This is a genomic window from Citrobacter freundii ATCC 8090 = MTCC 1658 = NBRC 12681 (genome assembly GCF_011064845.1).
GTDB classification, from domain to species: Bacteria; Pseudomonadota; Gammaproteobacteria; order Enterobacterales; family Enterobacteriaceae; genus Citrobacter; species Citrobacter freundii.
The window spans coordinates 2,929,738-3,040,899 of the sequence record NZ_CP049015.1; the positions used below are offsets into that span (position 1 = coordinate 2,929,738).

A 111,162-nucleotide genomic window follows, 5' to 3' on the forward strand; every position below is an offset into this window, starting at 1 on the left:
TGTTTGTCCACTAGCCGTAACGACTTCATTATCACTCAAAATAATTGATGCACCGTTTTGTGGGCCTAACTCTGCAGCATTAACAGCAGCAGTACTTATTAATGTTGCCAGGCCTGTTATTTTGATGCTATTACGCAGTCCATTATTACCGCGGGAAAACTCACCAGCAACCACAAACATATTACGCGCCGTACTCCAGACTATATTATATATAGCATTCATATTTAGTTCCCTCTACGCCAATAGAAAAATCAGGAGGCACAAATTCATTATATATTCATGAACAATATAAATTATCTCAACCAATTAATAATTTATATATTGCACTTGTAGATTATATTACATGCGTCAGCAAACAATAGATACTATAAGGACTCGTCAGTTTTAATTAAAGAAAAAAATACAAATAAACCAAGTAAATGAAATAACAATAAACATTCAAAATTAAAATAAAACAACCATTATTACTTGGTTTCCCTACACACAAAATTAAAAGCAAAACGCCCTCCATATTGTGGAGGGCGTTTAATAACTGCCAGCTAAATATTACAGAGAATGATAATATTGACTACCTTTATGCCATATGCGATGCGGCAATATCCAGCAGCGCCATTTCTTCGCTGTTCAGCAGCTTCTCAATGTTGACCAGGATCAGCATCCGGTCACCCAGCGCACCCAATCCCGTCAAATATTCCGTCGACAGCGTGACCGCAAACTCCGGTGCCGGACGGATTTGATCCGTTGTCAGCGACAGCACATCCGAAACGCCATCCACCACAATCCCAACCACCCGCTGACCCAGGTTCAGCACAATCACCACGGTGTTTTCGTTGTAATCCACATCACTCTGGCTAAATTTCACGCGCAGGTCGACGATAGGCACAATCACACCACGCAGGTTCGTGACGCCTTTGATAAATGCAGGCGTGTTAGCGATGCGCGTCACCTGATCATAACCACGGATTTCCTGCACTTTCAGGATATCGATACCGTACTCTTCATCCCCCAGCGTAAACACGAGGAATTCCTGACCTGACGGTTCGCCGGCCAGTTTAGTTACATTACTCATACCGGTCATATTATTCCCTTCTCACTCAATCAGGCGGCTGTGATCGCCACACGTTGTTCGCGGTTTAATCCCTGCAATGCAGAGACATCGACAATCAGCGCGACGCTGCCGTCGCCGAGGATCGTTGCTGCAGAAATACCTGGCACTTTGCGGTAGTTGCTTTCCAGGTTTTTGACCACTACCTGGTGTTGACCAATTAACTGATCGACCAGCAGCGCATAGCGACGCCCTGCACTTTGTAAAATAACCACAATGCCCTGAGTCGCTTCAGTTTTAGCGCCTTCAACCTCAAAGACTTTCCACAACTCAACCAACGGTAAATATTCGCCACGCACTTCCAGAACGCGTTCGCCTCCGGCCAACGGATGGAGATCTTCTTCGCGCGGTTGCAGCGATTCCATAACGGCATTTAGTGGCAGAATGAAGACCTCATCCGCCACGCGCACGGACATCCCGTCGAGGATCGCCAGCGTCAGCGGCAGCAGAATGCGAATAGTGGTCCCCTGTCCCTGTTTGGACTGGATCTCAACATGGCCGCCCATCTCCTGGATATTTCGCTTCACCACATCCATACCCACGCCGCGTCCGGAGACATCCGTCACCTGTTCGGCGGTCGAAAAGCCTGGAGCGAAGATCAACATACCCACTTCGTCATCGCTCATATTTTCGTGGATCGGCATGCCCTGGGAGATAGCTTTGGCCAGGATACGTTCGCGGTTCAGGCCAGCGCCATCGTCGGTCACTTCAATACAAATATTCCCACCCTGGTGCTCCGCGGAAAGCGTCAGATTGCCGATTGGGCTTTTGCCGGATTCAAGGCGTTTTTCCGGCAGTTCGATACCATGGTCGAGGCTGTTACGCACCAGGTGCGTCAACGGATCGATGATGCGTTCAATCAGGCTCTTATCGAGTTCGGTTGAGCTACCTACCTGCGTCAGCTCGACCTGTTTACCCAGCTTACCGGCCAGATCGCGCACCAAACGAGGGAAACGACTGAACACATACTCCATTGGCATCATACGAATCGACATCACCGACTCTTGCAAATCGCGGGCGTTACGTTGTAACTGACCCATGCTGGTGATGAGATCGCCATGATTGACGGGATCCAGTTCGTTAGATCGCTGAGCCAGCATCGACTGGGTGATGACCAACTCACCGACCAGGTTAATAAGCTGATCGACCTTCTCAACCGCTACGCGGATGCTGGTCGACTCGCTGGCGCGGGCTGGTTTTTCACGCTCCGCGCGCCCATGTGGCGCTTCACTGGCGGCGGCTTTCACCGCTGGCGCAACGGCAACTGGTTGCGGCTTCGCGACAACGGCTACCTCTTCAGTTTCTACAGTCGCGGGCGCTGCGCTGACGGTTTCGAATTCAATTTGGTCAGCTTCAATGACAAAGCAGAGTACTGCAATGATGTCATCTTCTGCGAGGTTGCCATCAAGCGTAGCTGACAGCGTGTCGCTTCCTTTTACCACATCGGTTAAGGTCGCCAGATTCCCCAGTTCCTCTTCCAGCAAATCCACTTCGCTGGCTTTCAGACGCGAGAGAGTAATGCGTTTTTTGCTCTCTTCACTGGCGAGTTCAGGCTTTGCAACCGCCTCTTCCTGCATCGCGGTGCTATCAACAACGCTCAGTTTTGCTGAGTTGACAACTGACGGTGCGGTTTCACCTTTCGCTTCGAGCGCTAACTGCCGTAACGCCTGGCAAATGTACTCAAAACTGTCGGCATCAGGCTCCACTGAGCTTTTATAGGCGTCGAGCTGTTCCTGCATAATATCTTTCGTTTCCAAAAACAGGTTGATAATGTCGGCATTGAGCTGCATCTCGCCACGCCGCGCTTCATCCAGCAGGTTTTCCATCAGATGGGTCGTTTCCTGCAAAATGGTAAAGCCGAAGGTGCCCGCCCCGCCTTTAATCGAGTGCGCTGCACGAAAAATGGCATTCAGCTGTTCGGAGTCCGGGGCTTCAGGAACCAAATCAAGAAGGTGTTGCTCCATATCAGCCAACAGTTCGTCAGCTTCATCAAAAAATGTCTGATAAAAATCGCTAATATCCATGCTCACGCTATCACCTCGGATTGGCTGGTGGCGATGTGGGAACGCTTACCGGCGGGAGTTCCGCTGGCCGTTGTAAGACACTTACCGGCTCATTCTGGCTTTCAGCGTTTTCATGCAAAATGGCCTCTTCTGCCTGCTTATTGAGAACCAGCAGGCTAATACGGCGGTTGATAGCGTCTTCAGGACCGCGATCGCTCAGACGCATCGTGGCGGCCATACCTACCACACGTAATACTTTTCCATCATCCAGACCGCCGCTAACCAGCTCGCGACGCGATGCATTTGCGCGATCGGCAGACAATTCCCAGTTGCTGTATCCTTTCTCACCATTCGCGTAAGGATAATCATCCGTGTGACCGGAAAGGCTGATCCGGTTAGGGATCCCGTTGAGCACTGGTGCAATCGCGCGCAGGATATCGCGCATGTACGGCTCAACTTCAGCACTACCGGTCTTAAACATTGGGCGATTCTGACTGTCGATAATCTGTATCCGCAGCCCTTCCTGAACTAAATCAATCTTTAAATGCGGACGCAGCGCTCGCAGTTTGGGATCGGATTCAATCAGTTGATCGAGATCGCCACGAAGTTTGCTCAAGCGGCTCTGTTCCATACGTTTTCTCAGGTCATCAATATTCGGCTGCTTGTTCACCTCACCCTGCTGCTGGGTGTAATCATCCCCGCCGCCTGGAATCGGGCTTTGGCTATTCGAAATACGATTTCCCCCGGTCACCGCGGTGGCCAGCGGTGTACGGAAATATTCGGCAATCTGGATCAATTCTTTAGGGCTGGAAATAGAAATGAGCCACATCACCAGAAAGAAAGCCATCATCGCGGTCATAAAATCGGCGTAGGCGATTTTCCACGAGCCATGCGCCCCACCACCGTGATTCTTATGTTTGCGTCGCTTTACAACGATAATGGGATGGGCCTGATTTTTCATGCGTCCTCGGTCGTCTGTTGCGCAGTTGGATTTCTCACCGCACGAACATGTTCTTCCAGTTCGATAAACGAAGGACGTTCGCTGGAGTACAGAGTCTTACGACCAAATTCAACGGCAATCGGCGGCGCGTAGCCATTCAGATTGGAGAGCAGCGTTATCTTCACGCACTGCATCATTTTGGTTGTTTCAGCGCTTTTCTGGCGCAGAACGCTGGCAAGCGGAGAAATAAATCCATAGGCCAGCAAAATACCGAGGAATGTTCCCACCATCGCATGCGCAATCAACGCCCCCAGCTCTGCTGCCGGGCGATCGGCAGAAGCCAGTGCATGCACAACCCCCATAACGGCCGCGACGATCCCGAATGCCGGCAGTGAGTCGCCGACCATCGCCAGACTATTCGCCGGAACTTCGGCCTCACTCTCATGAGTCTCAATTTCTTCGTCCATCAGCGCTTCAATTTCGAACGTATTCATATTGCCGCTGATAATCAGGCGCAGATAATCGACAATAAAATCAAGCATTACGGCATCGGCAAGAATGCGCGGATAGCTGGCGAAGATTTCACTTTCTTTGGGGTTTTCGATGTCGCGCTCAAGCGAGAACATGCCCTGTTGACGTGACTTGGCCATCAGGCGATACAGGAGCGCCAGCAGATCCATATACATCGCTTTGGTGTATTTCGAACGACGGAAAAGCAGCGGGATCGCTTTCATCGTCCCTTTGATGGCTTTCCCGTTATTACCGACGATGAATGCCCCAATACCCGCGCCACCGATAATCACCAGCTCAGCCGGTTGATAGAGTGCCCCAAGGTGTCCGCCGGTCATCATGTAACCGCCGAAAACTGTACCAATAACAACCAGGTAACCTAATAAGATAAGCACGACATCATCCTTTCGCAATTGACTATGACAGGATGCGCAGTCGGGCAATTAACGTAAGGTCAGGACAAAAAAAAGCAGCGGTAATCGCTTACCGCTGCTGGAGTGTTCATCCACACCGTATCAGTTAAACAGCCTGTTCGATCTGTTCATCCAGCAGTTGTGGAATAATATCGGCAGCATTCTGGGAAAGTTTACGTCTTTTTACGGCCCTTGATGGCGGCTGGCATAAACTACAGGCAAAGCTGCCTGCGGGTTGGTGTGCATGGGTGATAAAATTCCCACCGCAGCAATTGCATTGGGACAACTCCAGCAATCCGCTGTCGACAAATCGTACCAGCGTCCACGCGCGAGTTAACGCCAGCAATGGCCCTTCTTCAGGCTGCGGACACTGCTCAAGATATAACCGATACGCCTTAATCACGGCATCCACGCCGCTACAGAGACCCGTTTTGAGCAGGAATTGCCATGCATTGCAAAACATCGACGCATGAATATTTTGTTCCCACGTCATAAACCAGTCGGTGGAAAACGGGAGCATCCCTTTTGGCGGAGGACTACCGCGTAATTCTTTGTACAGCTTGATTAATCGACCACGGCTTAATTGCGTTTCGCTTTCCAGCATTTGCAAACGGGCGCCCAATGTGATTAATTCCATTGCCAACTGGATATCACGCGCTTCCTGAACAATGCTTTTTTCGCTCATCATCAAGCCCTTTTCTTACGTGCTGCATCATCGATGTCGCTTAACAGGCGTGTTGAAAGCATGATACCAGTATGAATTTGCTGAAGATCGTCAACGCGGGAGTCTTGCGTCAGGCGAGTAACAGTCTGGTGATCGTCGAAACGGAAATGACATACCAGTTGGTTTGTTTCGGCCAGTTTGACCATTTGAGGAAGTGTTAATGTTGCCAACGTGTCCGCCATTTCCTCGCTGATACCAAGGCGAAACATCGCAGATGCTTTGTCCTGAACGATCAAACGCTGTGCAAGCAATAAATATGACAAATTGATGTCATAAATGTGTTTCAGCAACTCGGATGTATGCATTATTTGCATCCATAATAACCAACATTGTTTTCATGCGGTAAAACCGCACCCCGTGATGTCGCCGGGAAGGCCCGGTAAAAAAAAGCAAAAGGTCAAATACATAGCAACGTAACGACACTTACGCGTCGTCTAAACATTCCCTTTTAAGAAGGCAGCGTCCCTTACAAGCTCACATCAATTCTTACAAATGTCTAAGATTTTTCCTAATTCGACGCAACTCTACCCGCCGTCAGTTACACATACAACGGAGCTATGCTGCGAATTTAAAGAATATGTGATCAAGATCACATAAACCAGCCAAACACTTAACATAAATCCATCAGCGTGGCTTTTACTTTGTTTATTTCTTAACCTTCCATTATCCATTTCGATTCCTGATGTACGAATATTCTTGCAATAAAAGCAAATAGTATTATGTTCACGACCGTTAATATCACGCCATGAAATAGCGAGCTGGATCACATATTTAACTCAAAAAACTTTTTTAATTAAATACTTTATAAACAATGACTTAAATATTTAGAGCGATTAATTAATACCGCGATGTGACGACCTTGCAAATGTTAATGTATGTTTATTTTTTATTAACACATTGTTTTCATTAGCCGTGGGTTTTACTTAAGTTACCTGAACATATCTGCAACCAATATGAATCGATTATTCTATTTATAAGAATAATTAATGAATAATCATGATGACATTCACACTATGAAGGAAGGAAACGTTGCAGTATGGAGTAAGCTGAGTAAAGCTGAAAAGCCCTCTCATAATTCTTGAAAAAAAGGAGCGAGTTATGAGCTATTCGCACATTCTTGTTGCTGTTGCCGCCACCCCTGAAAGTCAGCAGTTGTTAGACAAGGCGGTTTCTATCGCTCGCCCTGTCAACGCCCGAATTAGCCTGATTACACTGGTCTCAGACCCCGAACTGTATAACCAGTTTGCTGCCCCCATGCTGGAAGACCTGCGTGAAGTCATGCAGGAAGAAACTCAGGATTTTATCGACAAACTTAGCAAAGAAGCAGAATACCCCATTGAGCATACCTTTATTACCTATGGGGCTCTGAATGAACATATCCTGGATGTATGCCGCAAATACGCTATTGATCTGGTCATTTACGGCAACCATAACCACAGTTTTTTTTCACGCGCTTCCTGTTCCGCGAAAAGCGTGATTCATACCAGCCAGGTGGACGTTCTTCTGGTTCCGCTAGCCGGAGATTAATACACAGCGCCAGGACTTCATGCGAGTTTAGAACAGGATGAAATATTGTCTGGCAGTTGGCATTGACTCCGACGCGGCGTGACTGCTTTAAGATCACTAATGAACGTCGCCTGCCAGTTGTCGATATCGTTTTTAACGATAGTCTCAAGCATTTCAGCGTGGCGCGAGATGCGTTCGGTAAGTGGCATCGTCAGCGCCTGGTTTAATGCGCCTGCCACTTCATCCCGGTCATAAGGATTAACAATAAGCGCAGAGGTTAGCTCATTCGCCGCCCCGGCAAATTGCGATAAAACCAGCACGCCAGGGTTAGCAGGATCCTGTGCGGCCACAAACTCTTTCGCCACCAGGTTCATACCATCGCGCAACGGGGTCACCAATCCTACGTCAGAGTAGCGGAAGATCTTCATCAGCAATTTACGATCAAAATACTGGTTCAGATAGTAAAGCGGCGTCCAGCCCAGTTGCCCATATTTGCCGTTGATTCGCCCTGCTTCTGTTTCCAGTTGGTGGCGAATATCCTGATAGGCCTGCACCTCTTCACGCGAGGTCGGCGCTATCTGCGTATAGCGAATTTTACCGTGGTGCTGCGGATAATGTTCCAGTAAGGCCTCGTAGGCCTGAAAGCGCTCCGGCAAGCCTTTGGAGTAATCCAGACGCTCCACGGAGAAAATATTCTGCACATTTTTAAGCTCCGCTTTTAGCTGCGCCAGTTTTGGCGGCAGCGGCCCGGACGCCTGTCGTGCAATCTCATCAGGTTCGATACCGATGGGATAGACCTGAGTGCGAAACGCTTTTCCCCATGCCAGGTGTTGCTTATCTTTATGCGTGGACACCCGAGTCTGGGCTGCGAGACAGTCCAGAAAAGCCTGGCGATCGTTTTCGGTCTGGAAACCAAGCAAATCAAAATCACACATTTGCTCAAGTAGCGCCAGATGTGGAGGGAGCGCATTAAAAATTTCCGGCGTCGGAAAAGGAATATGCAGGAAAAAACCGATGCGGTTATTCACACCGCGCTTACGTAACTCGCAGGCAAACGGCAACAGATGGTAATCATGAATCCAGATGATGTCGTCATCGCCAAGCAGCGGCAGAAGTTTATCTACCAGTAAGGCATTAACCCGTTGGTAGCCTTCCCAGGCAGAGCGCTGAAACTGAACTAAATCCAGTCGATAGTGAAATGCGGGCCATAAAACCGCATTTGAAAACTGGCAGTAATACTCTTCGTAATCTTGCTCACTCAAATTAAACGAGGCCCAGGTGATATTGCCACGCGTGACTTTTTTTAACGGTTTATCCTCATTACCTGTATCACCACTCCAGCCAAACCACAGACCACCAGCAGCTTTTAACGCGCCCAGTACACCGACCGCGAGCCCACCCGCGCTCCCTTTGTCATCTGGTGAGGCGATACGATTAGATACTACGACTAAACGACTCATAGCCACCTCTTCTGTTATTCGTTGCTTTCGATTCTTGCTGCGAAGAGTTAATTTGCTCCAGCCAGCGCCAGACATCCCTGACACCATCCAGACGCCATGTCGCCTGCGTCGGCCCGATCCCCACCTTCACGGAAATACCGCCAGCGCGGTTAACCACAGCAAATCCTGTTTCATCTGTCAGATCATCACCGAAAAACACAGGGATCCGGCCAGCAAAAGGCGCTTCCTGCATAAATGCAGCTATCGCGTCGCCTTTATTGCTGCCCTTAGGCTTTATTTCCACGACACATTTTCCGTGCTGCAGAGCAAGCTGCGGCCATCTGCGCGTGATGCGTTCAGCCAGGGTAATCAGCGCAGCTTCGTGTTCGGGTGCCTGGCGATAGTGCAACGCGAAAGCCATGCCTTTGGTTTCCAGCGTTGTCCCCGGTAACGTCACTAACGCTGCGTGTAATAAAGCCCCAGCTTCACGCTCGATACCTTCAGGCAGGTGTACTATGTGCGTTTGACCATTGATGTCACGGCGTTCTGCCCCATGCACTCCGGCAAGCGGAAAACGAAACGGAGTAGTGAGTGCGTCAAGCTCAACCATTGAGCGCCCTGAAATCAATGCCAGCGCATCCGCATTATGCGTCGCTAACTGATGTAAACATTGCAGGATTGCCTTAGGGACAACGACCTGGTCGGGAAAGGGTTTAATCTCAGCAAGTGTCCCATCGAGATCAAAAAAGTAAGAACAGTTTACAGATTGTTCAGGGGGTAAGATCAGTGATGCTGTCACCCGGTTATCCTCCTCATCATGGTCAGAACGCCACGCGGATCGCGGCGTATAGATGATGTATGACGGATATAAGTATAGACAGTGTGACCATGCTCGCCATTTGGAAAAACAATCGCCAGCCGGGTAGCGGCTGGCGACGGGCAGAAGCTAGACTAAAAAGTTAGGGTTTAAATCATCAAACGGTACGCTTCGCTTTTTGCTTGTAACGGTCGAAGATCACCGCCGCCAGCAGGATGAGGCCACGTACCACATACTGCGCGAACGGAGAGATATTCAGCAGGTTCATCGCATTCTCAACCGTACCCAGGATCAACACCCCGGCCACCACATATGAGATTTTTCCGATGCCACCTTTAAGCGAAACGCCCCCTAACACGCAGGCTGAAATCACGATCAACTCATAACCGATTGAGGTCATTGGTTGGCCGCTGGTCATACGCGATGCGAGGATAATCCCGGCAATGGCGGATACCAGACCGGAAAGAATAAAGATAATAATCTTGGTACGAACAACCGGAACCCCTGCCAGGCGCGCCGCCTCTTCATTGCCCCCAATGGCCAGCGTATTACGACCAAACGTGGTTTTGTTCAGCAGTAAACCAAAGACAATGAAACAAACGACAGTGATCCAGATAGGCGCAGGCAGACCAAACCAGTTAGCATAACCGAGTGTAAAGAAACGCTCGTCTTCAATCCCGACTGCCTTACCGTCGGAGATAATATAAGCCAGACCACGTACAATCTGCATCGTCGCAAGAGTAGTGATCAGGGCGTTAATTTTTAACCGCGCAATCACGAACCCATTCACCAGGCCACACAGAATACCGAGCAGCAGTCCGGCAGCCACGCCAATCCACAAACTTTCAGTCATGTTAATGACTACGGCAGTGGTAACACCAGCACAAGCAATCACAGATGCGACAGACAGGTCGAAATCACCGGATGCCAGACAAAACAGCATCCCACACGCGACCATACCCGACATTGATACTGCCAGCCCCAGTCCCTTCATATTGATGAAGGTGGCAAAGTTTGGCACAAACAGGGAACAAACGAGGAACAGCACGGCGAACACCACCAGCATACCGTATTGATCCCAAATGCGGCCCAGATTTAGCGCCGACTTCGCTGCGCCAGAACCCGATGTAGAAACGGAAGACATCATACTCTCCTTATTCAGGCTACAGCCTGGCTGACTTTAGGCATAGCAAGGCTCAACGCCTGGCGCTCATCCGCCTGTTCATGAAGTAACTCACCGGCAATTTCGCCTTCTCTCATCACCACAATACGGTCGGCGACACCGAGCACTTCTGGCAGGTCACTGGAAGCAAACAATACGGCCACACCGCGCGCTGCGAGGGCATAAATCACGTTGTAAATTTCATGCTTGGCGCCTACATCAATACCGCGTGTAGGCTCATCCAACAAAATCACCTTCATCTCTTCCGATAACCAACGACCGAGGATAGCCTTCTGTTGATTACCACCGGAGAGATTCATGATCAGTTGCTCTGCACCCGGTGTTTTGATGTTGAGTGAACGAATATGGTGATCGGCATTGGTCTCTTCCCAGCCGTTGTTGATCACGCATCCCCCCAGAACATGCTTACGTCGTGCACTAATGTTGATGTTGTTGCGCACTGAATGGACCGGAATGATCCCTTCGGCTTTGCGATCCTCCGGGCACAGCATCATCCCGGCTTCAATGGCATGGCTTGGTTTACGGATATCGATAGGCTGTTCATCAATAAATACCTGGCCCGCCGTGATACGCGTACCACCGAACAGTCCTTTCATTAATTCGCTACGTCCGGCCCCCACCAGGCCAAACAGCCCGACAATTTCACCGCTTCGCACGGATAAACTGATTGGCGTACGCACGCCCGGGGCTTTTACCTCATGCAACCGCAGACGCTCTGTGCCATACGGTCTGGATTTCCAGCCATAGATATCCCCGAGGTCGCGTCCGACCATCGCCTGCACCAGCGCGTCGTGATCGACCTGCTGCATATCCGTGAACGTTTTGACGTAATGACCATCTTTAAACACAGTGATGGCATCGCTGAGGGCAAAAATCTCCTCCATACGGTGCGAAACGTACAGAATGATGCGTCCTTCGTTGCGCAGCTCACGGATGACACGAAACAGATTCTCAATCTCGCGAGCCGACAGGGAGCTGGTTGGTTCATCAAAGGCGATAATTTTGGCATTTCGCGCCAGCGCTTTTGCAATCTCTACCATCTGCCACTGACCAATGGAGAGGTATTTCAATGGAGTATCGGGATCGATATCCATTCCCAGATGCTTCAGCTGGATTCCTGCTTCATAGTTCAGCAGCGAGCGGTTCACAATCCCGCCTTTGTGCGGTAACTGCCCTAAATAAATATTCTCGGCAACGGTCATTTCCGGGACGAGATGCAGTTCCTGATAAATAATGGCTACGCCGGCGTTGAGCGCGGCAGTGGTATCCGCGAAGGAAACTTCCTGTCCGCGGATCGTCAATGATCCCGTTGTTGGCGCATAGTTACCGCTGAGAATTTTTAAGAGTGTTGATTTCCCGGCGCCATTTTCGCCCATCAGCGCATGCACCTGTCCGGCATAGCAGTCGAAACTGATATCCGTCAGCGCCTTAACGCCTGGGAACGTTTTGCCAATGCCGCGAAATGAGAGATACGGGGTAGACTGTTGCATAACGTCTCCGTGTGTCAGATCTTTATGCCGGAGGGGGGCTTTGCCTCATCCGGTCTTCTGAGGACGCAATTCGTAGGCCGGATAAGACGCGTTGACGTCGCATCCGGCATTTGTGTTACTTACCGCCTAAGCCTTTCTTCGCCAGCTCTTCTTTGAAGTTATCGCGGGTAATCAGCACCACATCCGTCACTTCAGTGAATGCCGGTGGCTCTGCACCTTTCGTTACCCAGTTGTAGAGCATTTCACTGGACTTGTAGCCGTGAACGTCCGGGCTTGGCAGCAGTGAACCGTAGAACCCGGTCGCTTCGCCTTTAGACAGTTCGCTAACCGCGTCAACGCCGTTGATACCAATACCAATTACGTTTGGTGCTTTGAAGCCCTGCCCTTCGGTCGCACGTACGCCGCCCAGCACGGTATTGTCGTTCATACCGACAATCAGCCAGTGTTTGACTTCAGGATGCTGAACCAGCATAGAGTTAGCGGCGTCGAATGCGCCGGGGATGTCATTAGATTTTGTTGGGACCTGGTAAATCTGTTTTTCCGGGAAGCCAGCGGCTTTAAGCGCTTCCATTGAACCAGAAGTACGACGACGTGCGGTATCCAGTTCGTTGGCGGTAATGGCCATTACGGCGGTGGATTTCACATCCCAACCGCGTTTTTGCATCTCCTTGTACAGCTCCTGGCCCTGGCGCTCACCAATTTTGGTTGCCGCCATCATCACCAGCGGTACGGTATCCATCGGCTTACCTTTGGCGTTGGCAAACTGGTCATCGACGGCAATGACTTTCATATCGTAGCCACGCGCCTTAGCCATAATGGCTGGCCCCAGTTTTGGGTCTGGCGTACAAATAACAAACCCTTTTGCTCCACTTGCAGCCAGGCTGTCGATGGCGTTAAGGGTTTTCTCACCATCCGGGACGGCAATTTTAATCACCTCAAAACCAAGGTCTTTACCGGCTTTATCGGCAAATTTCCATTCAGTCTGGAACCACGGTTCTTCCGGCTGTTTGACCAGGAAACCGAGCTTCATGGATTCAGCGATAGCGGATTGTGACATAATGGCCGCCAGACCGATGGCAGCCAGCGCTTTAGTGAATTTGTGCATGGTTAACTCCAGCTTTAACGTTCTTTTATGTAGGGTAAAATCAGACGATTTTTTGTAATTCGGACGTAAAACAAGGCATTACCTTTTATTGATAAGATCAATGCCAGTGCTGAGAGTATTTGTAGCGGGAAATTGATTCTCCATAAGAGAGCGGCATCACACCACAGAATTACAGTAATTGCGTACATAAATTCAGCGGGAAATGACATAAAAAAACGCGGTTTTGTCGACGGGAAAAAAGAGGAATAGCAGATTAGTCCATAACATCAGCCAACGAATCCTTGTTCCCGAATACCGGAGTATTCGGGAAAATGATTACCATCGGTAATAAATGTGATCAGCGTGATCGCGAACCGGAATATCATCTCCCAATAGACGCGCCGCAAGCGTCAATGCAAAATCGAAAATATGCCCTAACCCTTTACCGCTAATCAGGTTGCCATCTTCCACAATCGGCGCATCGATATATTCCCCATCCGTTACGTTTTGCCACAGATCCCCCGAACACACGTAGCGACGCCCCTTCAGCAGGCCGTTGCCACCCAGCACGCGCGCAGCCGCGGAACACACCGGGCAAATGAGTTTTCCTGCCTCGTGATGGCGAGCGATAAACTGGATGACAGCCTTACTGGCGGCAAGATTAACGCTGCCCTGCGGCCCGCCCGGTAACACAACGGCATCGTAAAGATCCGTCTGACGCGCAGCCAGCGTGCTGTCCGTCACCATCGGCACGTCATGATAGCTCACCACCGCACGGGACTCGGCGCAGGCCAGTGTTTCAACTTCGATCTGCAGGCGGCGCAGAATATCAATGGTAACAATGGCTTCCGCCTCTTCAAAACCAGGTGCCAGTAGCACGGCAACCTTTTTCATACACACTCCTCGATTTTTCCAAATACACCAAACAATAAATGCCGAATCATTCAGGCGCTTAACTTTATTAATTTCCACAAAACTGATCTGGCGCAAATAATTAGCCGCAGATTTCGTTCACCGACACGTCGCGATGATGAAATTTCTTCATCCCAATGCCGGATAATCATCCGGTGACAGACAATACCTGATTGTGAAATTCCATTTCGTGATATGAAACATCATTTCAATATTAACGCTTGACTTTAATACCATAAATATCAATCTGTTATATTCACACCACTTATATACACAAGCAGAAAAATCACTAATATTGCTATGACAATATGTAAAAAATCATAAATACGCAGATTTAAGGATTTTCTTAAGTCGGAACAGGAGTTATGCTGAATTTCGATCGGGAGCGAATATAATTCGTGATCACTAAAGGACCGGCGGAACGGATTTATTCTGCTAACAGTTTTAATTGTACGTAGAGGTGATGTGTAGCGGCAGCCCGTTGCACTGACGTAAGTAACGTACATCCCCCTTTCTGGAAATAAGGATATTGATATGGCTGCAGTTGGAATTGTTCATAAACTCAACACACAAATGAACCTCGAGTTCTACGCATCGAATCTTTACCTGCATCTCAGTGAATGGTGTTACGAACACAGCCTGACTGGCACCGCAACCTTTCTACGCACTCAGGCACAATGTAACGTGACTCAAATGATGCGTATGTTCAATTTTATGAAAAGTGCCGGGGCTAACCCCATCGTCAAGGCAATTGATGTTCCGGGTGATGAACTAACTTCTCTTGAAGAACTGTTTCAGAAAACGCTGGATGAATACCAACAGCGTTACAGCAAGCTATCACGCTTGACCAATGAAGCAGAAGCCTTGAATGATGCAACAACCATTGATTTTCTTCACGATCTGGAAAAAGAGCAGCAGCAGGATGGCGTGCTGTTACAGACGATTCTTGATGAAGTCCGCAGCGCTAAACGTGCGGGACTGTGCATGGCGCAAACCGATAAGCATCTGCTGAACGTCGTGAACTATCAACATCACTAATCTTCAATTTTCATCATGTTAATGCCGGATAACGATGCGGCGCACCTTATCCGGCTGGTGCTTAATTTTCTCTACGCTCACGCCTCTCATTCTGCGAGGCGCAAAAAAACCTTTCTAAAACCTGAAACAACGGTTTATTTTAGTGAGATTCATTCTGCGGCGTGAATTTCAACTCGATCAAGGCAACTGCTTTTTGTATTGCGCGCATAGTAACCGGATCGGCGCCCGCAGGATGGCTGGAGAAATCGATGCTTTTCAGTTGGCTGGACATTTTCTCCCGCACTTCTACTGGGGCAATAACATCAAGTACATCCAGAATCTGCTTGATAACCAGCTGACAGGCAACAACGTCCGAGAGCAGTTCCTGATCGGCATTCAGTGTTTGGGACATAGTGAGCTCCTTATAGAAAGGTCGTCATAGTACCTATTCAACGAACGAAACGATAGCCGCGCATGCATTACGAATGCGCTGGAAAATAAAAATAGATCCAGTCAGTTTCTTTTGAGATGGCAAGCACAACATGAGTGAACATATAGCGGTTGAGAACAAACGCGGTCTATCCCCGGCTGCATTACTTGTTGCCGGGGCTTTCTTTATGGAGTTTATTGACGGCACGGTGATTGCCACCGCACTGCCCGACATGGCGAAGAGTTTTGCCGTGCAAGCGGTAGACCTGAACATAGGTATCAGCGCCTATCTGATCACCCTCGCGGTGCTGATTCCCGCCAGCGGCTGGATTGCGGATCGCTTCGGTGCCCGAAAGGTGTTTACCCTGGCGCTGGCGATATTTACTCTCGCCTCGGTTTTATGCGGTTTGTCCGAAAGCCTTGAGAGCTTTGTCGCCATGCGAATCTTACAGGGTGTAGGTGGCGCGCTAATGGTTCCGGTTGGCCGACTTGCGGTATTGCGTACCACGCCTAAACATCAGTTGATCACCGCTATTGCGACCCTGACCTGGCCCGCGTTAGTCGCCCCCATCATTGGCCCCCCCCTTGGCGGATTCATTACCAGCTATGCCAACTGGCGTTGGATCTTCTTCATCAATGTACCGCTCGGGATACTGGCGATTGCGCTGGCGCTACGTTTTATCCCGGATATTCATGACGACGAGCGCCGCCCATTTGATATAACGGGATTTATCGCAACCTCTGTTGCGATGGTAAGCCTGGTGTATGCCATGGAGTTACTGGGAACCCAACAGCCTCAGGGCTGGCTGACCGCCGGACTTTTGGCGCTAGGAACAGTGACATTTCTGTTTGCCCTGCATCATTTTCGTCGCGCCGCATGGCCAATGATTCGCCTTGATGCCATGAACGTCCCTACTTTTCGCGTCACCATGTATGGCGGATCGCTGTTTCGTGCCTCTATCAGCGCCGTGCCGTTTCTGCTGCCGTTAATGTTTCAGGTAGGTTTTGGCATGAACGCTTTTCACGCGGGTTCGCTGGTGCTGGCGGTATTTGTGGGCAATCTGACGATTAAACCGGCCACCACACCGTTGATACGTTGGCTGGGCTTTAAGAAACTGCTGTTGATTAACGGTGCGCTTAACGTTCTGGCGCTGCTGGCCTGTGCTTTAATTACGCCGCAGACCCCCGTGTGGGTTATTTTGCTGGTGTTGTATCTGGGCGGTGTGTTCCGCTCAATTCAGTTTACCGGCGTCAGCACGCTTGCCTTCGCGGACGTCCCCGCGGCACAAATGAGCTACGCTAATACGCTGTTCAGTACAGCGACACAATTAGCGGTAGGATTGGGCATTTCTTTAGCCGCTATTGGGATCCGCATTGGCGATGTGGTCAGTGAAAGGCTGGCATTGGGCAATATTCCAGGGATCAGTTTCCGGCTGGCCTTTGTCGCTATTGCCATTATTTGTCTGGTAGGTATGGTGGATTCGCTGCGACTCACCCGTGATGCAGGAAGTGCAGTATCGAACAAGAACAGGTAGCCCGGAGGGTGAACGCTGCCGGGCCAACAGGATTTAGCCAATTACCTCGCGTACAAACGCTTCGATTGCTTTGTCCTGGCAGTTTTCAAAGAAGCACTGCTGGAAGCGCGGGCCTGATACAGCGGTTTTCACCAGCTCAGGATCGATAGCGCGTAGCGTGTCCAGATAATTTTCTTTTACCACAGCCGCTTTCACCTGATTCAGAATACCGGCGTTACGCACCTGCGGCTCTTTACGCTCCGGTGGGTAGCCTTCCCCGTTACGTCCGGTGAACGCTTTTTCAAACATATAGCGCACATTCAGCTCAGCACCCCAGCCAAAACCTTTGGCGAATGCCAGAGAAAGCGCGTTGCCGTTGTTGATCTGAGAGAACAAGAACGCATCTGCAGGATCGAGGCAATAACCACACACCACACCCGGATGGATATTCAGTGACATCATTGCCCCCTGGCCCGTGCCGCAACCGGTGACCACGAAATCAACCGCTTTGGAATTAAGCAGGATGCTGGCCATAATTCCTAAATGGATGTAGGTCAGATGATGATCATTTTCATCGCTCATCCCAACGTTATAGACCGGAAAACCTTTCTCATCCGCAACGGCTTTAAGCTCGTTATGGATGATGGCGTTTTTGCTTGCCTGGCTGTTTTCCATCATCAATGCAATGTTCATTCTGTACTCTCCTGAATGCGCTGCGGTAGCCCGCTGAAAGTCATAACATTCAACCACATTACTATTTTGCAATCACACTTTCAAATTTAATGAAATTTAGTTTTAAAAAACAAAGTTGCGCTCACATTCTTGTCTGAACAGTTCAGAATTGCCTCAAACGAATGACCTCGTTGTGATTAATCACAGGTGATCTTCGGGCTATTCAAGCCATTGATGAGGGCCTCTGTATGCCATGATAGTGTATCTTCGAACTTTCAGAGCGATCTCATGAAGACCTTTATCCTAGCGCTTTTGCCGCTCGTGCTGACAGGATGCACAATTACAAAACAGGCACAGGTCAGCGAAGCCAGCGCCATCACTGGTGTGGTTCGCCTGACTTATAATCAGGCCATGTTACAAACAGCACGTACCGATGACTACGTTACCCAAGGGACAGCCACCAAAGAGTGTCAGCGCCTGGGCTATGCCAGCGCTGAAGCGTTTGGTCAGCCGGTGTCAACCTGCAGCGTATATGCAGGCTCTCTGTGCTTAAATACCAAAATTACACTCGCCTGGCAGTGTCATGGTGTCGCGGTATCGCAATCCCCCTCATTCAATTATTAATATTTCCGACCAGCACATTGTTGCTGGTCTTTTACCACTTTATTATTTATATCCCCCGCTTAATATCGTTAATGCGTTTTATTCCCATTCGCATTTTTAATAAATAAATTTATTATTTTACCTTTTGCAAATAATTAAATAACAAATTATAGTGACGCCACGTCAATATATAATAATGTTTGTGGAGCAGAACCATGCTGAAAACAGAAATGATCGACCAACTGAATGAGCAAATGAATCTTGAATTATATTCATCTCTGCTCTACCAACAGATGAGCGCGTGGTGCAGCTATCACAGCTTCGAAGGTGCCGCCGCGTTTTTGCGCCGTCACGCTCAGGAAGAGATGACGCACATGCAGCGTCTGTTCGATTACCTGACCGATACCGGCAGCTTGCCGCGTATTAATACCGTTTCTTCCCCTTTTGCTGAATATGCGTCTCTGGATGAACTGTTCCGTGTCACTTACGAACACGAGCAGCTGATCACCCAGAAAATTAATGAGCTGGCACACGCGGCAATGACCCACCAGGATTATCCAACCTTTAATTTCCTGCAATGGTATGTTGCCGAGCAGCATGAAGAAGAGAAATTATTTAAATCTGTTATTGATAAGCTGTCGCTGGCAGGGAAAAGCGGCGAAGGTCTTTATTTCATCGATAAAGAACTGGCTACGCTTGATACGCAGAATTAATATTTTGGGGTAATGAAGGCAACCCGCCATCATTACCCATTAAAATCAGTGACGGCAGATCTTGCTTTCGTGCGTAGAGAAGCCGTCTTCTTTTGCAATAAACTTTCCCTTCGCCGCTAAAAACGCCACCAGCTCGCCTGCCGTCATATCTGCCGCAGAACAAGTGTGGAAACGTGCCTGCTCGCCGAAACGTGCCGTAATCGCCGCTTCAAGGCTGGCATTTGAATACTGCTCGCCAGATTCAATCATCATGTTGAGCACTTCGTGACCGTGAATAGATTCCATACTACCTCCTCAATAAAGACCGTAGCCTAATGTGAACCGCACGGCGCTGCTTTGCGCTAACGCAGGTTTATCCGCAGATAAATGTCATTTGTTATACATCTTAATGGTCAAAAACATCGTAAACATTAATGTACAACCATTGTAACGGCGATTTGACGAACATAGCGTTTTGCCTTAACCTGCGCCGCAGATATAACCGTTGATTATCTCTGGGACAGAGGAAAGCGTGAAAAACAGAACCCTGGGTAGTATTTTTATCGTGGCGGGAACCACGATTGGTGCCGGTATGTTGGCAATGCCGTTGGCTGCGGCAGGCGTGGGGTTTAGCGTCACGTTGGTATTGTTAGTCAGTCTTTGGGCGTTGATGTGCTACACCGCGCTGCTGCTGCTTGAAGTATATCAACATGTCCCGGCAGACACCGGGCTGGGTACACTGGCAAAACGTTATCTTGGTCGTTACGGACAATGGATAACGGGCTTTAGCATGATGTTTTTAATGTATGCCCTGACGGCGGCGTACATCAGTGGTGCAGGTGAACTGCTGGCCTCCAGCATCAGCGACTGGACCGGAACAAATATATCTCCGACAACAGGCGTACTGCTGTTCACCTTTGTTGCCGGTGGCGTGGTTTGTGTTGGAACCTCGCTGGTCGATCTATTCAACCGTCTGCTATTCAGCGCCAAGATAATCTTCCTGGTGGCGATGCTGGCTCTGTTAATGCCGCATATCCATAAAGTGAACCTGCTTACGCTGCCGCTGCAACAGGGGCTGGCGCTCTCCGCAATCCCGGTCATCTTCACCTCGTTCGGTTTTCACGGCAGTGTTCCCAGTATCGTCAGCTATATGAACGGTAACATCCGTAAACTGCGTTGGGTGTTTATTACGGGTAGCGCTATTCCACTGGTCGCCTATATCTTCTGGCAACTGGCGACGCTTGGCAGCATTAACTCGACAACGTTCATGGGGCTTTTAGCCAACCACGCAGGCTTAAACGGCTTATTGCAGGCATTGCGTGAAGTCGTGGCTTCGCCGCACGTCGAACTGGCGGTACATCTGTTTGCCGACCTCGCGCTGGCAACCTCTTTCCTCGGCGTTGCATTGGGATTATTTGACTACCTGGCCGACCTCTTCCAGCGCCGCAATACCGTAGCGGGAAGAATGCAAACCGGCGTGGTGACCTTCCTGCCGCCGCTGGCATTCGCGCTGTTCTATCCGCGTGGTTTTGTCATGGCATTAGGGTATGCGGGCGTTGCCCTGGCTGTGCTGGCGCTGCTCATTCCCTCGATGCTGGCCTGGCAGAGCAGAAAACATAATCCGCAGGCCAACTACCGCGTAGCCGGCGGTGCTCCGGCGCTGGCACTGGTATTTTTGTGCGGCATTGTGGTGATAGCAGTACAGTTTTCTATTGCAGCAGGATTACTACCAGAAGTGGGTTAAAACAAAGGGGCTTTCGCCCCTTTCTGTTAATGCAAACAGCACTGCTTATATTTCTTGCCGCTGCCACAGGGGCAAGGGTCATTGCGCCCTACTTTGGCATCCACTTTCACCGGTACTTTGACCGGCGTTTCCTGAGGATGCGCCATCCAGTAAGCATGCAGGTCCAGCGCAGCCAGGCGGATGGCATCGACGCTCTCTTCAAACGCCTCAGGTGTCAATTTCTCAACCACCGCAAAGTTCTCTTCCGTACCGTGCAGCGCAATAGCCTCAAGTGCTGGTTTTAACGTGTCCGGTAACGCGGACCAGTTTGACAGTGCAACGCCGCGCATATAACCAAAGCACCACTCTTCAACGATGGTCAGTTCATGCTCGTCAATTTCACGCAAACCAAACAACGGCTCAAACTGCTCAGGATATTCATCCAGACGATCGGCCGTATCCGCCATATGTTGAAACGCCAGGTTCATGAAACGCGTCATTTCTTTTTCGGAGGACCAGCGAGGGACATACTGCGCGCCCCCCCAAATCGCGACCAGCCACTGCTCTGGTTCAATTTCATACGGTGAACTCAGCACCGCCGTCAGCAAACCATCCAGTTCTGACACATCCAGAATAGCCTTGTCTGTATTGTACTTAGTCAGTACATCATCCAGCCATTCCAGTTCGCTCTCGTTTAATGGTCCCGTTTTCATAACGCTTTTCCTTAGTCAAAAAATCTTGCCTGTGATCATCCTACATGGCTGGAGGGATAACAGATACAAATGGGCATATGCGGCATACAGTTGCCGCCTGTTCAGGTTAACAGGAAACGAGGGGAATTCCGGAAGTTAACGCACAAAAGAGAACACGAAGCCGCCGGGAAAACACAATAAAACCACCCGCAGGTGATTTACTGTTGTTCAATGCGGTTGAGCGTTGCGGTATAGCCCGTTTTCGCTACCGCGTTAAGTAAAGTATCGGTTGGGAAACCTTCTGGCACAATCGCTTCTGCTTGTCGGGTTTTTAGGGAGGACTTTGCTTTAATCACGCCGTCGGTTTCACGTAGCGCCTGATTGACCGAAATAACGCATAGCGAGCAGGTCATATTTTGTATATCCAGCACCACTTTTTGATTGGTCGCCTGAGCCCACAGCGGCAGCAACAAGCATGCAACTAATGTGAAGATTTTCATTCAAATACCTCAGCGTTGGGTAAAATAACACTGGCAAAATCAATGCCAGTGCGCACCAGTAGAGAACGCGCGCTTGCTTCAGAGTTAGCCACCCGGAGCACCACAGCCGCCTGGAGAAATAGAGCCGCCAGAAAACATGCAGTAATAAGCCCAATGACACCAGCATCAAGGGAATTCGCAAAAACTCAAACTGGGTGAAAACAGCAAAGCTCGCCGCCGAAATACCAAACAGCAGGTAGAGCAGCGGTCCAACGCAGCATAAGCCCGCGGTGACGGCAGCTACCGCAGCCGTCAACAGGGTGAGTCCCGCCCCTTTAGCGTTGTTCTGTGGCGACATAGCTGTAGGAGAACGCTTTAGGATCGTAGAAATTGATCGGGTCGCCATCAACTTCAGCATAAGGATAACCAAAGTTGTTCACCGCGCCCTGCTCCGTTGCCGGATACAGCTCGAAATCACGCCCGTAGTTGAATCCAACCCAGTTCATTTCCCAGTTGCCAAACAGGTAAGTGTTTACCGCCTGGACATCGGCGTCCTGATGCGATTTTTTCTCTGCCAGACGCATTTTGGTCACATCAGCAGGATCGCAAGGTAACCAACCGTAACCGGCCAGATAGAACTCGGCACGACAATGTTGCCCACCGCTCACATCAGCAACGCCTGCGCTGTCTGCTTTGCCAAAAGCACTTTTCGAGTAACGTTCGAGCTTATTGGCTTTACCCAGACGGATACCAAACAGTTCACGCGCCGGAATGCCGCTGGCACGCGCCAGAGCCACAAAAACGGAGCTCATGTCGGTGCATTTTCCTTTGAGCTTACCGCTTTTTAAGATCTCCGCTACATCCCCCGTGCCGCAGCCGATAACGTCGTTATCGCGCTCCATATGGCTACTCACCCACTCGTAAATCAGGCGTGCTTTTTTCAGCGGATCCTGCTCATTACCGGTGATTTTACGTGCGGTTTCCAGAACCAGCCCATCAACTGGGATATGTGCCGTCGGCAAAAGGTACGGTTTTACATCCTGCGGATAAATAACCTGCTCCGGCGCTTGCCAGGTTTTCAACGCGTCCTGCTTCAGCGGTTCCCAGTCGGCGGTTTCAATGTCGATATCAACGTTAATCAACAGTTCGCCCTGCGAGTCAGGCCAGGTGGCAAACAGCGTTTTCGCGCCATAAGTATTATTAGTGGTGACATACGCTTGCTTATAGTTTCCGCTAAAGGCAAGCGCCGTCATTTGTTGAAACGCGGTATCTACAGGAAGCGGGATCCACAGTTTCACTACACCGCTCGAGCCCTTAGGAGGGTTAAGTTTATAGGTCTGGGATAACACAAAGCGCCGACGCGCGACTGGTGCAACGGATGGCTCAGCGGCGTGAACCGTCTGACTAATAACCGCAGGACCGACTAAACCGGCGGCCGAAAGGAGAACGCTATTTTTGAGAAATTGTCGACGTTGCATTGCTGTCTGTCCATGTTGTAAGAGTTGAGCTACGGCTAAGAAGGTAAAAACCGTATACGATCATCACAGCAGACAGACGCTGACATAAAAAGGTGAGCCGATGGAGGTTATTCATCAATAACAGACCTGTTAACTGTGAATGAAATAAGATACTACAAGGTCGCTATTAAGCCATTTACAGGCAAAAAAGTACAGCAGTGAGCGGATATCAATCTGCCAGCCCCCTTCTTATGAAACAAACTCAGCGTAAATCCTGTCTATATTTAACTGCAGCCATAGCGGAAACAACCCTACCCCTAAATCCCGTTTCTTATCTTTGGAGGACATAAAAATGGCAATGAGAATACTGTCTATCGATGGTGGCGGGATCAGAGGCATCCTTCCGGGTATGCTACTTGTGGCACTGGAGAAGAAATTGCAGGATATATCACAAAATCCTGCCGCCAGAATTGCGGATTACTTCGATCTCGTTGCCGGTACCAGTACCGGGGCCATTCTGTGTTCTGCTTACGTTTGCCCTGATGCGAAAGGAAAGCCCAAGTTCTCCGCTCAGGAAGCCGTCAATTTCTATCTTCAGGATGGGGATGAAATTTTTGATGTCGGCGTCTGGAAAACAATCAGTTCACTGGGTGGTGCTAGCGATGAAAAATATTCTGCAAAGGAGCTGGAGAGGGTATTAAAAACAGCATTTGGTGAAACAAAAATCAGTGAATTATTAAGACCAACCTGCTTTGTTTCTTATGACGTGAGCAGTCGTCTTCCTGTCATTTTCAAACAACACTCCGCCCTCGCCAAGAATCGGGACTTCCTGGTCAGGGATGCTTTACGGGGTACCTCAGCAGCTCCCACCTATTTCGAGGCAGCGCGTATTTATTCATTACCCCCGGTACCCGAAAAATTTGTCCTGGTTGATGGCGGTGTGGTGGCAAACGACCCGGCGCTCTGCGCCTATTCCGAAGCGATTAAATTCAGTAATGTCGCTGGCATTAAGGATATGATTATTGTCTCACTGGGCACCGGCAAGAAATTGCAGGGGTATTCTTATTCCGAAGTTAAGGACTGGGGCCCCTTTGGCTGGGCAAAACCGGCTATTGATATCGCGCTAGAGGGGGGGCCACAGATGACCGCGTATTATCTGCAACAAATTGCCTCAACGGTAAAAAACTCTAAATACTACAGAATTCAGCCTGAACTATACGGCGCCGATCCAACGCTGGATAACGCATCGCGTGAAAACTTAGAACTTCTGCGCAAGGCAGGCCTACAAAATGCCGCCGTGTATGATAAGAAATTGACTGAGATCGCTAAGTTATTAATCAGTAGTGGAGGCAATTTTAAATATCAGGACGCTAATTAATCCTCAACGCTGACTGAACTCAAAATATATGTACATTCGTTGCCAGTTTGCGGGCTAATCCTCTGGCCCCTTCGCGCATGACCGTATCGTGATTCCAGCGAAAAACGGGTGCCGCCAGCGGGGCCAGGTAATTCATCCAACGAATCGTGGTGCGAACATTCCAGTCATATCTGACGATGGTCTCAGCGCCACTGGCAGAAAAATACCACACACCTCGCCCTTCTACCGCCCCACTGGCTTGTCCCTCAAGCAGCGAGCAAGGCAGAATATTTAACACGTTGATGTCAAAGGTTAAGCGATAGGGAAGCGCTCCTTTCCAGGTATAACGATGCAGCGCCCCAATGCCCTGTACATCACCTTTTTTAATCTCAACAATGCGTTCCAGACTTTCCCACCATTCAGGCCACTGATCGGGATGAGAAAAAACATCCCATACCTCCTGAATAGAAGCCTCAACCCGCCAGACGGTGGAAAACTGATAGTCAGCCATAATACAGCCTCCTTCAGGGTGAGAAGAAATTGGCGGGAAAACGGATGTTAATGACCATAGCATCCAGAAGCACGGTTTCTAATCGCTGCCCATCTGGCGCATAGCTGATCACTTTGGCAGGAAGTCCGTGATAATTATCCAGCCAGACGTCATAGCGGTGAACACCATCAACCACCATTGTTCCAGGCCCAACCACAGATACGCGCGTCGTCGCCCGTCCTGCAAGGTTTTCCTTACCAACAGTGGTCATTGTCCCTTCGCGTTGCAGATGACGAATATTGCCCAACAACACGCCGATATCAGAGCGATCCACCCGATGACCACGCTCATACTGGATCAATGAATTAGTAGGCGACAGGTGCAAAATGGGCAAAGAACCCACACCAAATGGCCATAACGTCACTTTACCGCTGACAGGATTAAAGATAAGCACCGCTCCTGAATGCGGTTGGGTAAAATCCATCCGCACATACCCAGGCTTTTGAAAGCTATAGCGAATAATTTTGCTTTCATCGGATGGCGACGAAGAGCGCATCATGACCTGATAAGACGTCAGGTTATTAAATGACTGTTGAGAAAATGCGATGGGATCCATAGACTTGGCATTCTGCGAAAAGATATTCCCTTTTTCCACCGAATATGCTGCACAACTAAAGGTGAGCAATGCTGCGAACATGACTATCGGAGAAGATGAAATGTTCATAGCTGCTCCCTGAACCAGCGCGATTGGCAAACAGGAGTTATCACCTGCCGACTGTTTTTATTATAGTTCTTAACTGCGCGGCACTACTCTTCCGGCCCCTCAGACTCAGTATGGGCAGCAGGTTTAAATTATTGGTTTTCTTTTTAGTTGAGATGACAACATAAAGCTATACTTTAATAGCCATAATTTTAATAGGTATTAATCATGAAACTGCCATCGGTATTTTCATGCACCGTTCTTATATTACTGCTGCTGTCGTCATCTTCTGCCACATCCAGCGCGTTACAAAACCAGGCCGTCAGAGAGCAAGAGTTAAGCGCGGCACTTCGAGCCGGTAATGGCGTGATCATCATTGGCGGGACGGATGATTTCGTTTTCACGTTCAGGGCACGAAACCAAATCCACAGACACCTGGCGATACAGGATGACTTTGGCGATCCCATCCTGATGAATGGTTTCCAGGACCACAACTATAATCCCGCCCGCGATGGTTTTATCAACAACCCTGCCCGAGGGGGCTTTATGTTTAACGCGCCTATTCGGCGATAGATTGATGAGCAATAGTGAGTTCTATGCTTGTAAAAAACAAGCACAAAAAAACCACCCGTAGGTGGTTTCACGACACTGCTTATTGCTTTGATTATTCTGTTCTTTCCCATGGTACCCGGAGTGGGACTTGAACCCACACAGCGCGAACGCCGAGGGATTTTAAATCCCTTGTGTCTACCGATTCCACCATCCGGGCTCGGGAAGAAATTGGAGGCGCGTTCCGGAGTCGAACCGGACTAGACGGATTTGCAATCCGCTACATAACCGCTTTGCTAACGCGCCGAAATCTCCTGGCTTTTCAGCCGACATCCGCTATTGCCGATGTCTCTAATTTGGAGCGGGAAACGAGACTCGAACTCGCGACCCCGACCTTGGCAAGGTCGTGCTCTACCAACTGAGCTATTCCCGCATCACCAAGTAACTTTGTTAATCACTTGATTTTGTTATCGTCTGGCAATCAGTGCTGCCGTTCGATGCGTTGCATTCTACTTACCTGACGCAATGAGTCAACGATATTTTTCACCACTAACGATCGTTTGCTGAAATTTGCGTCGAAACGATCACTGATCAAGCAAATCTCCACGTGCAGCGCTCAAATACTGGAACATTGACCACAAAGTCAGTATCGCGGCGACGAAGAAAAGTGCGATCCCAGCATACTCAACCCAGATATTTGGACGCCACAGCAGCCAGGCCAGTGCAGCCATTTGCGAAGTGGTTTTCACTTTACCAATCCAGGATACGGCTACGCTGCTGCGTTTACCCAGTTCGGCCATCCATTCACGTAGTGCAGAGATGATGATTTCACGCGCAATCATTGTTGCAGCGGGGAGCGTCACCCACCAGCTGTGGTAATGCTCTGTCACCAGTACCATCGCAATAGCTACCAGCACTTTATCAGCGACCGGATCGAGGAACGCGCCAAAACGCGTGCTTTGGTTCCAGCGGCGAGCCAGAAAACCGTCAAACCAGTCTGTGACCGCTGCGATACAGAAGATCAGCGCACAAACAAAGGGAGCCCAGGTGAATGGCAGGTAAAAAGCCAATACAAAGAATGGGATCAGGATGACGCGAAACAGCGTGAGCAACGTAGGGATATTAAATTGCATATGACGGATAACTATCTGTTGTCAGTGAAATTACCCCTATGTTGCTACAGAGGGCCTAATGTTTCAACGAGTAGAAGATCTTTTCTGCCAGAGCTTGCGAAATACCCGGCACTTTTGCAATTTCTTCGATACTTGCATTACGAAGACCTTGCAAACCTCCCATATATTTCAACAACATCTGGCGACGCTTTGGCCCGACACCTTCGATGGTCTCAAGCGTGCTGGTACTTTTCACTTTCGCCCGCTTTTTACGATGCCCGCTAATCGCATGATCGTGAGATTCATCGCGGATATGCTGGATAACGTGCAATGCAGGCGAATCCGGCGGCAGACTAAAGCCCTCACCTTCCGGCTCAAAGAACAGTGTTTCCAGACCAGCTTTACGATCGGCCCCTTTTGCCACCCCCAGCAAAAGTGGGTGCTGTTTGTCCCAGGGAACGTCCAGTTCAGCAAAAACGGCTTTCGCCTGCCCTAACTGACCTTTACCGCCATCGATCAATATGACGTCCGGAATCTTACTTTCTTCAATCGCCTTACCATAACGCCGACGTAAGACCTGATTCATCGCTGCATAATCATCACCCGGCGTAATGCCGGTAATATTGTAACGCCGATATTCTGCACGCAGCGGGCCATTGGCATCAAAAACCACACAGGAGGCTACTGTCTGCTCCCCCATCGTATGGCTAATGTCGAAGCACTCCATACGCTTCACCGCAGGTAACTTCAATACGGAGGCCAGCGCCGTCAGACGTTGCGTAATCGTCGACTGCTGAGAAAGTTTCGTAGTGAGCGCCACTGCCGCGTTGGTCCGCGCCAGCTTCAGATAACGCGCGCGATCCCCTCGCGGTTTCGTCTGCACGTTAATCTTCCGTCCGGCCAGTTCAGACAGAGAGTCTGCCAGCAGGGTTTTATCGCTAAGATTGAAATCGAGCAGGATCTCCCCGGGTAAGGTACGCATCTGGCTCCCCTGCAGATAAAACTGCCCGACAAAGGTTTCGACGACCTCGCCGAGTTCCGTACCACCGGGTACTTTAGGGAAATAGCTGCGGCTGCCCAGCACTTTACCCTGGCGAATAAACAGAACGTGCACACAGGCCATGCCGGCGTCAAACGCCACGCCAATGACGTCCAGATCGTCTCCGGTGTTAGAGACAAACTGTTTTTCGGTCACGCGGCGTACGGCCTGGATTTGGTCACGAATTCGCGCAGCCTCTTCAAATTCGAGATTTTGGCTGGCCTTTTCCATGCGGGTGATCAGCTGTGTTAATACCTGATCGTCTTTTCCGGACAGGAACAGACGAACATACTCGACTTGCTGAGCATACTCTTCCTCGCTCACCAGACCCGCGACACACGGGCCGAGACAGCGGCCAATCTGATATTGCAGACAAGGTCGAGAACGGTTGCGATAAACGCTGTTTTCGCACTGGCGGATAGGGAATATTTTCTGCAACAGCGCCAGCGTTTCACGCACCGCATAACCGTTAGGGAACGGTCCAAAGTACTCGCCTTTGGCATGCTTTGCCCCACGATGCATCGCCAGACGCGGGTGGGTATCGCCGCTAAGGAATATAAAGGGGTAGGATTTATCATCACGCAGCAATACGTTATAACGCGGCTGATATAGCTTGATGTAGTTGTGCTCAAGCAATAACGCTTCGGTTTCAGTGTGCGTTACCGTGACATCAATCTGCTGGATTTGCGCGACCAGCGCTTCGGTCTTGCGTGACGCAAGATTACTACGGAAGTAGCTGGAAAGCCTTTTTTTCAGGTCTTTCGCTTTCCCGACATAGATAACCGTTCCGGCGGTATCATACATACGATAGACGCCGGGCTGGCTGGTCACGGTTTTCAGGAACGCTTTGGCATCAAACTGATCTGTCACTGGCTTGCTAATGTCTCCGCATTACACAGGCCATGGCGAATTGCCAGGTGAGTCAGCTCTACATCGCCATGAATGTTTAATTTACTGAACATTCGATAGCGATAGCTGTTCACCGTTTTAGGACTAAGATTCAGTTGCTCTGAGATCTCATTAACCTTCTGACCTTTGGTGATCATCAGCATAATCTGCAACTCGCGTTCAGACAAACTGGCAAACGGGGTTTCCGTTTTCTCAGGCTCAATCTGGCTGAGCGCCATTTGCTGAGCGATATCGGAGGCAATATACCGTTGCCCGGAAAAAACCGAACGAATCGCACTCACTACTTCCTGGGGGGCAGCGCCTTTGCTGAGATACCCTGCGGCCCCTGCCTGCATAACTTTTGCAGGTAATGGGTTTTCGGTGTGTACCGTCAACATGATCACTTTAATGTCTGCCGTAGAACGCGCAATTTTGCGGGTTGCTTCCAGACCGCCAATACCGGGCATATTCATATCCATCAGCACAACGTCAACGGAATTTGAGCGGCACCATTTTACCGCATCTTCACCGCAGCACGCTTCGCCGACAACTTTTATGCCTTTTATATCTTCCAGAATGCGTCGTATCCCTGCGCGCACCAGTTCGTGGTCATCAACAAGAAAAACGTTGATCAAAGGAATATCTCCAGAATAGGGATAACGCTACCGATAGTTAATCGGTCCTATGTTAACGGGTTTTATCTCAACTTTGAAATGTAAAAAACGCCCGACTTTCGATTTTGCTCTCGTTTTTGGAAATTAGATTGTACGACGAGTGGAAACTTTCAGTACTGGTAACCTTTTGCCACGGTTATATCTGTGTAGCTGTTTCATAATGGTGACAAAAAGATCATATTCCTTCGTTGAATGCAAACCAGGCAGTCAAAGTTGTAACAATAATTAACGAGGAAAATACTCGAAATAAACAACATGTGGAGAAAATATATGCACTGCAACATGTTGTTTATTTTAATGTCCACAACATTGGTCCGCGCAAAAAACAACCACAGATATTTTTAGCCTCGCTTATGGTATACTCCGCCGCCTTAAGATTTGACATCGCACTTTTTCATTGAAACATAACGAGGAAAATAAATGAGTACGCCTGACTTTTCCACTGCTGAGAATAACCAGGAACTGGCCAATGAAGTCACCTGCCTGAAAGCCATGTTAACGCTGATGCTGCAGGCAATGGGTCAAGCCGATGCAGGCCGCGTGATTCTTAAAATGGAAAAACAGCTCGCGCTGATTGAAGATCAATCACAGGCTGCGGTATTTTCCAACACGGTTAAGCAAATTAAACAAGCTTACCGCCAGTAATAAGAAACCGGCTGATAGCAATGCTCTCAGCCGGTTTTGCGTCTGACACTCAGAACGATAATTTACTCAGATAAGCCCGGTTGCCGCGGCATAACAGGCTATCTGCGTTTTGTTTGGCGCATTGAATTTCTTTTGCATATTCTTCTGGTGGAAGTTCACGGTATTTTCAGAAATCGACAGAATGATGGCTATCTCTGAAGAGGTCTTCCCCTCTGCCGTCCATTTCAATATTTCCTTTTCCCGCTTGCTAAAACGCATCTCTGGCGCCATAACCATGTCATCTTCCAGCCTCGTCAGTACAGACAGACTTTCCCGTACCAGAAGCTGCATCCTGAGCTCTACTTCATCGCTCGCAAGGCGACTGTTACGGATACTTGCACGCGATACAGATAAAAAACCCAACGCCCGGTTAGGCAACATTAAGCATTGCGTCATCCCTTTGCGTAAACCGTGATTGCGCGCGGCGTCCCACAAAGGTTGCGCATCGCGAAACAGAGTATCGTTCCAGGGTAAATGCCCCTGACTGAAGTTTTCAGGTTTCAGCACCGGATCAATAGCAAAATAATTTTCGGACTGATAATGCGCCACCCATGCTTTGGGATAGGTCGTATGAAGTGACGTTTTAGGTCGGGTAAAAGGTACCGGATGACGAACACAGAGCGCGTAGAAATCAAACTCTAAGTGCTGCGTCTGTTGTTGTAATTCCGTATAGACATCCTCTGCCGTCGCCATTTCCTGAAAGCGTAACAGCATGCTCCGTCGCCAGGTGAAGAAATCAAGATCCTGCATACTAAGTGGTAATGCCCCTGAGATTGATAATCATCCAAACATATGAAACAAGCTAACACATAAATGTATTTTATATATGCAAATTATCGGACAAATGAACAATTACTTAAGTATTACTCAACAGCGGAAGTAAGTAACAGAATCAAATGTTAATAATAAAGCAATAATTATAAATAGTTATGCGAAGAGCACTCGCCAGAAACAATCCCGGCGAGTGCCATATTCACTATTTATTGCATCAAAAACTTTTCAAGAAACTGACGGGTACGTGGCTGCTGCGGGTGCGTGAATAAGGACTTTGCTGGTCCCTGCTCGACTATCCGTCCTTGATCCATAAATATCGCTCTATCGGCGACATCGCGAGCAAAGCTCATTTCATGCGTCACAATTACCATGGTGCGTTTTTCCTGCGCCAGTTGGCGGATGGTATTAAGTACCTCGCCAACCAATTCAGGATCAAGCGCGGAGGTCGGTTCATCAAAAAGAATAACCTCAGGTCGCATCGCCAGCGCCCGGGCAATCGCTACGCGTTGCTGCTGTCCACCCGATAAACGCCGCGGATAGCTGGTTTCTTTGCCCGCCAGTCCGACTTTCGCCAGCAGTTCACGCGCACGAGCTGTCGCTTCAGCTTTTGGTTCACCTTTGACTATCACCGGCCCCTCAATAATGTTTTCCAGCACTGTCCGATGGGGAAACAAATTAAAGTTCTGGAACACAAAACCGACGTGTTGGCGTAACTGACGAATCAGCCCTTTCTGCTGGGTCAACGAACGCGCGGTATCAATGGTAATCTCACCCACTTTAATGGTGCCCGCCTCCGGTTGCTCCAGCAAATTAATGCTACGCAGCAGCGTGGTTTTGCCCGATCCGCTCGGCCCGATAATCGCCACCACTTCACCAGGTTTGACGTCAAGATCGATCCCATGCAGCACAGTTTGCCCATGAAATTTTTTGACCAGGTTTCTGACTTCGATAGCACTCATTTCGGCTCTCTCTCCTGGCGGTTCAGTTGTTCTTCAAAATAGTTTTGCAGCGCAGAAAGCACCGTCGCCATCACCCAGTAAATCAACGAGGCCGCCAGATACATCGTAAAGACTTCCAACGTACGCGAGGTAATCAGCTGCGCCTGACGGAACAGTTCCGGTACCTGAATAGTGGCGGCCAAAGAGGTATCTTTCACCAGACTGATAAAGCTGTTGCTCAGCGGCGGCAACGCAACGCGCGCAGCCTGCGGCAGGATTGCCCGGCGCATGGTCTGCCAGCGTGTCATACCAATACTGGCACCCGCCTCCCACTGTCCTTTGTCGATGGAAGAGATTGCCGCACGCAGAGTTTCCGCAGCGTAGGCGGCTGTATTAAGCGACAAGCCAATCATCGCCGCCGGGATGGGATCAAGCTCAATTCCAAACTGCGGCAGACCGTAATAAATCATAAACAGCTGAGCAATCAACGGCGTTCCGCGAAAAATAGAGATATAAAAACGCGCCAGCCAGCGCACAGGCAGCAGCGGCGACAGACGCATCAACGCCAGGATAAACCCCAGCACGAGGCCAAAAAACATCCCGCCGATACTCAGTTGCAGCGTAAAAACCGCGCCTTTGAGCAGATACGGCAGGGAATCAATTACCAGTTGGATACTTTCATGCATTAGCGTTTTTCGACCTGGTTGTTACACGTGAGGATGGTAGGCAAACAGTGCAGGCGCCCCACCGGTATGAATAAAGAGGATTGGCCCTTCATCTTTGAAGCGCTTCTGGCTGATGCCGTCAATCAAACCCGCCATCGCCTTACCGGTATACACCGGATCCAACAAAATGCCTTCCAGGCGCGCCAGCAGTTTTACCGCCTCCATGCCCTCTTCGTTTGGCGTACCGTAGCCCGGCGCATAATAATCATCCCATAACAGGATATCCGCTGAGGCCGTCAGTTCCAGTTCACGGGCAATATCCTGCTGCAACGTGACAACTTTTGGTTTTTGATCGGCGACGCTGCGCGAAACGGTCACGCCGATAAGCTCGACGTCTGGCATCAGTTGTTCCAGGCCCACGGCCAGTCCGGCATGCGTTCCCGCACTGCCCGATGCGACCACCACGGAAGAGAGCGAAACGGCCCCTTCACACTGCTGGGCAATTTCCAGCGCGCTTTCCACATAACCCATCGCCCCCAGAGCATTAGAGCCCCCAACCGGGATCACATACGGGCGGAACCCTTGCGCTTCAATGCGCGTCGCCAGCTCCTGCAACTGCGCATTCGGATCGGTCAGCGCGTCACACATTTCGATCTGCGTATTAAACAGATCCAACAGCAGACGGTTGCCATTGGTGAGATAGTTTTCCGCCGTGGTGCCAATCGGATTTTCCAACAGCGCCACGCAGTGCAGGCCAAGCTTAGCCGCTACCGCCGCCGTCTGGCGAACATGGTTAGACTGGATGGCACCCGCGGTTATCAGCGTATCTGCGCCTTCACGCAGCGCGTCTGCGGCCAGAAACTCCAGCTTACGCAGCTTATTGCCGCCCATGGCCATCGGCGTGACGTCATCGCGTTTGATGAAAATATCGCGCCCAAGGTAGTCGGAGAAGCGTGGAAGATATTCAAGCGGCGTTGGCGCGCCAATAAATTCCAGACGTGGAAAGCGCGTTAAGTTATGCAGCGGCATACAGCCTCCGGTATTCGTTGTTGTGATGTTCTTTTTATTATGCACGCTCAGGCGCAATGAAATAAAAAAAGGCGCTGTTAAAGGCGCCTTTTTTTCAGCGGATGACGATTATTTCGTCACATCCGCTCCAAACCATTTTTCAGACAGGGCTTTCAGCGTACCGTCTTTCTGCATTTCAGCAATGGCCGCATCAACCGCTTTCAGCAGATCTTCATTGCCTTTGCGCAGCGCCACGCCGGACTCCTGGCGGGAGAATGCTTCACCGGTCACAGCCAGCGTGTCTTTGGTTTTCTTCACCAGATCCAGCGCAGCCAGACGGTCAACCAGAATGGCGTCGATACGGCCTACACGCAGATCCTGGTATTTGGTCGGGTCGTCATCATAGGTACGAATATCCACGCCCTGCACGTTCTGGCGCAGCCACTCTTCATAGTTGGTGCCCAAACCAACGCCGACTTTTTTACCTTTCAGATCGGCAGCGGTCTTAATAACGCCTTCATTGCCTTTTTTCACCAGCGCCTGAATACCAGAAACCGTATACGGGGTAGAGAAATCGTATTTTTTCTTACGTTCGTCAGAGATGGTCACCTGGTTGATGACCACATCAATGCGCTTGGAATCAAGAGAGGCCAGCATACCGTCCCACTTGGTCGGCTTCAGATTAGCTTTCACCCCAAGGTGCTTGGCCAGTTCCTCAGCGAACTCCACTTCGAAACCGGTCAGCTTGCCGTCATCGCCCTGAAAACTAAACGGGGGATAGGTCCCTTCCAGGCCCACCAGCAGCGTGCCGCGCTCTTTAACTTTATTTAACAGACCTTCATCTGCATAAGTCTTTACGCTCATTCCGGCGACAAGTGCAACAGCCATTACACCCATCAGAGCCTGACGTCCCAGAAGTGCTAATTTCATAGTTACCCCGAATATTGTCATTAGTGACTGCTATTTATGAGCATAGTGTAGAGCGTTTGTCGCGATCCACAAACACGACTCTGTTACACCTTATTCGTTTTTAATATATATCAGAACTGGCTGTCCAGGAGGATTTCTGCATATGCCCTATATGCGTATGGGCTTTAAACTGCTCATACTTACGTAAGGCGATGCGGTAATTGTTGGTGCTGGTTTCCGGCAGCCACGGGGCAAGGTTTTCGTCGAGGAACCCTTCCTGTAGCAGATCGTGAGAGATATTTTGTTCGGCCAGGTGATTCCCGAGGCGACGCAGGCGGACAACGTATTCACGTACCGTGCCGTGACTCATTTCGGTCTGCTCAAATAAAAACTGTTTAAAACCGATAATATCGAAAAAGTCGCTCTGCTCTTTGCAATGCAAATCACCGCAAAAACGGCACAGTGCCACCCACTCTTTTTTCTCCTGCTCCCACTCGGCTTCATCCAACAAAGTGTCCAGGCGGGCGATGGCGATTTTATTCACAATTTGCCCGCGACGAACCAGCGTGATCCTGTCGAGCAACTTAAAGCAATGGGCGCAATGCGTCTGGCTGTGTTTGAAATCTTTGAGGTAGCGGCTTAGAGGCCGTCTTTTTGATTGCTGCACCGTCATGAGAACTCCTGGTAGTCAATTCGTAATGCGGCATTGTTCAGGGGTAATGATGTACCCCTATAGCTTACCCAGCTTGGTGCGTAGACGTTTGATGGCCTGACTGTGCAACTGGCTGACCCGTGATTCCCCGACTTCCAGTACCGCGCCAATCTCTTTCAGATTCAGCTCTTCCTGGTAGTACAGCGTTAACACCAGCTTTTCGCGCTCCGGCAACGCCTCAATCGCGTCCATCACGCGCTGGCGGAGGTTACCCTCAAGAAGCTGTTGTAACGGGTTTTCCTGCTGATGTTCTTCCGTCACCAGCTCGATACTATCGCCATGCTCTTCCCGCCACTCGTCATAAGAGAAGAGTTGGCTGTTATTGGTATCGAGCAACATCTGACGATACTCTTGCACAGGAATAGCCAGACGCGCCGCCACTTCGGTTTCCGTCGCGTTGCGCCCTAATTCCTGCTCCAGTTGTCCCATCGCCTGTGCCACTTCGCGGGCATTGCGCCGAACGCTACGCGGCACCCAGTCCCGGCTGCGTAGTTCATCCAGCATAGCCCCACGAATACGCTGCACTGCGTAAGTGGTAAATGCCGTTCCTTGCAAAGCGTCATATCGGTCAACGGCATTCAATAACCCGATGCCGCCCGCTTGTAGCAGATCATCCAGTTCTACGCTCGCCGGCAAACGCACCTGAAGGCGCAATGCTTCGTGACGCACCAACGGTACATAACGCTGCCACAGCGAGTGTTTATCCATTACACCTTCAGCGGTATACAGTGAATTCACGATAAACAGCCCTGCGTTAAATGAGTTATCGGCATGATTATCCGTTTCTGCAGGGGTTTTAATTGGGTGAATAGTGGGTGAAATGAGGGGTTATTTGGGGGTTACGGGTAAAGCCGAATGTAAAAAACCCCGCCGAAGCGGGGTTTGCGTGATAAGCATAAATTAACGCAGCAGAGACAGAACGTTCTGCGGAACCTGGTTGGCCTGTGCCAGTACAGAAGTACCTGCTTGTTGCAGGATCTGTGCTTTGGACATGTTGGACACTTCGGTCGCGTAGTCAGCATCTTCGATGCGGCTACGGGCAGAAGTCAGGTTGTTAACGGTGTTGCCCAGGTTGGTGATGGTAGAATCGAAACGGTTCTGTACCGCACCGAGGTCACCACGTAAGGTATCGACCTGAGAGATCGCTTTATCTAATACATCTAACTGGTTACGAGTAGCTTCGCTGGCTTTATCCTGCTCAACAAGTTTAGCGTTCGCAGTGCCTGCATTCTGAACAAAAATCTGTTGCGTTGCACCGGCATTGAATACATTGCCTGCTGAATCGACTTTATAATCTACTGCACCGACTTTTAAATCTCCGCCAGTAAGGCTAGCTTTCTGCTGAACCAGATCTGACTCTTTCGCTGCGGCGTTAGTTCCGTGTGTAGTTAGTTTATTAGAAGCAGTGGTTCCTTGTTCATAGAGCGCACCACCGGAGATGGTCATGTTCGCACCAGTGCCATCAGTAGCCGTTGAACCACTAATAGATAAAGTGATGTCCTTACCATCAATGTTAGCTGTAAAGCTACCATTTCCGTTTGCATCAGTATCACTATTTGCTTTCCAGGTCGTTCCTTTCCATGTGAAAGTATTACCTTGAGTAACATCTTTAGCTAATACTGCAACTGCGCCACCGGTAGTTGTGCCACCACTTATTGCTGTATTCGTGGCATCAGTAATCAGTGCACCTGATGAAGCACCAACATATACATCATCAGCTCCAGCTTTAACCCCACCAGTTACGACATTAACCTTATAATCAGTTGTCCCTAATTTATAATCTTTGGTACCTGTAGCGCCAAAATCTTTTACTAACTGGTCGGAAGTTGCTGCTTTATCACCTGTAACACGGAAACCATTAAGCCCTAAAGTACCACTGGTGATTTCTTTCAGATTGATGGAAATGCTTTCATTATCATTTGCACCAACTTGAATTTTCAGGGTGTTATCCTGAGCCAGAACTTTCACGCCGTTAAACTGAGTCTGACCAGATACGCGGTCAATTTCACTCAGACGCTGAGTAATTTCAGCCTGAATAGAATCCAGGTCAGAACCAGAGTTTGAACCATTAGCTGCCTGAACAGACAGTTCACGCACACGCTGCAGGTTGTTGTTGATTTCGTTAAGCGCGCCTTCGGTAGTCTGCGCAATGGAGATACCGTCGTTAGCGTTACGGGAAGCCTGAGTCAGACCTTTAATGTTTGAGGTGAAGCGGTTAGCAATCGCCTGGCCAGCAGCATCGTCTTTCGCGCTATTGATACGCAGACCTGAGGACAGACGCTCGATAGCGGAGCTCAGAGTAGACTGAGATTTGTTCAGGTTATTCTGGGTCAACAGCGACAGGCTGTTTGTATTGATGACTTGTGCCATGATCTTTTCCTTATCAATTACAACTTGATGTTATTGGGCTGTTGCCCACGGTTTCTCACCGTAACCCATGTATCGGCACCTTATTTTCGAACTTTAGAAAATTTTTACTTTCTGCTCTCTTTTTTCTTAGCCGCTGAAATACCCGTAATATGTCCCACTATTCTGCGCATTATTTTTGCAAAACTATCATTAAACTTTGCGCATAGATTGCCGATAACCCGCTTAACTACTGTTTGCAATCACAAGGAATTAGGCATGCCTTCATTTACTTCATTGGGCGTCGGCTCAAACTTACCGCTGGATACGTTGCTGACAAACCTGACTACTGCTGAAAAAAAACGTTTAACTCCAATTACCCAGCAGCAGAGCTCGAATACCGCGAGATTGACGGCATACGGCACGCTGAAAAGTGCATTAGAAAAATTCCAGACGGCGAATACCACGCTTAATAGCGCCGATCTGTTTAAAAGCACCACCGTCACCAGTAGTACTGAGGACCTTAAGGTATCAACCTCTGCCGGTGCAGCACCAGGGACCTATACCGTTAGCGTTACACAACTGGCACAGGCGCAATCATTAAGTACCAAAAGCGGTATCAGCTCGACGAAAGACGCATTAGGGGACACATCTTCCGAGAGTCGCACGATCACAATTGAGCAAAAAGGTCGTAAAGAGCCACTGGAAATTAAGTTAGGCAAAGACCAGACGTCGCTGGAAGGAATTCGAGATGCCATTAACGACGCTGACAGCGGTATTTCCGCCAGTATCGTGAAAGTTAAGGAAAATGATTATCAGTTGGTATTAACGGCCGAAAGCGGTGTCGACAATAAAATGACTATTTCCGTCAGCGGCGACAGTAAGCTCAATGATTTACTGGCCTACGACAGCACCGCCGGCAGCGGGAATATGAAACAGCTGGTGGAAGCCAAAAATGCACTGTTGAAAGTTAACGGCATTGATATTGAACGTCCGAGCAACACCATTACCGATGCCCCGCAGGGTGTGACGCTGAATCTGACTAAAGAAGTGACCGACGCGCGCATCACCGTCACCAAGAGCAATGATAAAGCAACGGAAGCGATCAAAGGGTGGGTTGATGCCTACAACTCGCTGCTGGATACATTCTCAACGCTGACCAAATACACCGAAGTAGATCCAGGGGCCGAAACTCAGGACACCAATAACGGTGCTCTGCTCGGTGACAGTGCAGTACGTACTATCCAGACAGGGATCCGCGCCCAATTTTCCAACGGTGCAGGCGACGGTGCATTTAAAACGTTAGGCGAAATCGGGATTACCACTGACGGAACGTCCGGCAAACTGAAAATTGACGACACCAAGCTGAAAAAAGCACTGGAAGATAATACCGCGGCTACCCGTCAGTTGCTGGTTGGTGATGGCAAAGAAACCGGGATTACCACCAAAATTGCCACCGAAGTAAAAGGTTATCTGGCCGATGACGGCATCATTGACGTAGCCCAGGACAATATTAACGCGACGCTGAAAAAGCTGACTAAACAGTATCTGGCCGTCAGCAATAGCATCGATGATACCGTCGCGCGCTATAAAGCACAGTTTACCCAGCTTGATAGCATGATGAGCAAGCTGAACAGCACCAGTACCTATCTGGGCCAGCAATTTACTGCGATGAGTAATTCCTGATAACACGAGGTAAGCATGTATACCGCGAGCGGTACCAAAGCCTATGCACAGGTCAGCATAGAGAGTGGCGTAATGAGCGCCAGCCCACATCAGCTGATTGAAATGTTGTTTGATGGCGCTAACAGCGCCCTCGTGCGCGCTCGCCTGTTTATGCAACAGGGTGATATCGTCGCCAAAGGCGAGGCCATCAGTAAAGCCATTAACATTATCGACAATGGTCTGAAAGCAGGCCTGGATCAGGAGAATGGCGGTGAAATCGCCGCTAACCTGTCCTCGCTGTATGACTATATGATTCGCCGTTTACTGCAAGCTAACTTGCGTAATGATTGTCAGGCCATTGAAGAAGTCGAAGAATTACTCGGCAACATTGCAGATGCCTGGAAACAGATCTCACCGAAAGCATCTTCCCAGGAGTCTCGTTAATGACCTCAGCCGTGGAGTTTATCAACCGTTGGCAGCGCATCGCGTTGCTCAGTCACTCACTGCTGGAACTGGCGCAGCGCGGTGAATGGGACCTTTTACTGGAACAGGAAGTTACCTATCTGCAAAGTATTGAAGTGGTCATGGAAGAGCAAACTCCACCAGGCATTACGCGAAGTATTCAGGACTTAGTCGCCGGGTACATTAAACAGACGCTGGATAACGAACAGTTACTCAAAACGTTGTTGCAGCAGCGCCTGGATGAGCTCAGCAATCTCATCGGTCAGTCAACGCGCCAGAAAACGTTGAATAACGCCTATGGCCGTCTTTCCGGCATGCTGTTAGTCCCCGACGCTCCCACTGCCCCACAATAATTTCCCGTCTCGTCTGAATTATCTTCCATACTCCAGAGGTCGGCCAAACGACTTCTGGAGCACGGAAGATGAAAAATCCCACATTATTGCAGTACTTCCACTGGTATTACCCTGATGGCGGCCAACTCTGGCCCGAACTTGCCGAACGCGCAAGCGGACTCAATGATATCGGCATCAATATGGTATGGCTGCCCCCCGCCTATAAAGGCGCGTCCGGCGGCTATTCCGTTGGCTATGACTCCTACGATCTGTTTGATCTGGGCGAATTCGACCAAAAGGGAACCGTCGCCACCAAATACGGCGATAAAAACCAGCTGCTGGCGGCGATTGACGCGCTGAAACACAATGATATTGCCGTACTGCTGGACGTGGTGGTTAACCACAAAATGGGCGCGGATGAGAAAGAAAAGATCCGCGTCCAGCGCGTTAACGCCGAAGATCGCACGCAAATAGACGATGAGATTATCGAATGCGAAGGCTGGACGCGCTACACCTTCCCTGCCCGCGCAGGCCAGTACTCGCAATTCATTTGGGATTTCAAATGCTTCAGCGGCATTGACCATATAGAGAATCCCACCGAAGACGGCATTTTCAAAATCGTTAACGATTACACCGGCGAAGGCTGGAACGATCAGGTTGATGATGAGTTGGGTAATTTTGATTATCTGATGGGAGAAAATATCGATTTTCGTAATCACGCCGTCACCGAGGAAATCAAATACTGGGCGCGCTGGGTGATGGATCAAACCCATTGCGACGGCTTTCGCCTGGATGCCGTCAAGCATATTCCGGCCTGGTTTTATAAAGAGTGGATTGAGCACTTGCAGGAAGTCGCGCCAAAACCGCTGTTTATCGTCGCGGAATACTGGTCCCACGAAGTCGACAAGCTGCAAACCTACATCAACCAGGTAGAGGGGAAAACCATGCTGTTCGACGCCCCCCTACAGATGAAGTTTCACGAAGCGTCCCGTCAGGGCCGCGATTATGACATGAGCCAGATTTTCACCGATACCCTGGTAGAAGCCGATCCGTTTCATGCCGTCACGCTGGTGGCCAATCACGACACCCAACCTTTACAGGCACTCGAAGCCCCCGTCGAGCCGTGGTTTAAGCCGCTGGCCTATGCGCTGATCTTGCTGCGTGAAAATGGCGTACCGTCGGTGTTTTACCCTGACCTCTACGGAGCGCATTACGAAGACACCGGCGGCGATGGCGAAATCTATCCTATCGACATGCCGATCATTGAACAGCTTGATGAACTGATCCTCGCGCGCCAGCGCTTCGCACACGGGGTACAGACGCTCTTTTTCGATCATCCCAACTGTATCGCTTTTAGCCGCAGCGGAACGGACGACGATCCCGGCTGTGTGGTTGTTCTGTCTAACGGCGATGACGGGGAAAAGACCATCAATCTCGGCGCCAATTACGGCAATAAAACCTGGCGTGACTATCTGGGAAATCGCGAGGAAAGCGTGGTCACCGATGAAAACGGTGAAGCAACGTTTTTCTGTAACGGCGGGAGCGTCAGCGTGTGGGTCATTGAAGAAGTGATATAAAACTTAACCCCGGTGGCCATTGGCTACCGGGGCGTACGGCTTATGGCAGTGGCGTAGCCAGCGGCGTTTTCTTTAACGCGTCAGCGCACTCCTGCGTCGGGCGATCCACCCGCTGCAGCGTCATACCGTCATATTCCAGCGTATTGCCTTCGCGCTCGATCTCATACAGCTCGCGTTTCACCGTCACGTTGGTGAGATCGCCAGAGAGCATCGTCAGTTTCCCCGGCAGCGCGATCACCCGCTGCCACTGGCGACAATCCAGCGTATCGCCCTCTTTCGTTATCACCAGGCTGGCAATCGCTTCCGGGCTTACCAGACTGCGTTGCGGACCTTTTGACTGCCAGTATCCTTCCAGACCGGCTGGCGCTGGCGTTTTCACCACGTCGTTATAATTTTCTACTTCGGCGCATCCGGTAAGCGCCAGAAATACACCAACGATTGCTAATTTTTTCATCATTCATCCTGCATGCGAAGAAAATGGGATTGTGGCATTAAAGGCCTGATGTCGCCAGCCTTTCGGCAGCGTTGAGAAAGATTGATCCAGACGGTATTACCTCTTATTACTCATAGTCAAAAATTCTGAACGGTGTAGTATCCACACTTCTTGTTACATACCTTCTGAGTTCAGAGGCGCAACGCATGTCATGGCAACACTTCAAACAGGCCTGGTTAATTAAATTTTGGGCCCCCGCCCCTGCGGTCATCGCAGCGGGTATTCTCTCCACTTATTATTTCGGCATTACGGGAACCTTCTGGGCCGTTACCGGTGAATTCACCCGTTGGGGTGGGCAAATCCTGCAACTGTTTGGCGTGCACGCCGAAGAGTGGGGATACTACAAGCTGATCCATCTCGAAGGCTCGCCCCTGACCCGCATTGACGGCATGATGATCCTCGGTATGTTCGGTGGCTGTTTTGCTGCCGCGCTGTGGGCTAACAACGTCAAGTTACGCATGCCGCGCAGTCGGGTACGTATTATGCAGGCGATAGTCGGCGGGATGATCGCCGGATTCGGCGCCCGGCTCGCGATGGGCTGCAACCTGGCCGCATTCTTCACAGGCATTCCACAGTTCTCGCTACATGCCTGGTTTTTCGCGCTGGCAACGGCAATCGGCTCATGGTTTGGCGCACGCTTTACCCTGCTGCCGATGTTTCGTATTCCGGTCAAAATGCAGAAAGTCTCCGCCGCTTCGCCGTTAACGCAAAAGCCGGATCAGGCCCGTCGCCGTTTCCGCCTTGGCATGCTGGTGTTTATCGGCATGATCGGCTGGGCGCTGCTCACCGCGATGGATAAACCCAAGCTCGGTCTGGCGATGCTGTTTGGCGTTGGGTTCGGTCTGCTGATTGAACGGGCGCAAATCTGCTTCACCTCCGCCTTCCGTGACCTGTGGATTTCTGGTCGCACCCATATGGCAAAAGCGATCATCTTCGGGATGGCGGTCAGCGCCATCGGTATCTTTAGCTACGTGCAACTGGGGGTCGAGCCTAAAATCATGTGGGCGGGTCCAAATGCGGTGATCGGCGGCTTGCTGTTCGGCTTTGGCATCGTTTTAGCGGGCGGATGTGAAACCGGCTGGATGTATCGCGCCGTTGAAGGTCAGGTGCATTACTGGTGGGTTGGTCTGGGCAACGTTATTGGCTCGACCATTCTGGCCTACTACTGGGATGATTTTGCTCCCGCGCTCGCCACCAACTGGGACAAAGTGAATCTGCTCAACACCTTCGGTCCACTCGGCGGTCTGCTGGTAACCTATCTGTTGTTGTTTGCCGCGCTGATGCTCATTATCGGCTGGGAAAAACGCTTCTTCCGTCGCGCAGGGCTAACGCCTGCCAAGGAGTCTGTATGAAAAATATCGTGCCTGATTATCGCCTCGATATGGTCGGAGAACCGTGTCCATACCCGGCTGTCGCCACGCTGGAAGCGATGCCGCAATTGAAGAAAGGTGAAATTCTGGAAGTGGTGAGCGATTGCCCGCAGTCAATCAACAATATTCCACTGGATGCGCGTAATCACGGCTATACGGTGCTGGATATTCAGCAGGATGGCCCAACGATCCGCTATTTGATTCAGAAGTAACTGGTTGCCGGATGGTCGCTGCGCTTATCCGGCAAACAATCTCTGCACGTTAAACCTACACCTGCATCGACATCACTTCCTGGTAGGCCGACACCAGTTTGTTACGTACCTGAATACCCATCTGCATCGAGACCGACGCTTTTTGCATATCGGTCATCACATCATTTAACGCAATACCCGGCTCACCGAGGGTAAATTTCTCAGCCTGCGTACGGGACGCGGTTTGCACATCGCTGATTCGGTCTAACGCCGCATGCAGTTGTCCGGCAAAACTCACGGTCGGTTGTGGCTGCATATCCTGCATTTTTGCTGACATCGCCGTGGCCTGTAACTGGCTGATGACCCCTTCAATCCCCTGTATTGCCGACATTCTGATCCCCTGGATGATTTTTTACTTAGCTGAGATTACCAGTTAGTCAATAAGATAAAGGCGTTAAATAACGATAAAAAACCACGGTTTTTAACGCATAGAAAAATTCGAAACCGCAAATAATGAGACCGTCAATTTTTCGAGTTTGCTGACCCGGGAGTGAGTCTTGTTCCACTTTGCAAAAAACGCCGTCCACGATAAGCCACGAGGTGCGAGATGAGTGCGACAGCATCGACTGCAACCCAGCTTAAACCTCTCGAGTGGTTAAACCGCCTGCGCGCGAATCCCAGAATTCCTCTGATTGTGGCGGGAGCAGCTGCCGTCGCTATCATCGTGGCGATGGTCCTGTGGGCCAAAACACCTGACTACCGCACACTGTTCAGCAACCTATCCGATCAGGATGGTGGCGCGATTGTCACCCAACTGACGCAGATGAACGTTCCCTATCGTTTTACTGAGGGAAGCGGTGCTATAGAAGTTCCTGCCGATAAAGTTCACGAATTGCGGTTACGTCTGGCACAACAAGGTCTGCCGAAGGGCGGCGCCGTTGGCTTTGAGCTGCTGGATCAGGAAAAGTTTGGTATTAGCCAGTTTAGCGAGCAGGTCAACTACCAGCGTGCGCTGGAAGGTGAATTAGCCCGTACTATTGAAACGCTGGGACCGGTAAAACGCGCCCGCGTGCATCTGGCAATGCCAAAACCGTCGCTGTTTGTGCGTGAGCAAAAAGCGCCTTCAGCCTCCGTGACCGTTAACCTTGAACCTGGCCGCGCACTGGATGAAGGTCAAATCAGTGCGGTCACGCATCTGGTTTCCAGCGCTGTTGCAGGCTTGCCGCCGGGCAACGTTACGCTGGTCGACCAGGCGGGTCATCTGTTAACTCAGTCGAACACCAGCAGCCGCGATCTTAACGATGCGCAGTTGAAATACGCGAGCGATGTCGAAGGGCGCGTTCAACGTCGTATCGAATCGATCCTGTCGCCGATTGTCGGCAACGGTAACGTACATGCGCAGGTCACCGCGCAACTGGATTTTGCTAATAAAGAGCAAACCGAAGAACAGTACCGTCCAAACGGTGATGATTCCCAGGCCGTGCTGCGTTCACGCCAGTTAAACGTCAGCGAGCAGATCGGGAGCGGAGCGCCAGGCGGCGTACCGGGCGCATTGTCTAATCAACCAGCACCGGCTAATACCGCGCCAATCGCCACCCCTCCGGCTAATCAGCAAAATGCGCAAACCACGCAAACGGCAAATAACAACAATAATGCTGGTCCACGCAGTACGCAGCGTAATGAAACCAGCAACTATGAAGTCGACCGTACCATTCGCCACACCAAAATGAACGTCGGCGATGTGCAGCGTCTCTCGGTGGCGGTGGTGGTCAACTATAAAACGTTGCCGGACGGTAAACCGCTGCCGTTAACCGCCGATCAGATGAAACAGATTGAGGACCTGACCCGCGAAGCGATGGGCTTCTCCGACAAGCGTGGCGATACCCTGAACGTGGTGAATTCACCCTTCACGGCGACCGACGATTCCATTGGCGAACTGCCGTTCTGGAAACAGCAGGTCTTTATTGAACAGTTGATGACCGCTGGCCGTTGGTTGCTGGTGCTGCTTGTTGCCTGGATCCTGTGGCGTAAGGCTGTTCGCCCGCAGTTGGTTCGCCGCAGCGAAGAAGCCAAAGCGGTACAAGAACAAACGCGTATCCGTCAGGAAACCGAAGAAGCGGTAGAAGTTCGCCTCAGCAAAGACGAACAAACCCAGCAGCGTCGTACGAATCAACGTCTGGGTGCAGAAGTGATGAGCCAGCGTATTCGTGAAATGTCAGATAACGATCCGCGCGTCGTGGCGCTGGTCATTCGCCAGTGGATGAGTAACGATCATGAGTAATGCCCTTACCGGTACCGATAAAAGCGTCATCCTGCTGATGACCATTGGCGAAGATCGCGCGGCTGAGGTGTTTAAACATCTTTCCACGCGCGAAGTTCAGGCGCTCAGTACAGCGATGGCGAACGTACGCCAGATCTCCAACAAACAGTTGACGGAAGTGCTGGCCGAGTTTGAGCAAGAAGCAGAACAATTTGCCGCGCTGAATATCAACGCCAACGAATATCTGCGCTCCGTGCTGGTGAAAGCGCTGGGCGAGGAACGCGCCTCCAGCCTGCTGGAAGATATTCTGGAAACCCGCGATACCACCAGCGGCATTGAAACGCTCAACTTTATGGAGCCACAAAGCGCCGCCGACCTTATCCGCGACGAGCATCCACAGATTATCGCCACCATTCTGGTGCACCTCAAACGGGGCCAGGCCGCCGATATTCTGGCGCTGTTCGACGAGCGTTTACGTCACGACGTGATGCTGCGTATCGCCACCTTCGGCGGCGTGCAGCCTGCCGCGCTGGCAGAACTGACCGAGGTACTGAACGGTCTGCTCGATGGTCAGAACCTCAAGCGCAGCAAAATGGGCGGCGTGAGAACGGCAGCAGAAATTATCAACCTGATGAAAACTCAGCAGGAAGAAGCGGTTATTACCGCCGTACGCGAATTCGACGGCGAGCTGGCACAGAAAATTATCGACGAGATGTTCCTGTTCGAAAACCTGGTGGACGTCGACGATCGCAGTATCCAGCGCCTGTTGCAGGAAGTGGATTCCGAATCACTGCTGATTGCCCTGAAAGGTGCCGAACAGCCGCTACGCGAGAAGTTCCTGCGCAACATGTCGCAACGTGCTGCCGATATTCTGCGCGACGACCTTGCCAACCGCGGCCCGGTGCGTTTGTCGCAGGTGGAAAACGAACAGAAAGCCATTCTGCTTATTGTGCGTCGTCTGGCGGAAACCGGCGAGATGGTGATAGGCAGCGGCGAGGATACCTATGTCTAACGAACTGCCGTGGAAAGTCTGGACTCCGGACGACCTCGCCCCACCGATGGCGGAGTTTGTACTGGCCGACCACAGCGAAACGCCGCTGTCAGAAGAAGCTGAAGAGCCACAGCTTTCCGCAGAGCAACAGCTTGAACAGCAGCTCGCACAGCTGCAAATGCAGGCCCATGAGCAAGGGTATAACGCGGGGCTGGCGGAAGGTCGACAAAAAGGTCACGAACAAGGCTATCAGGAAGGTCTGAGCCAGGGGCTGGAGCAAGGCCAGAACCAGGCGCGAGCACAGCATGCGCCGATCCATGCCCGCATGCAGCAGCTGGTGAGTGAGTTTCAGAATACGCTGGACGCGCTGGATAGCGTCATTGCCTCGCGACTGATGCAAATGGCGCTGGAAGCTGCGCGTCAGGTGATTGGTCAGACGCCAATCGTGGATAACGCGGCGCTGATTAAGCAAATCCAACAGTTATTGCAACAGGAACCGCTGTTTAGCGGTAAACCGCAGCTGCGCGTACATCCGGACGATCTCCAGCGTGTGGAGGAGATGCTCGGCGCCACTCTCAGCCTGCACGGCTGGCGGCTACGCGGCGATCCCACGCTGCATCACGGCGGTTGTAAAGTCTCAGCTGATGAAGGCGATCTGGATGCCAGCGTCGCCACGCGCTGGCAAGAACTCTGCCGTCTGGCAGCGCCGGGAGTCGTGTAATGACCACTCGCCTGACTCGCTGGCTCAATACGCTGGACAACTTCGAAGAGAAAATGTCACTGCTGCCTGCGGTGCGTCGTTATGGTCGCCTGACCCGCGCAACCGGGCTGGTGCTGGAAGCCACGGGGTTACAGCTGCCGCTCGGTGCCACCTGCGTCATTGAACGTCAGGACGGCAACGAAACCCAGGAGGTCGAAAGCGAAGTCGTGGGCTTTAACGGTCAACGTCTGTTTCTGATGCCGCTCGAAGAGGTCGAAGGCGTTCTGCCCGGCGCACGCGTATACGCGAAGAACATTGCCGGAGAAGGTCTGCAAAGCGGGAAGCAATTACCGCTTGGCCCTGCTCTGCTGGGTCGTGTGCTGGACGGTAGCGGCAAACCGCTCGACGGACTGCCCGCCCCGGATACCACCGAAACCGGCGCGCTGATTACACCGCCGTTTAACCCGCTGCAACGGACCGCAATTGAACACGTCCTGGATACCGGCGTACGCCCCATCAACGCGTTGTTAACCGTTGGCCGCGGCCAGCGTATGGGGCTTTTCGCCGGTTCCGGCGTCGGTAAAAGCGTCCTGCTCGGCATGATGGCGCGCTATACCCAGGCCGATGTTATCGTCGTGGGTCTGATTGGCGAGCGTGGTCGCGAAGTTAAAGATTTTATTGAAAATATTCTCGGCGCTGACGGTCGCGCACGCTCGGTAGTGATTGCCGCTCCGGCGGACGTCTCGCCGCTGTTACGTATGCAAGGCGCGGCTTACGCCACGCGCATCGCCGAAGATTTTCGCGATCGCGGACAGCATGTATTGCTGATTATGGACTCCCTCACCCGCTACGCGATGGCACAACGTGAGATAGCCCTGGCGATCGGCGAGCCACCGGCAACCAAAGGTTATCCACCCTCAGTATTCGCTAAGTTACCGGCGCTGGTCGAACGGGCCGGTAACGGTATCCACGGAGGCGGTTCAGTCACCGCGTTTTATACGGTACTGACCGAGGGTGACGACCAACAGGACCCGATTGCCGATTCCGCGCGCGCGATTCTGGACGGTCACATTGTGCTGTCTCGTCATCTGGCCGAGGCGGGTCACTATCCGGCCATCGATATTGAAGCCTCGATCAGCCGTGCCATGACCGCGCTCATTAGTGAAAAACACTATGCACGGGTGCGTAACTTTAAACAGTTGCTGTCCAGTTTCCAGCGTAACCGCGATCTGGTCAGCGTGGGGGCGTATGCCAAAGGCAGCGATCCGATGTTGGATAAAGCCATCGCCTTATGGCCGCAGCTGGAAGCATTCTTACAGCAAGGTATTTTTGAACGGGCTGACTGGGAAGATTCTCTACAAGCTTTGGAACTGATTTTCCCTGGTGTGTGATTAAGCAGGAGAGCATAGGTCATGGCACAACATGGTGCATTAGCAACATTGAAAGACCTGGCTGAAAAAGAAGTAGATGACGCTGCTGTCTTATTGGGAGAGATGCGTCGTGGCTGTCAGCAGGCGGAAGAACAGTTAAAAATGCTGATCGATTATCAGCATGAGTATCGCAACAATCTGAATACCGATATGGGCCAGGGTATTACCAGCAATCGCTGGATCAATTACCAACAATTTATTCAGACGCTGGAAAAAGCGATTGAGCAACATCGCCAACAGCTCAATCAATGGACACAGAAAGTAGACCAGGCATTGAACAGTTGGCGCGACAAAAAACAACGATTACAGGCGTGGCAGACGTTGCAGGACAGACAAACCTCGGCGGCGTTACTGGCCGAAAACCGTCTGGATCAGAAAAAAATGGATGAATTTGCTCAGCGCGCAGCTATGAGGAAACCCGAATGATTACTTTACCCCAACTGATTACCACCGACACCGATGTAGCCGCAGGTCTTCAGTCAGGCAAAGCGGTAGATTCACCCGAGGATTTTTTAGCGCTGCTGGCTGGCGCATTAGGTGCGGGCGACGCACAAGGTAAAGATGTCCCGCTGTCGCTTGCCGATTTAAAAGCGGCTGGCAGCAAGCTGCAAAAAGGGTTGCTGCAAAAAAATGGCGATGCCACACCGTCGGTCAAATTAACCGATCTGCTGGCGCAACAGGAGCTGCAAACCGAGACTTCTCTTGCCGACATGACTGACGCTCAGCAACTGTTGTCCGCTCTCACGCCTTCACTGAAAGCGAATGCCCTGACGACACTGGGCAAAGTCGCTCAGCAGGACGAAAAAAACACTACGCTGAGTGATGACGATCTCGCCAACCTGAGCGCGTTGTTCGCCATGCTGCCAGGACAACCACTGGCTACGCCTGCCGTCGACAGCGCACCAGCCCCTGTTGATGCGGCGCTTTCCGCATTGTCACGAGGCGCGGTACACGGCGCGGCGACTGATAATGCAGACGAATTACTGCCGGGCGATGCCAAAAAAGGCAAAGCGGATGTCACGATTGCTGGCGGTGGTGCTAATCAGGCAAACAATCCAACATTAACCCCGCTGACGGCAGCAGTGAACGCCAGAGCTGAAATCGACAGCACCCCGTCACCGACCAGCATTGGCATGACTGCGGCCCCGCTAAGTGGTCCACAAACACACGCACAACCGTTACCGACGGCCGCGCCGGTGTTAAGCGCTCCGTTAGGTAGCCATGAATGGCAGCAATCGCTGAGCCAGCACGTCACCTTGTTCACGCGCCAGGGCCAGCAAAGCGCAGAGCTGCGTCTGCATCCGCAGGACCTGGGTCAGGTACATATTTCGCTCAAGCTGGACGATAACCTCGCACAGTTACAAATGGTTTCACCGCACAGTCACGTGCGCGCCGCACTGGAAGCCGCATTACCGATGCTGCGTACACAGTTGGCTGAAAGCGGGATCCAACTGGGGCAAAGCAACATCAGCAGTGAAAGCTTCGCTGGCCATCAGCAGTCTTCCGGACAGCAACAGCAGTCTGGTCGCGCTCAAGGACAAGACATTTTTGCCGCTGAAGATGACGCAATACTGGCAACCCCAGCCTCGCTGCAAGCCACTGCCCGCGGCGATGGCGCAGTAGACATCTTCGCCTAACGCCAGAGGTAGCATGATTATCCGCGTCTTTTCCACGCTTTGTCGTGGACAGGACACGGGATAATCAGCCCATAAGCTGTACCGAAACAGGAAGCCCGTATCTGATGACTGACTCCGCGATTAACAAAAAAAGTAAACGCGCTATTTGGATCCCTCTGCTGGTATTAATTACCCTCGCCGCCTGCGCAACTGCAGGTTATAGCTACTGGCGCATGCAGCAGCAGCCTTCCGCCAGCGTCAAAGCGGAACCGGCTCCACCGCCAGCCCCGGTGTTCTTTGCGCTGGATACCTTTACCGTCAATCTGGGTGATGCAGACCGTGTGCTGTATATCGGTATCACACTGCGCATGAAAGATGAGGCGACACGTTCACGTCTTAACGAATATCTGCCGGAAGTGCGCAGCCGCTTGCTGCTGCTATTTTCTCGTCAGAATGCGGCCACACTCGCCACCGAGGAAGGTAAGCAACAGCTGATTACCGCCATCAAAGAGACGCTGGCGACTCCGCTTGTTGTTGGACAACCGAAACAGGTTGTCACCGACGTTCTTTATACAGCTTTTATTCTGCGGTAAAGACATGGGCGACAGTATTCTTTCTCAGGCAGAAATCGACGCATTGCTGAACGGCGATAGCGAAACCAAAGACGAACCCATTTCAGGTATCGCAAAAGAAAGCGATATTCGTCCTTATGATCCCAACACTCAGCGTCGCGTGGTACGTGAGCGTTTACAGGCGTTGGAGATCATTAACGAACGCTTCGCGCGCCAGTTCCGTATGGGGTTATTTAACCTGTTGCGCCGTAGCCCGGATATTACCGTGGGTGCGATCCGTATCCAGCCTTACCACGAATTTGCGCGCAACTTGCCGGTTCCGACCAACCTGAACTTAATCCACCTGAAGCCGCTGCGCGGTACGGGTCTGGTGGTGTTCTCACCAAGTCTGGTATTTATCGCCGTAGACAACCTGTTCGGTGGTGACGGTCGTTTCCCGACGAAAGTGGAAGGCCGCGAATTTACGCACACAGAACAGCGCGTTATCAACCGCATGCTGAAACTGGCGCTGGAAAGCTACAGCGACGCGTGGAAGGCCATCAACCCACTGGAAGTGGAATACGTCCGTTCTGAGATGCAGGTGAAATTTACCAATATCACCACCTCCCCGAACGACATTGTGGTGAACACCCCGTTCCACGTTGAAATTGGCAACCTGACCGGTGAATTTAACATCTGTCTGCCATTCAGCATGATTGAGCCGTTGCGTGAGCTGCTGGTGAATCCGCCGCTGGAAAACTCGCGTAATGAAGATCAGAACTGGCGCAATAATCTGGTGCGTCAGGTTCAGCATTCTGAGCTGGAGCTGGTGGCAAACTTTGCCGACATTCCGCTGCGGCTATCCCAGATTTTAAAACTGAAACCCGGCGATGTACTGCCGATTGAAAAACCCGACCGCATTATTGCTCATGTGGACGGCGTGCCTGTGCTGACCAGCCAGTATGGCACCGTAAACGGTCAGTATGCGTTACGCGTAGAACATCTGATAAACCCGATTTTGAATTCGCTGAATGAGGAACAGCCCAAATGAGTGATATGAATAATCCGTCCGATGAGAACACTGGCGCATTGGACGATCTGTGGGCTGACGCGTTAAACGAGCAAAAAACCACGCCCACCAAAAGTGCGGCCGATGCGGTATTCCAGCAGTTAGGTGGCGGCGACGTCAGCGGAGCTTTGCAGGACATCGACCTAATCATGGACATTCCGGTCAAACTGACCGTCGAACTGGGCCGTACCCGCATGACCATCAAAGAGCTGCTGCGCCTGACGCAGGGGTCGGTTGTCGCACTGGATGGTCTGGCAGGCGAACCGCTGGATATCCTGATCAACGGTTATCTGATTGCCCAGGGCGAAGTCGTCGTGGTCGCGGATAAATACGGTGTGCGTATCACTGACATTATCACCCCATCTGAACGTATGCGCCGTCTGAGCCGTTAATCATGAATACCCAGGCTACCGTTTCTCAACCCGCCGCCGTTCCCGGTTCACCGCTGGTGCAGGTAAGCGGCGCGCTGCTCGGGATCATCGTCTTGATCCTGGCGGTGGCCTGGGTCATTAAACGTCTGGGATTTGCCCCCAAAAGTGCCGGTACTCGCGGGCTGAAAGTCGCAGCCAGCACCTCATTGGGTCCACGTGAGCGCGTGGTGATTGTCGAGGTCGAAGATGCCCGTCTGGTACTGGGTGTCACAGCCTCGCAGATTAACGTCCTGCACACCCTGCCCCCGGCACCTGCCGATGCAGAAGAAAAAACGGCCTCCCCTGCGGATTTCCAGGCCATGATGAAGAGTTTGCTTAAGCGTCCTGGGAGATCCTGATGCGCCGTTTGTTATCCCTCACGCTGGCAGGCTTGTGGCTTTTCAGTCCCGTTGCCCTCGCCCAACTCCCGGGTCTGGTTAGTCAGCCGTTGCCGGGCGGCGGACAAAGCTGGTCTTTGCCCGTGCAGACACTGGTGTTCATCACCTCGCTGACGTTCCTGCCTGCAATTTTGCTGATGATGACCAGCTTCACCCGCATCATCATTGTTTTCGGTCTCCTGCGAAATGCACTGGGTACCCCCTCTGCACCACCTAACCAGGTGCTACTGGGCCTGGCGCTCTTTTTGACCTTTTTCATCATGTCGCCAGTGATCGATAAAATCTACGTCGACGCATATCAACCGTTCAGCGAAGAGAAGATCTCCATGCAGGAAGCTATGGAGAAAGGTGCCCAGCCGCTGCGTGAGTTTATGTTGCGCCAGACCCGTGAAGCCGATCTGGCCCTCTTCGCGCGCTTAGCAAACAGCGGTCCATTACAGGGACCAGAAGCCGTGCCGATGCGAATTTTGCTACCCGCTTATGTCACCAGTGAGTTGAAAACAGCATTCCAGATAGGTTTTACCATTTTTATTCCGTTTCTGATTATCGACCTGGTGATCGCCAGCGTACTGATGGCGCTCGGGATGATGATGGTACCGCCAGCCACAATCGCGTTGCCGTTTAAGCTGATGCTGTTTGTGTTGGTAGACGGTTGGCAGCTACTTGTCGGCTCGCTGGCACAAAGCTTTTACAGTTAGAGGCGCGAAATGACTCCTGAATCGGTCATGATGATGGGCACAGAGGCGATGAAAGTCGCCCTGGCCCTTGCTGCGCCTTTGCTGTTGGTCGCTCTCGTCACAGGTCTTATCATCAGTATTCTGCAGGCGGCGACCCAGATTAACGAAATGACGCTGTCCTTCATTCCCAAAATTGTCGCGGTGTTTATTGCCATCATTGTTGCTGGCCCGTGGATGCTTAACCTGCTGCTCGACTACGTGCGTACGCTGTTCAGCAATATCCCCTATATCATCGGGTAGACAACGTTATGTTGCAGGTGACCAGCGTTGAGTGGCTCCACTGGCTGAATTTATACTTCTGGCCTTTGCTGCGCATACTGGCGCTCATCTCAACGGCCCCCATCCTCAGTGAACGAGCCATCCCCAAACGGGTAAAGCTGGGGCTGGGGTTGATGATAACCGTCGTTATCGCCCCGTCAATTCCCGCCGTTGACGTCCCCATCTTTTCGATCGGCGCACTATGGCAGGCAATGCAACAAATCCTGATCGGTATCGCTTTAGGCTTCACCATGCAGTTTGCGTTTGCCGCGGTACGTACCGCCGGGGAATTAATTGGCCTGCAAATGGGCCTTTCCTTCGCGACGTTCTTCGATCCCGGTAGCCGTCTGAATATGCCGGTTCTGGCACGACTGATCGACATGCTCGCCATGCTGCTGTTCCTGACCTTTAACGGTCATTTATGGCTGATTTCGCTGCTGGTAGATACTTTTCATACTCTGCCCATCGGTGGCAATCCGGTGAACAGCAATGCGTTTCTCGCGCTGGCACGGGCGGGTAGCCTGATTTTCCTCAACGGGCTAATGCTGGCCCTGCCAGTAATGACGCTGCTACTCACGCTGAACCTCGCACTTGGTTTGTTAAATCGCATGGCGCCACAGCTGTCGGTTTTCGTCATCGGCTTTCCTCTCACTCTGACCGTAGGTATTTCACTGATGGCGGCGCTAATGCCATTAATTGCGCCATTCTGCGAACGATTATTCAGTGAAATTTTTAATTTACTGGCCGATATCGTCAGCGAAATGCCTGGAAAATAATAACCCTTAATTTTTATCCTGTTTTACTAAGGATTGTCCTAATTTTAAAAAGTGACAACATCCACCAGGATATCTCTGTCGCGGCTTATTTGTTTTTGCCTCACTCACATAACGCAACATTCACTTTACTTTAAGATGTTTCCTGGCAAATTATACGCAACTTTACGGGATAGTAAATTCGCCTGAAAAACAGCGAAAGCGTCATCTTGGGTCGTTATTATTCCGTTTAGTTGTGATGAAATAATCAGGTAAGGGGAATTATCGTTACGCATTGAGTGAGGGTATGCCATGTCAACGATTATTATGGATTTATGCAGTTACACCCGACTAGGGTTAACCGGGTATCTGGTAAGTCGGGGAGTGAAAAAAAGGGAAATCAACAACATTTCCAACGTTGATGAACTCAGTCTCGCCTGTGTCTCTCAACAACCCGCTGTGGTGTTTATTAATGAGGACTGCTTTATCCACGATCCTGCTAATAGCCAGCAAATAAAGCAAATCATTAATCAGCATCCCAGCACATTATTTATTGTGTTTATGGCAATTGCCAACGTGCATTTTGATGAATATCTACTCGTCAGAAAAAACTTATTGATTAGTTCTAAATCGATTAAACCTGACTCACTGGATAAACTACTTGGCGATATTCTGAAAAAAGAAGTAGATATTGCTATTGATGTGAATCTGCCGACATTATCATTAAGTCGAACCGAATCCAGCATGCTGCGTATGTGGATGGAGGGTCAGGGAACAATACAGATATCAGATCAAATGAATATCAAAGCCAAGACGGTGTCATCCCATAAGGGGAATATAAAACGAAAGATTAAGACGCATAATAAGCAAGTTATCTATCACGTGGTGAGACTTACGGATAACGTCACCAATGGTATCTTTGTGAATATGCGCTAAGACGTTCTGACTGGTGGCGACTCCACCAGTCAGATTCAAACAGCGGAACTCATCTCACTCCACTTTTTCCACAAAGATACCATCCTGATGACCTGATTCATTAAAGAACCAGATACCGAGCGGGTAGTCTTCCAGCGAAACCAGGTACATGGTGCCTTCACTAAACTCTTCGATTGCCAGTACCACGCCCAGTCGACGAGGACCGCCGTCCGTTTTGACTGTGACCCGATCATTCACCTTCATAGTTTTCCTCCTGTGGCTTTGTGCCAGTGTAGAACAAATTCCTTTTTCTGGCAGCGCTCTGCACGCGCGATTGCGGGTTTTATCGACGGTCTATACTTAAGTTGTGCGTATCTGATGTTTGGGTACGCTCCCCCGGTATCCTTAACGGTTGAGAGGTATGAGGATGAAAACCGCGAAAGAGTACAGCGATACGGCCAAACGTGAAGTCAGCGTCGATGTCGACGCGCTGCTAAAGGCAATCAACGAAATCTGCGAGAGTGAAATTCATCGCAGCCAGGATGACCCGGAGCGCGTTAGCGTCGACGGCCGAGATTACCATACATGGCATGAACTGGCCGACGCGTTCGAGCTTGATATCCATGACTTTAGCGTATCGGAGATCAATCGCTGACTGAGGGCGAAAAAAATCCCGGCCCTTATAGGGTCGGGATCAAGCTTGCTTATGCAAGAAGCACTTGTAAATTCGTTACACCAGAAAATCTGATGTGAACCAAACCTTATCTGCAATTTTTTTGCCTGACAAGTAAATAATTCTCACCAAAATGATAAATATAACTAATGGGTGAGAGATCACCAGGTTACGGTCGAGTCAAATGTTCAGGCATCCTGACAGAGCTGTCTTCGCTCGCCCGGCACCACCAGTTCATCTTCACGGAATGCTTCCCGTTTAACGCCAAAGCCGTCGTACCAGCGACACTCCACCATTCCGCTGGCATACCCGGTAACGATCATACGTGGGCCACCCTCTTTGGAGGTGACTTCCTCACTGACAGAAAAGACCATACCTGCCTCCTGTATCAAGAGAAACCTTTACACCTTAGATGACAAAGAGGCGTTTTGCATAATCAGTCCTGTAACAATTAGTGCGAAACTCCGCGCAGTCTGGCGACAGCTTTCACCAGCAGAACGACAATCCCACCGATGATAAAGCCGAGCACTAGGTTAAGCAGGGTCGGAAGCATTAGCGAAATCAATGTACTTTGCTGTTGAGCAAAATGTTCAATCGCATGATGCAGCGGTGATATTCCGTGTACCACAATACCGCCCCCCACCAAAAACATCGCCAATGTACCGACCACAGAAAGTGTTTTCATCAGCCAGGGGGCAACCACCAGCAATCCTTTCCCCAGCGACTGGGCAAGTTGGCTACGTTTTTCTGCCAGCCAGTACCCGATGTCGTCAAGCTTAACGATAATCCCGACCAGGCCATACACGCCCACGGTCACCACTAACGCGATACCCGATAACACCAACACCTGATTCAGCAAAGGTGCATCCGCTACAATACCCAGCGTAATCGCAACAATCTCGGCAGACAAAATGAAGTCAGTACGTATTGCCCCTTTGATTTTATCTTTCTCAAAGGTGAGTGGATCCTGTGCGGCCAGAGCAGCCAGACGCTGCTGACGCTCTTCCGGGCTTTCTTTGTGCTTACGCGCCTCCAGGGTATGCAGAACCTTTTCTACCCCTTCAAAACAGAGAAACGCCCCACCTACCATTAATAATGGGGTGATCGCCCAGGGAATAAATGCGCTTATCAATAGCGCCAACGGTACAAGGATAACTTTGTTTACAAACGACCCCTTCGCCACGCTCCAGACCACCGGGAGTTCACGGTTCGCCCGCACGCCCGACACCTGCTGCGCATTAAGCGACAGATCATCTCCCAGCACGCCCGCGGTTTTTTTCGCGGCCAATTTTCCCATCACTGATATATCATCCAGCAGCGTGGCGATATCATCGAGTAAGGTTAGTAAGCTACTTCCTGCCAAAATTTTGACCCTCAATATTATTTTTTTGCAGTCATAAGTATGAAGTAAAACACGCCATGCTGAAACTGACCTTTCTGGTCAACAAGTTTTTAACATCGACACGTAATTATAAATCTCGCCAGTAAGATAGTTTTGACGTTTACTATGTTGCACCTTTTTATTTCTACCGTGAGGGATTATGCGTTTCAGGCAATTGTTACCGCTTTTCAGTGCGCTATTCGCGCTGTACATCATTTGGGGTTCCACGTACTTCGTTATTCGCATTGGTGTTGAAAGCTGGCCGCCGTTAATGATGGCAGCCGTACGTTTTCTCTCTGCGGGAATTTTATTAACAAGTTTTTTACTTATTCGCGGGCATAAGCTCCCCCCCTTACGCTTAATCCTGAACGCCGCGTTAATTGGTATCCTGCTGCTGGCTGTGGGTAATGGACTGGTCACCGTCGCAGAACATCAAAATGTCCCTTCCGGTATTGCCGCCGTGGTGGTCGCCACCGTCCCGCTATTTACGCTGTGTTTTAGCCACTTTTTTGGCATCAAAACGCGCAAACTGGAATGGTTGGGGATAGCGATTGGGCTCGCAGGGATCATCATGCTGAACAGCGGAGGCAATTTAAGTGGCAATCCGTGGGGCGCTATTTTAATCCTGATCGGTTCGATAAGCTGGGCGTTTGGCTCGGTGTACGGTTCACGCATTACGCTACCCGTTGGCATGATGGCCGGAGCCATTGAAATGTTAGCAGCCGGTATTGTGCTGATGTGCGCATCGTTACTCTCCGGGGAAAAACTGACCACCATGCCAACATTTTCAGGCTTTATGGCGGTGGCTTACCTGGCCCTGTTTGGCTCCATTATTGCCATTAATGCGTATATGTTCTTGATCCGCAATGTCAGCCCGGCGCTAGCCACCAGCTATGCCTACGTCAATCCGGTTGTTGCGGTGCTGTTAGGTACCGGTCTGGGGGGAGAAAGACTAGCCCCTATCGAATGGCTGGCGCTCGGCGTGATCGTGTTTGCTGTGGTGCTGGTAACGTTGGGGAAATACCTGTTCCCTGTTAAAGCGGATGCCGTCGCGAGTTCGTCGGAAAAAACATTACAGTAAATGAATACCGAGAGTGTCGATCTGCGCGGTGTCGCCACCGCCGCAGATCCACTCGATGACACGTTCAGATAACGCTTCATCATCCAGCTTTTCGCGACCACGCAGGGCGCACTCCCAGACAATCAGTACGCGCCAGCCAAGAGCCTGCAATTTTTCACAATCCCGCGCATCGCGTTGGACATTTTTGCCTATTTTTTCCAGCCAGAATTCCGTTCGTGTCGCGGGGACTTTAAACAAATAGCAATCGTGGTGGTGCCAGAAACAACCGTGAGTAAAAATCACACAATGATAATCATCCACCACAAAATCGGGGCGACCGGGTAACGTCGCATCCTGCACGCGAAACGTTACCCCCTGCTCTGTCAGCACGCTGGCAAGGCGTTTTTCAATTGCGGTATCGCGGGTGGCTATCGCCCGCATATTTTTACTGCGTGTTGCTTTATCGTGAACGTCTGCCATGCAGGTTCTCTTTCTCGCGAATAGCAACTGCCTGCCTGATTTTTGGCTCCAGCAGCCTGGCCACCGCCGCAAATGCCGGAACGATCACCGAATTACCAAACTGGCGATAAGCCTGAGTATCTGACACGGGGATCCTGAACTGATAGCCTTGCGGAGATTCAAACCCCATCAGGCGCGCGCACTCTCTGGGCGTAAGTCTGCGTGGGCGGTGTCGCTGATTCTGCGGATCGTCAAAATCTTTTTCACCCAGCGCCATATCCCAGCCACGGTCAATCAGGATCTCCGCCCCATCCTTATAATAACGCGCAGATAATGTGCGCGTTACGCTATCAGGGTTACCGGGATACACCATGCCATAGCCAAATCCATTTCCCCGCGCCTGATGCTTTTTCGCATAGCGATAGAGGTATTTCCACAGCACCGGCGTCAGCACATATTTCGCATCGACGGTCGGCTCAAGCAGTTCCGCCAGCGTAGTACGCCGCTGCGGATAACGCGTGACAATATCCCGCAGCGTGAAGTCTGATTTCAAATTCAGATCGCGTCGGAAGCCGACAAGCACGATACGTTCGCGATGTTGAGGCAAAAAATGTTGCCCATCGATAATTTTCGGATCATCCGGACCGTTATCTGCCGCATCTGCCACGTCATACCCCAGCTCGTCCAGCGTCTGCATAATGATGCGAAACGTTTTGCCCTGATCGTGACTCTTCAGGTTTTTGACGTTTTCGAGCACAAATATTGCTGGTCGACGAGCGTCGATAATGCGCACCACGTCAAAAAAGAGTGTGCCTTGTGTATCACAGGCAAAACCGTGGGCCCGCCCTAACGCATTTTTCTTTGACACCCCGGCCAGGGAGAAGGGCTGACAAGGAAATCCCGCCAGCAGTACATCGTGTTCTGGAATGTGCTGGCGAATATGTTCTGCCGCCTGCTGGTCGCTCACCCCATCCTGATGGCTCAGCGTGACATCACGAATATCTTCATTAAAGTGATGCTGGAAGGGATCGCAATAGTTGTTCGCTTTGTAGGTGCGCACCGCATGCTTGTTCCACTCGCTGGTAAACACGCACTGCCCACCAATTGCCTCAAAGCCGCGACGAATCCCGCCAATGCCGGCAAACAGATCGATAAATCGAAAGGCATAATGCGGATGATGCGCAGGAGGCGTCGGCAGTAAGGAATTCAGATAAGTAAACTCATTGTCGCTGAGGCGATGCCATGCTTCGTTCGCCACCGCTCGCTTAAAGATGGCCGGACTCCAGCGGTTCTCGCCAACACCGTTCAGATAAGCAACCAGGGTTTTCACGTCATATATTTCAAGCAACTTAGCCAAAATCACCTGCGCGGCGGCCTTGTTATCATCTGTCATCGGGTTCATGGAGCCTGCTACTGAAAAATTATCCTGCATACATTTAACCGGCCGAAATGGATAACCGACAGATTAACATAAAATAGTGCGGTTGACGTTGAGGCTGTACTGCCGACTAACGTGCTTTAAAGGGTTGAATCGCGTCAAGATCCAGCATTTCATACTCTCCTTTTAACTCCGCACTCAGCTTCGCCATATACGTCAGTAAGAAGTCAGCATTATGCTGCGCTAAATGTCGTCCTTGTTCAGTTTGCATCGTCGACGGCAACGTCAATAACTTGGTCTGGAAGTGATCGAGCGCGTACTGTTTGTCGTCAAGGCCACGCTGGCGGGCAAACGGATCTTCCGCATCAAATAGCGCCACGCCTAACGCACCAGACACAGCAAATACGCGCGCTAGACCGATAGCCCCCAACGCCTCAAGCCGGTCCGCATCCTGCACGATTTTCGCTTCAAGGGTTTCTGGTGCAATTTTGGCGCTAAAACTGTGCGCCTCGATGGCATGGCACACGGCAGGTATTCTTTGTTGTGGAAAATCCGGAAAATCGCGCATCAAAATGCGACGCGTTTCCAGAGCTGCCAGTACCGACGAACGATGACGCTCAGGATGGTTCTTTGGCAGGCTGACGAGATCATGGAAGTAGCACGCGGTCAACACCACTAGCCAGTCTACAGTAGCATCTGTACTCAGCTTTTGCGCCGTCATCCACACACGACGAAAGTGAAAGATGTCATGCGCTGCATCTTGTCCGGAATGGTTATCAGCTAACCAAGCTTCAAATTGCGACTGCCAGTCGTGCAGTTTCATGCTATCTCCCTTTGTAGAAAGAAAATCACCTTAGCAACAATTTTCATTGCAAACCACTGCCTGCCCCATTACATAATTAACTTTTATTATCGCACCAAAAACAAAATCCACATGAATTTATAGAAACCATAATCTCAATATCAACAACTATATTATATGAATAACAAAAACAAATAACTCCCACAAATAAAATTCAAGTTTCAAATAAATAACTAGATACACATAACATATTGATTAAAAATGATTTATGTGACAAATAACAATTTAACTCACATATATTTATAGTTATAAAAACACATCAACGAAATATTTAGAAATATTTTAAATACATTTGTTACATGTTATATTTTAAATTAAATGAACTTCATAGATAGTATCCAAATGTAGTTGCTTGGATAGTACTACATATTCATTTTAATTATCATGCAAAGGGAATACATAATGAAAAGAAAAGTATTGGCACTGCTTCTCCCTGCTTTATTAGCTGCAGGCGCAGCAAATGCGGCTGAAATCTATAATAAAAACGGCAATAAACTGGATCTGTACGGAAAAGTCGATGGTCTGCGTTATTTCTCTGATGATGCAGGCAGCGACGGCGACATGACCTATGCGCGTCTGGGCTTTAAGGGCGAAACGCAGATCAACGATATGCTGACTGGCTATGGTCAGTGGGAATATAACATTCAGGCCAACGGTACCGAAGGTGACAAAGGCGATTCATGGACTCGTCTGGCCTTTGCCGGTTTAGGTTTTGGTCAAAACGGTACTTTCGACTACGGTCGTAACTACGGCGTCGTGTACGACGTTGAAGCCTGGACCGATATGCTGCCAGAATTCGGTGGTGATACCTACACTCAGACCGATGTTTACATGCTGGGCCGTACCAACGGCGTTGCTACCTATCGTAATAAAGGCTTCTTTGGTCAGGTTGATGGCCTGAACTTTGCCCTGCAATATCAGGGGAATAATGAAGGTAGCAGCGTAGGTCAGGAAGGTTCTGGTAATAGTGAAAACCGCAAACTGGCGAAAGAAAACGGCGACGGTTTCGGTATGTCCACCTCCTATGACTTCGACTTCGGTTTAAGCCTCGGCGCGGCATACTCCAGTTCTGATCGTACTAACAACCAAGTCGCTGAAGGTCGCAATGATCGTAGCTACACCAGTAAATATGCTGGTGGTGAAACAGCAGATGCATGGACTGTTGGCGCGAAATATGACGCTAACAACGTATACCTGGCTGCAATGTATGCCGAAACCCGCAATATGACCGCTTATGGTGATGACAAAGGCGGTATCGCCAACAAAACGCAGAACTTCGAAGTTGTTGCACAATACCAGTTTGACTTTGGTTTGCGCCCGTCCGTTGCATTCCTGCAATCTAAAGGTGTCGACTTAGGTGGCTGGGATCACCATAGCAATGGCACCCCACGCTACACCGACAAAGATCTGGTCAAATATGTTGAAGTGGGTATGACTTACTACTTCAACAAAAACATGTCCACCTACGTTGATTATAAAATCAACCTGCTGGACGAAGACGACAGCTTCTATGAAAGCAATGGTATCGCAACTGACGACATCGTTGCCGTTGGTTTAGTCTACCAGTTCTAATTACGACAAAAATACGCAAGCCCGCTTCATACCAAGCGGGCTTTTTCACCGCACAGGGATAAGCTCTGCTAACAGCGCCAGATATCCGACACTCTTTTAGAATTAATGCGGGGAAGATTTTGAAAAAATATTGATAACCAGAACCCCAGCGCAAATCAGGAACATGCCTGCGATCGCCGGGAAATCCAGCTTTTGCCCACTTACCAACCAGCCCAAAAGGCTGATTAATACGATTCCAGCACCTGACCAAATTGCGTATGCAATACCCGTTGGAATCGTCGACAGCGTCTGAGCGAGAAGATAAAAAGCAGTGCAGTAGCACACAATGGTTGCGACAGATGGCCATAGACGTGTAAACCCGTCAGAGAACTTCATCAGGGTTGTACCTATTACTTCAGCTACAATGGCCCCGGCAAGGAAAATGTATGAATTCAAAATCTGGCCCCATGTGACAATCTAAGATAATTATCGTATCACAAAGGGTTAAGTGAGTTTATCCAAAACAAGTCGTGGGCATAACCCCAACAAATATTGCAATCTTGTCACCGTCTTGTGCGTCCGCTCATCGCTCAAAGATAACTGCCAGATTTATTCTCGAGGCTTGTTGCTAATTTCTCTAACGGCCTGGTTTCTTGGGCTATCTTCTTCTAGGATAAAAACCAAAATAACTTTAGCTACCCTGCCCCTGGTTTAACTTTGAGCCGCAGGAAAAAAACTTGATAGAAACGAGAAAGGACAAACAACTATTCTCAGATCACAAAACTGAACGCCAGGTTGCGGTTTATGACAGAAAAGTGAAAATTTCCCCCACACTGGATCTTCCAGTATTGGGCAAATCAGAACATGATGATGGCGAGCTTTATACTAAGCGAATATATCAACACTATACCAAGTGTGACATGAGTCGTTGAAAGGAATTGAGCTAAGTGTTTGAATAGTGGCGGAGAGAGGGGGATTTGAACCCCCGGTAGAGTTGCCCCTACTCCGGTTTTCGAGACCGGTCCATTCAGCCGCTCTGGCATCTCTCCGTTTTGGCGGTTGCCATGATGCCAGGTAATTTGGCATTTTAACAGACCCCGTTCCGTCAATTTCGTTCAAGTGACGAGTTTGCGAGCAAAACGATGATTAAGTGGCCCTGGAAAGAGCAAGAAACAACCCGGAGTGACGACTGGCCGTGGGACGACGCCCAGGCTATTCCTCTTCTGGTGAATCTCACCGAGCAAGAACAAGCCAGACTTATCGCCCTGGCCGAGCGCTTTTTACAGCAAAAAAGATTGGTAGCGCTTCAGGGGTTTGAACTTGACCCACTGAAAAGTGCGCGCATTGCGCTGCTTTTCTGTTTGCCTGTCCTGGAATTAGGGATCGAGTGGCTCGACGGGTTTCATGAAGTTCTCATCTACCCTGCCCCGTTTGTCGTTGACGATGAATGGGAAGACGATATTGGGCTGGTGCATAATCAACGGGTTGTACAGTCCGGGCAGAGCTGGCAGCAAGGTCCGATAATCCTTAACTGGCTCGACATTCAGGATTCTTTTGATGCCTCCGGCTTTAATCTGATCATCCATGAAGTGGCACATAAGCTTGATATGCGTAATGGCGACCGCGCCAGCGGTATTCCGGCGATCCCTCTGCGAGATATTGCCGGTTGGGAGCACGACCTGTATGCCGCAATGAATAACATTCAGGATGAAATTGATCTGGTCGGTGAAACCGCGTGCAGTATAGATGCTTACGCAGCAACCGACCCGGCCGAATGCTTTGCCGTTCTTTCGGAGTATTTCTTCAGTGCTCCTGAATTATTTGCGCCACGTTTTCCGGCCTTATGGCAGCGTTTTATTCAGTTTTACCGCCAGAACCCCATGGAGCGGTTACGCGATACCCGCTAAGATGGTCATTATCGCTCACCAAATGTGCATTAACGATGAATTTGAAGATTAATTAAGCAATTGAAATGACGCGCTAATTTTACTGTTGACACCTCATGGTGAGGTCAGTAATATGCGCCTCGTTCACACGATTCCTCTGTAGTTCAGTCGGTAGAACGGCGGACTGTTAATCCGTATGTCACTGGTTCGAGTCCAGTCAGAGGAGCCATATTTAAGAAGCCTGCTTAGGAAACTAAGCAGGCTTTTTGCTTTTCGGTCGCTATAAAATTCCCTCTGATAAGCACCCTGCCTGCTCCGCACCCCGTTACATGCCGCATCACAACGTTGATTAAAGTTATGTAAATGTAAATCGTTTAAACTTTGCAATTATTGTAAGTGCTAGTGATTATCATTTATTGTACGCGAGCCAAAGGAACGAGCCCTCGCTCGGTTCACTGTACGTTCCAATTACTCTGGGATATAAACGATGAATTCTCTGCCTCGCGCCGGACTGCGCCGTATCACTCTTGCCTCTTCCCTGGTCTTCTCAGTTAGCCTACCGGCTTTCGCTCAGGAAACGTTAACGCTCTATACAACCCGTGAACCGGGTCTAATCCAGCCTTTGCTTGATAGCTGGACCAAAACCAGCGGCATCAAAGTCAGTACGGTCTATATCAAGGACGGTATGCTTGAGCGCGTTAAAGCTGAAGGTAAAAATTCACCTGCCGACCTGCTGATGACCGTCGATGCCGGTAATCTCATTGATTTAGTGGAAGCGGGTGTAACTCAGCCAGTAGAGTCAGAAGCACTGAAAACCGCTATTCCGGCTAATCTGCGCGGTGCAGATAATCAGTGGTTTGCGCTATCGATGCGTGCCCGCGTGCTGTATGCCGAGAAGTCACTGCCAATCGATAACTGGCATTACGAACAACTCGCCAGCCCTGAGTACAAAGGTAAAGTCTGTATTCGTTCCGGACAGCACCCGTATAACACGGCGCTGATCGCCGCAATGATTGCTCATCACGGCGAAGCAAAGACCGAAGAATGGCTGCGCGGTGTGAAAGCTAACCTGGCGCGTAAAGCTACTGGTGGCGATCGCGATGTTGCTCGCGATATCCTCGGCGGCATTTGCGATATTGGTCTCGCCAACTCCTATTACGTCGGCCATATGAAAAATGCCAAAGAAGGCAGCGATGCGCGTCAATGGGGCGATGCGATTAAAGTCGTTAAACCTACCTTTGAAAATGGCGGTACACACGTCAACATCAGTGGTGCAGCTGTAGCCCGCTATGCGCCAAATAAAGCCGATGCCGTTAAGCTGATGGAATATCTGGTTTCCGCACCTGCCCAGCAGCAATATGCGAAAGCGAACTTCGAATACCCGGTACTGAAAGGCGTGACGCTTGACCCGGTTATCAACGCAACTATTGGCGAAATCGACGTCGATAAAACACCATTAACCGAAATCGTTAAATATCGTAAACAAGCTAGTCTGCTGGTAGATAAAGTTGGATTCGATCAATAAACCTCTGCAGTTTCCGACGTTACGCGGCCTGGTTTCCGGGCCGCAGTCATTATTAACGCCGCTACATCTTGGCGCACTGTGCGTGGCGCTTGGCGTTCTGACACCGATCATAGCGCTGATTTGGCAGGCTACCCAGGCCGATTTATCTCACTGGGGTAATCTCCTGACGTATGTACTACCTGCCGCACTAAAAAATACCGTGCTGTTATTAGCCGGTGTCGCGGTGATGGTCGGCGTGATTGGCGTAGGCAGCGCATGGGCGGTAACGGCATGGGATTTCCCTGGACGTAAAATACTTAGCTGGGCGTTACTGTTGCCGCTGGCGATGCCGACCTACATTGTGGCCTTTGCGTGGCTCGATCTGCTGCATCCGATTGGCCCCCTGCAAACCTTTATCCGTTTTTTACTGGGTTTTGACAGCCCAAGACAGTTCCGTCTGCCAGATTTGCGCTCACTTTCCGGCGCAATCATCCTACTCGGATTGGTGCTTTACCCATACGTGTATCTGACAACCCGCGCCATGTTTATTAGCCAACCGGCCCATTTACTGGAAGCCGCACGCACGCTGGGATGCAGCGCAACCGGAACCTTCTTTCGTGTTGCATTGCCCATGGCCCGTCCGGCACTGGCCGTTGGGATCAGCCTGGCACTACTGGAAACGCTCAACGATATCGGCGCATCGGAGTTTCTCGGGGTACAGACGTTAACCGTTACCGTGTACACCACATGGATCTCGCGTTCTGATTTATCTGCCGCGGCGCAAATTGCCTGCATGATGCTGATGTTTATATTCCTTATTCTGACGCTGGAATTTTATGGTCGCAGAAAACAAGGATTCAGCAGTCGCAGCCTACGGGAAATTCAACCTACGCGCGTGCAGGGCTGGCGTGGCTGGCTGCTCGGTGGCGTTATTTCACTGCCTGTCCTGCTGGGTTTTCTGGCTCCGGTTCTGTTTTTAATGTGGGAAAGCGCCAAACGCATAGGTGATGAGAATCCGCTTTCCTCTTCGTTACTGTCAGCATTACAAAATACGCTATCGCTGGCGGCGGGAACCACGCTGGTGGTGGTTTGCGTCAGTATGTTAGTGGCCTGGAGCGCGCGTCATAGCGCCGCAGACAACGCCATGCCAGGATTTCGTCGCGGCGTGATGCGTCTGGCTTCTTTAGGCTATGCGGTCCCCGGCACGATTCTGGCAATTGGTTTTTTGACACCCGCCATGGCGGTCGACCGCTGGCTGGCCGATTTACTGGATGTTCGTGGTCTGCCGCTGATGTCCTCCGGAATCCTGCTGGTAATTTGTTGTGCCATGCGATTCCAGGCGATTGCCATTGGCGCACTGGATTCTGGTCTGGGCCGTATCCCCCCCTCACTGGAACAGGCGTCTCGTCTGTTGGGTGAGAATGGCGCGGGGACGTTTGCACGGGTCCATTTTCCCCTGCTGCGCCCAGCGTTAGTCAGCAGTGCCCTGCTGGTTTTTGCCGATGCCATGAAAGAACTGCCAACAACGTTGCTTTTGCGCCCGGTCAATTTCGAAACGCTGGCAACATTGTTGTATGCGGAAGCCGCCCGTGGAACCTATGAAGAAGGTGCTATCGCCGCGCTAATGATTGTTTTAGCTGGCACGCTACCGGTTATTTTGTTGGTGCGTCACCAAATGACTCGCCGTGGTTAAGAGAGCAACAATGTCAGAAATTGCATTACGACTCCAGGATGTACACGTTACTTATGGCAACAGCCAGCAATCGGTACTGAGCGGATTTTCAATGTCGGTACATAAAGGTGAAATCGCCTGTCTGCTGGGCGCTTCAGGCTGCGGGAAAACCACGGTGCTACGCGCAGTTGCCGGATTTGAACGCCTGCAAAACGGAGAGATCTATGTGTCACAGCGCCGTGTTGCCGGTCCCGGCATTCATCTGCCACCGGAAAAACGTCATGTCGGCATGGTCTTCCAGGAATATGCGTTATTCCCCCATCTGACCGCGCAGCAAAATGTGGCGTTTGGATTGCGTCGCATGCCGCGTGAGGAACAACAGGCCAGAGTGACTGAGCTGCTGAAAATGGTGGAGTTACACAGCCATGCCAACCGCTATCCGCATGAGCTTTCCGGCGGGCAACAACAGCGTATCGCCCTTGCGCGCGCGTTGGCGCCACATCCGGAAATCCTGTTGCTCGATGAACCCTTCTCCAGCCTTGATAAGCGCACGCGTGAACGTCTTGGCAACGAGGTACGGGATATTTTGCGCGCCGCAGGGCAAACGGCGCTGTTGGTTACCCACAGTGAACACGAAGCTCAACTAATGGCAGACCATATTGGCGTGGTAAAAATGGGGCAGTATCAAATAAAAAAAGCGACCCATCCGACCTGAAGGTCACCAGAGTCGCCCTGAAAATTAATAATGTTTCTGTACCAGGCTGATGTTCACCGGCATACCGGAACGTCTTTCCAGTGCCTGGTTCCCACGGCTCACATCCACGTCATTCCCGCTGATAAAGGTACGCAGAGCGGGAGTGACTGGCAAAGGTACCTTTCTGTCAGACTCGTATTCCGAACGATTTCGCGACAGCGGCTCATGCACTTCCACCCAACGACTACCGTCCGGCTCTTCGCTGTATTTCACCGGTCGGTCAATTAATTGTACACGGGTCCCTACAGGCACCGTATCAAACAGGTACTTGATATCGTCATTCCGCAAACGGATACACCCCTGGCTTACCCGCAGACCAATACCGAAATTGGCATTTGTCCCGTGAATGGCATAAAGCCTGCCGATATAAATTGCATACAGGCCCATCGGATTTTCTGGCCCGGCAGGAACAAATGCTGGCAAGCTTTCCCCGCGAGCGGCGTATTCGCGTCGGGTATTTGGCGTCGGTGTCCAGCTTGGTGCTTCCTGCTTACGCTCTACCGCCGTCACCCAGTTGCGCGGCGTTTCTCTACCCGCCTGACCAATGCCAATGGGTAAAACCTCAACCGTATTGCTGCCAGCAGGATAATAGTAAAGCCGCATCTCGGCGACGTTGATGACAATCCCCTCGCGTACGGTATCCGGTAATATCAGTTGCTGCGGCACAACCAGCGTTGAACCCGATTTAGGCAGAAAAACATCGACGCCCGGATTGGCTTCAAGCATATTGCTCAACCCCTGCCCGTACTGAGCGGCAAATGCCTCCAGCGGCTTGGTATTACCTGGTGGAACCGTAATAGTCAAAGGGCTACCCACCAGGCGACTGCCCTCTGGCGGCAGTGGATAACTCACCGCCTGCGCGCCCTGACTCGCAAGCAACATAATGAGTGAACAAAGCAGTTTTACACGACGCATCTTTTTCCTTTCCTTCGTCGCAGCAGATATCCGTTAATTATAGCTTTTATTATCTGTTTTAGTGGGTTACGACATATTTGCGCATAAAAAAACCTCGCCAACAGGCGAGGTTCAGGTTGAGCGGTAACTACGCTTCCTTACCATCCGGAAGCACGATGTTACTGGCGGCTAACTGCCCCATATTGTTGTACATCGCACAAGCAGCCTCAACAATTGGCATCGCCAACGCGGCCCCACTGCCTTCGCCCAAACGCATCCCCATATTCAGATACGGATCCAATTCAAGATGCGCCAGCGCGGTACGGGCGCCCTTCTCAGCGGAGAAATGTGACGGGATTAGGTAGGGTTTAATTTGTGGTGCAATCTGGCAGGCCGCCAGCGCAGCAGAATAAGAAAGAAAACCATCCAGCACGACCGGCAGGCCGCAGGAGGCCGCCCCCAACATTACCCCTGCCATGCCGACAAGATCGAACCCACCAACTTTAGCCAGCACATCGACACCGTCATGGCGATCCGGCTGATTGACGGCAATTGCCCGACGCACAACGTCTACCTTATTCCCCACCCGAGAAAGAGGAAGGTTAGCGCCAATACCCACGACTTCCTCAGCATCACTGCCGGTAAGCACGCTAACAATGGCCGCCGCAGGTGTAGTATTTGCCATACCAAGCTCACCGACACCAAACAGCGTTACGCCGTCTTTGGCCAGTTCATGGGTATAGCGAATGACTTCCAGCAACAGCTCCTCGGCCTGCGAACGGCTCATTGCCGGGCCTTCGGCTATATTGCCGCAGCCGCGTGCCACACGCATATTCACCACGCCGGGAATAGGCTCAGCATCAATCCCCACATCTATCACATGGACCTTCGCCCCCGCCTGAGCGGCGAGGACGCAGACGCCGGTCGTTCCACGCGTCATATTGGCAGCCTGTATAGCCGTGACAACTTTAGGTGAAACGGCAACCCCTTCATCCCACACGCCGTGATCGGCGCACATCACCAGCATCGCTTTGCCATTCACATGCGGCACACCCTTCAGGCCAGGCATCCCGGCCAATTGTACGGCGAGAGATTCGAGTCGCCCCAAGCTTCCCGGCGGCTTAAGCAAGCCGTCGATATGCTGCTGCGCGCGCAGCATCGCGGCACTGTCAGGTAATGGGATCGCGCGGAGTAAAGAGGTTAAAGTCTGCATAAGGGTTCCAGTATGTGGGCTGACTCAGAGCAGAGCCAGCAAGAAAATCAACTCGCCAAGTTCAATGGCAGCGCCCAGCGTATCGCCGGTTTGCCCACCCAACGTGCGTTTTAATAACTGCCCAAGAATAAAAATCGCCACCATTGTGACAACCAGCGCTGCCACGCCGCGCATGCCGGGAAGCAGCACGGCGGCAAGGATCGCCGCCAATCCCAACGTAACGCAGGTTTGACGCCCGGTGACTTTACCAATAAAAACGTTACCCAGCCCTTCTTCGCGGGCATAGCGATGCCGATACATCAGCAACACCGCCGTTCCTCGCCCGGCGACACATGCCGCCGCCAGCGCAGCCAGCATCGGCGTGCCACGCAAAGCCAGTTCGCTCACCACCAGCACCTTCGCCAGTAAAACGAAAATTAGCGCCAGTCCACCGTGGGTTCCCAGACGACTGTCGCGCATGATTTCCAGCATCCGCTCGCGTCGGCGCGCCGAAAAAATGCCGTCACAGGTATCCGCCAGACCATCCAGATGAAATCCTCCGGTCAATAACGCCAGGGTTAACACTGCAAACAGCGCCGCCAGTGGGATACCGCACCAGGCCTGCAGCGCCATAAAGACCAGCCCCGTCAACCCTCCCAACACGACGCCAATCAGGGGAAACATCACAATACCGCGGGAATAGTGCTCGAAATCCAGTCCTTGCGACCAGCGAGCAGGAACGGGCAAGCGACTGATAAAAGAGAGCATTGCCCAGAACAACTTACTCATTTAATTTTGACTCCAATTCCTGATACCACCAGCCAGACCTCATCAGCTGCCGCCGCCAGTCGCTGGTTCACGCGTCCTGCAATATCACGAAAATGCCGCGCCAGACGGTTCTCCGGCACAATCCCCATTCCCACTTCGTTAGTGACCAACACGATCTTTGCCGGGCAGCGCTGACAGGCTGCAATCAGCGAAAGGATTTCACCTTCGATAGACTGCTCCATCGCCGCGTAATCCCAGCTATCCGGATCGCTGTCACCGCCCAGAGCAAACAGCAGGTTGGTCACCATCGTAGTGATGCATTCAAGCAGAATGGCTTCCTGAGGATCGTTCGCTGCCGTGATCAGTTCATCAAGATGTTGCCAACGTTCGGCTGTACGCCAGTGCGCAGGACGTCCATCGCGATGATGCTGAATTCGCGCAGCCATCTCCTCATCAAAAATCTGCGAAGTCGCAATATACAAAACGTTTGGGGAATCAGCGATCAGCGCTTCCGCATGCCGACTCTTACCGCTTCGCGCGCCGCCAGTAACCAGAATCATCATACTGGCTCCCGGTGTTGCTGCATGATGGTATAAATTTTCTCAATATCGATGTGTTGCCGCATCGCATCCGCCAGCAGATCAAACTGCTGCGATTTATATTGCGCGTAATGGAAGGTGGAATCCAGCGGAGCTAACCCTTTACGTTCTCGCAGGCCATTGACCAACGCACGGGTGAAATCATCGCTGTCGAAAAGACCGTGAAGATAGGTGCCGAACGCCAGACCATCCGCAGTGACCGCGCCGTCAACAACGTTGCAGCCGTCTTTGTGCAACGTCATCACCGACTGACATTCATCGGTTAATGCTGTTTCGCCCATATGAATTTCATAACCGCGAACGGATAACCCCGCCGTGCCCGCCAGCCAGTCAGGCAGCGATGAGGACATTTGCCCCTTAACCAGGGTCGTGGTTTTGTGCTGAGCAAAATGGGTGACGGTATTGAGCAAGCCCAGCCCCGGCAGCGTACCGAGTCCTGACTCCACTTCATCAATGATGGTATCGCCGAGCATTTGATAACCGCCGCAAATCCCCACCACCGGTACGTTATTACGATGCAATTGCACGACGCCATGCGCCATCCCGCTTTCACGTAGCCACACCAGATCGCCAAGGGTATTTTTGCTGCCGGGCAAAATCACCAGATCGGCCCCCGCCAGCTCTTCAGGCTGGCGAACATAGCGCACACGCACATCCGGCTGCGCAGCAAGCGCATTGAAATCCGTAAAGTTAGAAATGTGCGGTATTTGCACAACGGCGATGTCGATGTCGCGTTTGTCAGTGCGCAAATACTTGCCCTTTTGCAGCGCAACGCCATCTTCATCTTCCAGATCAACATCCAGCCATGGCATCACACCCAGCACCGGAACACCGGTCAGCGCTTCAATTTGCTCGATACCGGAGTGCAGCAGCGTCACATCACCGCGAAACTTATTGATGATCACCCCTTTTACGCGTGCGCGTTCGTGATCGTGCAACAGCGCCAGCGTGCCGTAAATGGAGGCGAACACCCCACCACGATCGATATCCGCCACCAAAACGACAGGGCACTGCGCCATTTCTGCCATGCCCATATTGACGATATCGCGATCGCGCAGGTTAATCTCTGCCGGGCTCCCCGCACCTTCCAGCACCAGCACATCGAACTCTTGCGCCAGGCTGTTATAAACTGACAGGATCTGTTCCCGCAGACGTGGTTTGTACTCGTGGTAACTCACCGCGTCCATATCAGTCGCTACTTTGCCCATCAGCACTACCTGCGCTTTGCGATCGCTGGTCGGTTTAAGCAGAACCGGGTTCATACGCACATCTGGCGTAATACCTGCGGCTTCAGCCTGAAAAATTTGCGCGCGGCCCATTTCTTTTCCCTCTGGCGTAATGCCAGAGTTCAGCGCCATGTTCTGCGATTTGAACGGTGCGGTATGCAGTCCATCCTGATAAAAAATACGACACAGCCCGGCGACCAATACGCTTTTACCCACATCAGATGCCGTTCCCTGCAACATTATTGCCTGCGTCATGACGCCTCCTTCAGTGCGTTCTCTCGCATACAGCTAAAAAATTCAGCCTCTGTTTTACACAGCGGGAAGCCCAACTCGGTATGCAGCTTCACCAGCCAGGGCTGAGTTAATCCCGCTTGTTCAATAAGATCCGTACGGGCGAAAACGTCGCCTGGCGTGCCGTGCGTGAGTACTTCGCCCCGGCGTAAAACGTACACCGCATCGCTGACTTCATAGATAAGATCGATATCATGGCTTGAAATTACGACATGGTTTCCTTGCGCTACGATGCGTTTGATAATCTCAATCATCTGCGTGCGGCCTGACGGGTCGAGGCCCGCAGTAGGTTCATCCAGCAGCAGATACTGCGCCTGCAACACCAACGCCCCGGCTATCGCTACGCGTTTTTTTTGCCCATGGCTTAAACACTGAATGGGCTGATGGCGAAAATGCTGGGCGTCGACCAGCGTAAGCGCATCTTCCACGCGTCGGGCGATTTCAGCCTCATCCACCCCGAGATTGCGCAGGCTAAAGGCGATATCGCTGTCGATATCGGTATAAAAGATTTGCTGATCGGGGTCCTGAAATACCGTTGCCACCTGTTGACGCAGCGCCAGCAGGCCGCGTTTGCTGTAATCCAGCGGTTTGCCCTGCCACATCACCGCGCCTTGCTGTGGGCGCAATAAGCCACTCAGGTTCATAAACAGCGTGGATTTCCCGCAACCATTAGCGCCTACCAACCCGGTGACGGCATGCGTAGAAAAATCCAGCGTTAGCCCTTTGAGGATCGGGTCATCCTGATAGCGAAACCAAAGCGCTGAGGTGGCAAGCATACTTTTCCTTACAGGTGAAAATCACCCTGATAAAGTTTGATATCCAGTGTGGTGGTCATTTGCTGGTAGCGGATCAACACGCGGGTGAACAGCAATCCCACCAGCATTGCCAGAGAGCGGTAGCCCAACGGCAAGCTACGATAACCAAAACGCAGCGTTTGTGCGCGGTGAATAGCCAGCGCCTCGTCTAAGAGAATAAAAATAAACCGCCAGGTCAGCAGGATCTGCTCAGTTAACAGGCGAGGAACGTGCGCGCGTTTGAGTAGGATAATTAATTGCGGAAACGGCAGATTCAGTACCAGCCAGAAGGTTGCCGCCAGCGCTGCAAGGCTGCGCCAGAACGTTTCATTCGCTGTCACCAGACCTGGTGCGCTGATTCCCAACCAGTAACTTCCCACAGGTATGCTGGCCAACAGCGTCTGTGGATCGCGGCTGATGCTAAACAGGATGGTCACTACGCCAACCGCCAGAAAACCAAACGGTAATGCCATCCAACGGCACCAGCGCCAGAATGAAATACGCAGCAGCCAGCAGCTCAGCGCGGCAATCAATAACAGCTCAATACCCTGCCCCAACGGGGGCAGAGTAAACGCCAGAATCATCATCACCAGCCAGAGCAGAAATTTCCGCACTGGCGAGACATGAACCCAACGGCTTTGATAGCTAAGCCTGTCAAGCCCGGTCATCACGGCGTTGCCTGCCCTTGGTATAACCCAGGATATAGAAAATCACGGCTGCGCCCAGCGATCCCTGAAGTGTAAACAGCAGACTTTCAATTTCACCGCTTGCCGGTTCATACAGCGGCTGGAACCAGGGTTCATAATGCGGGGCAATAGCCTGAATCTGACTCTCAGCCTCACCGTCTGAACCGCCGTACTCTCCACCGTGGTTGATAAAGAACGGCAGGATCACCAGCGCCACAACCATGCCCAATATAATCAGCGTCTTTTTCATCGTTAATGTCCTTGTGCGGTTATTAACTGGCGTTTGGTCAGCTGATCGTAAATCAGCACGGTGAGTAACCCTTCCGCAATCGCGATTGGGATCTGCGTCAGACAGAAAATCCCCATGAACTTAATGATTGAACCGGTAGCGCCAGCAGAGGGATCCGGGAACGCCACGCCCAGCTGTACCGACGTCACAAAATAGGTGACGAGATCCGCCAGCATCGCGCACAAGAAGACGCAAACATCACGACGCAGCCCTGCACGGCAGGCCATTTTCCACACCATGTAACCCACTACCGGGCCAATTACCGCCATCGACATGCCGTTCGCGCCAAGCGTCGTTAAACCACCGTGTGCCAGCAGCAGTGCCTGGAACAGCAGAACGATCGCCCCGAGGATGGCTACTACGCCAGGTCCAAACAGGATAACTGCCAGGCCTACGCCGGTAGGGTGTGAACAACTTCCGGTAACGGAAGGAATTTTCAGCGCCGACAGCACAAAGATAAAGGCGCCGCACAGTGCCAGTAAGACTTTCTGGTGGTTATCTTCCTGCACGATTTGGCGCAAGCGCACCAGCCCGTACCACAGGCAGGGTAAAAACAGCAGCCACCATGCCAGCGCCCACATCGGCGGCAAGAAGCCTTCCATAATGTGCATGGCGAACGCTTGCTCAGGAACAATCATCAGTAATAGCGCCGCAGCCAACCCGCTGAAAGACAGCTGTTTTAGCTGTTGTTCAAGCTTCATTGTGCATACTCCCACTGTTTGTTGACCAGAATGGTCGAGAAATAAGGCAGCGGCTGATCGTCGCTCACCTCATCGAGATGACGCCAGCACTGTTCACCTGGCAGCGTGGCTTCAGACATCATTAATGCGCAGCCCAACAAACCTTCTTGTTGCAGCAGCGCTTTGATACGCGCAAAACGACCGTACACTTTCATCAACACCAGACTGTCATGCTGCTTTAACGCCTGCTGAATTTCAGCTTCCGGCGCGGTACAGGAGACCACTGCCAGCGATTGTTGCTCCATGGCGAGCGGGGTTTTCGAACGCGCGGCAATCGCAGCGAAAGAAGTCACGCCCGGGACGATTTCTAACCAGTCAGGCGAACCAATGCGCTGCAGTAAAAAGACCCAGGTACTGAACAGCATGGCGTCGCCGAGCGTAATAAAGCCTACTTTTTTTCCAGCTTCGACTTCCTGAACCAGCGCGGTTGCAACCTCATCCCAGACGGCCTCTTTTTCCGCGCTGTCGGCACTCATGGGAAAATGGCAGCAGCGGACCTCGGTCTGCTCGCCGATATACTCCCGTACAATCGACAGCGCCAGGCTATCGCCGCCTTTACGCCCGGCAGGCGCATAGAGAATATCCAGCATGCCCAGCGTACGTGCAGCACGTACGGTGATCAGATCGGAAGCGCCAGGTCCGGTGCTTAATGCGTACAGTTTCCCGCTCATGCAGCTTCCTCCAGCGCCACATTAAGCGCCTGCTGTAAATGTGCCACGAACATGGCGCGAACCGCCGGATTCTCACCCAGTCCACTGAGCCATGGCGTAGCCGTTATCCCGGCCGCATTGAACAATGTTTTCCACGAATCATCTTCGTCAGAGGCCATATCATTGATGGCATGGTCACCAGCAACTAACATCAGCGGCATCAGATGCACCGCCGTCACCCCTTCCTGGGATAAACTTTCAATCAGCACATCCACTTCCGGATAGCTTTCCACCGCCCCAACCCGCGCCGGAAAGCGCTGCGCCGTCATCATATGGTCGAGACAGGCATAGGCGGCAAAGGCATGATGGCTGGCGCCGTGTCCCATAAACACCACTTTTTCATTTTCTCTAAGCGTCGGCATTTGCTGTTGCAGCGCCAGCATCAGCTGGGCGTAATCTTCATGGCTGCTCAGTAGCGGTACACCCAGCGTCAGGCGTGAAAACAGCGGACGCATACTTTGCACTTCGCGGACAATTTTTTCGTATTCGTCGCCATTGATAATGTGCAGCGACTGAATAGCCACATCCTGATACCCCTGCTCCGCCAGTTTTTGCAGCGCCTGCAGCGGTGTGTCGATTTCAATGCCGTCACGCTGCTTGAGCTTGCGGATAATCATCCCGGAGGTAAACGCCCGGAACAGGTCGCGGTCAGGGCAACTGGCTGCGAGATCGCGCTCACAGGCCACAATATTTTTTTCACAGGTGTCGTGATAGCTGGTGCCAAAGCTGACCACCAGAAGCGCCTTTTTCATCTCTAACTCCTTAAGCCGCGGCCAGCCAGCGCGTTAAACGCGCCGCAAAGGCGGCCTGACTTTCCAGTAACTCGTCTCCCGTCACCAACGGTGCCGGACGTGTAATCACGATGCAGGGGATACCGGCATCCAGACAGGGTTGAACTTTTTCCTGATAACCACCTTCAGCGCCTGAAGCCTTAGTGATCACCACATCAGCCTGACACTGGCGATAAAACGCGGCGTTGAACTCGGCGCTAAACGGCCCACACAGTGCGAAGATTTCACCGACGCCAAATCCCAGATCCGCGCATTGCTGAATGACCTCAGGTACAGGCAGAACGCGCGCCAGCAGCGTTTTTTCAGGCAACCCTTCGCGCCAGATGGCCAGATCTTTACTGCCAGTCGTCAACAGCACGCGATCGCCGAAGCGTCGCGCCACCTCACAGGCTTGCGGAATACTTTGTACGGTATACAGCTGCGGGTGAGTTAATCCGCTCAACTGCTCAGGGCGCTGGTAGCGGCTCAGCAGTACGCCCGCCGCTGCGCAGGCATTCATGATGTTGCGACTCACCACCTCGGCGTACGGATGCGAGGCATCGATCACCCAGCGCGTCTGATTTTCCTGCAGCCAGGCAATCATTTGCTCGCGTTCCAGACGCCCGCAACGCACCTGGCCTTTGATGTCTCCCGCCAGCTGTTTCCCTGTTGGGGTCGCAACTGACAGGGTGTAGGCCACGTTTGCCGCATCCAGTTGCTGGCACAGCATGCGCGCGTCGCTGGTGCCGCCCATGACCAGCACATCACCATAATTCACAGCACATAACCTCGTGGTGTGATCATCAGGCCGTCCTGAACATAGGTTGTTTTATTGCCCACGATCACAAGACTGGTCATATCAACCGGCTCAAAATCCATTTCACCCAGCGTGGTCAGCCATTTTTCCTGCTTTTTACGTCCGGCTGACTTCACAATACCGACCGGCGTTTGTGCGCTCTTGCTGGCAGATAACAGCTCAAATGCGCGCGCCAGATGACCTTCACGCCCCCGACTGCGCGGGTTGTAGAAACAGATAACAAAATCGGCTTCACCGGCGGCAACGATGCGTTTTTCGATAACCGGCCACGGCGTTAACAGATCGCTTAAGCTGATGTGGCAGAAATCGTGCATCAACGGTGCCCCCAGCAAAGAGGCGGCGGCAATGCTGGCGGTCATCCCTGGTATTAACCTGACCTCAACGTCCAGCTTTTGCTTGCTGACCAGTTCGAGCACCAGCCCGGCCATACCGTAAATCCCCGCGTCACCGCTGCTGATCAGCGCCACGTTGTGCCCCGCCTGCGCCAGTTCGATCGCCGCCTGACAGCGTTCAATCTCTTTGCACATCCCGGTTTTGATCACCTGCTTGTCGCCAGTGAACGCTTTTACCAGATGGGTGTAGGTTTTATAGCCCACGATGATTTCCGCTGCCTGCAGTGCTTCAACGGCTTCCATGGTCATCATTGCCTGCGAGCCAGGGCCAATTCCAATTACGCTTAACATCAGTGTGAAACTCCCAAAGTGATAGTGACGCCCTGTTCTCGCAGGGTCTCGCCTAACAGTTGTCCGTGGCTCAACAGCCAGGCTGCAGGACCAGAAACGCTTCCTGTACCCACCGTTTTGCGAACAAACGATGAGGCCGGAAAACGGTGCTCATGCTCACGCAGCGCGTCAGCAGTAAAGGTTTCGAAAGGAACGCGGCAGCATGAAGCCAGTTGGATAAGTCCCTGTTCATCTTTTTTCAGCGTGATGCTGCCAATCGCTTTTAGCGCCAGCGGATCGAGCTGTTGGGCTTCGAGTTGGCGGGCAAGCAGCGCAGCCAGCAGCGGGAACGGCGTATCACGGCGACAACCAATTCCGGCCACAACCCGCTGCGGCACCAGCTTCCAGTGCGGAACAGGCAGCTCAGGTAAATTGGTGCGTAAGGTGATGCACACCAAAGCATCCAGTTCAGGGAGTTGGTTGAGATCGGTGACCGTAATAAATCCGCGCCGGTCGCAATGGCTGACATCCTGCGTCAGTTCGTCATCCCACCACAGCCCAACCCGCTTATTGCTGACCAACATCTGATTGACGATCTTCACCGCCGAACGGAAATCACTCATTCGGGCATTCAGTTGAAATGCCAGCGTATCCAGTGCCGCCATATCGTTCACATCCGTCGCGGTGGTGATAACCGGGTCGGCACCCAACATGCCCGCCAGATAACGAGCCAACGCATTAGCACCGCCCGCATGACCGGAGAGCAGGCTGATGACATGCTGGGCACGTTCATCAATGACCACCACCGCCGGATCGCAAAACTTGTCGTTGACCAGCGGGGCCAGTACGCGCACCGCAATGCCGGTCGCCCCGATAAAAATCAGCGCCGAATAATTCGTAAACGCTTCGCGAGCGGTATTCGCAAAGCCGTTTTCGAAGGGAATAAACCCCTCCTCCAGCAGCTTTTCACTGGTAAAACAGGTTACCGGCAGCATAGCTGCCAGACGTTTCGCCAGCACAACGCCGCCAGGAGTCAGGCAAAAAAGCGCAATTGACTCAGGCTTTACGGTATTCATGGCTAAAGTCCGCCGCATAGAGTTTGGAGTAGTGATACTCCGAGCCCAGGAAATTACCGACCAGAATAAGGGCCGTTTTACGGATGCCAGCATCGCGAACCTTGTCGCCAATATCCGCCAGGGTCCCGCGTACGGTCTGGCTTTCTGGCCAGGTTGCTTTATAGATCACCGCCACGGGCGTGGTCGCCGGATAGCCACCTTCAATCAGACGCTCAGCCACCCGATGAATACGCTGGACGGAAAGATATATCGCCATTGATGTCTGGTGGCTGGCAAAAGACTCCAGCTGTTCACGCTCTGGTACCGGGGTGCGGCCTTCCAGGCGCGTAATGATCAGGCTCTGTGACACTTCGGGCACGGTATACTCAACGCCCAGCTCCGCCGCCGCGCCGAGGAACGCGCTGACGCCGGGCACCACCTGCCAGTCAATCCCGCGTTTGGTCAGCTCCTCGCCCTGCTCGCGCACGGAACCATACAACGAGACATCGCCGGTTTGCAGACGCACGACGGTCTTACCCGCTTTCACTCCGGCTTCCATCAGATCAAGGATCTGCTCCAGATGCAGTTCGGCACTGTCGTGACATTCAGCACCGGCAGGGCAATACTCCAGCAGTTCGGTGTTAATCAGCGATCCGGCGTAGATAACAACCTGCGCCTGCTGCAGCAACCGGTAACCTTTGAGGGTAATCAGCTCGCGATCGCCAGGACCTGCGCCAACAAACCACACGCTACGGGGATCAAAAATCTCAGACATGGTTTCCTTCCTTCTGACAGGCGATAACAAATACGGGGTTATTCGGTTTAAAATAGTGACCACTGCCAAGCGCGGTAAGCGAGGAAACCTGTAGCTGCAGGCAATCCACTCCCTGTACGCCAAGATGGTCCAGATGTGTTAGCGCGGTGTTGAGGTTTTCCTGGAGGATAAATGTCATCACCAAACGCCCTGCGGGATGCAATTGACGCATCGACCAGTCAATCAGGTCGGTCAGATGACCACCGCTGCCGCCCATAAAAATGGCATCGGCTTTTTCCGCGATGGTCATGGGAGCAACGCCGGGAAAAATATCGATATTTGCGCAGGCAAAATGCTGGCGGTTTTCATCCAACAACCTGAGCGCCGCCGGGTTACGTTCGATGGCCGTTACACGTAATCCGGGATATTGCAACGCCGCCTCTATCGATACGCTGCCGGTTCCGGCGCCTATATCAATCAGGTGACTGGCGCGGTGTAATTCAAGTTTTGAGAGGGCAAGTGCGCGTACCGCTTCTTTGGTCATCGGCACTTTCTCTCCACGCAGAAACAGCTCATCTTTCATCGAGGATCACCACTGCATTCATGTCATAGTCGGCGTTAACTTCACGCACAGGCAGGAAATGGATCTTTTCGTTTTCCATCGCCAGGTTTTCGCCAATCACCATCCAGCGATGCCCCATGCCTCGGGCAATGAGCTGCTGCGCGATTTCACGCGGGCCACACAGCGCATCAGTCACCATCGCTACCTTGTTATGTCGCGCCAGCTCATCAAAACAGACGCTGCGGCCATGGCTACTGGTCAGCCACATATCGTTCATATCAATACCGGACTGCGCACACAGGTACTGCACCGCACTAATGCCGGGAATAATCCGCACATTCTCAATACCAAAATGCGCCACCATGCGCGTCCCGATGCCGTAAAACAGCGGATCGCCAGATGCCAGAACCACAACATGCTTCTCCTGGTGCGCGCTAATCCAACTCAGGAGTTCCGGGATATTGGCGCCAAGAGCAAACTGTTCACCGGCAAAATCCGGGAATTGCTGCAAATGCCGCTTTCCACCGACCAGAACATCCGCCACCGCGACCGCTTCACGTGCCGCAGGCGTCATCAAATGCAAACCGGCGGGGCCCATCCCTACAACGGTTAACATTGCATCTCCTCAGCAATCTCTGCGACCGGGCGATTACTGCCAAGAACCTGATTATCAAAGGAAAACATGATGGCATCGCAGGTCGGCGGATTTTTGGTAAAGCGCAATGTTTGCAGAACACGCATACAAATGCGCTGAGCCAGATGGTCATAAATGTGCTGGAAACCGTATGCGTCGATATGTTCCATCGCCGCTTCGGTGGTATCGCACTCGCTGACCAGCGTCAGCAGCTCCAGCGGTGCGCCAAGTAATGCGAGGTGGGCCACCAGCGTTTCCATGCGGGCATCGGCAATATGGCTATGGGTATGGAAGATCCCCGCCGCGATTTTGACGAGCTTACCGGGATGTCCCACCAGCACAATTTGCCGGAATCCAAGACGTACGGCTTCTTCAATCATGTAGCCGACAAAGTTGCTCATGGTGACTACAACCTGGGTGTCGATACCCATCTGCTCGCGCACAAAACGCTCGCCGTGGTTTCCCGGCACCAGTACGACACGCTCCAGCCCAGCCGCCCGCTTAATTTCCAGCTCCAGCGACAGCGAACGTTTCCAGCTCTCTTCCGACATCGGCGTGACAATACCCGTGGTGCCGATAATCGAAATGCCGCCCAGAATGCCAAGGCGGGAGTTGTAGGTTTTTTGCGCCCGTTCTTCGCCTTCTGGCGCGAAGATTTCAATCTGCGCCCCACGATTTGGGCCAATCGCTTCGCGGACGGCAGATTCGATGGTCTGGCGAGGTGTACGGTTAATCGCCGAACTGCCGACCGGTAGGCCAATCCCTTTGCGGGTTACCGTACCGACCCCTTCACCGCCCTGTAAGGCAATCACGCCACTATCGTCTAACGTCACGCGCGCAAAAATCAGCATCCCATGTGTGGCGTCCACATCATCACCACCGTCTTTGCGGATGGCGGCTATTGCCTGCTGCCCTTCGATATGTGGCGACTCAACGTTCAGGCACAACGTCACCCCGGAAGGCGTGACGATGGAAACCTGATGGATGAGGTGTTGGCGCAATACCATCAACGCTGCCACTTTTGCCGCCGCCGTGGCGCACGATCCCGTGGTATATCCTTTACGCAGCGCTTTACCGTTGTGCCACACCGGCGTATCGAAGGCCTCGCTCATCGCGCCCCCTGCATGTGATAAAGCATGGCGTTGACGATAGCGGCAGCGACATTACTCCCCCCTTTACGGCCTAACGCGGCAATGGCGGGCAACTTGCTTTGGGTCAATGCATCTTTCGACTCTTCTGCACCAACGAATCCGACCGGTACGCCAACCACACCGCTGACAGCGACATCATGCTCAAGCAGGCGAAACAGCGCTGTTGGCGCGTTGCCAAAGACAAACAGCTTTTCCCCCTCTTCCTTCACCGCAATGTCGACAGCAGCCATGGACCGGGTAATCCCCTGCTCTTTTGCCGTACGCACAACTCTCGGGTCACTGATGTAACAGCGGCATTCACCGCCGAATTTTGCCAGCAGCGTTTTATTGATCCCGGAAAGCGCCATCGTGGTGTCGGTATAAATCACGCTCGAACGGCTAAGCGCCGCACAAAACTGCTCCAGCACATCACTGGAAAACCACAGAATGTCCAGCCAGTCGAAATCTGCCGTCGTGTGAATGACCCGCTTGATAATGGCTTCATGTAACGGACTGGCAAACTGATAGTCCGGACGGGTTTCACGGATGATCTCGCCAATAATGTCGAAACTTTTGGCTTCAATCGCCTGGGGTTGCTGGATATATTGCATTATGTTGTCCTCAGGCTACACCGGCCCACAGCCACCGCAGCGCAATAAACAGCGCCAGTGCCAGCGTCGATGCCACCCACATCAGTCGAATCGTATGGGAAATGTCGTCTACCGAAATGTCGCGTTGCGCATCACCGATCCACGGTTTCTCAACGCGCTCGCCAAAGTAGTCATTAGGACCACCCAGACGAATGCCTAATGCCCCGGCTACGGATGCCTCTGACCACGCACAGTTTGGGCTGCTGTGGTTGTAGCGATCGCGCCAGCCAATCTGTAAAGCTCGCGAGCCGTCTTTACGGCATAAAAATGCCGCCACGCCCAGCAGCAGCCAGCTCAGTCTTGCAGGAATAAAGTTCGCGACATCGTCCAGACGCGCGCTGACCATACCGATAGCGCGGTATTTTTCATGTTTGTAGCCCACCATGGAGTCAAGGGTGTTTACCGCTTTGTAGGCCATCGCCAGGGGCGCACCGCCGAGAAGGAGAAAAAACAGCGGCGCGATAATGCCGTCTACGGTGTTTTCAGCCACGGTTTCCACCACCGCACGATTGATCTGTTGCGGTTGCAGTTGCGAGGTATCACGCCCCACTATCCACGACAGTTTTTCCCGACTCGCAGCAAGGTCACCGGCCCGTAGAGGACGTTCGACATCCTGTGCGGCATTCGCCAGGCATCGCCCGGCCAGCACGGTAAAGATCATCCATACCTCTACCACCCAACCCAACCAGGGGTGAACAGATTTTGCCAGTACCAGCACGCCCCAGGACGCAGCCCAGGTCAGACCAACCACCACAATCCACATCACCGCGCCACCAATGCGCAGCGCTCGGTCGCTATGACAATAACGCCGAATAATTCGCTGCACGGCAGAAATCAGATTGCCAATCCAGCGCACCGGATGCGGCCAGTTCTGCGGATCACCGATGATAAAATCAAGCAGCCAGGCAACACACCACGCAAGGATCGTCATAGCGCGCTCCTCGCGGCTGTCAGCCAGTGGCTAAGCATCTGCGGACGTTGAGCAAAATGAACGTGTAAATAGCTGGCAAAGGTGTTTCCAACCTGCCAGCCGCCGGACCAGGCTTGCAGCGTTTTACCATCGCGCACTTTGCGACAGTTCATCACCGCTGGCGTTTCAGGGGTAAAATCGGAATAGTGGAATTCATGCCCGCGCAGCACTTCCCCTTCTGCTGCTAACAATGTTTGCTGCGCGGCCTGCGCTTCGCAGTAGCCAAATCGGGTCAGACGTTTTCCCATTTTGCTGTGGCCGGGAATGATATCCGCCATCAGCCAGGTATCGCCGTTACTGTCCTCAAGCGAACTGCCGAGATACATCAGCCCCCCACACTCTGCGTAAATCGCGACGCCACGTTGATGTGCCGCTCGCAGTTGCTTCAGCATCGAGACATTGCGAGCCAGCGCCGCAGCATGTAGCTCAGGATATCCACCACCTAACCAGATCATCTGACAGTCGGGTAAGCAGGTGTCGTGCAACGGGCTAAAACGAACAATATTAAGCCCCGTACGTTCCAGCAGCGTAATGTTGTCCGGGTAGTAGAAGTTGAAGGCTTCGTCATCGGCAATTGCAAGCGTTAGCCCTGCTCCGGCATCTGCGGCAGGCAGCGCGGGCCATTCGGCAGCAGGAAGATTGGTTGACTGGCTTAATGTCAGCAGTGCGTCAATATCAAGGGTTTGCTCCAGCGTCGCGGCAAACTCCTGCCACGGTTGCTGATTGATAACCGACTCACGTGCGGTGACTAAACCCAAATGTCGTTCGGGAAGGGCAACACCATCCATACGGGGTACGTAACCTAAGACGGGTACATCGCAGTAACGTTCGATTGCGACTTTCAGTAACTGGTAATGCGTTTCGCTGTTAACTCGATTAACAATAACGCCGGCGATGTTCAGAGTGGGATCAAAATGCTGAAAACCCATTACTGTTGCGGCGATTGAGGTGGAAACGGCTTTGCCATCAACCAGTAAGATGACCGGACAGCCTAACTGTTTAGCCATCGCGGCGGTGCTGCAGTAGTTTGGGTCGGTACCATAGCCGTCATACAACCCCATCACACCTTCAATAACGGCGATATCTGCATGTCGCATCTGCTCGTTGAATAGAGCGTTCAGCGTGGGGACGGGAAGCATAAAGCTATCAAGATTGCGGGAAGCGGTACCGCATACCGCTGTATGCCAGCCGGTATCAAGGTAATCAGGACCCACTTTGCAAGGCTGGACGCGCAAACCGCGTTTTTTCAACAAGCTCAACAAGCCCAGCGTCACCGTGGTTTTACCACAGCCGCTTCCGGTACCTGCAAGAACAAATGCGTGAAAATTGGCCGCCATACCCTGATCCTGTTCAGGGTGGTAGGGGTGTAGAGATACCCAGTCTCTCGACTGTATGCATCTGAACCACCCACTTCCCACCGAAGTTGTTGGTAGTCACTGACAGGCAGGTCTTCTGGCTTAGCGTCATCCTCACCCGTCCTTCCCAATCTTGCGATCAGTGGTCCATACGGGGTCGTCAGCATCACAGCAGCGGGGGCTGCGGGGGATTCTCACCCCCTTCCCTACCACAAATGTGGCAAACCTGTCAGTTCAAGAGCCTGGTTAATTAAGCTCTCTGTTATGAGGTAAATTCACGACCTCATGACAATAATTCAGTTTAATATCTTTCCGAATTCATTCAGCCAATTTCCTGGCCTTTTCCCACATATTCATACGTTCACTTTTTGAATGAAAGTATCAGCTAAGAATAAAGAAAGTCATTCACACAGACACTGTATCTCATCACAAAAATAAAAACTGGTGCAGTTTATCCCTCTAATACCATTATTTTGTTGCGCTATGACAATTTATTGGCAGCTGTCATTATTTTTCATTTTATAATGACGGGCATAGCACCACATATCAAAAATCGGCAATAGCAAAATATTGCTATTTAAGCGGACTCTCCGCGTGAAATGACATTAATTTGCTGGCGAAATGCCTGCGGCGTAACCTGATACGTTTGACGGAACACTTTGCAAAAATAGCTGGTTTGCGAAAAGCCTAAATTACGCGCAATGCTGGCTATGCTCCAGTCACTGTGGCAAAGCAACTCTTTGGCACTTGCCATTCTCTGTTGGTTTACCCATGCGTTAAAACCGATACCCTGATATTTTTTGAACAATTTACTGAAATAGTACGGGCTAAGGAAAACATGAGAGGCAACATCTTCCAGACGCAACTCGTCTGATAAATGTGCATCAATGTAGCGCAGGGCTTTTTTCATTTTACTGTCATGGGGGTTGGTACTGCGGTTAGCGCGTACCGGCTCTGACTGCTGCGGGTTATCTTTGATAACAACAAAATTGAGTTGTTTCTTAAGGCAATTTTCGACGATGAGCTTGAGTAAATCCGCTGAGGCAATGACTCGAGAATAGTCCATCTCAGGAACATTACGGAACTCGTTGACCAGCTCTGGATCGGCTTGCCAGCGGTCATCGACGTTGAGAATATCAACGAGGCCTACATCGTTACTTAAGCGTACTTGTCCACAAAGCACAAACCCTACCAGGTGTCCCGCGATGACCAGCGGAATTGAGAAATCGGTAAGCCCGGCATGGCAGCGATAAATGCAGGGTTGATCGGACTTAGAGGCTTCCAACCCTCCACAGCGGTCGCTCATACGACAACGCGTACTATGCTGAGGATGCTGGCGCATCAACTGGCAAAAAGGAGTGAAATTAAAAAGCTCAGAAATTTCATCACCGTGAATATTGACAACCACAACAGCCAGACTGGTGGCCTGTGCAAAATCCTGTGCGATTTTATTAATGAGTTCTGAGTTCAGGGCACTCGCAGAAATCATGATAAAACCTCTCAGTTAATTTATTGTTATAAATAAAACATATTATTCACACATTCATTTTCATCTCGCGATCCAGCGCTCTGATGAAAGTCAGCATTGAACATAACAAAAGTCTCCCATTCTTGGGAGACTTTTTAAGCCGTTCAGGAAACCGGATCACGAAAACAGTTTTTACCTTTCAATAATAAACATCTTTCATGAAGCTAGCTCTCGTTTTCCTCCAACTTACACGAATTACACGGTAAATTTTTGCCAATAAAATAACGATAAATTGCTGCGCCCGCACAGGCGCCGATGATGGGAGCCACAATCGGCACGAAGAAATAAGGGATATCGCGCCCGCCGGTCATCGCAACATCACCCCACCCGGCCATCCAGGCAAACAATTTAGGACCAAAATCACGTGCCGGGTTCATCGCAAAGCCGGTAAGTGGGCCGGTTGATGCGCCGATAACAGCAACCAGAATACCAATCAACAGTGGTGCCAGAGGGCCTTTGGGAACGCCGTTACCGTCGTCCGTTAGCGCCATAATCATCCCCATCAGAATGGAGGTAATCACCACTTCGACCAGTGCGGCCTGCCAGACACTCAGTGCGGCGGCAGGATACGTGCTAAAAATACTGGCAAGTTGCAGGCTTTCCAGACTGCCGCGTACCATTTGGTGGGCTGATTCATACTCAATAAATAAACTGCCGTACAACAAATAGGCCAGCATAGCGCCACCAAAGGCACCCGCTATCTGAGCGACAGAATAAGGCAGTACTTTACGGCCAGGAAAACAGGCAAACAACCAAAGTGCGATGGTAATAGCGGGATTGAGATGGGCCCCAGAAATCCCGGCTGTCAGGTAAACTGCAAGCGAGATCCCCAAGCCCCATATGATGCAGATCTCCCACAATCCCAAACTGGCACCCGCGACTTTAAGGGCGCTCAGGCACCCAATACCAAAAAACAAAAATAGCCCGGTACCCAAAAACTCAGCAATACATTGCGCTCTTAGTGAATCGTTCATTGTGACACCTTCTAAGCAGAGTTCGTGTCTTTACCAGCGGACTCCTTGCTGGCAGGAAGATTACTTCAAGACTTACTATAAAAATCTGTATCGGCAAATTGTTGGCAATCTGCAAGCGACATACCCTTAAAAATCGTGTTGTGATAGCAAAATTTTGCTATCACCTTTATTAAAACAGGTGACAAAACGAGGATTCACCCTATTAAAAGTACATTTTCAAAATAATAAAATATTGCGAAAAGCAGAATTCCATTTTCAAACGATCATCACAATTTCATTTTTCTCGCATAGCAAATGATATTTAAACTGTCACTCAGAAAAGTGTAAATATGGAATTAACATGACCAAATAGTCATATCGATAAAGATTAAAATAACTAACAAAAACAGGATATTACAATAACTCACAGCAATTTTATCTCACTGTAACCCCACTATTTTTTCACTCTTACTTTCAACTCAGCCATTCTTTTTCCTCGCTTCTTTTTATAGTCATGAAAATCGGGACAACCCAGGCGAGGTCTTTATGCAACAAGAAGCGTTAGGAATGGTAGAAACCAAAGGCTTAACTGCAGCCATAGAGGCCGCAGATGCAATGGTGAAGTCAGCCAATGTAATGCTGGTCGGCTACGAAAAAATTGGTTCGGGGCTGGTAACAGTTATTGTCCGCGGCGATGTCGGCGCAGTCAAAGCAGCAACAGATGCCGGTGCCGCCGCAGCCCGTAATGTGGGAGAAGTGAAAGCCGTACACGTTATCCCACGCCCGCATACCGATGTAGAAAAAATCTTACCGAAGGGAATTAGCTAATGAGCAGCAATGAACTGGTTGAACAGATCATGGCGCAGGTGATTGCTCGCGTGGCAACGCCGGAACAGCAGGCTATCCCAGAAAATAATCACCCAACACGAGAAACGGCTATGGCAGAGAAAAGCTGCAGTTTAACGGAGTTTGTCGGTACCGCGATTGGCGACACCGTCGGTCTGGTAATCGCCAACGTAGACAGTGCCCTACTGGACGCAATGAAACTTGAAAAACGCTATCGCTCCATTGGCATCCTTGGCGCCCGTACTGGTGCGGGTCCACACATCATGGCCGCTGATGAAGCGGTGAAAGCCACCAATACTGAAGTCGTCAGTATTGAGTTACCACGTGATACCAAAGGCGGCGCAGGTCATGGCTCGCTGATTATTCTTGGCGGCAACGATGTTTCCGACGTGAAACGCGGCATTGAAGTCGCACTGAAAGAGCTGGATCGCACCTTTGGCGACGTTTATGCCAACGAAGCCGGTCACATCGAAATGCAATACACCGCACGCGCCAGCTACGCACTTGAAAAAGCCTTTGGCGCACCGATTGGTCGTGCCTGTGGCGTCATCGTCGGCGCACCAGCATCCGTTGGTGTCCTGATGGCTGATACTGCCCTGAAATCCGCCAACGTGGAAGTTGTGGCTTACAGCTCCCCTGCTCATGGCACCAGCTTCAGTAACGAAGCCATTCTGGTTATTTCGGGTGACTCTGGCGCTGTTCGTCAGGCTGTTATCTCTGCCCGTGAAATCGGTAAAACCGTACTCGGGACCCTCGGCTCAGAGCCGAAAAACGATCGTCCGTCCTACATCTGATATCAGTGAGGCTGATTCATGAGATCGAAAAGATTTGAAGCACTGGCGAAGCGCCCTGTGAATCAGGATGGCTTCGTTAAGGAGTGGATCGAAGAAGGCTTCATTGCGATGGAAAGCCCGAACGACCCCAAACCGTCGATTAAAATCGTCAACGGTACAGTCACTGAACTGGACGGTAAATCCGCTAGTGAATTTGACTTAATCGACCATTTTATTGCCCGCTATGGCATTAACCTGGCGCGCGCTGAAGAAGTCATGGCGATGGATTCGGTCAAACTGGCCAATATGCTTTGCGATCCTAACGTGAAGCGCAAAGACATTGTGCCGCTGACCACCGCAATGACGCCGGCAAAAATTGTCGAAGTCGTGTCCCATATGAACGTCGTTGAGATGATGATGGCCATGCAGAAAATGCGTGCTCGTCGTACACCATCTCAACAAGCGCACGTCACTAATGTCAAAGATAACCCCGTGCAAATTGCCGCTGATGCCGCTGAAGGCGCATGGCGCGGGTTTGACGAACAGGAAACGACCGTTGCCGTTGCGCGTTATGCGCCATTTAACGCCATTGCGCTGTTAGTCGGCTCACAGGTTGGACGCCCGGGCGTGTTAACTCAGTGTTCTCTGGAAGAAGCAACCGAACTCAAACTCGGGATGCTAGGCCACACTTGCTACGCTGAAACTATCTCCGTCTATGGTACTGAACCCGTCTTTACCGACGGCGATGACACGCCATGGTCTAAAGGCTTCCTCGCCTCGTCCTACGCATCCCGTGGTCTGAAAATGCGCTTTACCTCCGGCTCTGGTTCAGAAGTTCAGATGGGTTACGCCGAAGGCAAATCGATGCTTTATCTGGAAGCCCGCTGTATTTACATCACCAAAGCTGCTGGCGTACAGGGTCTGCAAAACGGTTCCGTAAGCTGCATCGGAGTCCCTTCCGCCGTGCCGTCAGGAATTCGTGCAGTGCTGGCTGAAAACCTGATCTGCTCCTCTCTGGATCTGGAATGCGCCTCCAGCAACGACCAAACCTTTACCCACTCGGATATGCGTCGTACTGCGCGTCTGCTGATGCAGTTCCTGCCGGGTACTGACTTCATTTCTTCTGGTTATTCCGCAGTGCCGAACTACGACAACATGTTTGCGGGTTCGAACGAGGATGCTGAAGATTTTGACGACTACAACGTTCTCCAGCGTGACCTGAAAGTAGACGGTGGTCTGCGCCCGGTTCGTGAAGAAGACGTTATCGCCATTCGTAACAAAGCGGCGCGTGCGCTGCAGGCCGTCTTTGCCGGGATGGGATTACCGCCAATCACTGATGAAGAAGTGGAAGCGGCGACCTACGCCCACGGTTCGAAAGATATGCCGGAACGTAACATCGTTGAAGATATCAAGTTTGCACAAGAGATCATCAACAAAAACCGTAACGGTCTGGAAGTGGTGAAAGCCCTTGCTCAGGGCGGATTTACCGATGTCGCTCAGGACATGCTCAACATCCAGAAAGCCAAGTTAACCGGGGATTACCTGCATACCTCCGCCATTATCGTTGGCGACGGACAGGTGCTATCCGCTGTCAATGATGTTAACGACTATGCCGGTCCGGCAACAGGTTATCGCCTGCAAGGCGAACGCTGGGAAGAGATCAAAAACATCCCTGGCGCACTTGATCCCAACGAGCTTGGCTAAGGGGTGAAAAATGGAAATTAATGAAAAACTGCTGCGCCAGATAATTGAAGATGTGTTGTCTGAAATGCAGACCAGCGACAAACCCGTCTCTTTCCGCGCATCTACAGCGGCAAGCGCAACTCAGGCTGCTGCGGCACAGGGCGACAGCTTTCTGACCGAGATTGGTGAAGCCAAACAAGGCCAGCAACAGGACGAAGTGATTATTGCCGTAGGGCCGGCGTTTGGCCTGTCACAAACCGTCAATATTGTTGGGATCCCGCATAAGAATATCTTGCGCGAAGTGATTGCCGGTATTGAAGAAGAAGGCATTAAAGCGCGCGTTATCCGCTGCTTTAAATCCTCCGATGTGGCGTTTGTTGCCGTTGAGGGTAACCGTCTGAGCGGTTCCGGGATCTCTATCGGTATCCAGTCAAAAGGCACGACGGTTATCCACCAGCAGGGGTTACCGCCGCTTTCAAATCTGGAGCTGTTCCCTCAGGCACCGCTTCTGACGCTGGAAACCTATCGTCAGATCGGTAAAAACGCCGCGCGTTATGCCAAGCGTGAATCTCCGCAACCGGTCCCTACGCTGAATGACCAGATGGCTCGTCCTAAGTACCAGGCGAAATCAGCCATTCTGCACATTAAAGAGACCAAATACGTTGTGACAGGCAAAAACCCGCAGGAACTGCGCGTGGCGCTTTGATAAAGGATACCTCCATGAATACCGACGCAATTGAATCGATGGTTCGGGATGTGTTGAGCCGGATGAACAGCCTGCAAGGCGAGTCCGCGACTCCGCCCGCGGCGAGTTCATCAGCACATACCGCGAAAGTCACGGATTACCCTCTCGCGAATAAACATCCTGAGTGGGTAAAAACTGCGACCAACAAAACGCTGGACGACTTCACGCTTGAAAATGTTCTGAGCAACAAAGTGACCGCGCAGGACATGCGCATCACTCCTGAAACACTGCGCCTCCAGGCGGAAATCGCCAAAGATGCCGGACGTGACAGGCTGGCGATGAACTTTGAGCGCGCTGCCGAGCTAACCGCTGTTCCTGACAATCGCATTCTTGAGATCTACAACGCGCTGCGCCCGTACCGCTCAACAAAAGATGAGCTGATGGCTATCGCCGACGATCTCGAAAATCGTTATCAGGCAAAAATCTGTGCAGCTTTCGTTCGTGAAGCGGCAGCGCTGTACGTTGAGCGTAAAAAACTCAAAGGCGACGACTAACTCAGGGACAGGATCATGCGATATATAGCTGGCATTGACATAGGCAACTCATCAACGGAAGTCGCTCTGGCTACTCTGGATGAGTCTGGCGTGCTGAGCATCACCGGCAGCGCGCTGGCAGAAACCACCGGAATTAAGGGCACATTACGTAATGTGTTTGGCATTCAGGAGGCCCTTACGCTGGCGGCAAAAAACGCCGGTATCAATGTCAGCGATATTTCGCTCATCCGTATTAACGAAGCCACCCCGGTCATTGGCGACGTGGCGATGGAAACAATAACCGAAACCATCATCACTGAATCCACCATGATCGGCCATAACCCTAAAACACCGGGCGGTGTCGGGTTAGGCGTGGGCGTCACTATTACGCCGGAAGACCTTCTCAGTCGCCCGGCGGATACGCCCTATATTCTGGTGGTGTCATCGGCATTTGATTTCGCCGATGTTGCTACGATGATTAATGCCTCCGTCCGTGCCGGATACCAGTTGACTGGTGTTATTTTGCAGCAGGACGATGGTGTGTTGGTCAGTAATCGTCTGACTCATCCCCTGCCCATAGTCGATGAAGTCCTTCATATTGATCGTATCCCGTTGGGGATGCTGGCTGCCATTGAGGTCGCCGTACCAGGAAAGGTTATTGAAACGCTTTCTAACCCCTACGGTATTGCAACTGTCTTTGGCCTCAATGCCGATGAGACTAAAAACATTGTTCCGATGGCACGGGCGCTGATCGGCAACCGTTCAGCCGTGGTGGTGAAAACGCCGTCAGGTGATGTGAAAGCGCGAGCGATTCCTGCCGGAAATCTGGAGCTACAGTCTCAGGGTCGTACAGTACGGGTCGACGTTGCAGCGGGCGCCGAAGCGATTATGAAAGCGGTTGGTGAATGCCCGAAACTGGATAACGTTACTGGAGAAGCTGGCACCAATATTGGCGGCATGCTGGAGCATGTGCGCCAGACGATGGCTGAATTAACCAATAAACCCAGTCATGAAATTTTTATTCAGGATCTGCTGGCGGTCGATACCTCGGTTCCTGTCAGCGTGACGGGTGGACTTGCCGGTGAGTTCTCGCTGGAACAGGCTGTCGGCATAGCCTCCATGGTGAAATCAGACCGCCTGCAAATGGCGATGATTGCCCAGGAGATCACGCAAAAGCTCAACATTGACGTCCAGGTTGGCGGGGCCGAAGCCGAAGCTGCCATTCTGGGGGCCTTAACTACTCCGGGCACCACGCGACCACTGGCTATTCTGGACCTCGGCGCGGGTTCAACCGACGCTTCTATCATCAATCCTAAGGGCGAAATTATTGCCACGCACCTGGCGGGTGCAGGCGATATGGTCACGATGATCATTGCCCGTGAACTGGGTCTGGATGACCGTTATCTCGCGGAAGAGATTAAAAAGTATCCGTTGGCGAAAGTTGAGAGCTTGTTCCATCTTCGCCACGAAGACGGCAGCGTTCAATTCTTCCCTACGCCTCTCCCGCCAACGGTTTTTGCGCGCGTGTGCGTAGTGAAGCCCGATGAACTGGTGCCACTGCCGGGTGAACTGGCGCTGGAGAAAGTACGGGCCATTCGTCGAAGTGCTAAGGAACGCGTTTTCGTTACTAACGCACTCAGAGCGCTACGTCAGGTGAGTCCGACCGGGAACATTCGGGATATTCCCTTTGTGGTACTGGTTGGCGGCTCATCCCTGGATTTTGAAGTTCCGCAGCTGGTCACCGATGCTCTGGCGCATTATCGACTGGTTGCCGGGCGCGGCAATATTCGTGGTACCGAAGGTCCGCGCAATGCGGTTGCGACAGGGCTGATTCTCTCCTGGCATAAGGCATTCGCTCATGGAAAGTAATCTCACCACGCCAGCCATCGTTATCTTCACCAGTGCTGACTGCGCTGACGTCTGGAATGACGTACTGCTGGGTATTGAAGAAGAAGGGATCCCCTTTGTGATTCAGGAGAATGACTCAACTGACGTTATCCACAAAGCATGGTTGGCCGCCTGCCAATCACCATTGCTGGTTGGTATTGGCTGTAGCCGTGAAAAACTGGTCGTGCACTACAAAAACTTACCCTCATCAGCACCGCTTTTTACGCTGACGTATCAACAAAATAGCCACGATCGCCGCAGCATTGGTAACAACGCTGCGCGGCTGGTTAAAGGCATTCCGTTCCGGGAATGCCACTCATAACCCACAGGAGAAAAGCAGTATGAATAACGCACTGGGACTGGTTGAAACAAAAGGGCTTGTCGGCGCTATTGAAGCCGCTGATGCCATGGTGAAATCCGCAAACGTGCAGTTGGTTGGTTACGAAAAAATCGGCTCTGGCCTGATCACCGTTATGGTTCGCGGTGATGTCGGCGCGGTGAAAGCAGCCGTAGATGCTGGAAGCGCAGCCGCAAGCGCCGTTGGTGAGGTGAAATCCTGCCACGTTATCCCGCGTCCGCACAGCGACGTTGAAGCCATTTTACCTAAATCCGCATAAGTCGTTGCAACCAAGGAGCACAGCGTGAAGCAATCACTGGGATTACTTGAAGTTAGTGGTCTGGCATTAGCCATCAGTTGCGCGGACGTCATGGCGAAAGCCGCCTCCATCACGCTGGTGGGCCTCGAAAAAACCAACGGCTCAGGCTGGACGGTGATCAAGATAATCGGGGATGTGGCCTCCGTCCAGGCGGCCATTTCCACTGGTGTCAGTTTCGCTGACCAGCGAGATGGACTGGTGGCTCACAAAGTCATTTCCAGACCCGGGGACGGGATCCTGTCGCATAGCGTTGTCCTGGAGCCTGAACCAACGCCCGACCCCATACCAGCCATACCGCATGAAGAGATATTTGTAGACCATGCGGCACCCGAAGCACCGCAAGATGCAGAATTGATTAGCTGCAATTTGTGTCTTGATCCTGCCTGCCCTCGCCAAAAAGGTGAGCCGCGCACACTTTGTCTTCACTCCGGCAAACGAGGTGAAGCGTGATGGATAAACAGCAACTGGAAACCACTGTCGCTAAGGTTCTGGATGAAATGCGCGAGCGCCCGATTCCGCTGGGGATCTCTAATCGGCATATTCATCTGTGCGCTGAAGATTACGGTCGCTTGTTTCCCAATCACCCAATTAGTGAGAAAAAAGAGCTGCTGCAGCCAGGGCAATATGCAGCAGAGCAGACTGTCACGCTGGTGGGGCCAAAAGGTCAGTTAAAAAATGTGCGTTTACTCGGTCCGCTGCGCAATACCAGCCAGGTCGAAATTTCCCGTACTGACGCCCGCACGTTGGGAATTGCTGCTCCGCTGCGGATGTCGGGCAATATTCAGGGCACACCCGGTGTTCGTCTTGTCAGCCCATTTGCTGAACTGGACTTAGCATCCGGGGTGATCGTTGCCCAACGGCATATCCATATGTCGCCGCTCGATGCTCTGATTCTGCGAGTTTCCCATGGTGATAAAGTCTCGGTCGCCATTAATGGCGATGAACGTCGACTGATTTTCGATAACGTCGCCGTACGCGTTTCGCCGGATATGCGCCTCGAAATGCATATCGATACAGACGAAGCCAATGCTGCAGGCGCTGATAATCCCCAGGCATTCGCCACACTGGTGACCTCACGATGAACAACGAACTGCTGCAACGCATTATCGAGGAGGTTGTTTCCCGATTAAAAAAACGCGCGGAAAGCACGCTCACTCTTAGCGTCGCGCAGTTACGGGAAATCGATTCACGGACAGTATGCTGCCAGTACTCGTCGCTCCATCTCCAGCAAGTGGACCTGCCATTTCTGGAGCAAATTGCCGAAGGCTGCCCAGTCAACATGTCGGTGGTAATGATTCACGACGCGCTGGCATGCGGAGTCCGCGTGAAGATTTCACTACAACACCGATTGTTACCCGCAATCCCCGTGAAAAAACTCGCGCGTCTGCCGCTGGAGTTCAGTGACGAACTGGGGCGAATCATCTTTTTGCATCCTGAGAAGCTTCTCAGCTATGCCGACGTCGCCCAATTGAGGGATGGGGTACTGGTGCTACGCCGTCGATGTGTCGTGACGGCTCTGGCTCAGGAAGCTGTCAGTCTGCGAAATGTCCAACTAATTAAGCAGGAGTGAGCTATGCATCTGGCACGGGTTACAGGCGTTGTGGTTTCCACGCAAAAATCTCCATCACTGGTGGGAAAAAAACTGTTGCTGGTACGTCGGGTAAGTGCTGACGGAGAGCTTCCTGCGTCTCCAGTGAGTGGAGATGAAGTCGCTGTTGATTCTGTCGGCGCGGGGACCGGCGAACTGGTATTACTCAGCAGCGGGTCCAGCGCCAGACACGTTTTTTCCGGCCCGAATGAGGCCATTGATCTGGCTATCGTCGGCATTGTCGACACGCTTTCTCGTTAGGAGGAACTATGGCGATTTATACCCGCACAGGTGATGCCGGAACAACAGCCCTATTTACCGGACAGCGCGTGAGCAAAACGCATCCGCGCGTGGAAGCCTACGGTACGCTGGACGAACTGAATGCGGCGCTTAGCCTGTGCGTTTGCGTGGCGAAAAACCCTCAGCACCGGCAGTTACTTGAAAATATCCAGCTGCAGCTTTTTTGGTTCAGCGCCGAACTGGCAAGCGAAAGCGAAGAACCGACGCCAGAGCAGCGCTACATCAGCTCAGAAGAAATTGCGGCACTGGAAGGTGCCATCGATATCGCAATGGGAAGAGTACCGCCCCTGCGCAGCTTTATTTTACCAGGCCGCAGCGAAGCCGCCAGCCGACTGCACTTTGCCCGAACTCTGGCACGCCGCGCAGAGAGACGACTGGTCGAGCTGTCCACCGAGATCTCCGTCAGACACGTGCTGATGCGTTATATCAACCGCCTGTCCGACTGCTTATATGCGCTTGCACGAGCAGAAGATCATGACGCCCATCAAAACGAAATCATTGAGAAAGTGGCTGAGCGCTATCTCGCTGCCGTTCAACCACCAGCCACAAAGGAGCCGACTATGTCTCTGTCTTTTCAGGAGCTCCACCAACTCACTCGCGCTGCGGTGACGAGAGCAGAAGAACTTCAGGTTCCGGTCGTCATTAGCATTGTTGATGCGAACGGGACCCAAACGGTGGCCTGGCGCATGCCTGACGCATTACTCGTGAGTAGCGAACTGGCACCGAAAAAAGCCTGGACTGCCGTGGCGATGAAAACCGCCACTCATGAGCTGACATCAGTAGTACAACCAGGCGCAGCGCTTTACGGTCTGGAAAGCCATATGCAGGGAAAAGTCGTCACCTTCGGTGGCGGGTACGCATTATGGCGTGAGGGTTTACTCCTCGGGGGTCTTGGCATCAGCGGAGGAAGCGTTGAACAGGATATGGACATTGCAGAAACGGCCATTGCGGCGATTAACGTGAGAACACATCAATGAATACTTCAGAACTTGAAACCCTTATTCGTAACATTTTGAGTGAGCAACTCGCCCCGGCAAAAGCAGAAGTTAAGGGTAACGGTATTTTTCCGTCCGTTGGCGAAGCGATCGATACCGCTCATCAGGCTTTTCTGCGTTACCAGCAATGTCCATTGAAAACCCGCAGCGCCATCATAAACGCCCTACGCGAAGAACTGACGCCTCATCTTGCTTCACTGGCCGCTGAGAGCGCTGCCGAAACGGGTATGGGCAACAAAGAGGATAAGTTCCTTAAAAATAAAGCCGCGCTGGACAACACTCCGGGTATCGAAGATCTCACCACCACGGCGCTAACCGGCGATGGCGGCATGGTGTTATTCGAGTATTCACCGTTTGGCGTGATTGGTTCTGTCGCCCCCAGTACTAATCCGACAGAGACCATTATTAACAACAGCATCAGCATGCTGGCGGCAGGGAATAGCGTTTATTTCAGTCCGCATCCGGGTGCTAAAAAGGTTTCACTCAAGCTGATTGCCATGATTGAAGATATCGCTTTCCGTTGCTGCGGAATTCGTAATCTTGTCGTCACGGTCACAGAACCCACTTTTGAGGCTACCCAGCAGATGATGGCGCACCCTAAAATCGCAGTTCTGGCGATTACCGGTGGCCCAGGCATTGTTGCTATGGGCATGAAAAGCGGGAAAAAAGTCATCGGCGCAGGCGCAGGAAATCCCCCCTGCATTGTTGATGAAACGGCCGACCTGGTTAAGGCGGCGGAAGATATCATCAATGGCGCATCCTTTGATTACAACCTCCCCTGCATTGCTGAGAAGAGCCTGATTGTTGTTGATGCCGTTGCCGAACGACTGGTTCAACAGATGCAGTCTTTTGGTGCGATGCTTCTCAATAGAGAAGAGGTAGACAAACTGCGAGCCGTCTGTCTACCAGAAGGCATAGCCAATAAAAAACTGGTAGGTAAAAGCCCGGCAACCTTACTGGAAGCAGCAGGAATACCAGTTCCGGCAAAAGCACCTCGATTACTGATAGGCATCGTCCAGGCGGACGACCCGTGGGTTACCAGCGAGCAACTGATGCCAATGCTCCCCGTCGTAACGGTGAGCGATTTTGATAGTGCATTAACGTTGGCCCTGAAGGTTGAAGAGGGATTGCATCACACGGCCATTATGCATTCGCAAAATGTGTCACGTTTGAACCTTGCCGCGCGCACGCTTCAGACCTCCATCTTTGTGAAAAATGGCCCCTCTTACGCCGGGATCGGCGTTGGTGGTGAAGGCTTTACAACCTTCACTATTGCGACGCCAACCGGTGAAGGAACAACATCTGCGCGCACTTTCGCACGCTCTCGTCGTTGCGTGCTGACAAACGGTTTTTCTATTCGTTAATGGGGCCGTTATGAATAGCTTTTCACTGCAAACTCGATTGTACAGCGGCCAGGGAAGTCTGGATGTGCTCAAGCGCTTCACGAATAAGCATATCTGGATTATTTGCGATGGTTTTCTCGCGCGTTCTCCCCTGATTGAAAAGCTGCGCAACGCTCTGCCAGCGGATAACCGCATCAGCATTTTCAGCGATATCACCCCCGATCCCACCATCAGCACTGTAGTTCAAGGGATTGCACAAATGCAGTCCCTGCGGCCGGACATCGTGATGGGTTTTGGTGGCGGCTCAGCACTGGACGCCGCAAAAGCCATCGTCTGGTTCAGCCGCCAGTTCGGTATTGAAATTGAAACCTGTGTCGCAATTCCCACTACCAGCGGTACGGGCTCCGAGGTAACCAGCGCCTGCGTGATTAGCGATCCGGATAAAGGCATTAAATATCCATTGTTTAATAATGCGCTTTATCCAGACATGGCCATCCTTGACCCAACGCTGGTCGTCAGCGTACCGCCAGCCATAACCGCGAATACCGGCATGGACGTGTTAACGCATGCGTTGGAGGCATACGTGTCCACGAAGGCCAGCGACTTCACCGATGCACTAGCTGAAAAAGCGGCTCAAATCGTCTTCCAGTATCTGCCTGTCGCCGTCAGCAAAGGCGAATGCCTGGCAACCAGAGGGAAAATGCACAATGCGTCAACGCTCGCGGGAATGGCATTTAGTCAGGCTGGACTGGGGATCAATCATGCGATTGCCCATCAGTTGGGCGGTCAGTTTCATCTGCCACACGGACTTGCCAATGCGCTGCTGCTGACCCATGTCATTCATTTTAATGCTCGCGATCCGCGGGCTGCGAAGCGCTATGCCCGTTTCGCTAAAGCCTGCCATTTATGCCCGGATAACGCGAACGATACAGCGGCATTGAATGCGCTCATTCATCATATCGAGCTACTCAAAAAACAGTGTGCGTTGCCTTCTTTAGTTGACGCGCTTAAAGACGGAAAGCAAGCCTGGTCGCAACGTATCCCGTCGATGGTTCAGGCCGCGCTGGCTGACGTCACGCTGCAAACCAATCCTCGTGTTGCCGACGCCAGTGCCATGCAGGAACTGCTTGAGGAATTATTATGAAGACAGCCATGACGGCAGAGTCCACGCTCTATGATGCGCAGACAATTCGCGAACGCGTTCGCGCAGCGGGTGTTGTCGGAGCCGGAGGCGCAGGCTTTCCTGCTCACGTAAAATTACAGGCGCAGGTCGATACCTTTCTGGTCAATGCGGCTGAATGTGAGCCAATGCTGAAAGTTGACCAGCAGTTGATGGCCGTCCAGGCTGAGCGACTTATCCACGGCGTTCAATATGCCATGACGGCTACCGGAGCCAGTTCCGGAATTATTGCGCTCAAAGAGAAATACCAACAGGCTATCAATGCATTAACGCCCCTTCTGCCTGCCGGGATCCGCTTACATATTTTGCCCGATGTCTACCCGGCAGGTGACGAGGTTCTGACCATCTGGATGGCAACAGGCCGGAGAGTTCCGCCTGCCGCGCTGCCTGTCAGCGTCGGCGTAGTGGTCAATAACGTCCAGACCGTGCTCAACATCGCGAGAGCAGTTGAGCAGCAGTACCCGGTTACGCGTCGTACCTTGACCGTTAACGGCGCAGTCGCCAGTCCCATCACACTCACAGTCCCTATCGGAATGTCTTTACGTGACGTTCTGGCGCTGGCCGGGGGTGCAACCGTTGACGATCCCGGCTTTATTAACGGTGGTCCGATGATGGGCGGCCTGATTACTTCACTGGATACCCCAGTCAGCAAGACCACCGGGGGCCTGCTGGTTTTGCCTAAATCTCATGCGTTGATTCAGCGGCGGATGCAGGATGAACGTACCGTGCTTTCCGTTGCAAAAACCGTTTGCGAGCAGTGCCGTTTGTGTACGGATTTGTGCCCAAGGCATTTGATCGGTCATGAATTATCCCCGCATCTGCTGGTTCGTGCGGTTAATTATCAGCAGGCAGCCACGCCGCAATTGCTGCTCACGGCCCTGACCTGCTCAGAATGCAATGTGTGTGAAAGCGTTGCCTGTCCAGTTGGGATTTCGCCGATGCGAATCAACCGCATGCTTAAACGCGAACTGCGGGCGCTCAACCATCGTTATGAAGGGCCGCTAAATCCTGAGGATGAAATGGCGAAGTACCGGCTGATCCCGGTTAAGCGCCTTATTACCAAACTGGGCCTTAGCGACTGGTATCACGATGCGCCACTGGCTGAGACTGACTACTCCACAGACAAAACGACGCTGTTGTTACGCCAGCATATAGGTGCCAGCGCTATCCCATGTGTAGAACAAGGCGAACGCGTTGTTCGCGGTCAATGCGTTGCCGATGTGCCGTCCGGTGCATTAGGCGCGCCTGTTCACGCCAGTATTGACGGTATTGTCAGCGAAATCACTGAGCAATCCATCACGGTAATAAGAGGTTAATCATGTCTCAGGCTATAGGGATTTTAGAACTCACCAGCATTGCCAAAGGAATGGAAGCTGGCGATGCCATGTTAAAAAGCGCGAATGTGAATTTACTGGTCAGCAAGACCATCTGCCCGGGAAAATTTCTACTCATGCTCGGTGGTGACGTAGGTGCCGTACAACAGGCGATTGCCACTGGAACATCTCTTGCTGGCGATATGCTCGTTGATAGTCTGGTACTCCCCAACATTCATGCCAGCGTACTACCCGCAATCAGCGGACTAAACAGCGTAGATAAGCGTCAGGCAGTTGGTATTGTCGAAACATGGAGCGTTGCTGCCTGCATCTGCGCCGCCGACCGGGCGGTTAAAGCCTCCAACGTCACGCTGGTCCGCGTCCATATGGCATTTGGTATTGGCGGCAAGTGTTACATGGTCGTAGCTGGCGATGTATCCGATGTGAATAACGCGGTGACGGTTGCCAGTGAAAGTGCGGGTGAAAAAGGCCTGCTGGTTTACCGCTCGGTCATCCCCCGTCCACACGAAAGCATGTGGCGACAAATGGTGGAAGGATAATGGAAAGACAACCCACCACGGATCGTATGATTCAGGAATATGTTCCTGGCAAACAGGTCACGTTGGCGCACCTTATCGCCAATCCCGGTAAGGATTTGTTCAAGAAACTGGGATTACCTGATTCGGTTTCTGCGATCGGTATTCTGACCATTACCCCTAGCGAAGCCTCAATCATCGCCTGTGATATCGCCACGAAATCAGGGGCGGTAGAGATTGGTTTTCTCGACCGGTTTACCGGCGCGGTGGTACTGACGGGCGATGTTTCAGCCGTTGAGTACGCGCTGAAACAGGTAACCCGAACGCTGGGCGAAATGATGCGTTTTACCGCGTGTCCCATCACCCGGACGTAATCTCATGAAACGTATCATGCTAATTGGCCCCAGCCAGTGCGGTAAAACGTCGCTCACACAGTGCATGCGCGGAGAGGTGCTCCACTATCAGAAGACCCAGGCCATAGTCTGGTCACCTACGACAATAGACACACCGGGTGAATATCTTGAGAACCGCTGCCTGTACAGTGCGCTGCTGGCCAGCGCCTGTGAAGCGGACATTATTGCGCTGGTACTCAATGCTGACGCGCCGTGGTCACCATTTTCTCCCGGTTTTACCGGACCAATGAACCGACCCGTTATTGGCCTCGTTACCAAAGCCGATTTAGCCAACCCGCAGCGTATTTCTCTTGTGGAGAGTTGGTTAGCTCAGGCTGGTGCGCAAAAAGTATTTGTCACCAGCGCGCTGGAGAATACCGGGGTCGATGAGATGTTCATTTTTCTGAATGCAAAGGAACCTTCATGTCTCACAAAATAATGGCCATTAACGCAGGTAGTTCCTCGCTTAAGTTTCAACTACTGGCGATGCCGCAGGGTGAAATGATCTGCCAGGGGTTGATAGAACGTATCGGTTTGTCTGATGCACTGGTCACCCTAAAAACGCCAGCGCAGAAATGGCAGGAGACTTTGCCCGTAGCCGATCACCGTGAAGCCGTAACGTTGCTTCTGGAAAAACTGCTCAACCACCACATTATCAGCAGTCTGGAAGAGATCGACGGCGTGGGCCACCGCGTCGCACACGGAGGGGAATCCTTTAAAGACTCCGCGCTGGTAACTGATGAAACGCTGGCAGAAATCGAGCGCCTCGCGGAACTGGCCCCTCTGCATAACCCGGTAAATGCGTTGGGGATCGCGGTATTCCGCCAGCTATTGCCCAAAACGCCAGCCGTTGCGGTGTTCGACACCGCGTTTCATCAAACGCTTGATGAGCCTTCTTTCATCTATCCCCTGCCCTGGCGTTACTATGTCGAGTTGGGTATTCGTCGTTACGGTTTTCATGGTACCAGCCACAAATACGTTAGCTCACAGCTTGCTGAAAAACTGGGTGTGCCACTCAGCGCCCTGCGCGTTGTTTGTTGTCATCTGGGCAACGGCAGCAGCATCTGCGCCATCAAAGGCGGACAATCGGTGAATACGTCAATGGGCTTTACACCACAGTCTGGCGTGATGATGGGCACGCGAAGTGGCGATATTGATCCATCCATTTTGCCCTGGATAGCCCTGCGAGAAGGCAAAACACCGCAGCAGCTCAATCAATTGCTCAACAATGAGTCCGGATTGCTCGGTGTTTCTGGCATCTCACCTGACTACCGCGACGTTGAACATGCCGCAGATACGGGCAATCACCAGGCTGCGCTGGCGTTGACGCTTTTTGCTGAGCGCATTCGTGCCACCATTGGTAGCTATATTATGCAGATGGGCGGTCTGGATGCCCTGGTGTTTACCGGTGGTATTGGCGAAAACTCCGCACGGGCGCGCGCTGCGATTTGCCGTAACCTGAATTTCCTGGGTCTGGCCGTTGATGAGGAAAAAAATCAGCGTAATGCCACCTTCATTCAAACGGAAAATGCGATGGTCAAAGTAGCAGTGATTAATACCAATGAAGAGCTAATGATTGCGCAAGACGTTATGCGTTTAGCGATATCTGAAACTGTGACATTGGGCATTCCTGCATAATACTGCCGCACCGCAAATTGCGGCAAATCATGGTAATAGCGCGATCGCCATGACACTATGCGCCGAGGATTGCTGATCACATAGGTGAAGACGTGGCTGTTGCGCAATGTCCCGCATCGTGCGGAGAACTTATCCAGGGCTGGATTCTGGGCAGTGAGAAATTGGTCTCCTGCCCGGTTGAATGGTATAGCACCGTTGAGGTCACTTCAGGTTCACCGCTGACAGATGAACGTCCACTTTCGCGAGCAATGGTTGAGAGGTTATTGCTGCACTGGCAATACCCGGCACACATGAGTCAGGATATCCGAATAGATGTCCAGTCAACCATTCCTGTCGCTAAAGGGATGGCCAGCAGCACAGCGGATATCGCCGCCACGGCAATCGCCACGGCACAGTATCTGGGGCATCAGCTAGACGAATCCACTCTGGCGCAGCTTTGCGTTTCGCTGGAACCTACCGACAGCACCGTTTTCCGCCAGCTTACGCTGTTCGATCATAACGACGCCTCCACGCAAATTGCCTGTGAATCCCAGCCACAACTCGATCTGCTGGTTCTCGAAAGTCCGGAAACCTTGCTTACTGCTGATTATCACCGTACTCCACGTCAGTCAGGGCTACTGGCGGGCGCCCCAGCTCTGAAACGCGCATGGGAAAAGGTACAGGAAGCCTGTATCAGTCAAAACCCTTATCGGATGGGCGAAGCCGCCACGCTGAGCGCGATCGCCAGCCAGTTGCTGTTACCTAAACCAGATTTTGATTCACTATTAGCACTGGTAGAAGAATGTGATTTATACGGCGTCAACGTCGCGCACAGCGGCAGCGTCGTCGGTCTGATGCTCGACAGAAGGCGTCATGATGTGGACTACATTAAATGGATGCTGACGCAGAAAAAATTGACAGTGCACTGGCCGGAACAACATTTGTTGCGGATGGTAACTGGCGGGGTCGAACTGCAATAAGGGCCGCCGCTAAGCAGCGACCCAAACGAGCATAAAATCGTTACTCAGCTTTCGCATCGGCGTTTTTCACTTCGCCCATCGCTTTCAGCTTTTTAGAGATGTCGCGGCGCTCTTTAGAGATCTCAGCGTTTTTGATGATGTAATCATCAACACGATCTTCATAATCGCTTTTCATGCTGGCGATAATGCCCTGAATCGCTTCCACGCTCATTCCAGGCTTGATGTAGTCGCTCAGGTTGTCCAACAGCAGAACGCGTTTCTGGTTGTCACGGATCTTTTTCTCAACGTCCTGAATTTCACGTTGCAGTTTGTTTTTACGACGGAACAGACGAACAAATTCCAGCACGTCCTGGAAAGAAGGCTTGGTAGTTTCCATTTTTACACCCCTGATAATGTGAGATTCGGATTCGTTAAAACAACGGCTAAAGTGGGTCAACATTACTTTCATGCCCGCCATACTTCAAGTTGCATCTGCATCGACAATGCATGGTTGAAACCTGAATTATCGAGGGTAAAGCCATTGCAGTTACCAATGGTTTTAGCCTTTTTCAGTATCATACCTCTAATCTTTGCTGAATCGAAGCAGCAGTAGAACCTATCGCCTCATCTGCTCTTTATTTGCGCAGCGCGCGACAGATTAAATGTGAGAGCAACTCCAGCTGTCGCGCCATTTCCATGTTCAACCAAACGTAGCCGTGAATGGGCGTTTCTGCGACATAATCGCCTTTATGCTCAGCAATGAGCTGACGCAACTCCGCCACGGTGTCATTGAGCTTTTCCGTATTGGCAAGCACCGGCTGCGGATTTCCTTCGTACAAGGCGTGGGTTATGGTCAGTAGCGCCTGCTGCGTCCTGAGCTGAGTTTCACGCAAAGTTTGTGCATTCAGCATGACAAAGTGGCTGGTGCGGCTGGCCCAAAGCGCATTAATTTGCAGCTCAAGCATGCAGACCAGATTGCGGTTAACCGTTTGAATAGCCTCAAAAATGGATTTTTGAATACGGGTTTCTTTACTGGCGGGAACGATGAGTCCGCGCATTTTGACAACGTCGCTTAAGAGCTGCTGTAAATGCTTCTCAAGCCGCGGTTGCTCAAGCAAATTAGGGGATAGCGCGGCCTGATACACCCGATTATATCCCGTCACACAATGTGCCAATTGGATACGCCAGTGTATAAATGCCCGCTGCGGCCAGATGCCGGTAAACAGCATCGCCAGTAACGAACCCAAAATAACATCGCCACCGCGCCATAACGCGGTATTCATATCTCCGGCAGGCGCCCCCACGACCACGGCAAGCGTAATGCCAATCAGCAGCGCCTGATACGGCCTTTTACCCAACGCCAACCACCCACAGAGAAACATCGCCACCGCGCACCAGATCAGCATTAGCGGAAGCGAAAAGAGTTCCAGACGCAGGGCAATCAATCCAAGCACCGAGCCCAGGATCGTTCCGCCTATACGCTCAAACGCTCTGGGAACAACGTTACCCCAAAAAGAAATTGGCCCCATAATCACCACCAGCGTGATCAGAGGCCATGTACCTTCGGGAATGTTTAACAGGCGTACCAACAGAAAAGTAAGAAGAAACGCCAGCGCAATGCGAATGCCATGCACCACACGATAATGACGATACAAACGAATTTCAAAAGGACTCAGCGACTTATCTGCACGCACTCATGCACTCCGTCAGGGAATAGCAAAGAAGCGAATTGTACCTGTTTTTACGGTGAAAACATCATCCTGATGACCAGGACATTCATCCTGATTTACACCAAAAACAGTTACTTCAACTGTACCGGCACGTACATTTCAATGTCCCAGTAACCGTCCTCCATGCCGTTGTTCAGATAAACTTCAAAACAGGGTTTAGCGGCTATCGCATACGTCGAATCCTGCATCAGGCGCTCAAAAAACTGATACCACGGCGTCGCGAAGTCATGATTTTCAACGCGCGCAACGGCTATAGCATAGTCGCCACCTGCCAGCTCGGTCTGGATCACGCCTTCGCTGTTTTCCGGGATCTCAAAACCTTCAGGCACAGACACCACGGTATCACAACGCAGTTTTTCCGCCGGAACAACGTCAGGATTGTCGTAATAAACGGCTATCCATTCCAGCGGTACGATCTGCTTACCGTCGACCCACATCATTAACTGTTCGAAACCTTGCTTTACCGTTTGTTCCCACGGTCCAACCATATGGAAACCGGCAATTATGCGTTTCTCGACCTGCTTTATCTCGTACTCCATATAACCTCCGTTATTACACTGTATTTATATACAGTGTAATTTTTAGGTATGACGGCCACAAGAAATCAGTGATTATTATGTGAGCAGATTCGCACTCTTGCCAGTCAGGCACATCAGGAAAACTACGCCTTATGGCGGAAGTAATCGCTCAAACGCGAGAAGACGCCACCTTCGTTGACAGACTCCAGCGTAACCAGAGGCCAGTGCGCCACCAGTTTATCCCGATCGTAGAGTTCAATTTCCCCCACACGTTGATGGGCTGCAATCGGGGCGACCAGTTCTTTCTTATCAAGAACATATTTTGCCTTGATATTCGCGACTTCGGCTTTAGGCAGGGCCATCCAGAAATCCTGCTCTGTGCCAAGGCTAATTTTTTCTTTATCGCCATACCAGATCCGTTCAATACCGACCTGCTTACCGCTACGTAAAACCTGCACGGTATCGAAGTTCTGTTGTCCCCATTGCAGCAGTTTTCTCGCCTGGTCTTCACGTCCTTTCGCACTCTCCGCCCCCATCACAACCGCAATCAGGCGGCGCTGCCCATCAACAGCAGAAGCAATCAGGTTGAATCCAGCGCCGGAGGTATGCCCAGTCTTCAGACCGTCGACGTTCATGGTTTTATCCCACAACAAACCGTTACGGTTTTGCTGCGTGATTCCGTTCCAGGTAAGGCTTTTTTCACTGTACATATGGTAGAAATCCGGCTCTCCATGGATGATAGCTCGCGACAGCACGGCCAGATCGTAAGCTGAGCTATGCTGACCTGGCGCATCCAGACCATGTACCGTTTCAAAATGCGTGTCCCGCAGGTTCAGCTTTTGCACATAGTTGTTCATCATCGCGACAAACTGCGACTGCCCTCCGGCGATGTAATCCGCCAGCGCCACGCAGGCATCATTACCGGAATCAACAATTAGCCCGCGACTCAAGTCGCGCACGGAAACGCGATCCCCTTCTTTCAGGAACATTAAAGATGAACCGACGAATACCGGATTATCTTTCGCCCAGGCGTCGCGCCCAACGGTGACAATATCTGTCGGACTAATACGCTTGCTGTCGATTGCGCGATCGACAACATAACCAGTCATCAGCTTTGTCAGGCTGGCAGGGTTGCGCTGCTGGTGTTCATTTCCGGCTGTCAGGATTTGGCCCGTGGTGTAATCCATTAATACCCACGCTCCGGCATTAATCGCAGGTGGCTGTGGGGAAAAGCTTACGACCTCGGTCGCGTACGCGGGCGAAAAACTCATCGCAAAGAGTGAAGCGGCAATAAACAAACGGCGTTTCAACAGCATGTCCTCAGGAAATGGAAAAATAGCCGTTCTTTTTACGGAAGTTCTGGCGAACAAACATGGATAAATTGCAAGAAAATGTGACATAAGGCACATTTTCTTGCTGTAAGGAAAGGTTTTCAGATATCAACCGCGGCGGGCATTAGCCTTTGCGCGGTGCTGTCTCTGCGTGATGGCTGCGATGACGATGATAGCCATCTATCATGCTGCGGAAAATTTGCCCCGGTGTGTCACCCAGCGTGCACAGGTAAATATGTGCACAGATGAACAGTAAGCCGACAATCGCCAACACCATATGCAGCACCAGCATCACAGGCCCTGCCCCTATTACCTGCGGGTAGAGACATAACAACCCGGTAATGATCAACAGCGGAACCAGCGCATACATGATGGCCAGATAAGCCAACTGTTGTAGCGGGTTAAATTTACTCTCTGCCGTTGCTGCAAACGGGTGCGGCTCACCTTTCATGATGCCATACAGATAAAAGCGCGTTTGCAACAAGCAGCGTGATATCAACCCGTTAAACTTCACCCGATAATGACAACCGTTGCCGCTGGTTGCGTTGATTAGCACAAAACCAACCCAGAAGGCCAACAGGGCGAAACCGCACCAGGTATGTACCTGCACCATCAATGCCACCGGTCCGACAGAGAAGTGCCCAAACAGGCCACTCAGCAGA

Annotated in this window: 126 protein-coding genes, 5 tRNA genes, 3 pseudogenes and 1 riboswitch (2 of these 135 cut by a window edge); of the genes and pseudogenes, 60 read left to right on the forward strand and 74 right to left on the reverse strand. The window is 51.5% G+C overall.

Annotation, left to right across the window (positions count from 1 at the left end):
* The 7 genes from G4551_RS14225 to flhD all read right to left on the reverse strand — a co-directional run.
* Nucleotides 1–222 carry the start of an autotransporter outer membrane beta-barrel domain-containing protein gene (locus tag G4551_RS14225; RefSeq protein ID WP_003839149.1) on the reverse strand. It extends 3,339 nt beyond the left edge of the window, so only the first 222 of its 3,561 coding nucleotides appear in the window; the start codon lies at nt 220–222; its stop codon lies beyond the left edge, outside the window.
* A gap of 352 nt (nt 223–574) precedes the next feature.
* Entirely contained in the window at nt 575–1,078 is a 504-nt protein-coding gene (gene cheW, locus G4551_RS14230) for a chemotaxis protein CheW (protein WP_003839146.1), read from the reverse strand.
* Nucleotides 1,079–1,098: 20 nt separating this feature from the next.
* On the reverse strand, nt 1,099–3,135 hold the full coding sequence (gene cheA, locus G4551_RS14235; RefSeq protein ID WP_003034635.1) for a chemotaxis protein CheA: 2,037 nt from the start codon (nt 3,133–3,135) through the stop codon (nt 1,099–1,101).
* Between the two features lie 4 nt (nt 3,136–3,139).
* A complete protein-coding gene (gene motB / locus G4551_RS14240; RefSeq protein WP_003034631.1) occupies nt 3,140–4,069 on the reverse strand; it encodes a flagellar motor protein MotB in 930 nt (309 codons plus the stop codon).
* Nucleotides 4,066–4,953 (reverse strand): flagellar motor stator protein MotA, encoded by an 888-nt coding sequence (gene motA / locus G4551_RS14245; RefSeq protein WP_003034628.1) that lies wholly within the window; start codon nt 4,951–4,953, stop codon nt 4,066–4,068. Before motA ends, motB begins: the two co-directional genes overlap by 4 nt.
* 124 nt (nt 4,954–5,077) lie before the next feature.
* Nucleotides 5,078–5,662 (reverse strand): flagellar transcriptional regulator FlhC, encoded by a 585-nt coding sequence (gene flhC / locus G4551_RS14250; RefSeq protein ID WP_008785071.1) that lies wholly within the window; start codon nt 5,660–5,662, stop codon nt 5,078–5,080.
* On the reverse strand, nt 5,659–6,000 hold the full coding sequence (gene flhD / locus G4551_RS14255) for a flagellar transcriptional regulator FlhD (protein ID WP_003034622.1): 342 nt from the start codon (nt 5,998–6,000) through the stop codon (nt 5,659–5,661). Before flhD ends, flhC begins: the two co-directional genes overlap by 4 nt.
* Nucleotides 6,001–6,793: 793 nt before the next feature.
* Between flhD and uspC the strand changes: the two genes are divergently transcribed.
* Nucleotides 6,794–7,222 carry a universal stress protein UspC gene (uspC, locus tag G4551_RS14260; protein ID WP_003034619.1) on the forward strand — a complete coding sequence of 143 codons (429 nt, stop codon included), beginning with the start codon at nt 6,794–6,796 and terminating at the stop codon, nt 7,220–7,222.
* 17 nt (nt 7,223–7,239) lie between these two features.
* On the opposite strand, the gene otsA is transcribed toward uspC, so the two are convergent.
* The 6 genes from otsA to G4551_RS14290 all read right to left on the reverse strand — a co-directional run bounded on the left by otsA (nt 7,240) and on the right by G4551_RS14290 (nt 14,108).
* A complete protein-coding gene (gene otsA, locus G4551_RS14265; protein ID WP_003839138.1) occupies nt 7,240–8,661 on the reverse strand; it encodes an alpha,alpha-trehalose-phosphate synthase in 1,422 nt (473 codons plus the stop codon).
* A complete protein-coding gene (gene otsB, locus G4551_RS14270) occupies nt 8,636–9,439 on the reverse strand; it encodes a trehalose-phosphatase (protein WP_003839137.1) in 804 nt (267 codons plus the stop codon). Before otsB ends, otsA begins: the two co-directional genes overlap by 26 nt.
* Nucleotides 9,440–9,614: 175 nt before the next feature.
* A complete protein-coding gene (gene araH, locus G4551_RS14275; RefSeq protein WP_003034609.1) occupies nt 9,615–10,601 on the reverse strand; it encodes an L-arabinose ABC transporter permease AraH in 987 nt (328 codons plus the stop codon).
* A 14-nt stretch (nt 10,602–10,615) separates the two neighbouring features.
* On the reverse strand, nt 10,616–12,130 hold the full coding sequence (araG, locus tag G4551_RS14280) for an arabinose ABC transporter ATP-binding protein AraG (protein ID WP_003839135.1): 1,515 nt from the start codon (nt 12,128–12,130) through the stop codon (nt 10,616–10,618).
* 115 nt (nt 12,131–12,245) lie between these two features.
* Nucleotides 12,246–13,235 carry an arabinose ABC transporter substrate-binding protein gene (locus G4551_RS14285; protein WP_003034602.1) on the reverse strand — a complete coding sequence of 330 codons (990 nt, stop codon included), beginning with the start codon at nt 13,233–13,235 and terminating at the stop codon, nt 12,246–12,248.
* Between the two features lie 315 nt (nt 13,236–13,550).
* On the reverse strand, nt 13,551–14,108 hold the full coding sequence (locus G4551_RS14290; protein WP_003839132.1) for a DJ-1/PfpI family protein: 558 nt from the start codon (nt 14,106–14,108) through the stop codon (nt 13,551–13,553).
* A gap of 552 nt (nt 14,109–14,660) precedes the next feature.
* Here G4551_RS14290 and G4551_RS14295 point away from each other — a divergent pair.
* Entirely contained in the window at nt 14,661–15,164 is a 504-nt protein-coding gene (locus G4551_RS14295) for a non-heme ferritin-like protein (protein ID WP_003839130.1), read from the forward strand.
* 139 nt (nt 15,165–15,303) lie between these two features.
* Here the strand turns inward: G4551_RS14295 and G4551_RS14300 are convergent, their stop codons facing one another.
* Nucleotides 15,304–15,555 (reverse strand): DUF2766 family protein, encoded by a 252-nt coding sequence (locus G4551_RS14300; RefSeq protein ID WP_003034595.1) that lies wholly within the window; start codon nt 15,553–15,555, stop codon nt 15,304–15,306.
* Nucleotides 15,556–15,685: 130 nt separating this feature from the next.
* On the opposite strand from G4551_RS14300, the gene G4551_RS14305 reads away from it, so the two are divergent.
* A complete protein-coding gene (locus G4551_RS14305; RefSeq protein ID WP_003839128.1) occupies nt 15,686–17,107 on the forward strand; it encodes an MFS transporter in 1,422 nt (473 codons plus the stop codon).
* Nucleotides 17,108–17,140: 33 nt separating this feature from the next.
* On the opposite strand, the gene G4551_RS14310 is transcribed toward G4551_RS14305, so the two are convergent.
* The gene (locus G4551_RS14310) at nt 17,141–17,779 is read right to left on the reverse strand and encodes an RpiB/LacA/LacB family sugar-phosphate isomerase (RefSeq protein ID WP_003839126.1); all 639 of its coding nucleotides are present in this window, start codon (nt 17,777–17,779) and stop codon (nt 17,141–17,143) included.
* 267 nt (nt 17,780–18,046) lie between these two features.
* On the opposite strand from G4551_RS14310, the gene yecR reads away from it, so the two are divergent.
* Complete coding sequence (yecR, locus tag G4551_RS14315) at nt 18,047–18,382, forward strand: YecR family lipoprotein (RefSeq protein ID WP_003034590.1); 336 nt, start codon at nt 18,047–18,049, stop codon at nt 18,380–18,382.
* A gap of 194 nt (nt 18,383–18,576) precedes the next feature.
* Nucleotides 18,577–19,074 carry a non-heme ferritin gene (gene ftnA, locus G4551_RS14320; RefSeq protein ID WP_003034588.1) on the forward strand — a complete coding sequence of 166 codons (498 nt, stop codon included), beginning with the start codon at nt 18,577–18,579 and terminating at the stop codon, nt 19,072–19,074.
* A gap of 45 nt (nt 19,075–19,119) precedes the next feature.
* Here the strand turns inward: ftnA and G4551_RS14325 are convergent, their stop codons facing one another.
* A complete protein-coding gene (locus G4551_RS14325) occupies nt 19,120–19,359 on the reverse strand; it encodes a YecH family metal-binding protein (RefSeq protein ID WP_003034586.1) in 240 nt (79 codons plus the stop codon).
* A gap of 226 nt (nt 19,360–19,585) precedes the next feature.
* Here G4551_RS14325 and tyrP point away from each other — a divergent pair, with 226 nt between their 5' ends.
* Nucleotides 19,586–20,797, forward strand: coding sequence for a tyrosine transporter TyrP (gene tyrP / locus G4551_RS14330; protein ID WP_003839123.1), 1,212 nt, complete (start codon nt 19,586–19,588; stop codon nt 20,795–20,797).
* 26 nt (nt 20,798–20,823) lie between these two features.
* Here tyrP and G4551_RS14335 read toward each other — a convergent pair whose 3' ends face one another.
* The 4 genes and pseudogenes from G4551_RS14335 to G4551_RS14350 all read right to left on the reverse strand — a co-directional run bounded on the left by G4551_RS14335 (nt 20,824) and on the right by G4551_RS14350 (nt 23,425).
* The gene (locus G4551_RS14335) at nt 20,824–21,489 is read right to left on the reverse strand and encodes a YecA/YgfB family protein (protein WP_003839121.1); all 666 of its coding nucleotides are present in this window, start codon (nt 21,487–21,489) and stop codon (nt 20,824–20,826) included.
* 197 nt (nt 21,490–21,686) lie between these two features.
* Nucleotides 21,687–21,968: a heavy-metal-associated domain-containing protein gene (locus G4551_RS14340; protein ID WP_003839119.1), complete on the reverse strand. Its 282-nt coding sequence runs from the start codon at nt 21,966–21,968 to the stop codon at nt 21,687–21,689.
* 10 nt (nt 21,969–21,978) lie between these two features.
* A pseudogene (locus tag G4551_RS24010) lies at nt 21,979–22,305 on the reverse strand (mercuric transporter MerT family protein); the annotation flags it as partial.
* Nucleotides 22,283–23,425, reverse strand: coding sequence for a transglutaminase-like domain-containing protein (locus G4551_RS14350; RefSeq protein ID WP_003839117.1), 1,143 nt, complete (start codon nt 23,423–23,425; stop codon nt 22,283–22,285). The gene G4551_RS14350 and the pseudogene G4551_RS24010, both read right to left, overlap by 23 nt.
* Nucleotides 23,426–23,756: 331 nt before the next feature.
* On the opposite strand from G4551_RS14350, the gene G4551_RS14355 reads away from it, so the two are divergent.
* Complete coding sequence (locus G4551_RS14355; RefSeq protein ID WP_003839115.1) at nt 23,757–24,782, forward strand: patatin-like phospholipase family protein; 1,026 nt, start codon at nt 23,757–23,759, stop codon at nt 24,780–24,782.
* A gap of 19 nt (nt 24,783–24,801) precedes the next feature.
* Here the strand turns inward: G4551_RS14355 and G4551_RS14360 are convergent, their stop codons facing one another.
* Nucleotides 24,802–25,272 carry an SRPBCC family protein gene (locus tag G4551_RS14360; protein ID WP_003839113.1) on the reverse strand — a complete coding sequence of 157 codons (471 nt, stop codon included), beginning with the start codon at nt 25,270–25,272 and terminating at the stop codon, nt 24,802–24,804.
* 13 nt (nt 25,273–25,285) lie between these two features.
* The gene (locus G4551_RS14365) at nt 25,286–25,975 is read right to left on the reverse strand and encodes a LolA family protein (protein WP_003839111.1); all 690 of its coding nucleotides are present in this window, start codon (nt 25,973–25,975) and stop codon (nt 25,286–25,288) included.
* Between the two features lie 204 nt (nt 25,976–26,179).
* Between G4551_RS14365 and G4551_RS14370 the strand changes: the two genes are divergently transcribed.
* A complete protein-coding gene (locus tag G4551_RS14370; protein WP_032941245.1) occupies nt 26,180–26,524 on the forward strand; it encodes a hypothetical protein in 345 nt (114 codons plus the stop codon).
* A gap of 109 nt (nt 26,525–26,633) precedes the next feature.
* Here the strand turns inward: G4551_RS14370 and G4551_RS14375 are convergent.
* The 6 genes from G4551_RS14375 to uvrY form a co-directional block, all read right to left on the reverse strand.
* Nucleotides 26,634–26,720, reverse strand: a tRNA-Leu gene (locus G4551_RS14375).
* A 12-nt stretch (nt 26,721–26,732) separates the two neighbouring features.
* Nucleotides 26,733–26,806 (reverse strand) — tRNA-Cys (locus G4551_RS14380).
* 51 nt (nt 26,807–26,857) lie between these two features.
* A tRNA-Gly gene (locus tag G4551_RS14385) sits at nt 26,858–26,933 on the reverse strand.
* 151 nt (nt 26,934–27,084) lie between these two features.
* Entirely contained in the window at nt 27,085–27,633 is a 549-nt protein-coding gene (gene pgsA / locus G4551_RS14390; protein WP_003030490.1) for a CDP-diacylglycerol--glycerol-3-phosphate 3-phosphatidyltransferase, read from the reverse strand.
* A gap of 55 nt (nt 27,634–27,688) precedes the next feature.
* Nucleotides 27,689–29,521 carry an excinuclease ABC subunit UvrC gene (uvrC, locus tag G4551_RS14395; protein WP_003030488.1) on the reverse strand — a complete coding sequence of 611 codons (1,833 nt, stop codon included), beginning with the start codon at nt 29,519–29,521 and terminating at the stop codon, nt 27,689–27,691.
* A complete protein-coding gene (gene uvrY, locus G4551_RS14400; protein ID WP_003030486.1) occupies nt 29,518–30,174 on the reverse strand; it encodes a UvrY/SirA/GacA family response regulator transcription factor in 657 nt (218 codons plus the stop codon). Before uvrY ends, uvrC begins: the two co-directional genes overlap by 4 nt.
* A gap of 296 nt (nt 30,175–30,470) precedes the next feature.
* Between uvrY and G4551_RS24130 the strand changes: the two genes are divergently transcribed.
* Together G4551_RS24130 and G4551_RS14405 are read left to right on the forward strand one after the other, a co-directional pair.
* Nucleotides 30,471–30,614, forward strand: coding sequence for a hypothetical protein (locus G4551_RS24130; RefSeq protein WP_418219448.1), 144 nt, complete (start codon nt 30,471–30,473; stop codon nt 30,612–30,614).
* A 19-nt stretch (nt 30,615–30,633) separates the two neighbouring features.
* Nucleotides 30,634–30,858: a DUF2594 family protein gene (locus G4551_RS14405; RefSeq protein WP_003030482.1), complete on the forward strand. Its 225-nt coding sequence runs from the start codon at nt 30,634–30,636 to the stop codon at nt 30,856–30,858.
* Between the two features lie 66 nt (nt 30,859–30,924).
* On the opposite strand, the gene sdiA is transcribed toward G4551_RS14405, so the two are convergent.
* The 8 genes from sdiA to G4551_RS14445 form a co-directional block, all read right to left on the reverse strand.
* Nucleotides 30,925–31,647: a transcriptional regulator SdiA gene (gene sdiA, locus G4551_RS14410; protein ID WP_003030480.1), complete on the reverse strand. Its 723-nt coding sequence runs from the start codon at nt 31,645–31,647 to the stop codon at nt 30,925–30,927.
* Nucleotides 31,648–31,877: 230 nt separating this feature from the next.
* Entirely contained in the window at nt 31,878–32,630 is a 753-nt protein-coding gene (gene tcyN / locus G4551_RS14415; RefSeq protein ID WP_003030477.1) for an L-cystine ABC transporter ATP-binding protein TcyN, read from the reverse strand.
* Entirely contained in the window at nt 32,627–33,295 is a 669-nt protein-coding gene (gene tcyL / locus G4551_RS14420; protein ID WP_003030474.1) for a cystine ABC transporter permease, read from the reverse strand. Before tcyL ends, tcyN begins: the two co-directional genes overlap by 4 nt.
* Nucleotides 33,296–33,316: 21 nt before the next feature.
* Nucleotides 33,317–34,303, reverse strand: a complete 987-nt coding sequence (gene dcyD, locus G4551_RS14425; RefSeq protein ID WP_003030471.1) for a D-cysteine desulfhydrase — start codon at nt 34,301–34,303, stop codon at nt 33,317–33,319.
* 108 nt (nt 34,304–34,411) lie between these two features.
* A complete protein-coding gene (gene tcyJ, locus G4551_RS14430) occupies nt 34,412–35,212 on the reverse strand; it encodes a cystine ABC transporter substrate-binding protein (RefSeq protein WP_003030469.1) in 801 nt (266 codons plus the stop codon).
* 100 nt (nt 35,213–35,312) lie between these two features.
* Nucleotides 35,313–35,864 (reverse strand): flagella biosynthesis regulatory protein FliZ, encoded by a 552-nt coding sequence (gene fliZ / locus G4551_RS14435; RefSeq protein ID WP_003839102.1) that lies wholly within the window; start codon nt 35,862–35,864, stop codon nt 35,313–35,315.
* 57 nt (nt 35,865–35,921) lie between these two features.
* Complete coding sequence (locus G4551_RS14440; RefSeq protein WP_003030465.1) at nt 35,922–36,641, reverse strand: RNA polymerase sigma factor FliA; 720 nt, start codon at nt 36,639–36,641, stop codon at nt 35,922–35,924.
* 162 nt (nt 36,642–36,803) lie between these two features.
* Nucleotides 36,804–38,273, reverse strand: a complete 1,470-nt coding sequence (locus G4551_RS14445) for a flagellin N-terminal helical domain-containing protein (protein ID WP_003844197.1) — start codon at nt 38,271–38,273, stop codon at nt 36,804–36,806.
* A 255-nt stretch (nt 38,274–38,528) separates the two neighbouring features.
* Here G4551_RS14445 and fliD point away from each other — a divergent pair, with 255 nt between their 5' ends.
* The 4 genes from fliD (at nt 38,529) to amyA (ending at nt 42,285) form a co-directional block, all read left to right on the forward strand.
* Nucleotides 38,529–39,935, forward strand: coding sequence for a flagellar filament capping protein FliD (gene fliD, locus G4551_RS14450; protein ID WP_003839098.1), 1,407 nt, complete (start codon nt 38,529–38,531; stop codon nt 39,933–39,935).
* Between the two features lie 15 nt (nt 39,936–39,950).
* Entirely contained in the window at nt 39,951–40,358 is a 408-nt protein-coding gene (gene fliS / locus G4551_RS14455; protein WP_003839097.1) for a flagellar export chaperone FliS, read from the forward strand.
* The gene (fliT, locus tag G4551_RS14460) at nt 40,358–40,729 is read left to right on the forward strand and encodes a flagella biosynthesis regulatory protein FliT (protein WP_003030458.1); all 372 of its coding nucleotides are present in this window, start codon (nt 40,358–40,360) and stop codon (nt 40,727–40,729) included. The genes fliS and fliT overlap by 1 nt, the downstream gene beginning before the upstream one ends.
* Before the next feature lie 68 nt (nt 40,730–40,797).
* The gene (gene amyA, locus G4551_RS14465) at nt 40,798–42,285 is read left to right on the forward strand and encodes an alpha-amylase (RefSeq protein WP_003839095.1); all 1,488 of its coding nucleotides are present in this window, start codon (nt 40,798–40,800) and stop codon (nt 42,283–42,285) included.
* A 40-nt stretch (nt 42,286–42,325) separates the two neighbouring features.
* Here the strand turns inward: amyA and yedD are convergent, their stop codons facing one another.
* Nucleotides 42,326–42,739, reverse strand: coding sequence for a lipoprotein YedD (gene yedD, locus G4551_RS14470; protein WP_003030454.1), 414 nt, complete (start codon nt 42,737–42,739; stop codon nt 42,326–42,328).
* A gap of 185 nt (nt 42,740–42,924) precedes the next feature.
* Here yedD and yedE point away from each other — a divergent pair, with 185 nt between their 5' ends.
* Both yedE and yedF read left to right on the forward strand, forming a co-directional pair.
* Nucleotides 42,925–44,130, forward strand: coding sequence for a selenium metabolism membrane protein YedE/FdhT (gene yedE, locus G4551_RS14475; RefSeq protein ID WP_003839093.1), 1,206 nt, complete (start codon nt 42,925–42,927; stop codon nt 44,128–44,130).
* Nucleotides 44,127–44,360: a sulfurtransferase-like selenium metabolism protein YedF gene (gene yedF / locus G4551_RS14480; protein WP_000790504.1), complete on the forward strand. Its 234-nt coding sequence runs from the start codon at nt 44,127–44,129 to the stop codon at nt 44,358–44,360. Before yedE ends, yedF begins: the two co-directional genes overlap by 4 nt.
* Before the next feature lie 55 nt (nt 44,361–44,415).
* Here the strand turns inward: yedF and fliE are convergent, their stop codons facing one another.
* On the reverse strand, nt 44,416–44,730 hold the full coding sequence (fliE, locus tag G4551_RS14485; protein WP_003030448.1) for a flagellar hook-basal body complex protein FliE: 315 nt from the start codon (nt 44,728–44,730) through the stop codon (nt 44,416–44,418).
* A 216-nt stretch (nt 44,731–44,946) separates the two neighbouring features.
* Between fliE and fliF the strand changes: the two genes are divergently transcribed.
* From fliF to rcsA, 14 genes and pseudogenes are all read left to right on the forward strand, one after another.
* On the forward strand, nt 44,947–46,620 hold the full coding sequence (gene fliF / locus G4551_RS14490) for a flagellar basal-body MS-ring/collar protein FliF (RefSeq protein WP_003839087.1): 1,674 nt from the start codon (nt 44,947–44,949) through the stop codon (nt 46,618–46,620).
* Nucleotides 46,613–47,611 (forward strand): flagellar motor switch protein FliG, encoded by a 999-nt coding sequence (gene fliG / locus G4551_RS14495; protein WP_003030443.1) that lies wholly within the window; start codon nt 46,613–46,615, stop codon nt 47,609–47,611. Before fliF ends, fliG begins: the two co-directional genes overlap by 8 nt.
* Nucleotides 47,604–48,311 (forward strand): flagellar assembly protein FliH, encoded by a 708-nt coding sequence (gene fliH / locus G4551_RS14500; protein WP_003030441.1) that lies wholly within the window; start codon nt 47,604–47,606, stop codon nt 48,309–48,311. The genes fliG and fliH overlap by 8 nt, the downstream gene beginning before the upstream one ends.
* Nucleotides 48,311–49,681 carry a flagellar protein export ATPase FliI gene (fliI, locus tag G4551_RS14505; protein WP_003030440.1) on the forward strand — a complete coding sequence of 457 codons (1,371 nt, stop codon included), beginning with the start codon at nt 48,311–48,313 and terminating at the stop codon, nt 49,679–49,681. The genes fliH and fliI overlap by 1 nt, the downstream gene beginning before the upstream one ends.
* A 21-nt stretch (nt 49,682–49,702) precedes the next feature.
* Complete coding sequence (gene fliJ, locus G4551_RS14510) at nt 49,703–50,146, forward strand: flagellar export protein FliJ (RefSeq protein ID WP_003839084.1); 444 nt, start codon at nt 49,703–49,705, stop codon at nt 50,144–50,146.
* On the forward strand, nt 50,143–51,357 hold the full coding sequence (gene fliK, locus G4551_RS14515) for a flagellar hook length control protein FliK (RefSeq protein ID WP_003839081.1): 1,215 nt from the start codon (nt 50,143–50,145) through the stop codon (nt 51,355–51,357). Before fliJ ends, fliK begins: the two co-directional genes overlap by 4 nt.
* A 104-nt stretch (nt 51,358–51,461) precedes the next feature.
* Nucleotides 51,462–51,929, forward strand: a complete 468-nt coding sequence (gene fliL / locus G4551_RS14520) for a flagellar basal body-associated protein FliL (RefSeq protein ID WP_003030435.1) — start codon at nt 51,462–51,464, stop codon at nt 51,927–51,929.
* A 4-nt stretch (nt 51,930–51,933) separates the two neighbouring features.
* Nucleotides 51,934–52,938, forward strand: a complete 1,005-nt coding sequence (gene fliM / locus G4551_RS14525) for a flagellar motor switch protein FliM (protein ID WP_003030434.1) — start codon at nt 51,934–51,936, stop codon at nt 52,936–52,938.
* Nucleotides 52,935–53,348, forward strand: a complete 414-nt coding sequence (gene fliN, locus G4551_RS14530; protein ID WP_003030433.1) for a flagellar motor switch protein FliN — start codon at nt 52,935–52,937, stop codon at nt 53,346–53,348. The genes fliM and fliN overlap by 4 nt, the downstream gene beginning before the upstream one ends.
* Nucleotides 53,348–53,725, forward strand: a complete 378-nt coding sequence (fliO, locus tag G4551_RS14535) for a flagellar biosynthetic protein FliO (RefSeq protein WP_085951576.1) — start codon at nt 53,348–53,350, stop codon at nt 53,723–53,725. The genes fliN and fliO overlap by 1 nt, the downstream gene beginning before the upstream one ends.
* Nucleotides 53,725–54,462: a flagellar type III secretion system pore protein FliP gene (gene fliP / locus G4551_RS14540; RefSeq protein WP_003030427.1), complete on the forward strand. Its 738-nt coding sequence runs from the start codon at nt 53,725–53,727 to the stop codon at nt 54,460–54,462. The genes fliO and fliP overlap by 1 nt, the downstream gene beginning before the upstream one ends.
* Before the next feature lie 9 nt (nt 54,463–54,471).
* Nucleotides 54,472–54,741 carry a flagellar biosynthesis protein FliQ gene (gene fliQ / locus G4551_RS14545; protein WP_003030425.1) on the forward strand — a complete coding sequence of 90 codons (270 nt, stop codon included), beginning with the start codon at nt 54,472–54,474 and terminating at the stop codon, nt 54,739–54,741.
* Between the two features lie 8 nt (nt 54,742–54,749).
* A pseudogene (gene fliR, locus G4551_RS14550) lies at nt 54,750–55,545 on the forward strand (flagellar biosynthetic protein FliR).
* 278 nt (nt 55,546–55,823) lie between these two features.
* A complete protein-coding gene (gene rcsA / locus G4551_RS14555) occupies nt 55,824–56,447 on the forward strand; it encodes a transcriptional regulator RcsA (protein ID WP_003030421.1) in 624 nt (207 codons plus the stop codon).
* 54 nt (nt 56,448–56,501) lie between these two features.
* Here rcsA and dsrB read toward each other — a convergent pair whose 3' ends face one another.
* On the reverse strand, nt 56,502–56,690 hold the full coding sequence (gene dsrB / locus G4551_RS14560) for a protein DsrB (RefSeq protein WP_003839072.1): 189 nt from the start codon (nt 56,688–56,690) through the stop codon (nt 56,502–56,504).
* Between the two features lie 163 nt (nt 56,691–56,853).
* Between dsrB and yodD the strand changes: the two genes are divergently transcribed.
* Complete coding sequence (gene yodD / locus G4551_RS14565) at nt 56,854–57,081, forward strand: YodD family peroxide/acid resistance protein (protein ID WP_003030417.1); 228 nt, start codon at nt 56,854–56,856, stop codon at nt 57,079–57,081.
* A gap of 206 nt (nt 57,082–57,287) precedes the next feature.
* Here the strand turns inward: yodD and G4551_RS14570 are convergent, their stop codons facing one another.
* A complete protein-coding gene (locus G4551_RS14570) occupies nt 57,288–57,473 on the reverse strand; it encodes a YodC family protein (protein WP_003030415.1) in 186 nt (61 codons plus the stop codon).
* 77 nt (nt 57,474–57,550) lie between these two features.
* Nucleotides 57,551–58,465 (reverse strand): DUF808 domain-containing protein, encoded by a 915-nt coding sequence (locus G4551_RS14575; RefSeq protein WP_169316136.1) that lies wholly within the window; start codon nt 58,463–58,465, stop codon nt 57,551–57,553.
* Nucleotides 58,466–58,640: 175 nt separating this feature from the next.
* Here G4551_RS14575 and yedA point away from each other — a divergent pair, with 175 nt between their 5' ends.
* A complete protein-coding gene (yedA, locus tag G4551_RS14580; RefSeq protein WP_003839069.1) occupies nt 58,641–59,561 on the forward strand; it encodes a drug/metabolite exporter YedA in 921 nt (306 codons plus the stop codon).
* Here yedA and G4551_RS14585 read toward each other — a convergent pair.
* The 3 genes from G4551_RS14585 to G4551_RS14595 form a co-directional block, all read right to left on the reverse strand.
* A complete protein-coding gene (locus tag G4551_RS14585; protein WP_003839067.1) occupies nt 59,553–60,020 on the reverse strand; it encodes a very short patch repair endonuclease in 468 nt (155 codons plus the stop codon). The two genes, yedA and G4551_RS14585, sit on opposite strands and share 9 nt — an antisense overlap.
* A complete protein-coding gene (locus tag G4551_RS14590) occupies nt 60,001–61,431 on the reverse strand; it encodes a DNA cytosine methyltransferase (RefSeq protein WP_032941246.1) in 1,431 nt (476 codons plus the stop codon). Before G4551_RS14590 ends, G4551_RS14585 begins: the two co-directional genes overlap by 20 nt.
* Before the next feature lie 76 nt (nt 61,432–61,507).
* Nucleotides 61,508–62,200, reverse strand: coding sequence for a phosphohydrolase (locus G4551_RS14595; RefSeq protein ID WP_003839062.1), 693 nt, complete (start codon nt 62,198–62,200; stop codon nt 61,508–61,510).
* Nucleotides 62,201–62,641: 441 nt separating this feature from the next.
* On the opposite strand from G4551_RS14595, the gene ompC reads away from it, so the two are divergent.
* A complete protein-coding gene (gene ompC / locus G4551_RS14600) occupies nt 62,642–63,811 on the forward strand; it encodes a porin OmpC (protein ID WP_003839061.1) in 1,170 nt (389 codons plus the stop codon).
* A gap of 102 nt (nt 63,812–63,913) precedes the next feature.
* Here ompC and G4551_RS14605 read toward each other — a convergent pair whose 3' ends face one another.
* The gene (locus G4551_RS14605) at nt 63,914–64,246 is read right to left on the reverse strand and encodes an EmrE family multidrug efflux SMR transporter (RefSeq protein WP_003839058.1); all 333 of its coding nucleotides are present in this window, start codon (nt 64,244–64,246) and stop codon (nt 63,914–63,916) included.
* A 296-nt stretch (nt 64,247–64,542) separates the two neighbouring features.
* Between G4551_RS14605 and G4551_RS23875 the strand changes: the two are divergent.
* Nucleotides 64,543–64,722 (forward strand): annotated as a pseudogene (locus tag G4551_RS23875) (hypothetical protein); the annotation flags it as partial.
* A 27-nt stretch (nt 64,723–64,749) separates the two neighbouring features.
* On the opposite strand, the gene G4551_RS14610 reads toward G4551_RS23875, so the two are convergent.
* A tRNA-Ser gene (locus G4551_RS14610) sits at nt 64,750–64,839 on the reverse strand.
* A gap of 93 nt (nt 64,840–64,932) precedes the next feature.
* On the opposite strand from G4551_RS14610, the gene mtfA reads away from it, so the two are divergent.
* From mtfA to G4551_RS14635, 5 genes are all read left to right on the forward strand, one after another.
* Nucleotides 64,933–65,697: a DgsA anti-repressor MtfA gene (gene mtfA, locus G4551_RS14615; RefSeq protein ID WP_003839056.1), complete on the forward strand. Its 765-nt coding sequence runs from the start codon at nt 64,933–64,935 to the stop codon at nt 65,695–65,697.
* 132 nt (nt 65,698–65,829) lie between these two features.
* Nucleotides 65,830–65,905 (forward strand) — tRNA-Asn (locus tag G4551_RS14620).
* A 258-nt stretch (nt 65,906–66,163) separates the two neighbouring features.
* The gene (locus G4551_RS14625; protein WP_003030303.1) at nt 66,164–67,201 is read left to right on the forward strand and encodes an extracellular solute-binding protein; all 1,038 of its coding nucleotides are present in this window, start codon (nt 66,164–66,166) and stop codon (nt 67,199–67,201) included.
* Complete coding sequence (locus tag G4551_RS14630) at nt 67,185–68,873, forward strand: ABC transporter permease (protein WP_003839054.1); 1,689 nt, start codon at nt 67,185–67,187, stop codon at nt 68,871–68,873. The genes G4551_RS14625 and G4551_RS14630 overlap by 17 nt, the downstream gene beginning before the upstream one ends.
* Before the next feature lie 10 nt (nt 68,874–68,883).
* A complete protein-coding gene (locus G4551_RS14635; protein ID WP_003030299.1) occupies nt 68,884–69,567 on the forward strand; it encodes an ABC transporter ATP-binding protein in 684 nt (227 codons plus the stop codon).
* Between the two features lie 24 nt (nt 69,568–69,591).
* Here the strand turns inward: G4551_RS14635 and ldtA are convergent, their stop codons facing one another.
* From ldtA to pduF, 23 genes are all read right to left on the reverse strand, one after another.
* Nucleotides 69,592–70,521: a L,D-transpeptidase gene (ldtA, locus tag G4551_RS14640; RefSeq protein WP_003839047.1), complete on the reverse strand. Its 930-nt coding sequence runs from the start codon at nt 70,519–70,521 to the stop codon at nt 69,592–69,594.
* A gap of 127 nt (nt 70,522–70,648) precedes the next feature.
* Complete coding sequence (gene cobT, locus G4551_RS14645) at nt 70,649–71,713, reverse strand: nicotinate-nucleotide--dimethylbenzimidazole phosphoribosyltransferase (protein WP_003839045.1); 1,065 nt, start codon at nt 71,711–71,713, stop codon at nt 70,649–70,651.
* Between the two features lie 24 nt (nt 71,714–71,737).
* Nucleotides 71,738–72,481 carry an adenosylcobinamide-GDP ribazoletransferase gene (cobS, locus tag G4551_RS14650; RefSeq protein WP_003839043.1) on the reverse strand — a complete coding sequence of 248 codons (744 nt, stop codon included), beginning with the start codon at nt 72,479–72,481 and terminating at the stop codon, nt 71,738–71,740.
* Nucleotides 72,478–73,023: a bifunctional adenosylcobinamide kinase/adenosylcobinamide-phosphate guanylyltransferase gene (cobU, locus tag G4551_RS14655; protein WP_003839041.1), complete on the reverse strand. Its 546-nt coding sequence runs from the start codon at nt 73,021–73,023 to the stop codon at nt 72,478–72,480. Before cobU ends, cobS begins: the two co-directional genes overlap by 4 nt.
* Complete coding sequence (locus G4551_RS14660; RefSeq protein WP_003839039.1) at nt 73,020–74,540, reverse strand: cobyric acid synthase; 1,521 nt, start codon at nt 74,538–74,540, stop codon at nt 73,020–73,022. The genes cobU and G4551_RS14660 overlap by 4 nt, the downstream gene beginning before the upstream one ends.
* Nucleotides 74,537–75,352 (reverse strand): energy-coupling factor ABC transporter ATP-binding protein, encoded by an 816-nt coding sequence (locus G4551_RS14665; RefSeq protein ID WP_003839037.1) that lies wholly within the window; start codon nt 75,350–75,352, stop codon nt 74,537–74,539. The genes G4551_RS14660 and G4551_RS14665 overlap by 4 nt, the downstream gene beginning before the upstream one ends.
* Nucleotides 75,353–75,360: 8 nt before the next feature.
* Nucleotides 75,361–76,038, reverse strand: coding sequence for an energy-coupling factor ABC transporter transmembrane protein (locus tag G4551_RS14670; RefSeq protein ID WP_003030290.1), 678 nt, complete (start codon nt 76,036–76,038; stop codon nt 75,361–75,363).
* The gene (locus G4551_RS14675) at nt 76,025–76,306 is read right to left on the reverse strand and encodes an energy-coupling factor ABC transporter substrate-binding protein (RefSeq protein ID WP_003030289.1); all 282 of its coding nucleotides are present in this window, start codon (nt 76,304–76,306) and stop codon (nt 76,025–76,027) included. The genes G4551_RS14670 and G4551_RS14675 overlap by 14 nt, the downstream gene beginning before the upstream one ends.
* Before the next feature lie 2 nt (nt 76,307–76,308).
* The gene (gene cbiM, locus G4551_RS14680; RefSeq protein WP_003834098.1) at nt 76,309–77,046 is read right to left on the reverse strand and encodes a cobalt ECF transporter S component CbiM; all 738 of its coding nucleotides are present in this window, start codon (nt 77,044–77,046) and stop codon (nt 76,309–76,311) included.
* On the reverse strand, nt 77,043–77,756 hold the full coding sequence (locus G4551_RS14685) for a cobalt-factor II C(20)-methyltransferase (RefSeq protein ID WP_003839034.1): 714 nt from the start codon (nt 77,754–77,756) through the stop codon (nt 77,043–77,045). The genes cbiM and G4551_RS14685 overlap by 4 nt, the downstream gene beginning before the upstream one ends.
* Complete coding sequence (gene cbiK / locus G4551_RS14690; RefSeq protein ID WP_003839033.1) at nt 77,753–78,547, reverse strand: sirohydrochlorin cobaltochelatase; 795 nt, start codon at nt 78,545–78,547, stop codon at nt 77,753–77,755. The genes G4551_RS14685 and cbiK overlap by 4 nt, the downstream gene beginning before the upstream one ends.
* A gap of 10 nt (nt 78,548–78,557) precedes the next feature.
* A complete protein-coding gene (locus G4551_RS14695; RefSeq protein ID WP_003839032.1) occupies nt 78,558–79,343 on the reverse strand; it encodes a cobalt-precorrin-6A reductase in 786 nt (261 codons plus the stop codon).
* Nucleotides 79,340–80,065 carry a precorrin-3B C(17)-methyltransferase gene (locus tag G4551_RS14700; RefSeq protein ID WP_003030278.1) on the reverse strand — a complete coding sequence of 242 codons (726 nt, stop codon included), beginning with the start codon at nt 80,063–80,065 and terminating at the stop codon, nt 79,340–79,342. The genes G4551_RS14695 and G4551_RS14700 overlap by 4 nt, the downstream gene beginning before the upstream one ends.
* A complete protein-coding gene (cbiG, locus tag G4551_RS14705; RefSeq protein WP_003030276.1) occupies nt 80,065–81,120 on the reverse strand; it encodes a cobalt-precorrin 5A hydrolase in 1,056 nt (351 codons plus the stop codon). The genes G4551_RS14700 and cbiG overlap by 1 nt, the downstream gene beginning before the upstream one ends.
* Nucleotides 81,101–81,874, reverse strand: coding sequence for a cobalt-precorrin-4 methyltransferase (locus tag G4551_RS14710; protein WP_003030275.1), 774 nt, complete (start codon nt 81,872–81,874; stop codon nt 81,101–81,103). Before G4551_RS14710 ends, cbiG begins: the two co-directional genes overlap by 20 nt.
* Nucleotides 81,867–82,436: a decarboxylating cobalt-precorrin-6B (C(15))-methyltransferase gene (locus G4551_RS14715; protein WP_003030273.1), complete on the reverse strand. Its 570-nt coding sequence runs from the start codon at nt 82,434–82,436 to the stop codon at nt 81,867–81,869. The genes G4551_RS14710 and G4551_RS14715 overlap by 8 nt, the downstream gene beginning before the upstream one ends.
* The gene (locus G4551_RS14720; RefSeq protein ID WP_003839027.1) at nt 82,426–83,031 is read right to left on the reverse strand and encodes a cobalt-precorrin-7 (C(5))-methyltransferase; all 606 of its coding nucleotides are present in this window, start codon (nt 83,029–83,031) and stop codon (nt 82,426–82,428) included. The genes G4551_RS14715 and G4551_RS14720 overlap by 11 nt, the downstream gene beginning before the upstream one ends.
* Nucleotides 83,025–84,161, reverse strand: coding sequence for a cobalt-precorrin-5B (C(1))-methyltransferase CbiD (cbiD, locus tag G4551_RS14725; RefSeq protein ID WP_003030269.1), 1,137 nt, complete (start codon nt 84,159–84,161; stop codon nt 83,025–83,027). Before cbiD ends, G4551_RS14720 begins: the two co-directional genes overlap by 7 nt.
* Nucleotides 84,158–84,790 carry a cobalt-precorrin-8 methylmutase gene (locus G4551_RS14730; protein WP_003030267.1) on the reverse strand — a complete coding sequence of 211 codons (633 nt, stop codon included), beginning with the start codon at nt 84,788–84,790 and terminating at the stop codon, nt 84,158–84,160. The genes cbiD and G4551_RS14730 overlap by 4 nt, the downstream gene beginning before the upstream one ends.
* A gap of 10 nt (nt 84,791–84,800) precedes the next feature.
* Complete coding sequence (cbiB, locus tag G4551_RS14735; RefSeq protein ID WP_003839024.1) at nt 84,801–85,760, reverse strand: adenosylcobinamide-phosphate synthase CbiB; 960 nt, start codon at nt 85,758–85,760, stop codon at nt 84,801–84,803.
* Nucleotides 85,757–87,136 (reverse strand): cobyrinate a,c-diamide synthase, encoded by a 1,380-nt coding sequence (locus tag G4551_RS14740; protein WP_003839021.1) that lies wholly within the window; start codon nt 87,134–87,136, stop codon nt 85,757–85,759. Before G4551_RS14740 ends, cbiB begins: the two co-directional genes overlap by 4 nt.
* 88 nt (nt 87,137–87,224) lie before the next feature.
* Nucleotides 87,225–87,399: riboswitch (cobalamin riboswitch) on the reverse strand.
* A gap of 332 nt (nt 87,400–87,731) precedes the next feature.
* Nucleotides 87,732–88,643, reverse strand: a complete 912-nt coding sequence (gene pocR, locus G4551_RS14745) for a transcriptional regulator PocR (RefSeq protein WP_003030260.1) — start codon at nt 88,641–88,643, stop codon at nt 87,732–87,734.
* A gap of 203 nt (nt 88,644–88,846) precedes the next feature.
* Nucleotides 88,847–89,656: a propanediol diffusion facilitator PduF gene (pduF, locus tag G4551_RS14750; RefSeq protein WP_003839018.1), complete on the reverse strand. Its 810-nt coding sequence runs from the start codon at nt 89,654–89,656 to the stop codon at nt 88,847–88,849.
* A gap of 525 nt (nt 89,657–90,181) precedes the next feature.
* On the opposite strand from pduF, the gene pduA reads away from it, so the two are divergent.
* The 21 genes from pduA to G4551_RS14855 all read left to right on the forward strand — a co-directional run bounded on the left by pduA (nt 90,182) and on the right by G4551_RS14855 (nt 106,942).
* A complete protein-coding gene (pduA, locus tag G4551_RS14755) occupies nt 90,182–90,463 on the forward strand; it encodes a propanediol utilization microcompartment protein PduA (protein WP_003030255.1) in 282 nt (93 codons plus the stop codon).
* Complete coding sequence (pduB, locus tag G4551_RS14760; protein ID WP_003030252.1) at nt 90,463–91,275, forward strand: propanediol utilization microcompartment protein PduB; 813 nt, start codon at nt 90,463–90,465, stop codon at nt 91,273–91,275. The genes pduA and pduB overlap by 1 nt, the downstream gene beginning before the upstream one ends.
* Before the next feature lie 18 nt (nt 91,276–91,293).
* Complete coding sequence (pduC, locus tag G4551_RS14765) at nt 91,294–92,958, forward strand: propanediol dehydratase large subunit PduC (protein ID WP_003030249.1); 1,665 nt, start codon at nt 91,294–91,296, stop codon at nt 92,956–92,958.
* A 10-nt stretch (nt 92,959–92,968) separates the two neighbouring features.
* A complete protein-coding gene (gene pduD / locus G4551_RS14770; protein WP_003839016.1) occupies nt 92,969–93,643 on the forward strand; it encodes a propanediol dehydratase medium subunit PduD in 675 nt (224 codons plus the stop codon).
* A gap of 14 nt (nt 93,644–93,657) precedes the next feature.
* Nucleotides 93,658–94,176 carry a propanediol dehydratase small subunit PduE gene (gene pduE / locus G4551_RS14775; protein ID WP_003839014.1) on the forward strand — a complete coding sequence of 173 codons (519 nt, stop codon included), beginning with the start codon at nt 93,658–93,660 and terminating at the stop codon, nt 94,174–94,176.
* A gap of 15 nt (nt 94,177–94,191) precedes the next feature.
* Complete coding sequence (locus tag G4551_RS14780) at nt 94,192–96,024, forward strand: diol dehydratase reactivase subunit alpha (RefSeq protein ID WP_003839013.1); 1,833 nt, start codon at nt 94,192–94,194, stop codon at nt 96,022–96,024.
* On the forward strand, nt 96,014–96,364 hold the full coding sequence (locus G4551_RS14785) for a glycerol dehydratase reactivase beta/small subunit family protein (RefSeq protein ID WP_003839010.1): 351 nt from the start codon (nt 96,014–96,016) through the stop codon (nt 96,362–96,364). Before G4551_RS14780 ends, G4551_RS14785 begins: the two co-directional genes overlap by 11 nt.
* Nucleotides 96,365–96,383: 19 nt before the next feature.
* Nucleotides 96,384–96,659, forward strand: coding sequence for a propanediol utilization microcompartment protein PduJ (gene pduJ, locus G4551_RS14790; protein WP_001057752.1), 276 nt, complete (start codon nt 96,384–96,386; stop codon nt 96,657–96,659).
* Nucleotides 96,660–96,683: 24 nt separating this feature from the next.
* Nucleotides 96,684–97,148, forward strand: coding sequence for a BMC domain-containing protein (locus G4551_RS14795; RefSeq protein WP_003839007.1), 465 nt, complete (start codon nt 96,684–96,686; stop codon nt 97,146–97,148).
* Nucleotides 97,148–97,780, forward strand: coding sequence for a phosphate propanoyltransferase (locus tag G4551_RS14800; RefSeq protein ID WP_003839005.1), 633 nt, complete (start codon nt 97,148–97,150; stop codon nt 97,778–97,780). The genes G4551_RS14795 and G4551_RS14800 overlap by 1 nt, the downstream gene beginning before the upstream one ends.
* Nucleotides 97,777–98,268 carry a microcompartment protein PduM gene (gene pduM, locus G4551_RS14805; protein ID WP_003839004.1) on the forward strand — a complete coding sequence of 164 codons (492 nt, stop codon included), beginning with the start codon at nt 97,777–97,779 and terminating at the stop codon, nt 98,266–98,268. Before G4551_RS14800 ends, pduM begins: the two co-directional genes overlap by 4 nt.
* Before the next feature lie 3 nt (nt 98,269–98,271).
* Nucleotides 98,272–98,547, forward strand: coding sequence for a EutN/CcmL family microcompartment protein (locus G4551_RS14810; RefSeq protein WP_003030211.1), 276 nt, complete (start codon nt 98,272–98,274; stop codon nt 98,545–98,547).
* 8 nt (nt 98,548–98,555) lie between these two features.
* Complete coding sequence (pduO, locus tag G4551_RS14815) at nt 98,556–99,563, forward strand: two-domain cob(I)yrinic acid a,c-diamide adenosyltransferase PduO (protein WP_003839001.1); 1,008 nt, start codon at nt 98,556–98,558, stop codon at nt 99,561–99,563.
* Nucleotides 99,560–100,945: a CoA-acylating propionaldehyde dehydrogenase PduP gene (gene pduP / locus G4551_RS14820; protein WP_003838999.1), complete on the forward strand. Its 1,386-nt coding sequence runs from the start codon at nt 99,560–99,562 to the stop codon at nt 100,943–100,945. The genes pduO and pduP overlap by 4 nt, the downstream gene beginning before the upstream one ends.
* Nucleotides 100,946–100,955: 10 nt before the next feature.
* Nucleotides 100,956–102,068 (forward strand): 1-propanol dehydrogenase PduQ, encoded by a 1,113-nt coding sequence (locus G4551_RS14825; protein ID WP_003838997.1) that lies wholly within the window; start codon nt 100,956–100,958, stop codon nt 102,066–102,068.
* Entirely contained in the window at nt 102,065–103,420 is a 1,356-nt protein-coding gene (gene pduS / locus G4551_RS14830) for a cobalamin reductase PduS (RefSeq protein ID WP_003838995.1), read from the forward strand. Before G4551_RS14825 ends, pduS begins: the two co-directional genes overlap by 4 nt.
* 2 nt (nt 103,421–103,422) lie before the next feature.
* Nucleotides 103,423–103,977: a propanediol utilization microcompartment protein PduT gene (gene pduT, locus G4551_RS14835; RefSeq protein ID WP_003030201.1), complete on the forward strand. Its 555-nt coding sequence runs from the start codon at nt 103,423–103,425 to the stop codon at nt 103,975–103,977.
* Nucleotides 103,977–104,327 (forward strand): propanediol utilization microcompartment protein PduU, encoded by a 351-nt coding sequence (gene pduU / locus G4551_RS14840; RefSeq protein WP_003030198.1) that lies wholly within the window; start codon nt 103,977–103,979, stop codon nt 104,325–104,327. Before pduT ends, pduU begins: the two co-directional genes overlap by 1 nt.
* Nucleotides 104,328–104,331: 4 nt before the next feature.
* Nucleotides 104,332–104,784, forward strand: coding sequence for a propanediol utilization protein PduV (gene pduV / locus G4551_RS14845; RefSeq protein ID WP_003838992.1), 453 nt, complete (start codon nt 104,332–104,334; stop codon nt 104,782–104,784).
* Nucleotides 104,769–105,983 (forward strand): acetate/propionate family kinase, encoded by a 1,215-nt coding sequence (locus tag G4551_RS14850; RefSeq protein ID WP_003838990.1) that lies wholly within the window; start codon nt 104,769–104,771, stop codon nt 105,981–105,983. The genes pduV and G4551_RS14850 overlap by 16 nt, the downstream gene beginning before the upstream one ends.
* 92 nt (nt 105,984–106,075) lie before the next feature.
* Nucleotides 106,076–106,942, forward strand: coding sequence for a GHMP family kinase ATP-binding protein (locus G4551_RS14855; protein WP_003844259.1), 867 nt, complete (start codon nt 106,076–106,078; stop codon nt 106,940–106,942).
* A 40-nt stretch (nt 106,943–106,982) separates the two neighbouring features.
* Here the strand turns inward: G4551_RS14855 and G4551_RS14860 are convergent, their stop codons facing one another.
* The 5 genes from G4551_RS14860 to phsC all read right to left on the reverse strand — a co-directional run.
* Complete coding sequence (locus tag G4551_RS14860) at nt 106,983–107,318, reverse strand: DUF496 family protein (RefSeq protein ID WP_003030187.1); 336 nt, start codon at nt 107,316–107,318, stop codon at nt 106,983–106,985.
* Between the two features lie 238 nt (nt 107,319–107,556).
* Nucleotides 107,557–108,615, reverse strand: a complete 1,059-nt coding sequence (locus G4551_RS14865; protein ID WP_003030186.1) for an FUSC family protein — start codon at nt 108,613–108,615, stop codon at nt 107,557–107,559.
* Between the two features lie 107 nt (nt 108,616–108,722).
* Nucleotides 108,723–109,190, reverse strand: coding sequence for a DNA gyrase inhibitor SbmC (gene sbmC, locus G4551_RS14870; protein ID WP_003838984.1), 468 nt, complete (start codon nt 109,188–109,190; stop codon nt 108,723–108,725).
* Between the two features lie 122 nt (nt 109,191–109,312).
* A complete protein-coding gene (dacD, locus tag G4551_RS14875) occupies nt 109,313–110,485 on the reverse strand; it encodes a serine-type D-Ala-D-Ala carboxypeptidase DacD (protein WP_032941247.1) in 1,173 nt (390 codons plus the stop codon).
* A gap of 139 nt (nt 110,486–110,624) precedes the next feature.
* Nucleotides 110,625–111,162: the 3' portion of a thiosulfate reductase cytochrome B subunit gene (gene phsC / locus G4551_RS14880; RefSeq protein WP_003838979.1), read on the reverse strand. 230 nt of this gene lie beyond the right edge of the window; the window shows 538 of its 768 coding nt (coding positions 231–768); the start codon falls outside the window, past its right edge; the stop codon is at nt 110,625–110,627.

What these genes read in the sequence shown, in the direction of transcription:
- G4551_RS14810 (WP_003030211.1), top strand. Translation starts at nt 98,272, where the DNA reads ATGCATCTGGCACGGGTTACAGGCGTTGTGGTTTCCACGCAAAAATCT.
- G4551_RS14860 (WP_003030187.1), bottom strand. Translation starts at nt 107,318, where the DNA reads ATGGAAACTACCAAGCCTTCTTTCCAGGACGTGCTGGAATTTGTTCGT.
- G4551_RS14635 (WP_003030299.1), top strand. Translation starts at nt 68,884, where the DNA reads ATGTCAGAAATTGCATTACGACTCCAGGATGTACACGTTACTTATGGC.
- yodD (WP_003030417.1), top strand. Translation starts at nt 56,854, where the DNA reads ATGAAAACCGCGAAAGAGTACAGCGATACGGCCAAACGTGAAGTCAGC.
- yedD (WP_003030454.1), bottom strand. Translation starts at nt 42,739, where the DNA reads ATGAAAAAATTAGCAATCGTTGGTGTATTTCTGGCGCTTACCGGATGC.
- pduE (WP_003839014.1), top strand. Translation starts at nt 93,658, where the DNA reads ATGAATACCGACGCAATTGAATCGATGGTTCGGGATGTGTTGAGCCGG.
- fliS (WP_003839097.1), top strand. Translation starts at nt 39,951, where the DNA reads ATGTATACCGCGAGCGGTACCAAAGCCTATGCACAGGTCAGCATAGAG.
- sdiA (WP_003030480.1), bottom strand. Translation starts at nt 31,647, where the DNA reads ATGCAGGATCTTGATTTCTTCACCTGGCGACGGAGCATGCTGTTACGC.
- G4551_RS14685 (WP_003839034.1), bottom strand. Translation starts at nt 77,756, where the DNA reads ATGAGCGGGAAACTGTACGCATTAAGCACCGGACCTGGCGCTTCCGAT.
- G4551_RS14660 (WP_003839039.1), bottom strand. Translation starts at nt 74,540, where the DNA reads ATGACGCAGGCAATAATGTTGCAGGGAACGGCATCTGATGTGGGTAAA.
- amyA (WP_003839095.1), top strand. Translation starts at nt 40,798, where the DNA reads ATGAAAAATCCCACATTATTGCAGTACTTCCACTGGTATTACCCTGAT.
- fliN (WP_003030433.1), top strand. Translation starts at nt 52,935, where the DNA reads ATGAGTGATATGAATAATCCGTCCGATGAGAACACTGGCGCATTGGAC.
- fliM (WP_003030434.1), top strand. Translation starts at nt 51,934, where the DNA reads ATGGGCGACAGTATTCTTTCTCAGGCAGAAATCGACGCATTGCTGAAC.
- cheW (WP_003839146.1), bottom strand. Translation starts at nt 1,078, where the DNA reads ATGACCGGTATGAGTAATGTAACTAAACTGGCCGGCGAACCGTCAGGT.
- G4551_RS14405 (WP_003030482.1), top strand. Translation starts at nt 30,634, where the DNA reads ATGAGTACGCCTGACTTTTCCACTGCTGAGAATAACCAGGAACTGGCC.
- cbiM (WP_003834098.1), bottom strand. Translation starts at nt 77,046, where the DNA reads ATGAAGCTTGAACAACAGCTAAAACAGCTGTCTTTCAGCGGGTTGGCT.
- fliI (WP_003030440.1), top strand. Translation starts at nt 48,311, where the DNA reads ATGACCACTCGCCTGACTCGCTGGCTCAATACGCTGGACAACTTCGAA.
- G4551_RS14595 (WP_003839062.1), bottom strand. Translation starts at nt 62,200, where the DNA reads ATGAAACTGCACGACTGGCAGTCGCAATTTGAAGCTTGGTTAGCTGAT.
- pduV (WP_003838992.1), top strand. Translation starts at nt 104,332, where the DNA reads ATGAAACGTATCATGCTAATTGGCCCCAGCCAGTGCGGTAAAACGTCG.
- pduD (WP_003839016.1), top strand. Translation starts at nt 92,969, where the DNA reads ATGGAAATTAATGAAAAACTGCTGCGCCAGATAATTGAAGATGTGTTG.
- G4551_RS14720 (WP_003839027.1), bottom strand. Translation starts at nt 83,031, where the DNA reads ATGTTAACCGTTGTAGGGATGGGCCCCGCCGGTTTGCATTTGATGACG.
- dcyD (WP_003030471.1), bottom strand. Translation starts at nt 34,303, where the DNA reads ATGCCGCTGCATAACTTAACGCGCTTTCCACGTCTGGAATTTATTGGC.
- araG (WP_003839135.1), bottom strand. Translation starts at nt 12,130, where the DNA reads ATGCAACAGTCTACCCCGTATCTCTCATTTCGCGGCATTGGCAAAACG.
- pduJ (WP_001057752.1), top strand. Translation starts at nt 96,384, where the DNA reads ATGAATAACGCACTGGGACTGGTTGAAACAAAAGGGCTTGTCGGCGCT.
- fliE (WP_003030448.1), bottom strand. Translation starts at nt 44,730, where the DNA reads ATGTCGGCAATACAGGGGATTGAAGGGGTCATCAGCCAGTTACAGGCC.
- pduS (WP_003838995.1), top strand. Translation starts at nt 102,065, where the DNA reads ATGAAGACAGCCATGACGGCAGAGTCCACGCTCTATGATGCGCAGACA.
- G4551_RS14625 (WP_003030303.1), top strand. Translation starts at nt 66,164, where the DNA reads ATGAATTCTCTGCCTCGCGCCGGACTGCGCCGTATCACTCTTGCCTCT.
- ftnA (WP_003034588.1), top strand. Translation starts at nt 18,577, where the DNA reads ATGCTGAAAACAGAAATGATCGACCAACTGAATGAGCAAATGAATCTT.
- pduF (WP_003839018.1), bottom strand. Translation starts at nt 89,656, where the DNA reads ATGAACGATTCACTAAGAGCGCAATGTATTGCTGAGTTTTTGGGTACC.
- tcyN (WP_003030477.1), bottom strand. Translation starts at nt 32,630, where the DNA reads ATGAGTGCTATCGAAGTCAGAAACCTGGTCAAAAAATTTCATGGGCAA.
- mtfA (WP_003839056.1), top strand. Translation starts at nt 64,933, where the DNA reads ATGATTAAGTGGCCCTGGAAAGAGCAAGAAACAACCCGGAGTGACGAC.
- G4551_RS14285 (WP_003034602.1), bottom strand. Translation starts at nt 13,235, where the DNA reads ATGCACAAATTCACTAAAGCGCTGGCTGCCATCGGTCTGGCGGCCATT.
- cbiD (WP_003030269.1), bottom strand. Translation starts at nt 84,161, where the DNA reads ATGAGCGAGGCCTTCGATACGCCGGTGTGGCACAACGGTAAAGCGCTG.
- G4551_RS14710 (WP_003030275.1), bottom strand. Translation starts at nt 81,874, where the DNA reads ATGTCTGAGATTTTTGATCCCCGTAGCGTGTGGTTTGTTGGCGCAGGT.
- G4551_RS14715 (WP_003030273.1), bottom strand. Translation starts at nt 82,436, where the DNA reads ATGAAAGATGAGCTGTTTCTGCGTGGAGAGAAAGTGCCGATGACCAAA.
- G4551_RS14825 (WP_003838997.1), top strand. Translation starts at nt 100,956, where the DNA reads ATGAATAGCTTTTCACTGCAAACTCGATTGTACAGCGGCCAGGGAAGT.
- G4551_RS14675 (WP_003030289.1), bottom strand. Translation starts at nt 76,306, where the DNA reads ATGAAAAAGACGCTGATTATATTGGGCATGGTTGTGGCGCTGGTGATC.
- G4551_RS14295 (WP_003839130.1), top strand. Translation starts at nt 14,661, where the DNA reads ATGGCTGCAGTTGGAATTGTTCATAAACTCAACACACAAATGAACCTC.
- fliG (WP_003030443.1), top strand. Translation starts at nt 46,613, where the DNA reads ATGAGTAATGCCCTTACCGGTACCGATAAAAGCGTCATCCTGCTGATG.
- cobS (WP_003839043.1), bottom strand. Translation starts at nt 72,481, where the DNA reads ATGAGTAAGTTGTTCTGGGCAATGCTCTCTTTTATCAGTCGCTTGCCC.
- fliD (WP_003839098.1), top strand. Translation starts at nt 38,529, where the DNA reads ATGCCTTCATTTACTTCATTGGGCGTCGGCTCAAACTTACCGCTGGAT.
- yecR (WP_003034590.1), top strand. Translation starts at nt 18,047, where the DNA reads ATGAAGACCTTTATCCTAGCGCTTTTGCCGCTCGTGCTGACAGGATGC.
- pgsA (WP_003030490.1), bottom strand. Translation starts at nt 27,633, where the DNA reads ATGCAATTTAATATCCCTACGTTGCTCACGCTGTTTCGCGTCATCCTG.
- fliQ (WP_003030425.1), top strand. Translation starts at nt 54,472, where the DNA reads ATGACTCCTGAATCGGTCATGATGATGGGCACAGAGGCGATGAAAGTC.
- tcyJ (WP_003030469.1), bottom strand. Translation starts at nt 35,212, where the DNA reads ATGAAATTAGCACTTCTGGGACGTCAGGCTCTGATGGGTGTAATGGCT.
- dacD (WP_032941247.1), bottom strand. Translation starts at nt 110,485, where the DNA reads ATGCTGTTGAAACGCCGTTTGTTTATTGCCGCTTCACTCTTTGCGATG.
- ompC (WP_003839061.1), top strand. Translation starts at nt 62,642, where the DNA reads ATGAAAAGAAAAGTATTGGCACTGCTTCTCCCTGCTTTATTAGCTGCA.
- pduA (WP_003030255.1), top strand. Translation starts at nt 90,182, where the DNA reads ATGCAACAAGAAGCGTTAGGAATGGTAGAAACCAAAGGCTTAACTGCA.
- G4551_RS14335 (WP_003839121.1), bottom strand. Translation starts at nt 21,489, where the DNA reads ATGAAAACGGGACCATTAAACGAGAGCGAACTGGAATGGCTGGATGAT.
- G4551_RS14800 (WP_003839005.1), top strand. Translation starts at nt 97,148, where the DNA reads ATGGATAAACAGCAACTGGAAACCACTGTCGCTAAGGTTCTGGATGAA.
- pocR (WP_003030260.1), bottom strand. Translation starts at nt 88,643, where the DNA reads ATGATTTCTGCGAGTGCCCTGAACTCAGAACTCATTAATAAAATCGCA.
- rcsA (WP_003030421.1), top strand. Translation starts at nt 55,824, where the DNA reads ATGTCAACGATTATTATGGATTTATGCAGTTACACCCGACTAGGGTTA.
- G4551_RS14355 (WP_003839115.1), top strand. Translation starts at nt 23,757, where the DNA reads ATGGCAATGAGAATACTGTCTATCGATGGTGGCGGGATCAGAGGCATC.
- G4551_RS14590 (WP_032941246.1), bottom strand. Translation starts at nt 61,431, where the DNA reads ATGCAGGATAATTTTTCAGTAGCAGGCTCCATGAACCCGATGACAGAT.
- pduU (WP_003030198.1), top strand. Translation starts at nt 103,977, where the DNA reads ATGGAAAGACAACCCACCACGGATCGTATGATTCAGGAATATGTTCCT.
- flhD (WP_003034622.1), bottom strand. Translation starts at nt 6,000, where the DNA reads ATGCATACATCCGAGTTGCTGAAACACATTTATGACATCAATTTGTCA.
- G4551_RS14290 (WP_003839132.1), bottom strand. Translation starts at nt 14,108, where the DNA reads ATGAAAAAGGTTGCCGTGCTACTGGCACCTGGTTTTGAAGAGGCGGAA.
- cbiG (WP_003030276.1), bottom strand. Translation starts at nt 81,120, where the DNA reads ATGAATACCGTAAAGCCTGAGTCAATTGCGCTTTTTTGCCTGACTCCT.
- G4551_RS14360 (WP_003839113.1), bottom strand. Translation starts at nt 25,272, where the DNA reads ATGGCTGACTATCAGTTTTCCACCGTCTGGCGGGTTGAGGCTTCTATT.
- dsrB (WP_003839072.1), bottom strand. Translation starts at nt 56,690, where the DNA reads ATGAAGGTGAATGATCGGGTCACAGTCAAAACGGACGGCGGTCCTCGT.
- G4551_RS14850 (WP_003838990.1), top strand. Translation starts at nt 104,769, where the DNA reads ATGTCTCACAAAATAATGGCCATTAACGCAGGTAGTTCCTCGCTTAAG.
- G4551_RS14740 (WP_003839021.1), bottom strand. Translation starts at nt 87,136, where the DNA reads ATGGCGGCCAATTTTCACGCATTTGTTCTTGCAGGTACCGGAAGCGGC.
- G4551_RS14300 (WP_003034595.1), bottom strand. Translation starts at nt 15,555, where the DNA reads ATGTCCCAAACACTGAATGCCGATCAGGAACTGCTCTCGGACGTTGTT.
- cbiK (WP_003839033.1), bottom strand. Translation starts at nt 78,547, where the DNA reads ATGAAAAAGGCGCTTCTGGTGGTCAGCTTTGGCACCAGCTATCACGAC.
- fliH (WP_003030441.1), top strand. Translation starts at nt 47,604, where the DNA reads ATGTCTAACGAACTGCCGTGGAAAGTCTGGACTCCGGACGACCTCGCC.
- araH (WP_003034609.1), bottom strand. Translation starts at nt 10,601, where the DNA reads ATGTCTTCCGTTTCTACATCGGGTTCTGGCGCAGCGAAGTCGGCGCTA.
- cbiB (WP_003839024.1), bottom strand. Translation starts at nt 85,760, where the DNA reads ATGACGATCCTTGCGTGGTGTGTTGCCTGGCTGCTTGATTTTATCATC.
- pduT (WP_003030201.1), top strand. Translation starts at nt 103,423, where the DNA reads ATGTCTCAGGCTATAGGGATTTTAGAACTCACCAGCATTGCCAAAGGA.
- pduM (WP_003839004.1), top strand. Translation starts at nt 97,777, where the DNA reads ATGAACAACGAACTGCTGCAACGCATTATCGAGGAGGTTGTTTCCCGA.
- fliZ (WP_003839102.1), bottom strand. Translation starts at nt 35,864, where the DNA reads ATGACGGTGCAGCAATCAAAAAGACGGCCTCTAAGCCGCTACCTCAAA.
- pduO (WP_003839001.1), top strand. Translation starts at nt 98,556, where the DNA reads ATGGCGATTTATACCCGCACAGGTGATGCCGGAACAACAGCCCTATTT.
- G4551_RS14785 (WP_003839010.1), top strand. Translation starts at nt 96,014, where the DNA reads ATGGAAAGTAATCTCACCACGCCAGCCATCGTTATCTTCACCAGTGCT.
- fliP (WP_003030427.1), top strand. Translation starts at nt 53,725, where the DNA reads ATGCGCCGTTTGTTATCCCTCACGCTGGCAGGCTTGTGGCTTTTCAGT.
- yedE (WP_003839093.1), top strand. Translation starts at nt 42,925, where the DNA reads ATGTCATGGCAACACTTCAAACAGGCCTGGTTAATTAAATTTTGGGCC.
- G4551_RS14310 (WP_003839126.1), bottom strand. Translation starts at nt 17,779, where the DNA reads ATGAACATTGCATTGATGATGGAAAACAGCCAGGCAAGCAAAAACGCC.
- G4551_RS14340 (WP_003839119.1), bottom strand. Translation starts at nt 21,968, where the DNA reads ATGAAAATCTTCACATTAGTTGCATGCTTGTTGCTGCCGCTGTGGGCT.
- yedA (WP_003839069.1), top strand. Translation starts at nt 58,641, where the DNA reads ATGCGTTTCAGGCAATTGTTACCGCTTTTCAGTGCGCTATTCGCGCTG.
- uspC (WP_003034619.1), top strand. Translation starts at nt 6,794, where the DNA reads ATGAGCTATTCGCACATTCTTGTTGCTGTTGCCGCCACCCCTGAAAGT.
- sbmC (WP_003838984.1), bottom strand. Translation starts at nt 109,190, where the DNA reads ATGGAGTACGAGATAAAGCAGGTCGAGAAACGCATAATTGCCGGTTTC.
- G4551_RS14670 (WP_003030290.1), bottom strand. Translation starts at nt 76,038, where the DNA reads ATGACCGGGCTTGACAGGCTTAGCTATCAAAGCCGTTGGGTTCATGTC.
- otsA (WP_003839138.1), bottom strand. Translation starts at nt 8,661, where the DNA reads ATGAGTCGTTTAGTCGTAGTATCTAATCGTATCGCCTCACCAGATGAC.
- fliL (WP_003030435.1), top strand. Translation starts at nt 51,462, where the DNA reads ATGACTGACTCCGCGATTAACAAAAAAAGTAAACGCGCTATTTGGATC.
- fliT (WP_003030458.1), top strand. Translation starts at nt 40,358, where the DNA reads ATGACCTCAGCCGTGGAGTTTATCAACCGTTGGCAGCGCATCGCGTTG.
- G4551_RS14570 (WP_003030415.1), bottom strand. Translation starts at nt 57,473, where the DNA reads ATGGTCTTTTCTGTCAGTGAGGAAGTCACCTCCAAAGAGGGTGGCCCA.
- G4551_RS14730 (WP_003030267.1), bottom strand. Translation starts at nt 84,790, where the DNA reads ATGCAATATATCCAGCAACCCCAGGCGATTGAAGCCAAAAGTTTCGAC.
- G4551_RS14780 (WP_003839013.1), top strand. Translation starts at nt 94,192, where the DNA reads ATGCGATATATAGCTGGCATTGACATAGGCAACTCATCAACGGAAGTC.
- G4551_RS14370 (WP_032941245.1), top strand. Translation starts at nt 26,180, where the DNA reads ATGAAACTGCCATCGGTATTTTCATGCACCGTTCTTATATTACTGCTG.
- G4551_RS14700 (WP_003030278.1), bottom strand. Translation starts at nt 80,065, where the DNA reads ATGTTAAGCGTAATTGGAATTGGCCCTGGCTCGCAGGCAATGATGACC.
- pduP (WP_003838999.1), top strand. Translation starts at nt 99,560, where the DNA reads ATGAATACTTCAGAACTTGAAACCCTTATTCGTAACATTTTGAGTGAG.
- cobT (WP_003839045.1), bottom strand. Translation starts at nt 71,713, where the DNA reads ATGCAGACTTTAACCTCTTTACTCCGCGCGATCCCATTACCTGACAGT.
- yedF (WP_000790504.1), top strand. Translation starts at nt 44,127, where the DNA reads ATGAAAAATATCGTGCCTGATTATCGCCTCGATATGGTCGGAGAACCG.
- G4551_RS14305 (WP_003839128.1), top strand. Translation starts at nt 15,686, where the DNA reads ATGAGTGAACATATAGCGGTTGAGAACAAACGCGGTCTATCCCCGGCT.
- G4551_RS14585 (WP_003839067.1), bottom strand. Translation starts at nt 60,020, where the DNA reads ATGGCAGACGTTCACGATAAAGCAACACGCAGTAAAAATATGCGGGCG.
- fliF (WP_003839087.1), top strand. Translation starts at nt 44,947, where the DNA reads ATGAGTGCGACAGCATCGACTGCAACCCAGCTTAAACCTCTCGAGTGG.
- motB (WP_003034631.1), bottom strand. Translation starts at nt 4,069, where the DNA reads ATGAAAAATCAGGCCCATCCCATTATCGTTGTAAAGCGACGCAAACAT.
- G4551_RS14365 (WP_003839111.1), bottom strand. Translation starts at nt 25,975, where the DNA reads ATGAACATTTCATCTTCTCCGATAGTCATGTTCGCAGCATTGCTCACC.
- G4551_RS14665 (WP_003839037.1), bottom strand. Translation starts at nt 75,352, where the DNA reads ATGCTTGCCACCTCAGCGCTTTGGTTTCGCTATCAGGATGACCCGATC.
- pduC (WP_003030249.1), top strand. Translation starts at nt 91,294, where the DNA reads ATGAGATCGAAAAGATTTGAAGCACTGGCGAAGCGCCCTGTGAATCAG.
- G4551_RS14350 (WP_003839117.1), bottom strand. Translation starts at nt 23,425, where the DNA reads ATGCAACGTCGACAATTTCTCAAAAATAGCGTTCTCCTTTCGGCCGCC.
- pduB (WP_003030252.1), top strand. Translation starts at nt 90,463, where the DNA reads ATGAGCAGCAATGAACTGGTTGAACAGATCATGGCGCAGGTGATTGCT.
- fliJ (WP_003839084.1), top strand. Translation starts at nt 49,703, where the DNA reads ATGGCACAACATGGTGCATTAGCAACATTGAAAGACCTGGCTGAAAAA.
- G4551_RS14325 (WP_003034586.1), bottom strand. Translation starts at nt 19,359, where the DNA reads ATGGAATCTATTCACGGTCACGAAGTGCTCAACATGATGATTGAATCT.
- cobU (WP_003839041.1), bottom strand. Translation starts at nt 73,023, where the DNA reads ATGATGATTCTGGTTACTGGCGGCGCGCGAAGCGGTAAGAGTCGGCAT.
- ldtA (WP_003839047.1), bottom strand. Translation starts at nt 70,521, where the DNA reads ATGCGTCGTGTAAAACTGCTTTGTTCACTCATTATGTTGCTTGCGAGT.
- fliK (WP_003839081.1), top strand. Translation starts at nt 50,143, where the DNA reads ATGATTACTTTACCCCAACTGATTACCACCGACACCGATGTAGCCGCA.
- tcyL (WP_003030474.1), bottom strand. Translation starts at nt 33,295, where the DNA reads ATGCATGAAAGTATCCAACTGGTAATTGATTCCCTGCCGTATCTGCTC.
- G4551_RS14445 (WP_003844197.1), bottom strand. Translation starts at nt 38,273, where the DNA reads ATGGCACAAGTCATCAATACAAACAGCCTGTCGCTGTTGACCCAGAAT.